This is a genomic window from Halorientalis marina (assembly GCF_023028345.1).
GTDB lineage: Archaea > Halobacteriota > Halobacteria > Halobacteriales > Haloarculaceae > Halorientalis > Halorientalis marina.
Genome location: NZ_CP095489.1, coordinates 1 through 99,424, shown reverse-complemented (window position 1 = coordinate 99,424; position 99,424 = coordinate 1). Strand labels below are relative to the sequence as shown.

The following is a 99,424-nucleotide window of genomic DNA, read 5'->3' as shown; positions in this document are numbered from 1 at the left end:
GTTATAAATCCGAGGTGTACCGACCTACTTCATCCAACCCGGAATTTCGATTGAATCGTCTCTTCTATCCACTCCGCCATAGTCCATCATACAAAGTCCATCATTCAGCACACCGACATTCATCTCTACATCCTCAACTGTCCACCCTAGCTCGGTTAATTTCTCTTCCATCCATTCGGGAGCGTCAGGATCGTAGATATACTCTTGACCGGAAAGCAGATACGCAATATCTCCCTCATGCGGAGAAACAGGCCTTACACGCCTCATAATCAACCATCTGTAGTCCTCTACATCCCATGCATGAATTGGGGCAAAAAGGGACTCGTGCTCCCACCCCAAATCGCAGGCCTTCTGCCATACCTTGATCTCCCGATAATTATGCGGCAGAGACTTCCCCGAGGCCTTGATCACGTAGAAAGTTTCAAGATCAATGTCTCCAATGGAGTCATCTTGGGCCAGTGAGTTGGGGAAAGAAAAGATCCTCCGGCCCAAAGAGCCGCCAGTGAATTCCTTTATTCCGTAGCTTTCGATAAAGGCCTCCACCTTCTCGTCGTTATAGAGAACTGAACAGAGTTCCTCAACAAATCTCTCGCCCTGATCAGTCAAAAGTTCCTGGTGATTCCGTGCCATCGTTCTTCAGCTAGTCACCGAGTATTTTCCCTGTGACTCAGGTACTCCCTTAGAGCTGTACCCTTAGCTACTGCTGATCGGATATCATGACGGGTTTTCAATTCGAAGTGGAACCATCGATACTGCCTTTCTCTTGGCTTATCTGCCCCTTCTATTCCTTCCGCTAATTCATGGTGTAGCTGATTGTCTTGCCCAAAGTTCTGATTCATCTCGGCTGAGATAGCATACTGAACCTTGCTTCCCCAAACCTGGGATCCAGACATTGTCCAAGGTCTAACCCAATCACCACCGTGCTTCGATGCATAACCAAACTTCTGTGTAGGGGATGCCGGAAGGGCCTTTCCTCTCTGTACCACGTCTTGGAAATCAGACACCAATACATCGAACAATTTGGGGAAGTCCTTTTGAACATCCAACGACAGACTCAGCCAGCAGCCATACAGCTTCAAATGCTTGTAGAGAGACCGATTCACTGCATCTCCCCATCTTCCGTCCTGGTTCTTCGGCAAGTTACTATAGAGATTCACAAAGTCTCCAGTGAACTCTTGGAGTGATTCTTTGTCTTCTCGGTGGAAAATGATCTGGAGAGCGTAGTAGTCCATCATACTCTCCTCTACCTTTGAGTAGACTCCTTCGTCTTCCTCGATACAGTGTTGATAGTACTGCTCGATGTAGTCAAGCCAGTTATCGTTGATCTGCTTCAACAGTTCTGACTCGAACTCGTCGCTGAGTTCGATTTTGTAGCAAACAAGGTAGAGCATCTCCGGAAACACACTGTAGGAAGAGGAGTGTTTGTTACCGATATCGGTCGTAAGAATCCGATGGTGGAAGTCGATGTACTCTTCGAGATATTCCTTCGTGATCCGTTCAATACGTGGATTCTCAATCCCTTGGATATCTGCTCTCTTGAGCTTCCAGTTGAACGAATTCGCTCCGTACAGGGCCGCATAGAGAAGCTGTTCTTGGCTAAGTGAGGTCTCACTGGTTGCTTCGTTGAATCTGCTGGCCAGGTCGTCAAAGAAGTCTCGGATCTGCCATTCCTCGACTGCAAGCTTTTCATCGAGTAGAAGCTGTACCAGTTTCACGTACTGCCACTGGTACTTATTCAATGCTCTCTGGAGAAGCAGTGCCGAATAGTACTGCTTAGCTTCCGCAGAAATATCTGCGATGTCGTCTAAGTGACTGTTGTAATAGTTATAAGAGCTGTAATCTCCATCTTCCAAGGCTGCGACGGATACTTCGTCGATCTTGTCGATGCAGACGTGCCCGACCGAGGTCAGATCTAGACTATATGACTTGAAAAACAGGTCCTTCATCGACTTCAAAAGGCGACCCGCCATCTGGCTCTGACCGCCCATGTCCCGATGCTCGACAATCGAGAGAGCTATATCACCCATCGCCTCCGCGATATCATCCAGATATTTTTGCCGTGAATCCTCTTCCAGTGCCGTTCTAATCAAGAACTCGAAGTAGTTTGCGACTTCATTAATGAAGTCGTCATTCGTAATCTCACCGCTAGTCTGCTCCAAATACCGATCTGAGACCACAGAGATCGAATTCAGGGTCGATTCAAACACCTCTCTCTGGTCTTTCTCAATAGCCCTGCTCCCTGTCGAAAACAAGAGATGAACATCCTTGACCAAATCCTCAGAAAACTCCTCGTCGTGCTCCGGGACAAGAGGCCTCCAAGTCGAATAGATATTACGCGGCTCAATCTTTCGCAGCATCCGACCCGTGACGTAGTCCACAATATTCGAGATATTCAGGAAGTAGCCCGTGAAGAGGATAATAGCACCAATCAAGAGAACTGCAATAATTGACAGAACGTAGCTAATCAAATCATACGGCGACGCCCAATCCAGATACAGGCCTGTCAAGTTGAAGGCTGAGAATCCGAGGATAAAAACAAGGATCCCTATGAGGTACTTGTCTTTGAAAATGAGCATCGAAAGGCGCGGCGAGTACTCTTGATTCGCATTCTGAATTAAGAATATCACCAAGAGAAATATCACGCTCATAAAATTTAGAATCAAGCTGAGCGACTGATCGAAGATAGCCGGATTAGAAACCTCTTGAATAATCGAGCCTATTCCGAAAGGTCTCCAGACAACCGTTATTATCAGGAGAATGAGGGTCAAAGCGGAAGCTAGGCACAGAAGCTCTCCGTACCTATAAAGAGAAACGCTGAAAATCGCTTTTATGCGCCTCCATGCTATATAAAGCAGATATCTAATCCAGTAACGAACCCTCATACCAAAATCAACTTTCTGTCGAGCAATGGTGTATCAACTGTTATCTTTGTTACCCTCTCAGACGGATGAGTCTATCATCGACCGGCCTGCTAACTCACTGTCCGGTACGGTCTGCTCGACGTTTTCCAGAACCTGCTCGAGCTTTTCTTAGTCTCCTCTATCGAAGTGCTTCTCAGGCTTTCGAACCCAGAACAGTAACATCAGGCTTCGAATACCCGCCTAAAGTGTGATTATTTAGGTCCTGAAGGGGTTTTTCGTTCTATGGCGTGGCTTGGTGATTTCCGGAGCGAAGTAAGAGAGAATGCGCGGGTATCGGATTTGGCTTTGATTTTCTCGGTGCCGATCTTTCTTTCGTTGATCTTCCTGCTTCCTGAGTCAATTCAGAACTCTTTGATCCTGGACTACGGTAATTACTCTATCGTCAATCTCTGGAGCTCGGCCTATGTGCATCGAGGATTCAATCACTTCAGCAATAACTTGGCGGCTTACTGCGTTCTGATCGGTCCAATATACCTGCTTTTCGTGCTGGCTGATGAACGGAAGCTGTTCCGATATACGTTCCTGGCATTCCTCTTCATCCTCCCGTTCGTCATAGCTCTGAGCAACATAGTCGCTCTTGGCTCTGGAACCGGAGCAGGCTTCTCTGGAATCGGCTCCGCATTTTTCGGGCTCCTTCCCGTCTCGCTATTTCTATTCATCCACAACAAGGTCTCAGAGGAGATAGAACCAGTCCACGGAGTCGTACTGTTTCTCATAGCCGCCGCGATCATCGCAGGAACCTACTCCGGCGTTACTGCAGCAGCTGGCATCCTGCTGTTCGCCGTATTGATCACCGTCTACGACATCTACCAGGTAGGCCTTGAGGAGGTAAAGGAAGCCGCTGCCGGGCTAACCTCGATGGAAGGCTATTTTGAACTGGTAATGATCGCGGGCCTCCTATTCTTGGTGTCTCCTGTACTGCTCTTTCCTCAAGACATCGCCCAAGGCGACGGCGCTGTGAACATTCTATCCCACTATCTAGGGCTTCTATTGGGATTTTTCGGGCCCACTATTTATTTGTTCTACCGAAGATATCGGCAGTAGATCATCCCAGACATCCAGAATGATTTCTATATATCTTCGACAATCGTAGAATGTTAGAACTGATGTATGTGCCAGGGGTGGGTCGGTCGTGGCTGCGCGCGCAGCGACCGGAGGGAACGAGCACGGAGCGGAGGGTGGGGCGGCGGGGCTTGGGTCGGTCCGGCACACACCAAAAAGAGGGCATACAGCCCCCTACTCTTCCCACCAGCGGCGGTCGCGCTCTGGGAAAACGATCATACTGTCGTAGGTCACGGCGAGTGAACACCGTCCCTCGTACCAGTTCTTCTTGACCGCCCGCATCCGGACGGTGTCACCTTCTTGGACGAAGGCGGGCTCCGATTTTCGCCACGAGGTGAACTTGATTTTCCCGGTATCGTCCGCGACCAAGCCCACTTGAGCGATCTTCGGGCTGGAAGCATCCCAGAGCTGAACGACTTCTCCTTCGATGCTCACCTCATCTGTCTGCACGTCTGGGACGTCCTCGATCGGGCAGATGGCGCCGGGGGCCGCCTTGAGCGCGTCCATCGTGTCGAACACTGCTTCGGTGATGTCCTGCCCCTTGGCGACCCGCTTTGCGAGCGCCCGCGAGACGGCCGCCCGACTGTGACCGGTGCGAAGCCGCTGTTCCATCCGGTCTGCTTCCTGGTTCACCTTCGCCAGCTCCATCCGAGAGAGGCGTTCGCGCGGATCCGTCCGTTCGGGGGTGCGTTCCTTCCGCTTGCGCTGCCGCCGTTCGGTGACCACCTCGCGCGTTCGCTTCGCCCGGCCCTCCTGGGTGCCGAGTTCCGCCTGGGCGCTGATGTGCTCCAGTTCGGCCTCTCGGGCGCGAATCTTCTCTTCCTGCGCGAGGGGCAGGTGCGAGAAGTCCTGGACGATGCCGTCTGGGTGGTTGGAATCCACCTTCGCCTGCGTTTCCTGCTGGACCGTCGCCCGGAACTCCGGCTTGTCGTCGACGACCTCGAAGCCGTCCTCGTCGACGCCGGCGTCTTCGGTTCGTTCGAATGCCTGTTCATCCACCGTAACGACCTTGCGACTCGAGTTGTTACTAGACATTGGAGTCTCAGTGCTCCGAAGGCGCTCACGCGCCGCCACCGCGATGTCCCAGCATCGCGGTTTTCCGACGATGTCGACGCCCGATAGCACCGACTGCGCGCTCTCGCTCGCGCCTTCGCGAGCGCCCTACCGGGCGCGAGCGAGAGCGCGCCCGAGTGCGACGACCCAACCAGCACCGCGCGCCGACCCGCCCGGAGCGAGCGGCCAGCGGAGAAAGCGTGGGGGGTGAGCAGCCACGCCGCGCAACCCCCCACGCTTTCCCGCTGGCGCCGAGGGCACATTCATTTTAGCCCGGCAGCCCGCCCGCTACTGCAGGCAGGCAGCCCGGAATGGTCGGTCGCGAGCGACGCGGAGGGCGGCAGCGGCGAGCGGGGCGGGCCGTGACGTGCACACCTGTCCAGCCGGCCGCGACACTCGGCGATCCAGCTACCGTCCTGGCGGACTCAGAAAGGGCGAGGCCGTCTCGGTCGTCCCCCGACCCCGCAAGCACCGCAGGGACGAGGAGCGCAGCGGTGGTCGCGGGATGCCGAGCGGCCGAGGGCTTTCAGGGAACGTCGCCGTCGACGAATTCGATCGCGCTACTGATCCGGTGCTCCGGCTGGCTCGTCGAGAAGGACGTCGACGCCGTCCTGGCTGACGGCGAGATGGATTCCCTCTATAGTGAACCGCACCTCGACATCGCCGGCTGAGGATGCGAGAAGCCGCTCGAGTGCCTCGACATCGACGGCATCGTGGAGCTGATACGAATCACTCGCCAACCCGTGGGCTTCCAGTGTCTCGATGATTTCAACGAGTAGATCGGGGGATGTATCTGAGTCTCTCGAGGTGGAGGGAGCCATTGTGGCCTCGGCAGGTACATAGGACGAATAGGAGTTAAAAATGGGGACTCGACGAACCGTCGATGCGGGCTTTCAACCGGTCCTTAGTGGTCGTCCTGTGCGTTCAGCTCCTCGAGGAACCAGCTGGCAGCGGTCCCGATCCGAACACCGTCGACGTTGCGCATCTCGAGGCCGTTCGTGGCGGTCCGAAACGGCTCGTCGTCGACGAGGATGCGGTGGATGAGTGTCCGGACCGACTCCGTTCCGTACCTGTCGACGAGAGCCGCTACCGCCGTATCGAAATGCGCACCCTCGTGCTCGGCTCGCGGGTTCTGCGCCCGGTGGATCACGAGGTCGACCACATCGTCGACCGATGCGTGCTCGGGATTCCCGGTTTGCTCACGAACGTTATAGAGGGGCTCAGCATCAGACATTATGGATCACTCCGTCTCGTCGTCCGTATCGGTCCTCGCCGGGTCGATTTCTCGTTGCCGGCAGATCGCAGCCAGCGTCTCCTCAAGCGTGTCCACACTCCCGGTCGCCGCGAGCTCGTCGGTAATCTCGTCGATGAGTGCGGCTCGCTTGACGGCAGTCTCGTCGCCGGCGGTCGTGTCGATTGATGCGACGCGAAGCGCCCGCGTTTCGTGCCAGCCACAGTTCCAACAGTCTCGGGTCACCTCGATCTGCTCGTCCTCTTCCGCTGCGAGGACGGCGTCGGACACCGACGTCGAAAGCGGCCGGTCCGGTCCGACCTCAAGGGTGACTGGGGACCCGCACGCGGGGCAGTCCATAGTCATCCCGAGGAGCGCCCTTCTGTTGAAGATAGCGGAGCGACGGGACAGCGACACAACCAACGCTGCAGGGGCGTGGGGTGGGACAGCTACGGACAACTGTGACCCTCCCGGAGTGGTCGCCGTTCCACTCACCTTGACGACCGCTCGGCGGATCAGTCAGAGACGATGTGCGTGTCGAGGTCGCGCGTCCAGTACGTTGCCGGCCCACCGGGACTACACCGTGCACAGACCTGTATCGGGCCTTCGAGATGGCCGAGTTCGATCCGAAACCGGGTGAGCGCTGCGAGCGCGTCGACGACAAGGCCACAGCTGTCACAGGCGTAGTGATCACGCTCGTCGGGATTTGCCGTCTCCTGAATCGCACAGTCGACGCAAATCGGGTGGCTGACCCGCTCCTCTTTCCCCCACGTGTAGGCGATCCCGGTCTCTGTCTCGGGTGGCGCCTCGCAGAAGGCACAGCCGGCCAGCGTCTGCTGCATCATTCGTCCGCCTCGCCGGCGTCGTGGGCGGCCATCCAGCCCGTGTGGAAGACGGCGAGCTGCTGCATCGATTCGAACGCTGTGTCGCTGGGCTCGTGAACGAGGAGCCGCTGGTCGACGACCGGTGTGACCGTCCCGGCATCGAGTAGCTCTCGAATCAGCTGGCGGGCCGTCTCGTCGTCGAGATCCGCCGTCGACGGTGACCGGGCATCCCGATCCTGAGCGAGCAATTCTGCTTCGAACCATTCGTGATCGTCTGCCGTATCGTCGTATCTATCCGGACCAGACATACGAATCAGGGGCAGCGCACGAACCGCCCCACACCCATTCTGGGGCACAATAAACAGTCACCACTGGCGCTTAGTCTCAGCCACGACGGCGATGTGGTCCTCTCTCCTCCACGCCTCCCGCCATCGTCCGGGTGGCAATCCCGCTCACGTGGCCTGCGGCCTGGCACCTCGGCCCTGTTGGCCGCGAACATAACTTTGGGCCGCCACCCCCACCATATATCGGTTGATTTTCCTGCTGTCTGGTGGCGGAATTCGGCCCTAAATCGCAAGACAGCGATACCTGACACCAAATTTCGTTGGCTGTCCGGGAACTCTCTGATTAGTGAGTCTGGTGTCTAGTGCTGCTATCTTGCGATTTATGCACTCCACACGAGTCCATTCATATCTGGTGTCTAGGAAAGACTAGGGGTGGTGTCAGGCTGTCTATTCGGGCGGTATAGGTGAATAGATTCTGTTGAAACGCTACACAAGTGATAGAAATAGCGAACTACGATCGCCGCTCCCGCAGAACTCTCGGAGTTCGCCGTTCCTATCCCTCAGTATAGAAGCTGATGTAGAACGACCCACCACGAAGCTTTTCTAGAATCTCCCGCTCCTCTCGCTCGATACCGACGAACTCGTCGACGTTGTCTATATCTAAGAGATTTACAGTGCGGTCATTGTCACTTCGCCAGTCGGTTGAGAAACCGACGAGTCGGATTATGTAACGGAATGCGCGCACTTGGTCCGTGTTTGCGTCGTCTGGGGACAACGGTCCGGGACGGAGCGCCATACGTAGCTCGTTCCCGGTTAATTTGATTCGGCCGCTTCGCATCCGTTCCGCTGCGACGGCTTTCGACTCGACCCGATACATCCACTCCGGTGTCCAAGACACGACGGACTCGGTTTCTGGCATTGCCGCGAAGGGATCTATCAAGTCAAACCCTGGCCCTCGTTCCGCAGACGTATCGAACAGGGCGTGGAACGCCATCCTTGTATCGCTCGTCTCAGCCAGGTTCTTTGTCCGGAGCACATCGGCAGGGCTGGTGGCCTCCACTGCGCCGCTACTGGTCCACGATGTTGCAATCTCGTCGACTGACTTCAGTCTCCACCTGTCGTGTCCACGCCACGTTTCCAAGCGATCTAAAATCGACGAACGGACGCTGACTGGTGCGGCTTGGAATCGCTGCCACGCACGATTCAAGCAAATTAATTCTCCCTCTCGGCCTCTTGCATCGATTCCGACGTTGGGTTGTCCGTACTCACCCCCCGAGGAATCGCCGATGGTTGGGGAACCTCCTCCGGAAGCGGAGCCGTCGGCTGAGATCTGTGATGCGAGCGAATCGAGCGACTCATCTCGCCCCTGAAGCCACTCATTCGTGAGATCTTCCCTCGTTCGGCCCTCATCGGTTGCGTAGTCACTCGTTGTGCCGTAGAACTTCGCGAGCACGGTTTCAAAGGCTTTGTCACCGCCATTGGGAGTCGTCGCCGCTTCGATGAGTGACTCCATCCGCTCTTCGATGGTCTGGTCGGTATAGATTACATCCGACTGTTTCAGGTCTTCCCACTCTGTGCGACCCCATTTCCTGACGGCGCCTCTGAGATGTTCCAGCGGTTCTGGCGTTGACTTGAGGTAGGGCAACGCGCCGAGCCGGACCTCGCAAATGTCGGATGGAAGCGTTTCTGCGTGCGGAACGAATTGCGCGACGCGTCTATTTGGCTTTGGAGCCGGTGTAGCCTCTCGCGCATCTTTGGCTGCGCGTTCGAGGGTCGCCTCGCCCTCATCTTCGTACCTACCGACTGCATTCCAGAACCGACGAAATCGTTGTATAGTCGTGCTGTATGACTCCACCGGAGCGGTACCCTTTGCCGACGGCCACGTTTCGAGAGTTTGCCACCGATACCCGGCCTTGACGAGTGCGTCGATGTCGATACTGTTAACGGACTGATCGAGTTGGTAGGTGATCCGGTGTCGCACCGCCTCATCGTCGGTGGCTGCGGCACGTATACATTCGATAGCGACCTCATTGTCGAATCCACACTTCTCAGTCAGCGTGTTGAGCCACGACTGGAGCAACGTGCTCTTAGTAACCGCGGCTGGGTCATCTTCGAGTCTGTGTAACTCATTCAGCGTTACGCGCGCGTTGACAGTGAGTTCATCCCCTTCAGTTAGGGATACGGTGGGTGCAATCGTCGAAACGAGGCCCTGGAGAGTGTGGTGGATAACTTCAAGACGCTGTGTACGGAGCTCGTTGATCTCCGCTCGAACTTCCTCCAATGCCGAGCGATACTCTGTCTCCAGTGCCGACTCTCCTTTGAACAAGACGTTCTCGAAGGTATCTGCGAGGTCGAACTGTTCGAGTACTTGGACGATACCATCTGCTGTGAGGTACGGCGGTATCGCGTCACCATCGACACGCTTCACTGCGTCTTCGAAAAGGGCGATATGTAGTCCTCCATCCTTGGCTCCGTCAGCCGGTTCCCATTGTGCCGAATTACGCTGCGTATCGTCATCGTCGTCACGTGCGACGATCGCGATTCGGTTCTCGACGACAGCAGACAATTGATCGTGCTTTTCTTCGAGGTCTGGAGCTGTTGCCTGTTCGAGATATGCTGCCAACAGGTACTGTTGACGCTGCCGAAGCGTCTCCCGAAGGGTGTCGAGGCGATCCGTCCCCGATTCGACCTCACCACCACTGACTGGTCGAGGAGACGGTGGTTCGCTCTCTATGATTATCCCGAATGTTACTGTCGTCGCCTCTTCGTCGGCAGAGCTTTCGGTCCCAAGAAGGCGGGCAACTTCTGTCGAGTCGGAAGGCCGTTCGACGAACGGCCGTGCGTCCCGAACCAACCGATCACGTGAAAACGAGGAGAGTGGTTGTGTGAAAATAACCGGCTGCTGTGCTATTGACGGCGCCCCCGGTGCGGGCGCTTCCGCACCAATCTTAAGCGCTTTCGAGTTGCGGCCTTCTGTAATTCGAACCGTCGTTCCGAGGCGCCAAATATCGCGCCGAATCCAGCGCCGAATCTCTGGTCGTTCGTCGAGTCGATCTGCGAGTGTCTGTCCGGAAGCGAGCCGGCGCATCAGGGCGTCGATGGGCACAGAAAGCGCCCGTGCGGACCAGCTCGCCGATATATCGAAGGGGTTCTGACCTGGTGTCTTCTCCACTGCGAACTGCCCAATGAACCAGTTGAGTCGCTGAGCTGCCATCGGTGGGGTCAAATTATCGATTTCTCGAATACCGAGGATCCTGAGAGCTGACGAAATATCCACTGCCTCTGACCCCGATGTGGGAGCTAACCTCTGTTCGAGTTTGGAACTGTCGACTCGCGGCAGATACTGAGCAGCCCCTCTGACTTGTTCTGCATCGTCGAAGATCAATTTCTCTGCCGAAGCTGTCGTCCCATCCTCGACTGTAAGCCGGTCATTCCCGCCCTCATCTTCGAATTGGCTGTCGACAGGCCAGAGCTCTGCTTGAGCTAATTGCACGGTTCCGAGGCTGGGGATAGCAGCCCCGTCTGGGCTTTCGCTGAACGAGTGCCAGTTGCTACAGAGCCACGCGCTGTTAGCGACTGTTTCGGCAAGGTCTGGCCATAGGAGCAAGATTGCGTCCCGATACTTCTCGCGAGCTCGACCATCAGATATCTGAGGTAGATCGGGGAAGTACCACCAGACCGGTATAAGTGCCTCTTGCGAATCGTTTGCAGCCCATGTTTCCTCGTCGCATTCCAGCCAGTTGTTTCCACAGCCCGTTGAGTGGGTGGCGGTGAATGCAGGATGATTGTCTGACCGCCATATGACGTCGGTATAGGTATCTAAAACCTCGTCTGGCACGTCGAATCCGTCGTCTTCGTTGAGGGGTTCTCCGCGAGCGAGATTCTGGGCATCGGCAACGCTAATTGTACCTGCTTCACGATCGTCGTCTCCTCTGGTCGGCAACACCCATCGCCAATCGATTCGAGGGCCGATCTGTACGCCCAGATGAATCAGGAAGTCCAGACGCAAGACCCGCTGGAGCCCCTCGCTACTTGACCAACTTCCAAACACCCGTTGCCAATAGTCGCTTTCTGGTTCCGCGAGTGTCGGTGTCTCGGACGGTGTTACGCTGGACGCCTTCTCGATGACCGCTGCCCATCGCCGAAACGTAGTTGCTCGGGACTCTTCGTGTGACCCTGCGTCGAAGAATCGATCTGAACTCGAATCGATTCCTTCTAGAATATCTGCAGCTGCTTCGAACTCGCTTACCCATTCGGTCCCGAATACGATTTGTTCGGCAGGAAGCGTTTCGTCCTGCCCGTCCTGGTGTCCGATTGGCAATTCAACCTGCTGGGTGTAGCGCCGCTCAAGATAGTCATCGTAGTCGGAAGGCAATCTGTTCGTCTTGGCACCAGTTAATGTGGCCTCTACCTCGTCGAATCGACGATTCCGATTGGGGATTGGATGAAGCCACTTCGCTATCTGTCCACGTGTTACCGTCTCGTAGAGTGTCGAGAGATAACCGATAACGCTAGAATCGGAAGTTCTCTCCCCCGAATATCCTCCAGCCTCTGCAGCAACCCGTCGGTAGAATTCTGCAGGGCTATCCAGATTTCTGGTCCCCCAGTCCCGGTTGAAACTCTCGAGTGGCCCGATCCATTCCGTTCGGAACGGGACCACGAACACGGGGAGTGTCGTCGGTGGGGATGGAAGTTCTGAGATAATTGACTCAGACGTCTGACTACTCCCGGTTCGGCGAAAGACAATACGCTCGCTCCGTTGTGCTCCGTGTCCCTGCCGCGTGTCTCCGCGAGAGCGAGCACGAACGAGATGTGTGACACCATTAGAGGCATCAGTGTCGTTAGCCTGGTGTGCTTCGGCGGGTATGAGGGGGACTCTTTTTTCCCCGAGCCGACCCGCTGCTCGCTTCACGTCTGAATCGTCGTCTAAGTCGAGTTCATCACCTTCAGAGGCTGATGTGAGGATCGAACAGATCGTCTCGAAGTACGCCTCCGCGTGTTCAACCCGTTCAACTGGTACCGCCCACCTACCAGAGGAAACAGCGCTTCCACTGAGCCCCCAGTACTCACACAGAATATCGATGCAGCCTCGGGCATTACCGGTGTCATCGTCGAAAAGACGCTCCAGAACCTCGGTCAGGCCCAGCCTCCTCGCACACTGGCGAAATGTATGCTCGGTGTCGCCCTGTAATGTAGAGACACGTTGACTCCAGGTGTCTCCCGACTCAATGACTGTCTCGGCTGGTAACGGTGCTTCGGGCGCGTCTCGACGAAGGGTCTCGAACCCCCGAATGCGCTCGGGATCAAGCAGGGTATCCCGAGGGCATTGTGCGTCCGTGTCATCGGTCGGAACAATCGGAGAATCCTGAAGCAACGTGACCGCCTCCTGTACGCTCTCGGTTAGAGGCGTCCCGGAACCCGAACTGGGTTCCCCGCGTAACGGCATCGTCATCCAAGGCATCCACTGCCTGAATCCATCCCTGCTTGCTCCTCTCTCGTCGCCCCTCGCCAAGTCTGTCCCGGCGTCAGCAATTAAGTCTGGAAGCCGGTCAAGGATCTGTAGATTTTGTTGGTCGTCAGCGAGCGACTGCCTATCGAACTCGACCCGGAATGGTGCGTGGACGACGAACGGGAACGGGGTCGTTGCCTTCTCTATCGGGTAGTGGAGGTAGAGTGGCTTTGGCGATGGGTTCCAGTTATCCGTCGATTCGGGGGGCCGTTCGAACAGTAGGTGGATCTCGTCCCGTTCGTCTTGGTCGTCATTCGGAACAACCTCGTCATATGTTCGAGTGTAGCGTCTATACTGACGAGTCTGCGAGGTACCGTCGGCGGTCTGGACCGTATAATCGACTGACCTGCGAGTCGTATTGGAGTGTTCGTCTATTGAGCGTTGATCAGCCTGGTCTATGCAAACCTGATGCCGATCTATAATCTGAAGCTGTCCTGTCTCGTCGTGCGTCACCTGAATCAGGTCGAGCTCTTCGATCTCTTCAAGGAGAATCAGCGTTTCAGGTGAGATATCAGTGCACTCTTCCCAGAATTCGCGCCGACGTCGTTCGCAGAATGCAGCGCGATCCACGGGTTCTGACGAACGCCGGTTTGTGAATGTTGACGCTCCTTCTTTGTCAGATGTCGTGAGGACCGACTCAATATGATCCAATAGATCACGCCACTGGTCATCCAAGTACTCGAGTTCGACTACCGTTGAGAAATCACCCCGATACTCGTCTAGCCAGTCAGCTAACTGAGGATCCACTCGCTTGGAGAGGTTCGCGCTCGATACATTATCCCGAATGAGATGTGTCTGGAGTGGCGTTGAGTCCGCTTGAGTATCGTTCTGTAGGAACGGATAACGGAACAGGGAGATCCGGGGAATGTCTGTGAGAATATCTACAGGGGTCGGCGGCGGTTGTCTCGGCTCATTGAGGAGTTGACCCACCAGTTCGTCTATATCGATACTATCCGGGACGACACTTTGATCGGAGAATGAAAAGCGGCCTGTGTCTAAGAAATCCGACTGGGTCTCGGTGACTCCGAGACGGTCGACGAAAGAATCGGTATCGAGTAATCTTTCATACATCGAGAGAACCATTTGCGCACTCTTCGCCCGAGAGAACGTAGCCGAGAAATCCTCACCGTCCACGCTTGAGTGAATGCTGAATGCTTCACTCAGCTGTAAAATCGATTTTAGTCCGACTCCCTTCTCCCCGATCGAATCCCGTTCCTTTGCTTTGGCAGAACGTCCCAGAGATGTGACTGCCTCGAACACGTCATCGTCGTCTAAATGAAATGGCTCACCGGAGTTGGCAATTAGTAGTGATTCTGGCCCCACAATAACTGCGACTCGTCCATTGGTCTCTTCCTCACTCTCGACAATCGCGTCTCGAGCATTTTGAATTAGCTCCAGAATAGTGCGGTTGTCGTGTGCGGCAGACACGACTTGGTTCCCGTACCCAAGATCGCCTTCTCGATTCCAGGCGGTTCGGTTATTGAGCCCACTCAGAAGTTCGATGTATTCCTCGTGGCAGAGCTGAGATATCCGACTGGTGACACCTGCCTGCGTGTCCATCATGAAGTAGGTTGTACATGATGCCGGTAGCTATTCTGATAAATGTACTCTTCGAGAGGCGTGTGCTCAAGGTACAGTTCTACGGTAGATGCCCTCCATCACTCGGGAATTCGCTTAGGAAGTAATGATCCGACTAGTCCGACTATTGTAAACTAGTGAAACTAGCCTCCTAGCCTACTAGCGAAATAACGGCCTAGACGGCCTGAAACGCCAATTCTACAGAAACTCTTTATGCCTGAACCCGATAGTGAGAGCTACGGTGTGAGAGGCCTGTTCGAATACTATGACCGACTACAAGAGAGCGAAAATCCAGTTCCTCGAATGGCTGCAAGGACAAGGAGAGCACCGGGGATACAGCCCCGAGGTCAACTACGATGCGAAAGTTATCTTGGAACGTCCACGTCTACTAGCCCGGTCCCGAGCCTCTGTTGAGCAACGAAGATACCTGAATTTCAAAGTCAACGACGAGATTGAATACAAGAACGACGAGTTCGAGAAGGTGTACTCTATCATCTTGGATCTGCACGACGGCAGTAACTGGGATGCAGAGCTGGATACGTTCTATCCGTTGCCTCTGAGATTAATCAACAATCTCGCTAACAAGGATATCAACGAGGACCATCCGGTTACGATTGACTTGTCTCACCCTGGTGTGGAGCGTCAGAAGAACCGATTACAGACCCTGTTCCCGATCGAGGAAGAGGAAGATCAGGAACCACCGGCGGAGCGAATCACCGACAACCGGACCAAGGAGCTCAATGACATCGCGAAGAATCTGTAACACTATTTCTCCTGATTTGGAGGTCATTCACGTACGCTTTCGTGTGACCGATGCGCGCGCTGTATACACACGGCCTAAACAGACTATCAGCAACTGAGAATTTCACCGGGGATTGTGGTAAATCTATTCACCGAACGAAAGAACCCGCCTTGCCTTGTCAAGAGGCGACTGTTCCTCCCGGCCTTCTTGACTCGGCTCCTGACCGAACCCGCGCTCTTTGAGTACGGCCTCCAGACGGTCGCGTTCGAAGCGGACGGTCGTGAGTTCCGTTCGGAGTTGGTCGACCTCCGTCTCTAATTCCTCGATTCGCTCTGATTTCCCCTCCAGTTTAGCTTCGAGACGTTCAACCTTCGCTGCCAACAGCCGGTTCTTTTCGCGAAGATGAGCTTGATCTAGGTCACCAGATCGCTCGTCGCTCGCAGAGGCAGTACTGGCTGGCTCCGATTCATCGCCAGCCGCGTTCTCATCAGGGGTAACTCGCTCTCGACCGTGTTTCAGCCCTGCCGTTTCGATGGCTTCCAGCGTCTCGTTGTATGTTTCGTAGCCGGGGAATCCCTCGTAGGTTCCATTCTCTCCCTCACGATCGACGAACGCGTCCTCGGGACAAACCTCGAGCGCGACAGCTGCTTTCCGAACGGCCCAGAAGGGCATCTGGTCGTAGGACCCGCCGTCGACACGGTCTGATCCAGCCTCCGGGATCCACACCGGGATGTCATAGCCGACGCTCCGGAGTTCGTCGACGGCAGCCCAGTAGTCTTCGCCATCCAGGTTCGCATCGGCGTCGGCAACGATCCCCGTCGCGAGCGCCATCAGTTTTGCCGGCCCACCCCCACCGTTCACCTTTGAATCGCCGAAGGTGTTGGCCTGCTCGTCGACGAAACAGGACTGACCACTCTCACTGTGGCGCCAGCACGGATCGAACTGCGGCCGCGGCTGGTTTGGATCCGTATCGTAGGCATCGCTCGCGTAGTGACGGGCAATCTCGGTGATATCGATGTTCTCGACAGCCTCGTAGACGTCCTCTTTGAACGGCGAAATGGGCCGGCCTTCGAGGGCACCGTCGAGTTCTGCCAACCGCTCCTCACGTCGCTGGAGCGCCGCCTCACGTTGTCGCTGACGTTCACGTTCCCGCTCACGCTCCGCTTCGACCCACGCCTTCAGCGTTGCCCGCCACCCGTCGTGGTCCTCGTACAGATCCGGCCAGAGTGTCGCGACCAGCGAGTCGACACAATCCGTGTGCTCGACTCGCGTGAGATCATCAGCCCAGCTGACCGCCTGCTCGATAAGGGTGTCATCGACGGTCTCGAACGGACGGAGCTCGTAGCGGACGTCGTCGGTCGCGATGGGCGTGACGACGGCATCGTGATCGGCGTGGATCGAGAGTGGCGGCTTGTACTGGCGGTTCTTGTTGTTCACCCAGTCGGGCTGGATGACGTCGCCGGCGCCGTCGACGCGTTCGTTCACGCGGGCCTCTGCCTCCTGGAGCCACGCGTTCGAGCGGTCGAGGAACTCGTCGAACACTCGTTCGAGCGCATCTGGATCATCGCCGAAGTGATCCGCAATCGGGAGCGTGGCCTCCGGGGCTCCGAAGACGTACGCGCCCCCAACGGAGTCCAGCGCATACACAGCGTCTCGCGTGCCGTACAGCGTCGCATACTCCTCGATATAGGCGTCGAGGGTACGCTCGACGAGGTCACGCGTCTCGGCATCGAGATCGCCTCGGTGTGGTTTGATATCGTCAGCGAGGTCGATATCGCCCCAGGCGGGAACCGCCCGGAGGTCGGCATACCCGGGGGTTGGGGGTTCATCCTGCCAGAGGGTCGTCCCCTCGGCCTCGTCGTAGCGACAGGGTTCCCACTGCTGGAAGGCGGACGGTGTCTTGTAGGTGGTGACGGCGTAGAGCGTCCGTTCGAGGCGGTCGTGGATCTCGTCGTAGTCACGATCGAGGCGGGCAACCCGCCCGCGCTGCGGATACCCGGCCTTGATCGCCTCGACGTCGTCGTGGTCGCGTTTGATGTACCATCCGACGAAGTCGTTCAGCCCGATGGTCGGGTAGTCCTTGACGGTCGCCAGCGCCTCGTAGACGGGTTTGGCACGACGGTAGTGCTCGCGGATAGCTGATTCGGAGAGCGTCATCTCGTGTGCTCCTGCACCTCCTGACCGGGAGCGAAACGACTACGCACTGGCATCGCTTGGTCCCTCCTGGTCGCCGGCGTCGGACAACTCGATTCCGACGTAACACCGCCGCGTCTGGCCGTCCAACCACTTCTTGTCACGCTCGAACTGAGCGTGGTCGCGAAGCGTCTGTGTGAATCGGTTTTTCGGCTTCACCTCGTATCCCCCGGCCGCCGCATACTGCTCGTAGGCATCGTAGACCTCAGCAACCGCGACGACCACGTCGTCGGATTCAGTGAGCCGGTCCTTGACGAATGCCTGAATGCCGTACGGGTCCACCTCGTTGTCTTCTTGAGCGTCGGAATCGGTCGAGTCATCCGGGGGTTCCCCTGCTGGATGGAGCGTCCTGTCCTGGATCGCGTCCACGAGTGCCGGAACGCCGGTGGCCGTCTCCGTGTCTGGCGTGTAGAGGTCGAGCGTCTGGTCGCCCTCGGTGGTCGCAATCGCATACGTGCGCTCCGTGTAGTCCGGGACCGGAAGGTCGGTACTGGGCACGAACGGGCGCTTGACAGGCACCCACTCCGCTTCGAATGCCTCGCGGGACTCGTAGGTCTCGGGGAGCTCTCCCGGCCTGAAGACGGTGTATGTCTCGCTTTCGGCGTCGTAGCTGTACGTCGCCGGGAACTGGTCTTTCGACACGGCGTCGAGGGAGTCTATCCGTGCGTGCTGGTCCCCAGCACTATCCTCGAGGACGAACGCACCGTCCCGCTCGAACCAGCGGGTGTGGCGACTGCCGCCAGTGGCCGGTCGGACGGCCGTCACCCCATCCGCGGCTCGCGCACCGCCGTTGAATGTGACGTTGTGGTTCATCGTATACAGCCGCGTCTCACCGGAGGAGAGCTGATTTCGCGGCTCGTCGAGGATCTTCGCGAGCCGGTCGGCAATCTCGGCAGCCGGTTGATCGTCGTGGTCTGCGACGACGAACAGCGGGATTCGCTCCTGTTCCTGAGCTTTCCGGAGGTTCGAGAGAACCTTCGCCGGGCGGACGTGCGTGGTGGTTTCGACTTCGACTTGGAGTTCCCAGTCGAGGTCCGAATGCGTCGCGATGGCGTCGGGGCGGGACTCCCCGTTCTGATCGAGGACCTCCACAGAGAAGCCCGCCGCTGCGAGCGACTGCTCGACCGCTTCGAGGACTGTGTCGTGGTGCTCGCCCCCGCCGGTCGGTGACGTCGACGTATCGGGCGTGGCTGCCTGCTCACCCTCGTCTGTGAGCCGACACTGCACCGACGATGCCCCGTCCGGGAGATCGACCTCGATGAGCGAGGACGCCTCCCGCACTTCTGGTAGTGTCTCGTAGCCCTGCGCCTCGATGGTGCCTTCCTCGATGCGCGAGAGCAGTTCCTCGTCGACGTCCTCGACGGACACCCAGCCGTTCGTCTCGCGGACCTCGTTCGACAGCTGGACGGCGCGGATCGCACGGGCCATCGCGACTTCCAACGGTAGGTCATCCGCGTTCTCCAGAGCGACGTCAGTCGCAGCGTCACGGCTCTCCACGGTCGTCCCGACAGCCACCCCGTACTCCTCTCGGGTATGCTCGTGAACGGCCTCTAGGGCATCCTGGAATCGCTCTTCCTGCGCACCAGTCAGAGGCTGCTCGCTATCGGGATGACCGGGCGGAATCGGGAGGGGTTCGATACTGAATGGGTCGGGACCGGTTTCGCCGAATTCCGGACTCGGGAGCTGGGCGATCCACTCGCCACGCGGGAGCGAACTGATCCGATTCTTGAATTCGACGGGATCCATCGCCTCGTGTGAGAGTGCCTCGGCGATGTCGGCGTCGACGGCGATCTTCCCGACGAGCGGACTGCCGATGTTGTTCAGGACGTTCAGGTAGACCTCGCGGTTGCCAGCCTCCTTCATCTGCTCAGGGAACTGCGTCACGAGTTCGATGGACAGCCGGAACTCCCGCCCCTTTTCGAGCAGCGTCGTCAGCGTATCCGAGACGACGACCGATGACGCTTCGTCGATGAGCAGGTTCGCCACGTAATTGTCTGGCTTGCGGGCCAGCTTGTCGCCGTCACGACGCTTGACAGCGTCATAGAGTTGTGTCAGGATGACGCCGGTCATCACGCGAGCGGCCTCGTCGCGGAGATCACCGAGGTCGAAGATGACTACCTTGTCCTCGTCGAGGAGGTCGCGGAAGTCGAATTGCGACTGGGTATTGTTGAAGATCCGGCGGAGGTGGGCGTCCTGCGTGATGTAGTCCATCCGGTTGCTGATGCCGCTCACGACGTTCGAGAACGTCGCCGGGTTCGAGCGAAGGTGTCGCTCAAGTTTCTCCGCGACTTGCGGGTCGCTGGCTCGCGGTGCATCTTCGGGTGTCGAATCTGGTGGCCCGGCGGCGTGGAACTGGGTCACCGCCTGCTCGAACTGGTCGTGGGTGAAGTAGTTCGTATCCTGCCGGAAATGTCCGTTTTCGAGGCCGTACTCCTCGTCGTACATTGCCTTGATGAGGTACTTGATGAGCGTCGGCGAGGCGATGGCGTCCTCGTACCGCTCCGGCCCCATCACGAGCTTGATGAGCTCTTCGTAGTGGTCGGCCTTGTCCTGAATCGCGTCGACGCGACGGACTCCATCCTCGAGCGCCGGCGTAATGTCGAAGAACGCGAAGCCAGGCAGGATGTCAGGCACCGAGAAGTGGAGGACGTTCTCCTCGAGGTCCTCAGTCCCGAACCGCTTCGCGTGAGCCCGCATATAGTTCTCGGGGAGGTTCCCGCCCTTGGAGTCGATGAGGAACACTGGGCCCGTGGTATGGTCGTACAGGGAGAGCGCGTCGTTGATCAGCGCGACCGATTTACCGGCGCCGCTCTTCGCAAACCGGCCGACGTGGAACGGCAGCAAATGCGGAGGAATCCGCATCGGCTCTGACGTGGGCGTGCCGTCCTCCCCGAGCCCGCGGCCGATCGCCATCCCGGAGTCCGTGAACGCATCCATATGGTCCTGCGCCGGGAGTGGCAGGGGCGTCCGGCTCTCAGGTTCGGCGTCGGATCCCCGCCCACCCTCAGTCGTGAGGTCGGTCGCCGGCGGGACGACCACGAAGTTCGCCAACTCAGCCGGGCCAAGGACGAGATCGGGACGGGTCTTCCGCCAGCCGCTCTTGGTAGCCAACGTAGCGTCGAGTACCCGGTCGGCGTGCTTCTTGGCCCGCCGCCCCTTCCGAAGCCCACGGCGGACGCGCTTCGGTCGGAGCCGATAGTGTGGCCCGTTCAGGTGATCGAATACCGACCCGATATCGTCGAGACGATGGTCAACCCGCTCTCGTTGTCGGTCGGAAGTCACGAGCGAAAGCGCCCGCATATTCACCGTGAACGTGTGCTGTGGCTCCTTCTCGTCGATAGCCTCCACTCGCTCCCGCCCACCGATGTCGAGATACCGACGCTGTCGCCCGGTGTTCGACGGACTCTGTGGTTCGTTCTCCGTGTTTCCAAGGAGTTCTCCGAAGAACCAGTCGACGACTCGGTCTTCGCCTTCACGGAGCTTCCGCTGGCGCTCTCGTGCCTCGTGCGTCCAGTCCGATTTCCGCTGAAAGAGTACCTGGAAGGCGATCGGGTGTTCGGCCCGGGTCAGCTGATCGATGAGTGACGCGAGCGGGGCCCGAGCGTGATCGTCATCGTCGTCTTCCGTATTCGTGAATTGGGGTAGTGTCGTCATCCAGTCTTCCCGCCGGGTAGCCTGCCCGTGCCAGCTGATTCCGAGTGGGGTCGTCTCATCGACGGTCGGTTGCGTATGAGCCCGCTGGTGATCGGCATCGAGTTCGGAGTCGGACGGACCAGCCGCTGTGGACTCGTCACTCGAATCGGTCTCGAACAGATCCCCATCCTCGTCCTGCGACGTAGAGCTCTCCGACAGCACACTTCCCCCATCACCGACCGGTTCCTGCCCCGTCGAATCGAAGAGAGTCACGGGCTCTGAATCCGAATTCGGGTCTCCGGAGGATTCCTCAGCTGTCCTGGGGTTCATTCCGTGGCTATCGTCTCCTCCGGCACTGTGGTCCTGAGACGGGCCTGCTGTCGATGGGAGTAGCTTCGTTTCCAAGTCAAGGGTGACCCGCTCGAACGTGACGGTCGGCGGATACAGCGTTCGGAGGCGTTCCTCGAAGGCATCCAACCGGCGGTCGACTCCGTAATAGAACTCGACCGGCTCGTCTGCCCCCTCACTCACTGCGAGGAACTCGAACACCGGTGGCGGATCGCCGAGGGGACCGATACTTGCGAGAAGTCCGTCGTTGCCAGCGTCAAGGCCGTGGAGGCCGGCCAGCTGACGGACGACGGTCTCCGGCGCGAGATCGCTCCGGGAGGGAGTGATCCGGATGTACTCGTCGCCGTTAGCCACTGCCGGGAGTTCTGACGGGGTCTGCTCAGTCATCCTCCTGAGAAGTAGTGCCAGTCTGTTCACCGCCGTCGGCACGCGTGCCGGCGGGTCGGCTATCTGGATTCGTCACGCTCGTCGTCGGTTCTGGCTCGAGTTCGGCCACGTCCGCAGCGCCGCCGTCGATGACGTGGGCCTCATAGTCGCTCGCCCGAATTCGGAGTGGGAACCAGCCCTCCTGGTCGATGCCGACCAGCGCTTCCGAGTAGCCGTCCTCGTCTTCTCCGGCCTTCGCGGAGGTGACCCAGTTCACCTGCCGTTCGCTGAGATCGAACCACTTGGCGATCTTCTCTTTCTCCTCGTTGACGCGGTGGAGGACAGTCAACGAACAGAGGTTCGCGATGGTGCGTGCCTCCGGCGTCAGCGCGAATTCGCCCCCTGTTTGCGTGATGAATTCGAGGCTCAGATCGAAATGGCGGCTGTGCCGGACGGCCGTCTCCAGGAAGTCCAGCGAGACGGCGTCGTTCATCAGGTAGTGCGCCTCGTCGATACAGAAGACGACGCGCTTGTCGGTCTGCTTGACCCGTTCGTAGACGCTGTTGAACAGCACCTGCATCATCAGGCTGGTCTCCGCCCGGCCACGTGTCCCCTCCTCCTGATGGAGATCGAGGTAGATGACCTTCGAATCGAGGTCGAACTCCGAGGGGCGAGCAAGGTTCTCGAGTTCACCACCCTCGCGGAACGACGGGCGGAGATCCTTGAGTAGCGACTGGGCATCGGACTGGACGGCTTCCTGCTCCCCATCCGTGACGTACCCGTACTCCTCGGGGTCTTCGACCATCTCTTCGAGGACCGTGATGACGTCGTGTATGGTGGGCGAGTCCCGGGTGTGCGTCTCCGGATCGCGGGTGATCCCGCGCTTCTCGTAGGCTTCCTGGACGGCCCGCCGGAGCGTCTGGTTGCGCTCACCGAGTGGATGGTCTGCGACGTGCTCGAAGAACGTCGCGAAGAAGGTCATCACCCAGTTGATCTGTTCGCCCCACGGGTCGATGTCGTCGACCTCCTGCAGGACGTGGTCGGGCGTCGGTTTGATTTCCAGCGGGTTCAGCCCCCGTCGGCCACCGACCGTGATCCGCTCGCCATCGAGCGCCTCGTTGACGCCGGCGAACCCCCGCATCGGGTCGAGCATAATAACGACTGTATCCTCGTCGAACATCGCCCGCCGCACCAGCCGGAGCTTCGTCGCGAACGATTTGCCCGCGCCGAGCCGGCCGATAACCATCATACAGTAGCCGGTTTGCCGCTTGAAGCGGTCGAGGATGAGCGGACTCGAATTCAGCGCGTACGTTCCGTACTCGATGCCGGGTTCCGCAAACGCACCGGAAACGAAGGGGAACATCGCGCCGACCGCCCCGCCGAGCATCGGCGTCTTGCTGTCGAGCGTCTCGTTGAACTGATCCAGGGCGATCGGGCTCGCTGAGGTGAACGTCTTCAGCTGTGACCACCGGGGCGTCACCGGCGTCAGATTCGCAGGCGCTTGTCGGGCTGTCGTCGACACCGACTCGGCGTCGATGTTCTCGCGATCGTTGCCCCTGACCGTGAGATACATCGAGACGTCGAACGCCTGCATCGTCGTGTTCCGAAGGACGTCGTACATCTCCTGGTGGTCCTCGAGGTCTTTCTCGACGCCCCGGGCACTCGCACGATGCTTCTCGGTCAGGTACTCGTAGTCGGCTTCGAGGTCCTCGATCTTATTCTCCAGCGAATCCAACGTCTCTCGCGTATCACGAGGATCGATGTGGATGCTGACATCTGTCTGTTGGGTCTCGGCGGCCGCGTACAGTTTTTCGAGGAAGCCATCCATCGGAGCATCGGGATACTCACCGACCCACAGACTCTGCGCCCACTGGGTGTCAGTCCGGAGGGCGCTGGGCGTTCGCTCGATACTCGACGGTGAGACGACGGTCTGATGGATCTCGGGGATGCCGTCGACTGCCTCACCGTCGGCCTCGTAGTCCACGGTAAACTGTGATTCAGCATCTTCCCCCTCTTCGTCGGGGCCCTCGTCTGCCGTGGCCTCATCGTCGGTTTCCGAACTATCCGAGCTGGTGAACGGAAGCAGGTTTCCAATCATGACTTGTTGATGACGGGGGACGTTCGAAGCACCTGTTCGGGGTCGCCGTACTCGATTTCCGTGCCGGTCCAGTATTCCGCGATGAGGCGGGTGAGTTCGGCCGCATCAACGGGGCGCGTGTCACACCCCTCGATGCCGCGGAGGCCGCGCTCGACCCGCCGGCGCCGCTCGTCCAGTTCCTCGAGCATCGCGGCTCGCTCTTCCTCCTCCGGCGGCGCCGTGACAATCTGGACGAGGATGCCCAGTACAGGAATCCCAGCGAGCTTTTCGAGGAGGCTGGCCCGTTCGTATCGGACCTCCTCAGGTCGCACCGGAATCAGGACGTAGTGGTCGCGAATGGTCATCTGACGCTGCGCCAGCTCCCGGTCGTACCAGTCGACGTAGTGCTCGATGAGCGCCTGGAGTTTCTCGTTCGATTTGACGTCCGGGTCGCTCAACCGGTCTTCGTACCGCCCGACGTACTCGTCGGCGGGGAAGGCCTGCGTCGTCGAGTAAATCTGGATCGGGAACTCGACGGTCGTATTGACGAAGTCCTGGAATGCCTCCGCCTTCTGGGCCCACTCCTCGTCGGTCGCGAGCGCCATCGTCGGTGGCGACACCTGAACGGCTCCGACAAGGGCCCGATCCGTCCGTTCGATGGCGTTGTGTCGCGGGTAGACGCGCTCGACGTGGGTGTACTCCTTCGCTTCCTCGTGGGCGATCTCCGTCTCGCTGCGATGGAAGTTCACGAACAAGCCGAGCCAGTCGAGACTGTTGGTGTACCCTGGCGTGAGGTAAACGAACAGCCCACCGAAGGCGATCGCAATCGCTGCGAGTGGGATCGTGAGGGCGGACACCGGAATGCCGCGAACGGTGAGTGACGGTGGGATGACGACCTGCGTCACCAAGACTACCAGTACGCCGGGAAGGCCCGCGACGGCGAGGTCCGTCAGCGAGTACTTCCCGAGGAACTGAGTGTCGGTACCGAGCGACTTCGGAATGCGTTTTGCGGGGTCAGTTGCGGAGCTCATAGGTTGTTAGTGGATGTAGCGTGGCGGGTCATCTGCTGAATCTCGATTCCGGTTTCGAGTCTGGGGGTCCCGGAACGCATCGTCACGATCGAATTCCTCGCCTCCGTCGTTCCCACTACTATCCTCGCTGGTGGTGGAGCCGGCCGTAGAACCATCACTTCCGCCGTCGAGGTCTCCGCCTCCGCTGTTTCCTCCCCCTCCACCACTGCCGTCGCTGATCGCTTCACGGAGGCGAGAGCCAGTCGTATTGAGTCGTTGGCCGGTAGAGTGGGCTCTCGAATCACCAGAGTTCAAGACGTATTGGCCACCGCTCTTGACTGCGGGTTCATCGCGCACTCCTCGAACGAAGTTTCTCCCACCCTGTTTGGCTGATTGGACTTGTTCACGCCCTCTAGACAACCGACTACGGGCCTTCTCAGCAGACATATGTCTGGCCGCCCTGTCGGCGATGAAGAACAACGCTCCGGCCTGCCAGAACAAAACAAACGGAGAGGCAACGGCGAGAAGCGGGATAACGAGTGCCGTCAACCAAGCCCCGAACTCACCAGCTGAGGGGCCGAAACTCGTTCCCAAAATGTCCCCGAGACGGAACAGGAGAGCAACTGGAACCGTCATAAACAGGAAAGGGACGTAGAATCCGGCCAACTTCTTCATGAATTTCGAGACTAGGGCGAACGGTCCGACGCCAGGGATCCAGAATACAATGAGTAGTGGCATCAGGAACACGAATAGGTAGAGTGCCAGCTGTCTCGCGAGGTAAATCAGGCCGATCAACACGAATAGGAGCAAATTCGTTGAGAGAGCGACGACCGTGCCAAGCACGCCCATCCCAGTGAACGACAGCGTCTGGAATAGCGAGATTTCTGACACTGAGGGGACGAGGAACCCAGCTAATGCATCCATCAACCGCAACGATAGCGCTGCGATCCACCACCACGATAGAATACCGAGAAGTCCGGCGAAGGCACGTTTCTTGAGCTTCGAACGGTGGTATCCGTTGAACAAGTGACTCGTCGATTCAAGGAAGATGACAATGCCGATTGAGAGGCCGTACAGCGATAGCGAAAGCGGGATGATCATCTCCCAGTAGTAGTCGTAAATTCCAGGCCACGCTGCGTTCGTGGGCTGATTGAACACCGAATCTGGATGGGGAGTACCCACCACTGTCCGTAAGACTGCATCACCGTGGTTCTCGATGACGGTCTCTATGGGACTGAAGAGTATCTCAAGGAGTTCTTGGATAGCGTTGATGATAATGTCTCCAAGAGCACCGCCATCGCTGCCCCCATCACTTTGAGCTAAAACCGGAGCAGTGCCTGTACTCAGTAGCCCGAAGGAGACGACGATAGAGCGAATTAGGAATCGAACGGGACTACGCATTGTCTCCACCCCCGTCCAGTAGTTCAATCTGGACGTCTTTACACGGGTGTTGGATCGCGCCTTGGTCGTCGATGTGGTATCCACCGGACAGTTCCGCCCGAACCGGTTGCTCAATATCTCCGTGTGGGGTCTGAACAACGACGGTTAATTCTGCAGTATCACTCTCACATGAGACATCGTCGTTGTCATCGATGACGAGAACACCCCGTTGTTTCAGGAATTCCCGTTCAGTACCGGGGCTGAGGAATTCTTCGCTCGCCTCCGGACGCTCGAACGTTGTATCAGCAACGCCGTCTCCTTCGATGACCTCAGGTGCGTTCCGATACGGCGCATTCCGGAAGCCAATATTATACACCCAAGAGGGACCAGTACCGACGTTTTCGACCGTCACAAAGAGCCGACCACTACTGTAGCCATCATCTTCATCGAACTCCGGTTCGACATCGACAATCTGGATATCGGGCCGGATCTCCAGCGACATCGACTCAGATGTCTCGCCCGAAACGGCGACTAACTCGTACTTGCCGGCAGAGTACGTCCCACCAGTCTTGAAGACGATCTGTATTTCGACTCTTGTAGCTCCCTGTGCAACGGTTGACTGTTCGAACGTAGTACCATCTGGACCAATCAGATTGAGTTGGTCGACGTCGTGATCACCAGCCAGCGTCACCACGAGGTTGGGTCCCGCGAAGCTGATTTCCTCAAATACCGAATCTGTAGACGGCGACGTTGAGGACGAATCTGTTGGGGATTCAGTCTGGTTGCCGGGACCATCGGTTCCGGAACACCCTGCTACTCCTGCAAGCAGGGCTGTTCCAAACGAAGCCAAAAGACGGCGTCGACTAATCCACCGTTCCGAATTCCGGTCATGGGATTCTGAATGTTCTCTGATCATTATAGTGACCTCCACGGGGGCCAGATACGCCACCCTGTAATCCGATCAATGAAGAACACTGCAAGGAGGAACAGCGAGACGGGAACGCCGATCCGGAACAGCGTCGACACCAGCTGGAGCACCGAGCCTTGCAGCAAGACGGTATCCGAGTCGCCGGTATAGCCGGGAGGATTGAGCCACCAGTGGCCGGGTTCGTATCGGGCTGAAACACCGCCAGGGGAACGTTCAATCGTCATCCTGACGGTTCCGTTCCCGGTCGTGTTCACCCGCTGCCCGTTGACGACAACGTAGCCGTCCCGTTCGGCGGTGTTGATTGGTGCATCGGTATTCGCGTTCAGGAGCGTAACCCGGACAGTGACCGTATCTTCGGTCTGGTTCACCACCTCTAGGGAGAGGTTGCTCTCGTAGATCTGGATTCGAGCGAACTCATCGGCGGGTCGTTCCGCCTCAACCCCTCTGACCAGACCCCACGCACGGACAGTCTCGGGCTGTTCGTTGGTCGTGGCTCGCGTCGCGATGCCGTAGCTGGCCGTGTACGATTCCGTGAGAACGTCCAGGTGAACGTTCGACGGGAGCGTCGGCGGCGACGTCGACGTCCCGTACACATCCAGTATTGTCACGTTCCGGCGGGGCGACGGCGTCGGCCCCGTCTCGATGGGGTACGCGTTCACCTGGTGTGGATGGAGCGGTGAGTGGGCGGTCCGCTGTCCGTCGTCCGAGCTGTAGACCAGCGTATCCCAGTCCTTGTCTCGGGCTGAGTAGAACCGCCAGACACCTCGGACGTCACCGTTGGGCAACTGGTAGCCGAGCCACGGCTGGTTCTTGTAAACGACGAGGCCGAGATCACCGTTCGGATACTCCGCGATGAACCCTGATACCGCGAGGTCGTACTTCGTGACCTCGATGGAATCGGTTACCGTGACGGTCTCGGTCGGGTATGAAACGGAACTCTCCCAGTTGGTACAATCGCCTTCGTCGTTGTGAGCGGTACAAACTTCGACCTCCTTCCGAAGTCGGACCGAGATGTTCGCCTGGAGCGTGAGCTGATGGTCCTCGCCAGCGTATCCATCCAAGGAGTACGACAGTGCCGGCGTGTGGGAACCACCAGCCGTCGTCTCTTCGTCGCCGTCGACGAGGAGTCTCGTCCCCTCAACCTGATGGCTCTCCAGACTCCAGTAGACGCGTCGATCGCCGGAGGTGTCGTCAGGCGGCACTGCCACCCGGTAATCTACGGTCCCGCGGAGTGTCCCGTCTGGAGCGACGTAAAGCGGCTGTCTGGACGACGAGAGGCGCGCTCGGGTGGACGGCTGAACGGCGAACACCTCAGTATAGGCTTCCTTGATGAACTGGTCGCTGGTGAGGTCCGCATCTGGTGGATGAATCGACACGGAACTGTTGGTGGCCGGGAACTCCTGGTGGTCGCCCCGGTTCCATTGCTCGACCGCCCGTGGTGGTGAATCGAACGGGACATCAGTCCCCTCGCCAAGCTGCTCGACCGCCGACCCGTTACTCAGATTCGCACCGTCGGTCGCACCGTCTTGATCCCCCGACCACAGTTTGTGAAAGGTCTCCTCCGGGACGCCGTGGTCAGTACTATTCGGGGGATGGGCGGCCACTGGAACGGCGGCTGTCGATGCGACGAGGACGGCGGACATGACGAGTGCGAATCCTGGTGCGTAGTTAGAACCCACAACTCGTGCCACCGACCACGATGTTGTTCAGGATGAACTGGACGATCTCCGTCCCGAGGGGGGCGACGATCACGCCCCAGAGCAGGCCCTGATTCCGGACAGATTTCATCTCCTTCTTCCAGTCCGAGCGACGGGTGAACGGGATCGCCACCGTCGCGCCGAGCGCGAGGACGCCGCCGATGAGCGGCCCACCGAACTGGATGATGGTGAAGATGTTCTGGATGGTGTCGGCCATGTTCGAGTCACAGAAGGCGCTCCCTGGATCCGACTGTGCGGCCGCCGTCCCCACGAACAAGATCAGCGGGAGGAGCGCCAGCAGAATCGGGCCGATGGACCTGTGGATGATCCGAATGACGGACGTCGATTCCTCAGTACTGGCCGGCGTCTCGCCGGAGGGGACCTTAGCACACATCGTTTGTGGGAAAGGATAGCACGACCAAAAGAGGTCAGAAAATTTGAATGAATTTGTAGATCTTCAAAGTTCTCCAAGTTCTCTAGAGAAGTTTTCATTCTACTGGGATATATGCGACCGCATAGCTTGGGTCGAACTAATGTCAGACGCAGACACAGCGACCAGCGCCAGTAACTCCAGCTCGGATGTTAGCGACGATGTGGCCCGAATCAATATGCGAATCCCGCGGGACAAATACGAGTGGTTACAGGAAGAACTCGACTCATTCACGAGTGATACAGGCCGATTCCAGTACCTCATCCAGTTCTATTCCGACCACAAAGAAGATGACACCGACTGCTGATCTGCGACCCACAGGGCGACTTAGACCTGCAGCGGAACAACGATGAGAAGCGGGCAATCCTCGCCCTCGAAATAGTACTGCTTTACCGTCGTCGCGTCCTCGAACTCGTCCGCATCCTCGGGAAGGGTGATCGTGCGGGCGCTGCTGTGTTCGTGGATCGAGTAGATGCCGAGTTCGGAGAGGTCCTCGCACTCGGCGGGATCCAGTTCTCTACTGACCGCCTCCAACCACGCTTCAACTGACACGGAGGACCGCTCGTCCGTATCAGTTTCACGGGGGGTACTGCGGGGACTGGCTTGTGCCATGATACATTTGCACATACTTGTGTCTTATCTACTAAATACTGACGGCCAATGACTTTCTTGAAATCTGACTATGTAACTAATGAAGTGTTTGTCTGACGCCGACCGAATACACGTTAAGAAACGCTATTCTGAGGCGTTGAGACACGCTTGGATATCAGCACCAGTCGGAAAAGTCAAAATCACGAGGGGAACGGCGACAAGCGACCACCCGACTGGATCCAACTGTGGAACCGGATTCGACGAGAGATAGGCTCCAATTCCGAGTACGACAATAGGGGTATAGAGGAGAGTCGGCGCGATCGAACCGAGTCGGATAGCGACTGTCGGAGCAGACGGGGCGTAAACGGCGTCGACGTATGGACCACGTCGATTGACACCGAACGAGACTGATTCCGCATAGAGCCTGTGAACGGCGTAGTGTGCGGACTCGTGGAGGATCCACGCCATACCACACGCGAGTAGGTAGACGCCGAATATCAGAACCGTCTTATGGAACATTGGAATTCTCGCCGAACGGTTCGAGATGGGAGCACATCGCAGTTAAGCCTGAAGGGTAGCCGTGGGCAGCGACCTTAACCAACAAGCTCGTGATCAACGGCAGACTGTTGGTTAACGCGGAGAGACAGTCGATACTGTCCCCGTTCCTCATTCGATCTCGATGACCTCGCCCTGGCCTTCGTGGAGTCGCTCGCGGATTTCAGTCAGCAACTCCTGCCCTTCCTCGTACAGCTCACTCCCTTCATCAAGTGATACCTCATCTGCGTCGAGTTGGTCGATAATCTCTTCGATGCGGTTCATCCGACTCCTGATGTCCGAGTCTTTCGCCATCGCTTAGATCACCCCCAGCCAGAGTGCAGTAATGAGCAACAACAGCACTAGGAGCACGACAATTGCAACCTTGTAGTAAACCGGCGACAGACCCTCAGGCGCGGTTGCCTCTTCGACTGCCTCGGCCAGTTCCTGTTCGTGTTCGTGCTCCTGTTCAAACGTCTCGTACGCGGCCTCAATCTGTTGCTCAAGCGGGTCAATGTCGCTAGCCAGAAAGTCATTCCGAGACTTCACGATGTATTCGCCGGCCGCTGTCGGTGTGATCGCGGCCATATCCGCTACCCGATCCGCGATTAGCCGGTCGTCAGTATGGCCAATTGCTGTGACGATCGGGGTGTTCGCGGTGAAGATCGCTTCCGCGACCCGCTCGGTGTTGAACGCCTGGAGGTTCGAATCGCTCCCACCGCCGCGGCCGACGATAATCGAATCGACATCCTCGGAGCGGTCCAGATGGTGAATCCCGTTCGCGATAGACGTTGGGGCCTCTGACCCTTGGACGGTCGCATCCTTCATCAAGATATCGACGGTAGGGTCTTGCTCGTGGATCGCGCTCTGGATGTCGTACCGAGCATCCCCTCGGAGTGAGGTCACAACACCGACCCGTTCCGGGAACGCCGGTGGGCGCTGTTTCTGCTCGTCGTCGAACCAGCCACGCTCTTCGAGTTCGCTTCGCAGTCGCTCGACGGCAGCCGCCTGGTCGCCGTCGCCGACGACGGTCACCTCCCACGGCTTGAGGTCGATTTTCCCACCTTCGACCCAGTAGTCGATATCTCCCTCAAGGATGACTTCGGTCCCGTCGTCGAGGTCGGCGTCCATCTCCCGGTAGCGGTTCGCCCAGATCATGCAGGGGAGCTCGGCGTCGCCGTCGGTGAGCTTGAAGTAAAGCGCCGTACTGTTCTGGTGGAGGTCGGTGACCTCGCCAATACAGCGGACGCCGTTGAGGGCAGGCGTGTCCTCGACGACCGAGGCGATTCGGTCGTTCAGCTGTGACACGCTAAGGACCTCTCCCGCTCCAGGCTCGACCGCCTGCCCTTCAGTATTCGGTGCGTCCGCCATACACGTCTTCTAAAATCTGAGCAGGAACTTCAAAAAGTTACGTCTAGGTGATTTCCAGCTATAATAGCCAAGAGCACGGTTCGCAGGCTGGACCGTCTTCTGATCGTTGCCATCGTCTAAGGCGTCTTCCAGCATTCGCGTTTAGACCATAGTACAAATTGGGTGATACGTCGGAAACCCACGGTACACTCTCATATTGTTTCACTGATTTGGTGACATATCATTCTATATTGCTGCGATATAGTGCATTCACGTGAATCGCCACGCGGTGACTACGAGGAGTAACTAACCGGGAGTCACTGCAGTCCTTGATTTACCAGCGAACGAGAACTGATTATTAGCAGTTCATTTTTTACCGACCCAACTTCGAGTTGATCATCGACTACAGGGTTTACAGCCTTCTCTCCCACCTCTATATCACTAATAATAGACAATCCCGCTTCGGCTGTATTCCAGCTTTCATCCAGATCGTTGGTATTGAACTGTGCGATAGATAATACGAGATGTGCCTTGGCTAACCTGAGCCACTGCTCGTTCTCTCTAAACATCTGGATGGCGCATGCAAGTTCCGCTTTTGCCGCTTCGTATCTCCCGAGCAAATTGAGCGTATCTCCTTTCCCGAAATGTAACTCGCCGAAGCTCCCTCCTTCTGAGATCGCATCCTCATATTTATTCAATCCGTCTTCGAGTTTTCCAGATCCCACGAGTGCCATCGCCAGTCCGTGAAGGATGACTGGGTTATCGGGCCACTCGTCTGCGGCCGCTCGATAGTGTTCTAAGGATTTTTCAACTTCGTGTCTTGACGATAAAAATCTGGCAAAATTGTAGTTCACGCTCGGATTGTCCGGTTCCAATTCCAAGGCCTTTTCAAAGTGGTTTCGCCCCTTCTGTAGGTGTCCAAATTCGCTGTAAGCGACACCACACATATTCCGTACAAAGACCGACTCAGGGGCTAATTCGATAGCTCGCTCAAGATGCGGCTCAATTTGGGAGAAGTCAGGATTTGGTTCAGATCTTACCGCTTGGACGACCCGTATCTGAATTCGGGAGGCACTCTGACTGTCCAGATTAAAGCTCTCCCCATTCCAGTTTAGAATATACTGTCGAAAATCGTTGATGACACTTGGGGGAATATGTTCTATCCCATCTAATTGCGCGTCATGTATTATCAGGAGAAACCCCTCAACATCACTCTCGGGCTCCCCGAGTTCGATCCATTGGGACCTGAGCAACTGAACAAGAGCCTCTTGATAATTTAGTGGATCCCCCTCAAGTACGTTCTCGTAGATGTCTTTTACTGTGGCTAAGGTGGGTGGAATCAAATGATCCCGAAGCAGTTTTATTGAAATCAGCGCCCGCTTCGCCTCCGGTGATTGGTCAACGAGCGATCTATACTGTTGCGCCCAAATTCCCTCTGCGTCGGATGGAAGCTTTTCAATTCGGGCGTCGTTGACACCACCCTGATCTACAAGCCGTTTTACCGCAGACACGGTGTAGTGAGGAGTCGAATCTGTGCTGACGATTTTAGAAACAAGTCTATCGATAAGATATTCGCTCACATCCTCCTCGAAATGATCGCATAAGCTCTCCACAATCAAACGTACTTCGTCGGACTTGAGAGACCGCAGACTAACCTTCTTGAATCCATCCCAGATGTGATCCGGGTTATGTAATATATTGGAACTCGATGAGAAACGCTCTGAACGTATAGTGAAAGCAACATCTAAGCTGGAGCTCTCCTCGAGTTCCGTCCTCATACGAGAGATAACAAGGCGAAGGGGATGATTTCCGTTTGTGGAATGGAGTCGATGGATGTCGTCACAAACGAACAATATATTCCCCTGAAGATGTTTTGCGAGTAGATCCGAAATATCCTCTTCTACGAAGGAATCCTGAAACTCGACAATATAATCCGTGTCTTTTGTTTCGACTATTTTCGATATGATACGCAACAGAGACTCCGTTTTTCCAGAGCCTTTTCTTCCCACAATGAGTATGTTATCGACTCCGATCACATCCTCCAGCTGGGAACGTTCGACGTATTCCGGTGGGCTTGTACCCGGACGATTGATGCTTCTTAGCTGGCTGGACCGAAATCCATCGTCGTGGCAGTTGTGTACCACAAAATGTTTGTTTTCATTATTTGACCTCTGGGTACGGTCAATACTATCAGATATGGCGTTAACTGTACGGAGTATCTCCATATCAACCTCTAACCCGAGTTTGGGTGCGAGTCCCGCTTCGTGAACTTCCAGTAAGAAATTTTGAGATGTTTTGTTTAACGCATCTTCCACGCTTCTCCTGAGAGATTGCTCTAACTCATTTGACCGCTGGTCTGGTGGCACAGCTGTCTCCAAGATAGCGTTGACGACATCATCTACAATATCCCCGCTTTCTTTCCATAAGCTGGACTCTTCGGCGAGATGATCCCGTTTAAATACCGGTTCAAGAGCGATATCTGTAGCAACACCTTCAGGTAGCTGTGAATCAATTTCAGCTCTCAGATTTTTTTCGAACTTAGTATCTATATCATCCATTACTTCAGGATAGTCAGATAATCTCGAACGGACCTCTCGAACCTTGTCCGACGCAAATTCTGAGATAGCGTTGCTGATCACCCCCAGTACGACAGTCTCGAACATTTTGTGTTCATTCAATCCCTAGAAACATATAATCACTAGAGGATCTGGTCCTACTAACATAAACCGTATAGATTGTAGTTCTGTACGATGATAAGAAAAGGATCAATATTTGGAACCACCAATCAACCGAACTCTAACCAGTTTATCCATCGACTTCATTGAGTGCCTCTGTAGCAACGTCGCCAAGCTCACCTGCTTCAATATGCGAATACCGTTCACGGACCATTTCCTCAGAATTATCAAGATACCTAGCTGCTACTGTATACCCAAACGCTCGAACGAGGACTTCACCCACTCCACGACGTCCCCCGTGCGGAGCGAGGTAATCGTGTTTTGGATGGTTGATGTCGATCTCTGCGGCCTCCGAGAGTCGTTGAAGAATCGACCGTGCGCCGTCCGTCGTGATCGACGGCGGCCGAATATCCTCAGCAAGCGCTAGGAGGTGGTCGCGAGCGTAATCTTCACGGCGTTCAGTAATTGCTTCTGGGCGTTCCCCTCGTTCAGTTAGCTCTTCTTGGACGAGCTCTGCGAGAGTCCGCTGGTCGAACGTCGGAAACACAGGCCAGCGCTCCGTCGGCGGGTCCATCAGCTTGCGGTAGCTCCGCAGCGGCGAGATCACCGGGTCGGGAAGGCTGGCAGCGTCCCATTGCTGTTTCTTCCGATAGACGTCCATACTTCCGTCGTCAAGGGAGAGGTCCTCCCAGCGGACGCCGCGCCGGCGCGGGTCGTTCGGATCCCGAAGGAGCTCCCCGACCCGAACGGCGGTGTAGGCGAGGACAAACACCAGAGCCCGGTCACGAGCCGCCTTCAGCGCCGCGTAGCGTGCTCGCTGCTTGTCGAGTGGGTTAGTATCCTCCGGGAGCGTCGTGTATGCCTCAACGGCGTCGCGGGCCCGTTCGTCGACGTGGCGGGTGAGGGTGTGGCGCTGTTCGGACGTCCAGGCCTGCTGGTCGCCAGGCTTGCGACCGTCGTCCTCCGGCAGTGGCGCCATCGCACTCGCCCGCTGCGCGTAGTGCGCCCCGAGATAACCCTCGTTGACACACCAGCCACACCACGCGGAGATATAGCGGTAATAGGTTTGGACGGTGTTCTGCTTGAGGCCACGGTCACCAGCGAGATGCCGGGCGTATTCCCGGAAGACGCGTTCGTCGAGGTCCTCGAAGGTGGAGTCGCGGTCGACGTCGTCGGGGACGATCCCGGTCCAGTCGTCGTTACCCCTATCGCCGGCAGCCCACTCGGCGAACCGCTCGAGCTCACGCGCAGCGTTTCGTCGGTAGTTTCCGCCGTCGCTCCCTCGGCCTTTCCCCTTGTCCAGGAGGTAGCGCTCAAAGCTATCGTCGAGCGGCGTCGAAAGTGCTCGGTCAGACATCCACCAGCCCTCCACCGTCCTGCGAGTCCGGTCTCGGTGCCTCTACCCTGGGGAAAGCGTCGATGTGAGGGGGTTGCAGCATTCGTGCTTCACCGACGGCAGCGGGGTACTTCAAAGTGGTCGTGATTATTGGAGTAATCACGAGCAACCACACTCCCGCCAAAATTCCACGAATTCCCTACAGAGACCCCCCACAGCACTAGGAAAACACGGGAGCTGTGGGGTCATAAATCACATACCGCTATATCGAATGCCAGCCGTTGGAAGTTGAGACTACAGCAGGTATAGCGGGCCTGTAATGCGTGGAATCGGCCGAATCGAAAAGGAGAATCCGCTTCAGATCGCTTTCTGAACGGCCGCTCTTGTTCCACAGGCAACTATTCCAGCGGATTTCGGAGACTCTGGATAGTGTCGCCACTGTGAAGACACGCTATCGCGGAGAGAGTCTCGTTACTATCCGATTCCGGTTTCCTTCTTCACCAGTGTCAGCGTGTTGTCGGCTGTCACAATGGGCGAGTGTTCGTACTCGCCGGTCAACTGTACCTGCACAAGCAAATCAACCGCTCGCCAGATCGAGTACAGGAGACAGGCGAACGCGAAATAGAAGAATCGGAGGCTAAAATTCTTCGAGGTCGTCGCACCCATGAATCGTTTGATCGACTTGTACCCGCTCTCAATCTCCCATCTGTATCCGTACTCAGTAAGGAACCCGCTATTCCGATTCGTCATGAACACCGAGTACTGCCGATGATCGGTGTGCTCGGAATTCTCATTCCGTCGATAGATGAGTGTCGTTGAATGCCATTCGTTGTCGCCGAGATGCAATTTCCGATCTGTCTCGTACCGGTCCTTGTTGCGCTTGAGAAGTCGTTTCGCCTGGGCTTTCTCACTCGTCTGCATCCGCTTGGGCACCACGTAGGAGAGCCCGCGCTGGCTGAGCATCTCCAGGATGTGCTGGCTGTCGAACTCACGGTCCATCAGCACGTTATCGACATGAACGAGGTTCTCTGCAGAGTCCAAGAGGTTCTCGACGATCTCCATGCGCGTATATCCTTTGCGCACTGGCCGCGCGTCTAACACGATTGGGACAGCATTCCCGACCAGCTGGACTGTCGCCCACTGGTAGGCGTACTCATCGGTTTTCTCCTTCGTGCCGATAATTTCGTCCTCATGCCCGGTTCGATCTCCTGTGAACGGGTCTGATTCAGTGATATTGATCGCGACGATGCCAGCCCGGAACAACTCCTCAGTCTCTGCGATACGATCTAAGAGGCGACTCACGGCTTGGCGGTACATTTCACGTATTTGCCTGATCGAAAGATCCCGGAGATGCTCGCGATGAGCATGACCGAGTGGTGTTCGCTCCCGATTGGACTCGTGGATGAAGCTCCGAGCGCCTTCGTTGACAGCCAAGTTCTCTCGAAGCCTCAGATAGGTCTGGAGGTCCCAGTAAGCGTTCTCGTGGATTTCACAGCCCTCGCCTCGGTCCAGTGAGAACGCTGGGAAAGCGACACGGCTAACATTCTCAGTGACTGTTTCGGCCTGCTCTAATACGGTCTGATCATCGGGGTCCGGTTCCGTACGCTCGTCACCGTGTCTGCGGCTCTGCCGTTCAGGTTCGCACGGGACTGAGATACCAGCATTCTGTGCTTTGATGAGGATTGTTCGAGCCGCGGTCTCGACGGTATCTTGGAGATCAGTAGTGAAGCGGTGGTGCCAGCTGCGCCACAGGGTTGACTGATCGGGTACTGACTGCAGGCCAATCTGTTCGCAGAGCTCGGGATGCTGGGTGAGGTATTCGACGAGGGCAGTCTCGTGGTCCCAGCCATAGCATTCTTTCAGCAGGAATAGGCGAAATAGTGTCTCCATTTCGTAGCTCGTTGACCCTGCGTATCGGTCGTGGGCATCGAATCGGACATATGCGAGTGGGAGTGTGGAGACGAACGGTTCGACCGTCTCGTGCGCCTCCTGTTGGAACCAGGTTTCCGCGACGATACGAACGTCTGTTTCTACTGCGGCGAGTGATGAGCGGTCGAACAGTGGCGTGGACTCGTACGCAGGCCAGTCGGTGAAGGGCTGTTGGGCGATTTGTCGAAAGACAGTGCGGCGAGATTTACGTGTTGGAGCCACGGAGGGACGGTGGCAACGACGTAGTCAAGTATTCATCTAACTGCTCGATACAGGATCCCGGCTATTCGCTTCTTAGAGACTGACTATAGAGGTACATGGGAAGGCCAATGAGGCACTGTTGAGTTAAGGTCTGGAGAACGAAGCGGTCGAAATTTGTGGTGCCTATGCCAGAAATCGTCCGGCAAGGGAGGCTAGCGGCTGCATCGAATTAGATTTTGTGAGGCTGAAGCGACACCGCAACCGTTGATGCGGCTCAGTATCCACCTTCACGCGGCTGAATTGTCACTCTCATATACTGTTGGTGTTATCGATTGTCTTGGTGTCCAACGCGCTCGATCCACTGTTCATAACTAGGTACAGAAAGCCGATTTACAGCCCCGTGACGGCAAGAACCCGAATCACGTTGCGGTCGACGAAACCGTGATTCAACTCAACGGTCAACAATTTTGGCTGTACGCCGCGGTCGATCCCGAAACAAACGAATTGCTGCACGTGCGTCTGTTTCCGACGCGAACCATCGTCCTGACAAAGCAGTTCCTGCAGGAACTCCAAGAGAAACACGACATCGCTGATGCCGTGTTTCTCGTTGATGGTGCACCGTGGTTACAAACCGTGCTATTCAAGGAAACTCCGATCTCAGCATGTCACCCATGGAAATCGGAGTACTGTCGAACGTGTTTTCAAAGAGGTAAATCTACGAACCGAACAGTTTACGAATCATTTCCGACACCCCTCAGCCGAATCGGCCTATGGTTTCAAACATTCGCATTCGCGTGGAACCAACTAATCTGAACAACGCTTGCCCTGTTGAACGCAAGACAGCGTCGGGGTAGGGTCAGTTTCTACAGACTCACAGCGTCAAAGACGAGTTTTTGAACTCACTCAGCTTTGCACGTTGAAGTAGGAGCATAACATAGGCGGTAGCAAAGACGGATAATGCCGATTACGGACTTCCTGTCGTGTACGCGCGTGTTCGACGAGTTCGAGTCGCTGTCACCAGCACAACGCCGTCACGCGAAAACCTACGCCACCGGTCTTGTTGCGGCCAGCGACAAGACCGTGGCGGGTATCGCACGCGAAGGCCTTCCGGCCAACAGCAAATGCGCCCTTAACAAGTTCCTCACCGAATACAACTGGGATGAACAGCAATTCAACCACGAACGCCTCGAAGAACTCCAAAAACACGGTGAAACGCGCTGGTCGAAGGATGGTTACATCATCCTTGACGACACCTTCACCGAGAAAGCCGGGGACGAAGTCCCCCGCATTGGCCGCTTCTACGATCACGCTGAAGGTGATACTGTCTGGGGCCAAGACCTCATCTACGCCTTCTACGCTGACGACAAAACAGTCTATCCGCTTCGAGCGAACCTCGAACATTCCCTGAAGGAAGCAGTGTACAACCTTCTCTCGTGGGTTCGAGACAACGATGATTGTGGCCCTTATGGAAGAGATCGACCACCTCTTCGTTCACTCAACCGCCGACGCTAACGTGCAAAGCTGAGTATAGGACCGCTAAACCGTATTTTGACGAGTGTCTAAACAACCCCGTCCTTCAGAATAGAACGGTGGACCAACCATGCTATTCCTATTGCCGTTCTACTAGAACATTATTGGTTACCCGAAGGACAACGGAGTCGTGTTGATTAACGACCTTCCGCATAATCGTCACGAGTCCTCGGGAAGGATTGGATTTTGATGGGCGCTTCTCAAGGATTTCAAGTGTCGTGGAAAGTATATCTCCGGGACGAACAGGATTCGGGAACTCTGCTTCGTCAAAACCGACGCTCCCCAGCAGGTGGCTTTCTCGAAAGAAACTATCGACAACCTGTTTCTGGGAGAGTGCAAAGGTTTGCAGTCCACTGGCGATTACGCCATTAAACGGCGTTTTCGCTGCTGCCTCTTCGTCAATATGGAACGGAAGCGGATCGTATTTCTGCCCGAACTCAAGGATTTCCTGCTTGGTGACTTCGACATCATCGGTTTTGTGAGTTTCGCCGACGATGAAATCGTCGTAATATTTATAATCCATCTTATTTTGTCTATAGGAGATCATTTTGCTTAGCGATCGTGTTGAGTTGGATCTCGTCAGTTCCTTCTACGATCCGAAGCACTCTAGCTAGATGGAGATGATCAACAAATGGATTGTCCTCTGATAGGCCGTTTGCGCCGTGAATCTGGACCGCGTTGTCCGCAATTTCCCAGAAAGCGTTAGTCGCGAACCAATGGAAGATCGAGACATCCTCAACGATGTCATTACCCTGATCCAGATTCCATGCAGTTCGTAGGCCCCCAGCGTCTGCCATATACGTTTTTGCACGTCCTCGTGCATACATGCTTGACACCTGCTGGAATGACCCGATGGACTCCCCGAACGCCTCACGTTCCCGTGCATACTCCCTGCTCTTCTCAAGCAGATACTGCGAGTAGCCAACAGCTTCTGCTCCGAGTTCGAGTCGACCCATCGTCAATAGTTCCATTGCATCTCGAAATGCGCCATGCTTGGGGCCAAGAACGCGTGATTCAGATACGGCAACGTCGTCCAGAAGGATTTCGGCTTGCCAACCCTCCAAGCCAATAGCGTTGTTGACTGATCCGACTTCGAACTCGTCGCGTTCGACGATGAAACAAGTGATACCATCGTATCGCCGATCGACCTCCGCCAGCGGCTTTGTCCGAGCCAGCACAAGGGCGAAATCGCAGAATGCCGCGTTCGTAATCCACTGCTTTCGGCCGTTGATTATCCATTCGTCGCCGTTCTTTTCAGCTTCGGTCGACATCGAGGGTGAGTCAGAACCGACATCGGGTTCAGTTTGACCGAATGCAGTCGATTTCTTACCACGCACGACTGGCTTGAGGTACCGTTCGACCTGTTCACCCTCAGCAAGACCCAATAGCGCATTTGGCCCCTCCGGCCCCTTGAGGACATGCTCAGAGAGCCCTCGTCCCTTCGAAGCGACGTGGCGCTTCACTGCGTACCACGTTATTTTTGAGACCCCTTGGCCACCAACCTCTTCGGGCATATGCATGGCGTAAAACCCCGCCTCACCACTCTTTTGACGAATACTCTGAATCGCTTCGAGTATCTCCTCGGTGGGTTGACCGTTTGCTCGTCGACCCAAGGTGGGATTGTTAAGTTTCGATTCAAGGCCACTCGCTAAGGGGGCGACCTCACGCTCAATAAACTCATCAAGGCTGTTCAATACGAGCTGCGTCTCTTCGTCAACGTCGAAATTAATGCCTGTCATATCCCTGTTTGAATGTCGTCTAAGATGCTGTCAATCGAGATATCGACCTTCGTACTCTTCGCGGATTACTTTCTTGTTGTTTTTCCCCACACTTGTTTTTGGAATTTCATCGGTAAACTCAATTTCATCGGGGAGCTGCCAGTCGGCGAACCGCTGGGAAAGAATTTCATCGAGTTCTTCACGATTGAAATCGTCTTCGACCTCAACAAGTGCGAATGGGCGCTCTTCCCATTCCGGATGTTCAAGGCCAACAACGCACGCGTCTCTGACATTCGGGTGTTCGATGAGGAGGTTTTCCATGTCGACAGACGAAATCCATTCCCCACCGCTTTTAATAACATCCTTGATACGGTCAGTAATCTTTAGATATCCTTCCTTATCGATTACCCCGGCGTCGCCGCTTTCCCAGAACCCATCGTCAGTGAACGAATGTTCCGTTCGGTCGTCGTCATAGTAACTGCTTGTCACCCATGGACCACGGATGAGAATTTCTCCGGCGGATTCACCGTCGTGTGGCAGTTCCTCGCCTGTGGTAGGATCGACTATTTTCATCTCGATACCCGGGACAGTCAGTCCCTGCTTGCGCCGCATATCGAGCTTTTCTTCCTCAGAGAGGTCTTCTTCAAGCGACGGCTTGATGAAGTTCATCGTTACCAGCGGGGTCGTCTCAGTTGCGCCATATGCATGGACGATCTCTGCCCCCGTGAGTTCTTTGTATCCCTGCATCATGTCCAGCGGCGGCTCTGTTGCTCCAGACATCATCTGTAGATCGTTCCAGTTCGGGATATCGTCGAGATCTCGAATGTAATCGAGCATCGGCATAAAAATAGCTGGTGCCCCGTTTGTTACGGTCGCGTCCTCGTCACGGATGAGATCAACCAGCGGTTCGGGATTTTCCGCCTGATATCGGCCCGGGAACGCGAGCTTTGCGCCAGCGTACGTCGCAGCGTAGGCCAGTCCCCAGCCCTGTCCATGGAACATCGGCGTGATTTGAGCGACTGAGTCCTCATGTGAGATACCGACGGAGTTCGCCAACTGCATCGTGTGTAGGTAGATGTTCCGGTGGGAATAGTACACTCCTTTGGGACGCCCCGTCGTTCCAGTCGTGTAGCAGGCACTGTATGCCGATGTTTCGTCGATGTATGGCCAATCGTACTCCGGCTCCGCCTCAGTTAATATATCTTCATAGGAGAACGTCGGCTCGAGATCGGTTTCGACCTCGTCGAGATCGTTATCAGTCATGACGACGAATCCCTCTATGGAACTGACCTCGTGGGCGACACCTTCAGCGACTTCCAGAAGGGATTCGTCGACCACTAAGAATCGCGGTTCCGAGTGATTTAACACATACTGTAGTTGATCTGAATGCAGTCGGAGATTGAGCTGAAGGAAAACGGCACCGGTTCCGGGAATACCGAAATAGCATTCATAGTGACGGTGATCATTCCACGCAAGTACACCTACGCGATCTCCGGCCTCAACACCCAACTCTTCGAGGGCATTGGCCAAGCGCTGCATCCGTTCGTACGCCTCTCCGTAGGTGTACCGGAACTGGTCTTCACCTGTCCCTGAGACGATTTCCCGATCAGGAACGTTTCGTGCTGCCGCCTCGATGAATCTTGTCGTGTTGAGCGGATATTCGTCTCCACTAGTCGATGGGAATCCATCTATGACCTCCATGAATTCTTGTTATGTGCCCCCATATATATAGGTTCGGGGTAACAACCTATTCTGCTGTTGCCGATTGGGAAACAATTTTCAGAGGTGTCTACCGACAGATCTTCAGATAGGAAGGTGAAACCGAATATCTAGTAAAAACGAAAAAAGTTCAGCGGTTACTGAGGATCGTTACTGTCGATACGCCGCCTTCACCTACAAGTGCGCCACCCGAGTTCTGGGCTAATCCAATAGACGGATTTTCAACCTGCCGGGCTCCCGCCTCGCCACGGAGTTGCCAGACGAGTTCACAGATCTGGGCCACCCCCGTTGCTCCCACGGGATGACCGCGTGACTTGAGTCCACCACTTGGATTAACCGGAGTACGACCATCGAGCATAACGTCACCACTCCGGACGAGTGAAGCACCTTCCCCTTGATCCGCTAACCCGAGTCCTTCATAATGCATTAGCTCGCCGATGGTAGCCGCATCATGAACTTCGACAACATCCAGATCATCCGGGCCGATACCAGCCTCACTGTAGGCCTTTTGGGCCACGCGTTCGTCAAGTTCTTCACGCCAGAATTCGACCTCCTCAAGGTAATTGCCGCTCAACATTTCGGCAGCATCGACGTAGATTGGTTCTTCAACCAACTCTTCGGCGATTTCGGTGCGTGCGATGACTGCTGCTGCTGCTCCATCTGACATTGGACAGGCATCAAGCAGCCGGATAGGATCGGAGATTGGGCGGGATTCAAGGATGTCGTCGCGGTCAACGTTGAGCTGAAGATGTGCCCGTGGATTTTTAAGCCCATTGTCATGATTTTTGACCGCGATGTCGGCCAATTCCTCGCGTACATTACCGAACTGATTCATGTAGGCGTTAGCGCGCATCCCGTAGAGACCCATGAACGTCATCCCCATTGCACCCTCAACTTCTGCGTCCGCCGCACCAGCCATATCTTTGAGAGCAACCTCCGTCGGGACACCAGTCATTTTCTCAACACCCATAGCGAGCACGATATCGGATTCGCCTGATTGAACTCTCTTATAGGCCTCTTGGAATGCACAGGTTGAGCTGGCACACGCGTTCTCAACTCGGATGATCGGGATACCTGTTACCCCTACTTCTCGGAGTATTGCTTGGCCAATAACACTGGTTTGATCCTGAGCAGTAGTAGCGACATTACCGATATACGCTTCCTCGATATCATCTGGTTCAACGCTCGAAGACAAGAGCGCTTCACGAACGGCTCTGCTCCCAAACTCAGTTACGCGCTGTCCCTCCAGTTCGCCGAAGTCGGACTGACCGACGTTGACGACAGCTACTTCGTTTTCAGTCATTGTTCTTCCTCCATGGGGCGGAACATATGGCCAAACAACGGTTCACCGGTCTCCGTATCTGTCTTGATTTTTTCAAGTACCAGTTCCACTTGGTCGCCAACTTCGAGTGATCTTTCTTTCCACTCGGTGAAACGGGAGTAAATCTGTACGTTTTCCAGGTTCACAAAGCCGAATGCGTACGGCGGTTCGATTCCTTCTTGACCAGTATGTGCGACGGTGTAGGTCTCGAGTTGTCCTGTTCGTGCAAGTTCGACATCAGAGACGTTGTCCGAAAGACAATTGCGGCAAAACGGCCGAGATGGAAAGACAACGTACTCGCACTCGGAACATTCGGTCCCTATCAGCACTGGATTGTCATCGGCGGCAATACGAATCGACCCGTCAACGACGAGTCCCGACGACTCATTATAGTCGGGATGCACTTGTCGCATACGCTCCCAAATTGATGCTGTGCATATAAGTGTTTGGCCGGTAATGCGGTGGTGCAGTATCCATTGGGGGAACGCGCAGTCGCCCTGTTTCTGCTCGTTTCGGGACGCTATGCTGCTCCTTTCGAGAGACCGTGCTGACGAGACGGGCCAGTCGGTGACGCCGACTGGCTCATCACATCCTCGCAGGTGAAGTTCCCAAATCATTGGGTGAAACTTACCTGAGGACGCCTATTGCGGAACAAATCGTACATCGCGTGGAGCGCGAGTAGAGCCGTACGCACGTTTGGTACCGCGTGTACGGCGTTCGGAGTCCCGTATTTCAACCGCCAGTTGCTGCCCTCAATCGCATTTGTACTGACCAGACCACTAAACGTCTCGATCTTTTCGTCCCACAACGCCGGGTACTTCTCGCGGAAGACCATGACTCATTCCGCGTACAACTCTTCTTACACTACCGGGAGATAGCTGTGGTACTTCTGAACCTCTTGACAGCTCTGGGGGCTACGACAGCCCGTCCGATTATACGAACTGTCGCAACTCGTGGACGAGACACGACTCTTTGTGCGCAACCGTGTCGTTGTAGCTAGATTCACCACTGGCAATCCATTAGTCAACTCCCTCAAGTGGAGGCGACAAGCATGGCTGTGAGCAGCCACGCGAAGTCGGTGTTACGACACTAGAGGCTGGCGATACAGCCCAGTTGCGGGAGATAGCTGCCGGCGACGCAGAAGCCGTTGCCGGACGGCTTCTTCGGCTCTCCGGGTGTCTTTTGCTTGGCGTGCTCCTCGCGCGATGGCTTCTTCGCTCCCTTCTTAGCCAGGGTAGTCTCGTCCGCAACCCCGACGATACCGACCACGTCTTCGGCGGCCAGTTCGTCGGCATACTACTCACAGAATTCCACAGCGGTTTCCGTTCCAAACAGAAGCGAGAGGAAATTCAGCGAGAGTGGTTCGTCGGCGACCGTCACCCTATCGATGTAGGAAACATTTTGAGAAATTGTCGTTTTGAGTTGGTGAGTGTAAGTCGTTAACGTTGCGTTACGGGCACGGTTCCTCAAGATCATGTCTGAGTTACTACCGTGATGGTCGTTGACTCGGCCACTAAACAGTTCAGCGTACCGCTGGATTGTATCCCGGTCAACCTGGATGCCGTAGTGGATGTGGGGAATCCGTTTACTCCGGTTGAACAGATTCTCCGAGGCATGGTAGAGCCAGAGGTCGACGATTGGTTTGCAGTAGAGACAGTCCTCGTAGAACCGTTCGGACATCTCTGCGTCGACCCGTTTCTCGTACTGCTTGCACCAGTATCGCTGGATGGTAACCGTTACGTCCTCAAAGCCGTCCTCAGTGATGAGGACGGCGAAGCGCCGTGGGCGTGAATCATGTTTGCGGTAATCGCTTCCCCTGTAGTGTGGACAGGGACGCGGCTTGGCCAGCTGCGTCCCTTCGTAGCTTCGTATCCCGTCGTGAATCGAGTGGGTTAGCGGTAATGACACTAGCGCGTCGAGTCCTCTTCTCTGCCGGCTGTTTCATGCCCTCTAGAAGCCCACCGAAGATCGCACTTTCCACTACATCACCAGCAGCACCCGGTAGTACCTCGAATGAGATTAAACCACTAGAACGTGATTTTCCTATGGTATTGTGAGAGGCCTCGGAAGAGCAATAGAGCCAACCAATGACCGATGAAGCATTAGAGACTAGGGAAAATTATAACAAGGCCGGCGGAGACATCTTAATCACGGTGAAAAAATGAGTGCGTCACTAACCGAAAGTGTAGAGACTGTGACTGTCGTCGGAGGCGGAACAATGGGCCATGGTATCGCTCAAACCTTTGCGATGTCTGGATACGACGTTACGATTATCGACATCGACGAGGACGTCTTGCAAACCGCTCTCGAAAAAATCGAAGGAAGTCTCGAGAAACTCACTGAGGATCCGGATGCCGTATTAGCACAGATCGAGACGACGACATCAGAGGAAGAAGCCTACGGTGATGCCGATCTTGTCGTCGAAGCAGTGCCTGAGAACATCGACTTGAAACAGGATGTTTTTGGTACGATCGATAACCACGCACCGGAAAGAACGATTCTAGCGACCAATACTAGTACTCTCCCGATCACCGAAATTGCGTCCGCGACGGATCGACCGAGCAAGGTCGTCGGCCTGCATTTTTCCAATCCCGTTCAGCTTATGGACATCGTCGAGGTTATCCGGGGTAAGGAAACGGCCAACGATATATTTGAGGCGGCTGAAACAATCAGCGAGGCGATTGGCAAGACCCCAGTACTCGTTGAGAAGGATATCCCTGGATTCCTTATCAATCGGATCAATCTCCGATTCTGGCTTGAGGCAGTTCGTCAGGTTGACCAAGAGGGGCGAGACAGGAAAACAATAGACGCCGCGATCCGGCGAATCGGCCTTCCAATGGGGCCGTTCGAGGTTCTCGACTTCAGTGGTATAGATGTCGCTACCATGGCTGCCCACTCGATGCAAGATCGAGGGGTCGACCTGCACATCCCCGATCTGCTTGAAAAAAAGGAGGAGGCCGAGAATTACGGTATGAAGACCGGTGAGGGTTTCTACACCTATCCAGAACCAGGGGAGTACTCACGTGTTGAGATTCCACAGGAGCGTCGCAATGACTTCGATCCGAAACATCTCGTCGCGCCTGCTGTTAACGAAGCGGCGTGGATGCTGGCGAACGACGTGACCACGAAGTCAGAGATCGACAAGGCGATGCAAATCGGAATGAACTGGCCGCGAGGCCTCCTCGAGATGGCTGACGAGTACGGGATTGACCGACTTGTCGAGACGCTGGAAGAATTGCATGCCCGGTCGGGTTGGGATGAGTATGAACCCAACCCATCCCTTCGTGAATTGGTGGCGAACGAGGAACTCGGGCAGAAGACAGGAACCGGCTTCTACGAGTGGGAATACGAGCAGGCGGAGTTCGAGACGGTTAGATATGAGCGACGCGAATACGCTGCATGGATCACGCTCAACAGACCAGATCGACTCAACGCGCTTGACAAGTCGAGCTGGAACGGTCTGAAGGCCGCTCTCGAGAAGGCAGCGAATGACGACGAAGTGCGAGCGACAGTTCTGCAGGGAGCAGGACGAGCATTCTGTGCTGGCGACGACATCGCGGAGATCCAAAGCCTTGAGTCGACAGAGGACGCCAGGGAAATGTTCGAAGAGGTCCTAGGCCCGACGGTACAAACGGTTCGCAATCATCCGAAACCGATAATTGCGGCAGTTGAGGGAGCTGCTAACGGCGGGGGGTGTGAGCTCGTTCTACTTTGCGATCTTGCAGTCGCCTCTACGAACAGTAGCTTCGCGCTTCCAGAAGGACAGATCGGGGCGCTCCCGCCAATCGGACTCACATACGGTCGGATGAGTCTCGGAAAGAAAGAGATCATGGAAATGTCGTTGACAGGCGATCAATTCACCGCTACTGAAGCGGAATCGATGGGAATCGTCAATTACGCAGTTGATGAAACGCAGGTAGAAGATATCGTTCGTGAACTCGCTCATTCGACGACTGCATCGGGACCGAAGTCTATTAGCGAAATGAAAGACCTATGGACAGGGATGGAAGACGATCTGCTGGAAACGTGGTTTGACGAGGCGATGGACCGACTCGTCAAACGGACGCAGTCGGAAGAAGCTGAGAAGGGACTCGCGGCGTTTCTCGAAAAACGCGAAGCGGACTGGAAGCGATAGAGAGGCCCCGACGGAACTGCACGAATATTGACTGGTGGATACTAACGAATTCGGTCCCGGTGAATCGCTGGATAGCGTCGGTTTCTACCGTTAGAACTAGGGAGATAAAGCGGGAAACCGCCGATGATTATGTCAAAGATCCCCCGCTTCACGAAAAATATACGGAAAGTTCCGCGAACTCGACCTGATATGTACGGTTCACAACATCAGGCAGGCGGTGGCATAGTGAAATTAAACTACGTCCGACGATTCATCACAGCCATTTTAACTAATACCACAGGGGGTGGATTGAATACCGCATCAGGTCGCACCCCCTTCGTATTACTAAAGACTAATTTGCGCATCGTCTGATGGCAGCGAATAGGCTCACTACAACAATGGTCGGACCCTAGATTGTTGATATTATCAACACCAGCTATGGTCGGGGGGTGAATCTGTGGAATAACAATAGTACATTTGTTATTCTATGCCCATAGATGAGAAATCTCTAAGCTACTATTGTCGATATCATCAACAGCTACGAGCGTGCCATAGAATCCATCTCATAGCTTCTCACAGCCCGGTTCGTTTCCTCGCTCGGAGTTTGTGATCGCAACAACGAGTCCGAGGGACAGCGCAAGGAACACTTCTGTTCGTGCGTGGACGCGGCCTCGGGCTCGCGCGAGCCCGAGGCCGCAGTCCTTGACTACGTCGCTGGTTCGTTCGACCCCTATCCGGTTGTTATACGTCTCGTCCAAGATGGATTTTCAGCTGAACATCCTCGACTTGGTCTTCGACCCTGTACTCGATGGCTTTTGGGTCGTCAGGATTTCGCGGATTGTATGGAGCGATTGGCACGACCCCTGCGGCCAGCAGGTGGTCGTGCCAATCGAGGATGTCGTAGGCGCTGTCTCCAAGCATCCAGATCGGTGTATCGACGGCGAGCGCGTCACACGTGACGCGCATCGCCGTCTCTTGGTCTGCTTGTTTGGCCTGTGTGAACTCCGCCGCAATTGGGATCTTTGAACCGGTTGAGACGATCGTACAGCCGAAGCCGTAGTAGTACTCTTCAGTTGTTAGATCGTAGTTCCATGAGGCAGCGTCGTTGTACTGGACCGCCTCGATGTGCGCCGAATCGATGGAGTACGTCGAGTCGAGCAGGCTGCGGGCGGCGGCCTGCTCGACGAGCCTCTCAAAGATATCGTCGACGACGTGTTCAAGGTCAGTGAGAAACCGGTCAATCGTGTCTCTGGATGGTGGTTTGTCGAGTCTGCAGTAGTACCAGACGAGGCCGTGCTGGAGTTCTCGTGCAACCGGACGTGTGCCGTAGATGTCCTTGTAGTAGCAGTGCAGAAAGCCGCGAAAGAGGTCTGGTGGCTGGTGAACTCGTGTTCGCCCACGCTTCGAGGGGGCGAACACATCGTACTCCAGCAGAAACTCGAACTCAAGGTGCTCGAACAGCGGTACCGTCTCGGTAGCCGCGACATTCAAGAAGTCGTCTACCGAAGCTACGTCTTGCAGGGTTGCGCTTGTGTTGGACACACTTCGCGCCCCCTGCTACTTCGTACGTGACGCTTTCTATGACACGCTCTACAGCTCTCCAATCGTTCAACCGGATCGACCAGTCTGATTGCAGCCGAGGTCACCGAGAGCAAACAAGCCTCAGAAGAGGGCGATGCACGTGACACTCGACTCGCTTGCCGGTTTCTTACGCTGTCCTTTCGACTCGTCGTCGCAATCACCAACTATGAACGCGGAGAAAACTTGGCTGGGAGATGCTCAAAGCATTGATAGAGTTTATCACACGTTCGACGTTATATTAAGATATATCATGAAGCCCTCTGCATTTAGATTCATGCATCTCAGTCTCTCGCCGGAGCAGAAGCAAATCAAGGACATGGTCTCCGAGTTCGTGGACGAGGAGGTCGTCCCGCGGGCCTCGGAAATCGACCACGAGGACGAGTTCCCGAGGGACCTCGTCGACGAACTCGCCGACCTCGGGCTGATGGGGATGCCGTTCCCCGAGGAGTACGGCGGCGCCGGCCTCGACTACCACAGCTACCCGATGGCGCTCGAGGAGATCGCCCGGGGCTCGGGCGGCCTCGGCACCATCGTCGCCGCGCACATCTCGCTGGCCGGCAACATGGTGTACGCCTTCGGCGACGAAGCCCAGAAGGAGGAGTACCTCACCCCGCTCGCGGAGGGGGAGGACATCGGCGCGTTCGCTCTCTCCGAGCCGGGCGCCGGCTCCGACGTCCCCGCGATGGAGACGACCGCCGAGAAGGACGGCGACGGCTACCTCGTCAACGGCAACAAGCTCTGGATCTCGAACGGCTCGGTCGCGGACACCGTCACGCTGTTCGCGAAGACGGACCCCGACGCCGGCAACAAGGGCATCTCCTCGTTCGTCGTCCGCCCGGAGGAGGACGACGGCTTCATCGTTGAGGGGACGGAGGACAAGGTCGGCGACAAGGGCTGTCCGACCGCCGAACTCCGGTTCGACGACATGTGGATTCCCGAGGACCGGCTGCTCGGCGAGGAAGGCCGCGGGTTCGTCCACGCGCTCAAGACACTCAACGGCGGGCGCATCACCATCGCTGCCCGCTCGGTCGGCATCGCACAGGCCGCGCTCGACGCCGCCCTCGAGTACAGCCAGGACCGGGAGCAGTTCGACCAGCCCATCTCGAACTTCCAGTCCATCCAGCACAAACTCGCCGACATGGACACGAAGACCCGCGCCGCGCGCCTGCTGATGCACGACGCCGCCGACAAGAAGATTCGCGGGGAGAACTTCATCAAGGAGGCCGCACAGGCCAAACTCTACGCGAGCGAGGTGAGCCGCGAGGTCGCCAATGAGGGCATCCAGATCCACGGCGGCTACGGCTACACGAAGGACTTCCCCGTGGAGCGCTACTACCGCGACGCGAAGCTCAACGAGATTTACGAGGGCACCAGCGAGGTCCTCCGGAACACCATCGCAGAGCAACTTTTCCATTAATAAATGAAGCCGTGAGTTTCTGTTGGGACAAGATGGGGGCCATCCGTTCTATAGTAACCGTTAGAATTTTTTCTCGTAGATTGTCGTGCTGCGTTGAATAGTTGTTAAGTCACGGTTATAGAAGCTCAAACAACGGTTCGGTGTTCGAGATGGCGAACACCAGGATGATTCCCGGAGCTGGCCATTTGTGTTCGGTTAATCTTACTTCCGCGGTTCAGCTACTCAAGTCCAAATAGGCGATAGAACCGTGATTCAGCCGTATCCGAACGAAAGATGCCGCTTGCCGTCCGAAGCAGTACCAGTCATTCAGCAAACTAACGGGTATTTCTTCCGCTCAACAGATGTGTTCGCTCGGGCAAACGTCAGTTGCTCAGCTCGGTGGATACAGTACATTCGATCGATTTTACAGTGGCTCGGACGGATCAAGATTAAACCCCCGAAGTAGGATTAAGGCAGTAAGTGCCGATTTGCCAAGTCTCGAACTCTAACTGCAGGCGACCAAATAGCCGAAAGCAAGATTCTAGGCGGTGTTCGAATAAGGATGAAGAGTGAGGCGGAGCGAACTTCTAGTGGTCAATGCCAGAAATCGCCCGCCTCATCAGAGGTAGCGCCTGCTTCGAGTTAGATTTTCTGGAGCGAGAGGCGACACCCGAACCCGCGAAGAAGCTCGGTATCCGACTCCATCTGGCCTGACTATCACATTCTATTATAGTTCAATTCTTGACATATTGGGTGTCAAACGCTGTCGAACAACCGTTCACAACTGGGTGTAAAAGGCCAAACTACAGCCGCTCGATGGCGCGAACCCGGATCATGTCGCGGTTGACGAGACCGTGATCCAGCTGAACGACGAACGGTCCTGGCTGTACGCTGCTGTCGATTCCAACACGAACCGCTTGCTGAACGTCAAGCTTTCTCCGACTAGAAATCAAGCGATTATCGAGATATTTCTTATTGAACTCCGCGACAAATATCTCGTCGACGACGCGGTCGTTCTCGTCGATTCTGCACCGTGGCTGCAAGCAACACTGCACCGATACGGCCTCAATTACAGATACGAAAAACATGGTAATCGGAACAGCGTCGAACGTGTCTTTCAAGAACTAAAACGACGAACAAACCAGTTCTCAAACTGCTTCAGCCACTCCAAAGCAAGCAGCGTCGAAAATTGGCTTCAAGCGTTCGCTTTCGCATGGAACCAACTTATCTGAACACTACCGATTTCAGCTGCTGAGGTCAGGGTGGCATCCACCTTGGAAATATTACTGCCAGTGTTAACCGAACATCGATAGTGTGACCAGTATAAGTTCGTCTGCTGTTGCTAGTATATTTGATAATCATCCAGCGTTTGAACTCAAGTATCTAAACACTGCCTTGTCGACATCATCAACACTTAAATATTCACCACTGATAGAATTCCACATGACCTCCTCAAAATCGATAAAGTCGGTCCGAACCGCATTCGATATAATCCAACTACTCTCGGAGTTCAGCAATCTAACAGCTACGAAGCTTGCTGATGAGCTAGAGATGAACCGAAGCACTGTCCACGATTATTTACGGACCCTCACAGAGGAAGGTTATGTCATCAATTTGAATGGTGAATATTGTCTGAGTCACAAATTTTTGAACCTGGGAGGAAACCGACGGAAACGAAATGAGTTGTTTCGAACGGCTAGACCGGTACTTAGAGATCTCGCTACCTCAAAAGGTGCACCAGTAGTACTGACTATCGAAGAACGCGGATACGGTGTTGTCCTTTATACAGTAAGCGGAGAGAATATGCAGAACGCACTAATCCACGAAGGAACACATTTTCTTCTTCATTCAGCTGCACCTGGAAAAGCAATTCTCGCCCATTCCCCAGAAGAAAAAGTAGAGGACATAATTGAATCTCGGGGGCTTGCAGCGGTTACTGACCAGACTATTACTGATGAAAATGAGTTACAAAGCGAACTGAGAAACATAAGAAACCAAGAATACGCAATTGATCGCGAGGAGATTGGTATCGGATTACAAGGAATAGGAACAGCAATCACTGACTCAGAGAGTGGAGAAGTCGCGGGCGCAATATCAATGTATGTCCCTGCTAAGAAGTCACACCAGAAGGACATTATTGACTCTTTGTTAGAGGCCGCAAATGTTATTGAAGTCGAACTCTATTATCGTTAGTTCACATCGTTCCTGACGGCTAACTCGATTTTCCGGGGAAGAGAGGTTGGGTCCTCCCAGAAACTTGGACGACGGATGCGGAGATGGTTGTCTCACAGTAGTGAGAGCACAGTCGTCACATGTGAGAGTCAAAGCGGTCGCTCTCCAGAGAGCTACAACTGGATGTGGAGTGACTGACCCCCCGTTCAGTAGGCTATATATCGTAGGAACCCCAACACCATCGGTCAGAACTTCCCACTTCCGACGAAGCATCTCATCGAGGGCGTGGTCGATCCACCTCCAGAATACCTCAAAGCAGACGGATAGTGCTCGCCCGCCCCAGCGGGCAATCAGCCACAGATTCCGCAACAGGTAATTCACCAGTGTGAACACTAACCGAACGACTGGAGCGTCTCACCCAATCACTATAGTAGTCATTAGAAATAGCTACTCACTTTTGGAATAGAGAGTTGGTCGAGAGCTGTATCAATCGCTGTTGTCAGCTCGTCGAGTGACTTAAAGAGGCGGTTGCTAAGAGACGCTTGAAGCTGTCTCCAGCACTCTCCGACCGGGTTCAGTTCTAGCGAATAGCCGGTAACGTCACGAAGGCGGGGTCACGGGTGGTTAGGTCCGTGACGGCCGACGCCTAGAAGTACAGCGCTTCATCCAGCACCACGAGCAGGTCATCTTCGAACTCTTCACTTAATATAAGCATGATATGTTCGGCGTGGAAGGCGGTGACGTACTCTTTGAATTGGGAGAAAAAAAAAAAGGAACGCTCTTGTGAAGCACGTTGTTGATTTTCAGAGGGCAGCGTCGAGAGCATGTTTGAGTGCTTCGTCACCTGGTTTTCTGTAGAGTTCTTGCCGGAGCTGAAAGGCTCTGAGATACGGTGTTAGTTTGTCTTTTGACACTCCTCGGTGGGGCGAGAGCCACCGTCGCGTCAGCGACGCGTGGCTCTCGCAGGTATTGACGTGGATGTCGCCGTCAGCGTATTCTCCATCGCCGTGGACGACGTATTTGCGGGTGAAAGCGTCGTCTTCTTCGAGCGGATCGTAGGCCCGAAATCCGTCCGTATAGACGGTCAGCGACTCCTCGTCGTGGTCAGCAAGCAGGAGTCGAATCGTCGATTCGTCGGCGGATTTCGCTGGCACGACGTACCGGTCGCCAGAACCACGATCGGCCAGCGTAAACACCGGCGGTTTATCGCCGTCGTACGATCCTCGGCCACGCGTGGACAGGCCACGCGAGCGCGACTCCTGGTCGCGCTCGCGGCCTTTGAGGCCAGCAGAGACGTACACTTCGTCAATTTCGACCGGTCCAGACAGCGTGATCGAAGGCGCGTCGAGCGCTCTCGCGAAGCGCTCGACGCGCCGTCTGACCGTTCTGTACGAAAGATCGAGTTCCGCCTCAATCTGTTGAATACTCGTGTTGAACCGTAAGAACACGTAGATCGTGAAGTACCATTCTTTCAGCGAGAGTTTCGAGTGGGCGAAGATCGTGCCGGTCTTGTCGTTGAATGTTCGACCGCAATTCTTACACAAATACCGTTGATACACCCGATAGCTGCCGTTTCTGACCGTCAGGTCAGAACGGCAGCGGGGGCACTCGACGCCATCACGCCAGCGAACCTGTTGGAGCAGGTCCGCTGCAGCCGATTCCGACACAAACCGGCGTATTGGGAACATATCGGGCACCGCTGGCGCGGTGCCCTTGCCCTCTTCGACTTTCAGCCGCAGCTCTCGCTATCAACAATCTACTTCGCAAGAGCGAAAAAGGAATCGCCATCCTCGATGATCGCACCTAGCAGACCCTGTCACGTTGGCCAGAGAGTTTGACAGAGGGCCGCATGCCGCGCGGAACCACGCGGCTCAACTTGCACGGATTTCTGGTTTGGTCAATACAGACTACGGTGGTGTCCACCACCTGCCGCTTTTTGAGTCCGTCGTGGAGCGCTTCTCGCTCGTCTTTGTCGGCTTCGGCGGCTTTCCGGCGGGATTTTTGACAACTCAATCCCGCTTCTTTGAGCAACCGCCGACAACGGATTGAGTATTCGACATCATACGCTTCCTGAAGATATTCTTAGGCAATCGCCGGCGTGGGCGCCGACACGTGGCACTGTTCAGATAAGGTCTGAGGAACGAGGGGGCCGAAATATAAGTTCCTATGCCTGATTTCGCCTGTCTCAGCAGCCTTAGCGACTGTATCGAGTTAGATTTCATTGAGCGAGAAGCAACACGGGAGCCGTTGATGGAATTCAGTATCCACCTCTATGCGGTAGAATTATCGATTTTGAATACTATTTGATTGCTCTATATTTTTGGTGTCCAACGCGCTCGATCCACCGTTCACAGCTGGGTGTAGAAAGCCGATTTACAGCCAGAGGACGGCAAACTCCCGAATCACGTCGCAGTCGACGAAACCGTAGTTCAACTCTACGATCAACGATTCTGGCTGTACACTGCAGTCAATCCCGAAACAAATGGGTTTTTGCATGTACGGCTGTTTTCGACCCGAGCAATCGTCCTAACAAAAAGTTCTTGCAGGAACCCCAAGAGAAATATGGCGTCCCTGACGCCGTGTTTCTCGTCGATGGCACACCATGGTAGCAAGCCGCGCTGTTCGAGGAAAAATATCCGATCTCAGCACGTCACCCATGGAAATCGGCATGCCGTCGAACGTGTTTTAAAGAGGTAAATAGACGAACGGAGCAGTTTGCAAACCATTTCTGCCACGCCTCAGCTGACTCCGCCGAAACATGGCTTCAAACCTTTGCGTTCGCGTGGAACCATCTAATCTGAACAATGCCGCGCGTTGATTCGACTTCTTTAGGTGGATCGTGAATAGTCTCTTCGAATTCTTCTTGCGGTGCTTCTGATAGCTTGCGCTTTCTCTCAGCTCGTTTATCATCAGACATAGCCTGCTCAAGCGACTCGTCAGTGTCGAGTCGCTTGAACCAGTTATAGATCGTGCACCGCTGGATGTCGTACCACTCGGATAATTCAGCTTATGTTACACCATTCTTCTACGCAATTGCCGCTAACAGCCTCTCGATAAGCTTTTTCCCTCAACATTGTCGAGGACTCTTTGCAGTTCTTCGATAGAGATCTCGTTGAGATGATTAATAATCTACTGCAACACAAATCGAGTAAAAAGTTTTATCGGAGACTATAGCTGTGGCAGACAATCAAGTCCACCGGAAACACGGTGTCTTGGAGAGTGGCTGTCTGCCGAACTCTTACATTCGAGGACGCTCCACTATCAATTCGGAGGAATCAGTCACACGCTCCTTCCACCCTGTATGAACACCGACGACTCGTCTCTCGGTCGCTGTCCGGCGTGTGGCAAGCAGATCTCTGAGGCGTGGCTCCTTGTCGAATACGAGAAGAATGACAGCACTCAGGGCATTTGGGCTGAGTGCCCGGTGTGTGAAGATGTCGTTGCGCCGGAACAGTAACCCCAGCGTCAATCGGCTTGGGCGTGTTCAGTTCGTTCTGTCGCCTCGATGCACTCCTCGAACTGAAGCGCACTCCGGATGTGGAAATTTTTCGTGTCAGGATCGTCCGCGTTGAGGGCTGTCCTGAGATGATCTGCTGCCTGTTCTTTGAGAGAAAGGCAGTCGCTCATCATGTGCCGATGTGATTCCTTGGATTTGTGGCTTCCCATCTGCCCGAGATCGTCTGACGGACTGTTGAGGAGTAGAATCAAGTGTTTTCCGCTAGACAAGCTGTGTAGGTTACGACTGATGGATATTCCTGACCAACTTCGTTGTCTGTTCTCTGCGTCTGTCGAGAAACGCAACGGCTCGTCTGTTATCGAAGTCCCAGAACAGGAGGTTCAGAGTGGTGATCTCCAGCCCGGTCAGACGTATCGTGTAGCTGTGCTGGCCACACCGACATCGGATACTGCCGGTGGGACCGACACGAAACCCCAGTCCACGCATACTCCACAGGCGCCGCCCGTTGAAGAGGGAGAGCAACGGACTGTCGAAATCGAAGATATCGGCGAGCAGGGCGACGGCATTACCCGTGTCGAGCGCGGCTTCGTCGTCATAGTTCCCAATACCGAACAGGGCGAACGTGTTACTGTCGAGATCACTGATGTCCAGACAAACGTTGCCTTCGCGGAGGTTGTCGAACGTCTGCACTATTACGACTAAGTTTCTGGAGGTAGTGGTATCCCTTTCTCTGCTTCCCTAACAGGGTGCGAATACAGTAGCTGATTGAGTATCCAGTCTACGATCCAGTTCAAGAAACAGGTAGACAGGTGAGAGCATATGCATTGAGACGGCCGGCCTCAACTACTGTCAGGCCTCGTTCTCTGCGAGGTCATTCGTCGCCGAGTTCCGAGAGCCGAGTCTGGATTTCCTCGGCATCTGCCTCAGAGAGCGCCTCAACACCGAACTGAACGAGTAGCGGGTAGAAGTGGCGGTTCTTCTTAAACTCGTCCTGACCCGCCTTGCGGAGCTTCAGCTGGGACTCGAGGTAGGTGTCCTCCATCTCGTCGAGGACATCGTCGGGAATGTAGATCGTCCGCCCGTTCCACTCGTCCTTGATGTTCGTCTTCGTTTTGCTCGTTTCGTTCGTTTCACTCGTTGAAGTCGATTCGGTCGTTTCGGTCGATGAACTGGATTCCACCGTTTCACTCACATCGCTCGTTTCGCTGGAATCAGCCTCGTCCCCCTCTTCGTAGTTGCCCTCGATGCCGGAAGCATCGCCCCAGCCGTCGGTCATGCTTCCACCTCCTCAGGCGCAGTCTTCTCAAACGTCTCGTCGAACAGGTCGGCGATCTCGTTGAACAGGTCGCGTGCATCCTCGACGCGCTGGTTCTCCTTGCCGAAGCCGAAGACGGACACACCCTCGCCAATCGACTGAGAGAGGTCGGTCCGCTTCGGGATCTCGAACACCGGGAGGGAGTACGCCGACTTGATCTCCTCGATGGTGTCGCGGTGTTCAGCGTTCTGCTCGACGCGGTTACAGACAATTGCGAGCCGATTGATGTCTCCGTACGCCTGTTCGAGGGAACTCAGCTGCTTTGCGAAAATCTGGAGGCTGTTGGCGTTGAGCTTCTCGGGAATGACGGGGATGACTACGTTGCCGGTCGCGACCAGGGCGTTGTCGGTGAGGACGTTCAGAGATGGCGGCGTGTCGACGATGATGTAGTCGTAGTCCTTGTCGAGCTCGTCCAGAGTCATCTCCAACCGCTCGCGACTCTTCGGCGCCTCAAGCAGCGTCTGGATGTTCTTGTTGTTCGCGAGCTTCTCGCTGGCGGGAAGGATGTCGAATTCCTCGTGCTCGACGATGATATCGTTCACCGACTCCATCTGGTCGAAGTCGAGAACGTCGAACAGTGTCGTACGGTCGGTATCGTAGTACAGATCGTTGTAGCCGAGTGAGCAGGTGAGCCCGCCGTGATAATCGATATCGACCAGGAGGACGTCGTGGCCTCGGGCGGAAAGTGCGCCGCCAGTATGAATGACGTCAGTTGTTTTCCCCGCGCCTCCCTTTTGATTCGCCACCGTGATTCGTGCGGTATTGGTGTCGGTCATTATCTTCGTTTCTCTCGTTGTGTTCGTTTCGTTCGTTTTTCTCGTTTAGTTCGGTGCGTTCGGTGAGGGTGTTTCACTCGGTGAGAGGATTACTACGGTGTTAAAACCAACTGTTCGTTCCACTCGTTGAAGCAAACTCACTCGTTGCCATCAACTCATTCATTCTGTTCGTTACGTTCGTTTCCTTCGTTTTGTTCATCGGGCAGAGGGTGCCAGTTCGTTCCTCAGAATGCGTTCAATACATTCGTTTTTCTCGTTCAGTTCGTTTTGTTCGTTGAATTCGTTATAATCGTTCCACGTGTTTTCAGCGGGAATCAGGACTACCTTCGAGAGTATGGAGAGAGATAGTGGCTTCATGGCCATTCGAGTAAGACTTTTAACTGTTACCGGATTATTGGTAACCACCAGATGTATGAGGTGCTCGACGACACGGCGGCACAGACCATCCTCGCCATCGAGAGTGGTGACTCTATTCGCCGTGTCGCCCAACACCTCCACACGCCGTACGAGACGGTGAGACAGGCCGTCAACCGTCTCGAAGACGCAGGCTACGTTGCCTATGATGACGGCCTCACTGTCGTCGACGAGCGCGTGAGGGACGCCGCACGCGAGCTCGTGGCTGCCAGCGCCGGCGTCAGTCCACCCTCTATCGAGGAAGCCTACGTCATCCCGCAGTTCAGTGACTGGCCGTTCGCGTTCACGCGGATCGACGCCGTCTACGTGTGGACTCAGGGCGGCTACCAGGTCGGTCGGAATCCAGACGACTATCCGCTGTTCCTTGCTGTCCGCGAGCAGGACGTCGACGCATGGGAGGCGTTTTTCGAGTCCTTCGACCTCCCGACCGCAGTTGAGCGACAGCCCCGAGACGAGCTGGACGGACCGCTACAGGTCGTCCTCGAGCCACGCCCCTCACTCGATATCGAGGACGTCGGGGGGTACCCGGTGATCCCGAGAGCTGAGACAATCGAGTATATGCGCGAGAATTACGCCCAGTTCCAGTCGGCGCTCGCGATGCTCGACCGGATGTACGAGGATCTCGACCTCGGCGTCACGTATCGAGAGACAGAACGGGCACAGCCATGAGCTTCACCAACCGAAGCGACGCACTCATCGAACTGCTCGAGGAACTCACCCAAGAGGGGCACGAGTACGTTCTCGTCGGCGGCTACGCTGTCTCAGCGTTCAATGCTCGCTTCTCCACCGACCTCGATATCGTCGTCGCGCCGGACTCAAAGGCTGACTTCGTCGAGTTCCTCGAACAGCAGGGATTCGAGGAGACGGACAGCCACGCCAAGGAGTGGTTCTACGACACCGAAGTCATCGAGTACGAGAAGCGGCTCACGCCGCAACAGCCGATCGGCTTCGACCTCTTGGTGAACGGACTCGGGTGTCGCCAGACGGAGGCACAGTGGTCGTTCGACTACCTGTACGACCACAGCCACCAACAGGAGGTGAGCGGGGGCATAGTGACGACGACGGCCAGAGTGATCGATGGGGCCGTCCTCGTGGCGGCAAAGCTCCACAGCGGCCGCGAAACAGACCTCCGGGACGTCCTGGCAGTGGCTGAAGAGATCGACCTCAACGCTGTCACGCCTCACCTGCGGCGAGGGGACGACAATGCCCTACGGGAGCAACTTGAGCGTGGACTGGATATCTTGGAGAGCGACGAACTCAAGCACGGATTTCGGAGTGACTTCGGGGCCTCAGCTGTCTCAGAAGAAACTGTCACCGCTCTCCAAGAGTATCTGTCCGCACAGATTGACCAGCTGAGCTGAAGCGGTCGGGACTCCCTTGACCAGAAGTGAAGATAAGGCCCTTCAGCGGTGCTTGCAGTCAGTCAAAAAATTGGAGGGGCGGTGTCAGTCGACCGTCGCTAACACACGGACATCCGTAGCTGAGTGTCGTTCCCGTTCAGTACGAGCACCGTGCTCGCGGAGGAACTCATCAATGCGGTCCGCAAGAGCCTCCGCATCCTCCCTATCGACGTGGACGATTAGCGTCGGACGCTCCTTGTCGCTGTTCTCGATCACGAGCGAGACATCCTTGAATTCGTCCGGCTGTCTATACGCCTCGAACTTATCGGCGACCTGGTCGGCCAAGTCGTCGAGTACCTCAATCGGTTCCTTTGTCATAGATTGAATATCGGCCTTCGAAGGTTGTGCCATCGCGAACGCGTGAAGAAAACGTGACGTGACTTTCAGAACCACCTCCATCAGACAAACTCGAACGGAGCCTTCTCACATCGATGGTTTACCGAGAAGAAGACCGATCCACAGAAGGGACAATGGGTTAGAGTGATTGCTGATCGCTATCGACGATGCTCGCAAACGCGACGTTCTCCTTAACTTGTTCGATTTCGACTGTTGGCTCGTCGCCGGGTTGAGCGCCGGGAACGATCACGACGTAGCCACGTTCGACTTTTGCGATACCATCGCCCTGATCGCCGACTGTCTCGATAGTCGTATCACGTATTTCGCCTTCCTCTACGGGAGGTCCTGAGGAAGAATGGCTCGCAGTCTCACGAGAAGGTGCTCTCTGTGACCCCTGTTGTACTGACGACTCCGTCGAGACAGAAGATTCCAGAATAGCTACGCGATATGTTTCGTCATCTGATAACGCTTCATAGTTGATTTCATTCGAAGGGACCTCCACTATGTACGTCCCATCCTGCTCATTAATTGGAGCACTGAACAGAGAGCGAAGGGAGCTGGGAATTTCGACCATTGAGTTTCTAGTGCTCAGTACCCACGAGACAATGATTTAAACACTATGTGTTACCACTAGCTCTCGAAGAGCCGCCTTATCGAGAGGGGTAATATTGTGCCGAGTGCCATCATCGGTGTAGAAAATAGACGCAGTGACCGATCGCTCTGGATATTGGTCGGCGACGACATGGTAGTAGATACTGAGCTGTTTCCGGTATTCACCTTCTGCGTGCGTTGTGAGATCGGTTTTGTAGTCGATGATCTCAACACGGTCAGATGTCACGTGGAGCAAGTCGATGATGCCGCCGATCGTTACCTTCTCGCCGTCGACGGTAAGTGGAAGGAACGCATCGATCTCGGCTCTCGTCTCACCCTCGAGTGAGTCGAGTAACGCCTTGACGTGCTCTTTGTCAGGGTTATCGCCAGTTTCGACTGCTTCACCGAGAACATACCGTTCCGCAAACTCGTGGACGTCTGACCCGAACTCCATTCCCCGGCCGCCGGTATTCCCTTCGAAGACTGCGTCATCGATGAAGGTGTGTGGTGAGTAGCTTGCCGGTCCATCAGGCTCCGGAATATCGACCGTGTAGGTCGAATGCTCGCCGGGTTCTGGGTCGAACGCAGATAGATCGGGGTCGATATCTTCGACATCAACGGGGAGTGAATCGAGGAACGAATTTGGGTCAGTACCGCCAGTCAAGACGAGGTGGCTCTCAGCACGCGTGACAGCCACATAGAGAAGCCGACGTTCCTCGTCGTAGTTCTGGGGGAGGCAGCGATTAAGAACGTCAGTCTTCCAGTCGTCGTAGACGTGTGGAACGCCGTGTGCGTCCTCTGAGTACACCTTCCGCTGACGGAGGCCAATCGGGTCGGTGTAGGCGATATCGCTTCCGCTGCCACCGGAAGACGGGAATTTGTTCGCGTTCATATTTGCGAGGATGACGATTGGGTATTCGAGCCCTTTCGTCGCGTGGATCGTTTGGACAGTCACCGCGTTCGTCCCAGCCCCGGCGTCGACGTCGTGTGTACTCCCATCAGCAATCGCCTCCTCGATGAATCGGATCAGCTCTCCACGGGTGAACGTCGTCGTCCCGTGAACCGACTGAATAGTGTCGAGAACGACGTCTGCGGTCGGGCCGGAATGGCCGTACTGTTCGAACACGCGTCGGGCGACGCCGCCGAACGTCTCCAAATCCCGTAGATCCTCTCGGAATGCGACCATAGCTTCGGGATATGCCTCACGCTCGATGATCGTCTTCGTCTCGTCAATCGTGTAGCCAGCCTCTTCGAGGACGAGTGCCCACCCGCGTTCAGCGTCACGTTCGAGGATACGCAACCACGCTAACACCAGCTTCGCGGCGTCGGTCCGGAAGACCTCGATCCCACCCTCGTAGGCCATCGGCAGACCGAACTTACTCGCCGTATCGAGCAGATCCCGACCGAAGTCGCGGGTTCGCGTCAACACAGCGATGTCGCCGTACTCCGGAGCGCGATACGTGCCGTCGTCGCCTTCGACGGCGTAATCATCGTTGTCGACGATTGCGTCGATCTTTGCGAGAATGGCCTCGTGTTCGTCCTCACTCGTGAGCGCCTCGATGTAGCTATCATCTCGATCTGTATCGGCAGTCAGTGGTGTAACCTGCTCGGAGATAGCCTCCGCATCCAGAGATTCGTTCTTTGTCGCACGGGCAGTCAGCGCGTGGGTAGAGAAGTCCAAGATGGACTGTGTCGACCGGTAATTCCGCGTCAGCTGCTTGTCATCAACCGGCGTCGTCTGGAACGTGACTCGATCTACGTCCCGATTCAGCTCCGCGGTAAATCGTTCGAGCCGATCGTCGAACTCGCGGATATTGTCGACGTCCGCGTACTGGAAACTGTAGATGCTCTGTTTCCAGTCGCCGACCACGCAGATGTTGTTCGTGCCGGCAAGCAGCAGCGTGAGTTTGAACTGGATCTCACTGGAGTCCTGGAACTCGTCGACCATCACGTACTCGTACCCCAGCTGCTCTCGGAGGTCGTGATCCTCACACAGAAGCACGAACGCGAACAGCTGAAGGAACCCGAAATTCAGGTAGTTCCGCCGAAGCGCGAACTCAAGATAGGCGTGATACACGTCGTGGACGAACCGCTTGAGAGCCGTTCGGTCCTCCTCGAAGACGCGTTCGACGAGATCCGCCGGGACTTGCTTGCCATCGCCGCGGATGTCCCACTTTGCGGGCGCCTCCGGGAGATACGTCTTGTCTTCACCATACTGATAGAGCTTCTTTCGAAGCTTCGATTGCTTGCTCCCGCCGTTCCGTGGTTCATTCCGGTCGGTGAACAGCGTCTCGAACGCCTCAAAGTCCCCATCGAGGTGTGACTCGCTGTCCCGGTACCAGCCATCCGCAGTGGGGAACACACCTTTTGCGGACAGTTCCTTGATCAGATCGAGTAGCTCCGACGTCTCCGACAGTGCCGTGAAGAACTCGTCATACTCTGGGTGATTATCGATGAACTGGCCGATGAACTCACGAAACAGCGCCTGTTCGATGATTTCGTCTTCGATAATCCGTGTCGAGCCAGTGATCGTCTCATCAATCCCGAGGGACATCGGTGCGTCGTGTCCGTATTCGTCGAGCAAGTCGTGTGACAGCGAGTGGAACGTTTGGATCGGCGCGTTCGCGAGTTCCCGCATCCCGTACTCGCTGTGACGGACAATCCGCTCTCGCATCTCCTCGGCCGCGTTGTTCGTAAAGGTCACCAACAGCACGTCTTCGGGATCGACGCCATCTTGGGCGACAATGTTTGCGTATCGCCGGGTAACGGTGAACGTCTTCCCGGTGCCAGCACCCGCGTCGACGAGATAGAGGCCATCAGTCGCCTCTATGAGTTCGCGTTGCTCCCGGTTCGGGTCGACGCCGCTCATTGTTCACCCTCCAGGAGGAGATCCCGGTTGTCAACCCGTCGGTAGTTCGGCTCACCCGCGATCCCCTCGATTGGGAATGCCTCGTCGCCAGTGCGGCGTCGGTTGAGTTCCGCCAGTCGCTCGTCGACAAACGATTCGAACGCATCGAGATCACTCTTGAAGAATGCACCCTTCTGTCGGTCGACGATTGCTCGCATCACCTGCTTGCTCCCTGTTGTCACATACTTGTACTCGCCAATCTCGGCTTCGAGCCGGTCAATCATCGTCTCTCCGAACTCGGAGTCGATGAGTTCGTCGCTGTCAGTCGTCTCGACAAGCGGCGCAGCATCGAAGAGCGCGGCGTATGTCTGATAGTCGATCTTCGAGAGGATCTTTTGGCACTTCTGTGCCCCCTCCTCACGGAGATACTCGAAGAACTCCTCACGTTGCACGTGCTCGGTGAGCGATTCAGGGTAGTATGTTACAGTCGTCAACGCGTCGTCGATGTCGGCGTCGCCGGCGATCACGTCGTCGACGAGTTCGGTGACGTAGAAGAAGGTGAACGAGAGTTGGTCACCCGGACGTTGTGATCGCCAATAGGTGAGATAGAGTGCTGCCTGAAAGTCAGGCTCGTCTGTCGGCTCGTCAATCGCGGCGTGTTTGACGATTGAGGTGGCGCTGCTCTCGCTGCCACTCTTGTAGTCGAGCAGTTCTTGCTGCGACTGAACGAGGTCGATCATTCCGTTGATGCCCAGTTCTTCGTCAGTAAACCGACGTTCAGTCACGGGAGAGTCGACATCCCGACCGAAGTGAGCAGCGACGGCATTATCACCCCCACTGGACGGCGTCAGAAACGCGCCCTCGGTCGGCTGGTTCGCGTCAAGATATGAGACAATCGTTTCGAGGCTCGCACGATATTCAGTGCGCCGGGTCCGTTCGTCGACGGAGCGAACCAGCGGACGGACGTCCTCGAGCATAAGTTCGACGACCTCCGAGAGTGTCTCTTCGTCAATCTCGTCCGGATGGTTGACGTAGAACTCCGCGAAGTCGTGGAGCAGGTTGCCCTTGGTGAGATACGCCTTCTCCGGACCGTCGACTATCCGGCTGAAGTAGTAGTCTCGCGGTGAGTTCACGTAGGTGTTGAGACTCGACTTGCTGATCGTCTCGACCGGGTCGGAAGTCACACCGACAGGTTCGTTCTCGAATCCGTCACCAGCTCGTGCTGCGGTTTCGATCTGATGACTTGTCGAAGGTAGATCGGAGAAGCGGTCGTACTCCGGTTCGAGAAGCTCTTCGAAGTACAGGCACGGCGTAACGGGTGATCCGCCGGTCGCATCTTGGACGAGATAGTGTTGCTGGCTGCCGCTCTGCAACAGCAGCTGGAAGCTCTTAAGATTCCGTGTGAACTGGGCGTCCTGGTCGACCCACGGACGACGTGGGGCCGAGTGGGTCCAGCGGTCGTCAAGCCCTAGGTAGAAGACAACCTCACGACCCACGTACGACGCTGATTTCGCATCGGCGAGCAAGACACCCTCGTTCTCTCGATCGACCGGCACCTCGTAGGTCTGGAGATAGAACGACAAATCGTCGAGGCGCGCTTCCGTGATGGATTCGTCCGCGATGGTGAGTGTCTCCAGTTCCTCCCGGAAGGCATCCAGCGTGTCGCCGGCGTGGCGTTCAAACACTGAAAGGGCATCCGAGAACGTGTACTCTTGGACATCGTGGCAGAAGTCGATCAGCCACTTGAGATCTCCATCGTCAAGCTCGTGCAGTCGCTTGTTTGTGTCAGCGTCGACGACGTCACAATCGAAGACCGTCAACAGCGACCGGATCTCGCTTATTCGGGTATCAGTCCCCCGGTGGGCGGTCCGGAGGAGGTGGAGGAACAACCGGTGTTCGCTGCGATCTGTGAATCCCGGCCCGCCGAAAAACGGGATATCGGCCGCTTCGAGCGCGGACTCGATAATCGGTGAGTATTCGCTTTCCTGATCGAGAACAATCCCGACGTTATCAGCGTTCTCGTCATCGACGGAATCGACGACGGTCTCGACGATCGCAGTCGGCGAATCGTGTATACGGAACGGCGGGAGCTCGAACTCGGTATCAGCGAAGAGGTCGACCGTGTCGTACTCGGCAGGCAGATACGCTCGTTCGAGCTGGGTGAGCATCGCCGGCTCGACGACGACCACGTCGAAATTCGGATCGATGGTCTCGTTTGTGAGCTTCATCGAGGCGGTCTCGAGTTTCGCGATTCGCTCCACAGCTCGTTCGGTGGCATCGTCGACGTAGCCGTCGTACTCGAAGATAGCGTCGTGTGACCCTCGGTGTTCCCAACACTGGAGGATATTCCCAACCGCGTATGCACAGCGCTTCCAGGAGAGGTCCTCGTGATCAAGCATACCGAGGAAAGCGAGACGGTCCTCGGACTCTTGGCGTCGACCAACTGCAAGTCGGCGTGGTGGGATCGCGAACGGACCGAGATGCGAACGATCGAGGTGGCGGTTGAGAGCACTTGCAAGCGGCCCATCCGGAGTGATAACCCGGTCGTACGATCGAACCTCTTCGTAGAGTTGGCCTGGCGATTTGGCGCGGGGAAATGGCACGCTCAGAGACAGTCAGTGATGTCGGTTAAATCTTTGTCAGTTAGATCAGGCTTTGGAAATGTACAGCTTCAGAACGACGGTCGTGAGTCCTATAGCCCGGACCGTCGTTCTGTATGAATGGAAGATTCAAACCTCACAAACACCGCTCACAACTCACGGCGGGTACTTGAATGTCTCTTCGACCCGTCGTTGCAACTTGTGATCTGAAGACTCCGACGAGAATCGGAATTCGCGGATATCCTCCAGCGTCACCCCACCAGTAATCTCACCTGGCTTCCCCATCACCTGATTAAAATACACGTTCTCGTTCACGTCCGTATACAGCACGTGTAGCTGGAAGGAAACATATCGAATCCCGGCGTCATACAGTCGCTGAGTTGTCTCAAACACTGGCGACCGGACGTACTCGGCTCGACCCTCTTCGCCGTGGAACACCTCCTCAAACTCAACTTGCGTGCTGAACTCGACACGGCCTTCATTTGGGCTTAACACCCCGCCCTCCCGTGAGTTATTTTCAAACTGGTCTCCCTCGGTCCTGTTCAACGGGAAGTATCTTGGGAGGATCTCGAATCCGTCACCGGCGGGAGTGAGGAAACACGCGTCCTCTATGTCGATAGGCGTCCCTTCTCCGGGGTCTGGATCGTAACTGACGACGAGTGTGGGCCGAACATACAGGTTCTGAGCGACGCCTTCACCGAGATTTTCCAGCTGGATCGTGAGAATATCGAACGTGCTGCCTCGGCCGCTTTTCGACTGGGTCTCCCTCCTTCGACTCTTCACGACTGGTTTGCTTTGCCGCTCGATAGTGTCTTGCAGGTCCTCGGTCGGAACCTCAGTATTTGACTGCCAGAAGACGAAGTTCTCGACGAAAACGGCCTTCACTGCAGTAAAGCTGAATTGAGGGATATAGTCACGGAAACGTTCGAACATACTGGTTAACCGTCACTCGTTGATAATAAATGGGTGGTCGGGGTACTCGAAGACAGGGAATGGAAGACATCCCGCAACCCTCACCGGACCCGTACGACCCGGACGACACAGTGCGCGTGTATCTCGACCCGGATGACCCGGACAGTCGCTTCCACGGCGTCCGCTGCGAGGTCGTAGACCGGTTCGCCGACGACTTAGACCGAGAGAGCGGGCGCGACTCGGACCGGTTCACGTACCGTGTACGCGCCGTTGAGGACGGTGGCGTACTTCCCGTCGAATTTCGGCACGCAGATCTCGTCCCCGAAGAGTAGCCGCGTCGCCGTCTAATCGTCCGCTTCGGCCGCTTCCGCGGCGTCCACGTTCAACGTCACGTCCTGCTTCCGCTCCGGTGCCGGCGGCTTCCCATCAGGGTACAGCTCCTGCATCGTTTGATGATACGCGACGAGACCCATCTGGTTAGAGATATGGACCATGTCGCTTCCGTCGAGACCGTACAAGTCCTGTAGTGCTTGCTCGATCTTCCAGTCCGTTTCTCCACCTAACTCCCCGTCACCGGCCAGCAACTCCTCGACACACTCTGCGATTTTCTCTGCCGTCTCCACGCCCTCCTCTGTCGTTAGCTTCGCAACAGGGATCGGGAGCGACCGGATTTTCGTCTGTGTCAGCTTAGCGAATGCCTGCGCAGCATCAATTTCACCGAACCGTTTGAACACGTAGTAATGGAATACGCGGGAGTTCAACGCGCCTAACAGGAACTTGTGGTACGTTTCCGTGTTCAATCCGTCTGGGATATTCTCCGGGACGGTCCACTTCCCGTCATACTCCTCGTCATCAGGGTCAATGTCAACGTACCAGTTCCGCATTTCACTCCGGTCGTCCCGGATTTTGTAGATGTAGACGCTTTGCGGGCAGTACACGGGATCACCGTGGTACGCGACGGACAGACCTACACCGGCTTGCCTGATGAACACTTTATCCCCGCGATAGATCTCCTCGTCCTTGTACTGAATTCCGTTGTACCCGGTGTCTAACCCTTTTAGCGTCAAGTGATCGTACCGTTCCCCGAAGGAATCCCCGTCCATGTACGTCACATCACCGTCTGCCGGGTCGTCGGAAACGATGTACTCTTCCCCGAGCTTGTTCTGGTACTCGAATTCAGTCTCACAGTCGGGGCACGTTTTCTTCGTGTCCGGGTCACGTCCTCGCGGCGGCGGCATCCACACTCCGCATGCGGGGCACTGAATGATGTGCCCGGCTTTGTTAAGCTCAACTCCGCGGTGTGATTCACATAACGCACCGAGCGGAATTGAGTTCGACTGCATCGTCCCGAGTATCTCGTCGTCTGTAGTGTAGCGGAACGGCTCGATCTCCCCGGACTCGATGCACCGGTCCTGCGGGATATCGAATGAATACGCCGACTCCAGCTGTGACAGGCTCAACTCACCTTCTATCGCCGCTCGCCGGTCATCGTCTACGAGCGTCATGCTACGGAACGTATTCCCGTCGCTCGGATCCTCGTTCCGGACTTGCAGCGTCGTGGTGTTCATCCGGATTTCTGGACCGAACCAGTCGGCTCCGATCATATGGTACCGTTCGAACGTGTAGTTCTCCAGTAAGTGCTCGCGGACACCGGAGTGGTCCGGATTCAACAGGGTTTGCGGGAGTACGAACGCTAACCGTCCGTCGTCGTTCAAGTATTTCAGTGCGACGAGAATGAACAGTTCGTACGTGTCGAGATTATCGACGTCGAATTCGTCGCCGAACTCGTCACTCAACCACTCCGCGGCTTCGGGACTCACCTGCCCGCCCCACGGCGGATTCCCGATAATCAGGTCGAATTCGCCGAATCCGGGCGTTTCATCCTCGTCTTCGAATTGGATTTCACCGTCGAGTGCGTCTTGCGACGCGAAATTCCCAGTAAGCATACCGAGCGACGTATTCTTCCGCGCGCTGCGTAGCCACACGGAGAGTTTCGAGATTTCAATCGCTTCCTGCAGCAGGTCGTTACCATGCAGCGATTTGTCGAGAATGTCGATTTCAGTCTGCTCGTACGATTCAAGTGAAACTTGGTAGTGACCGTCGGATCCGGTCGCTCGTGCGGATCGGAGCTTTTCGTGCACCCGTCGCGCCTCACGACTCAAGTGGTTGAAACAAGAAACCAGGAACGCACCGGACCCGCACGCGATGTCCGCGATTCGGATGTTGACAATTTCCTTCAGGTAGGCTTCAAGGAATTCCTTGTCGGGGTTCTCCATCTCCATCTCCCCGTTCTCAAGGTCTAACTCGTCCCGAATCTTCGTGCGCTTGTCCTGTAGAAGGTCCTGTATCGCGTGCTCGGCGACGTACTCGGTGAGACCCTCCCGCGTGAAGTACAGGCCATAGTCCCCTCGGTCACCGCTGAACGGGTTCGATTCGCCTTCTGCGAGGTTCGCTCGCACCTGCTCGATATCACCCACGCTCTCCTCGAAGATACGGCCGAGAACGTGCTCATTCAGGTCTTGGTGGAAGTCGTACTCGTAGAACCCGTACACGCCGTTAATCGTCGTATCCCCGATCTCGTATTCCCGAGTGAACAACTCGTCCGGGAGGGTCACTGACTGCAGCACTTCGTCCTCCTCGAACAACCCGCCGTCGTACCCGAAGATATCGTACGGGTACTCGTCCGGGCTCCCAGTGTCGATGACTCTGAACATATCCTGAATGAGCGGGTAGATTTTCCGGTCGTCCAGCGTCGGGAGTGTCGCGCCGGTGCTGACGACGTCCTCAAGCAGGTCGTCCGGGAGTAGTCCGGACGGGTGGTCTGAGAAGAAGCAAATTACGAGACCGCGGTGTATCAGGGTTTGAGCGGCTTGAATCGCGGCGAGTTGCCCGTCGCTGGATTCGCCGAGTTCCGGGGCTTCGTTGATAATTTCCTCGTACACGTCCTCCACAGCTTCCCGGTAGAATTGGTAGAAGTCCTCGGTGAGTTCCAACCGTTCGGACAGGTTCTGCGCCATGAGGTCCTCGATGTCCGAATCGGCATCCTCACCGATTAGGAACCGTCGGTGCATAATGAAGTAGAATTCCCAGAACGTCTCGGTCAACTCACCGTCGGCGTCAAGGAACTCGTCGATCTCCCACTCCTCGTAATGGTCGATACTGCCGTGGTGGTACAACCTGACTACTTCCATGTTCGACGCGACAACCCACCGAACGGACAGACCGTTCGTGATCGCGTACTCGAATGCCTGCTCCACCGGTGATTTGAGGCGCGATGGATCGACTTTATCGAGGTCCGTCCCCGGGTCTTTCAGCTCTCCGACGACTTTCCTGACGTCTTCAGTGAGATCCCCGTCGTCCTGTTCGAAGTGACCGAGTAGAACGTCGGGGAACCCGTCACCGCCTTCGGAGAGTGATTCAGGGAGGAGCTGGAATTCACCGGCGCTGCCGCGCGGTCGAGTGTATCCAAGTACATCGCTGAAAATGTCACTTACGAACGATTGCTGCAGGTTGCGCTCAGTGAGTGACGTGCTCGTTCCCGTCCAGCCTTCCACGGCATCAACAATGTCGTCGGTATCGACTGGGCGTTCGACTTCCTGTTGCTGTAAGTACTCATCCACTAGGTCCGCGTCGAAGAGAGAGTGCTGATTAGTCGGCAAGGATATTGGGTTCTTTCTTATACAGGATACTTTGTTCTATCCCTTAACCAGTCACGGCGCCATTATCCATCCCCTTGGCCGCTATTAAAAATTTGTCGTGTTGGGTAAATTACTGGAATTTGAGGTGGGGTATTGTGACACCTATGACATGACCGTGTCGCTCTCGACAATGAAACAATTTTCGCCGCCCCTGAACCGTAGTTCAACCGACCGGAACACTGAATTCCCGTTGCTATCGTATCGGACACGTCTCCCCCGTCGTCCTGTCCCCGGACGGAGAGTACGATTTTGAATGGACTCGACATACAAAGCCGAAGCACAGCTACTGTATGATGTCGTGGACTGGTTTGCTGAAAAGTACAATTCCGGCAACCAGATGCTCGTCACGTACAAGACAGCGACTATGATATCGCGGTTTTTTGAAGCACTGGGGTATGATTGACGTGGCATTGCCTTGCCAAACGCCACATTACGTTCGACCTCAGGTGTTTCCGGAAATGCTTGGTTTCCTCAAAACGAACCGCATCACAGCGTGGTCAAACTCGGATTGAACTGAGATTGAATAGTACTTTCCGGAAACACCCCGGTCACGTTTTTAGTACTAGCCAGAAAATCAGTCTATCAAGTAACGATGATCCGCGATGCTCGCGTTCTCCGCGCCGGGTTCGTCCCTCGGGAAGTTGAGCATCGCGACGCTGAGGTCAACCATCTCTCTAGCGTCCTCGAGCCCATCACGAACGGCGAACCCACCGACACGGCCATCGTCACCGGCCCCAGCGGCACCGGTAAGACCTGCATCTCCAAGTTCGTCACCGAACGACTCCGGGAAGAGGTCCTCGACGTCGAGACCACCTACGTCAACTGCTGGCGCAACTACACCCGATTCCGGACGCTCTACCAGATCCTCGACGACCTCGGCGCCACCATCGACATCCACCGGCAGTCGACACCGCACGACGAACTCGTCGACCGCCTCCAGCAGCATGACGGCCCGCGAACCGTCGTCATCCTCGACGAGGTCGACCAACTGGAGGACCCCAGCGTCATCTACGACCTCCACAGCCTCCCGCAATTCGCGATCATCTGCATCGCGAACAAGGAAGAGGAGCTGTTCAGCCGCGTCGACGATCGCCTCGTGAGCCGGCTGCGCTCCAGCGAGCACGTCCGGATGGACAAGTACCACGACGAGCAGCTGTACGACATTCTGAGTGCGCGGGCGAAATGGGGCTCGACGAGGACGTCATCACCGACGACCAGCTCTACCGGATCGCCGACGCGGCCGCCGGCGACGCCCGTCTCGCAATCGGTATCCTCCGAACGGCCGCCGGCAAGGCCGATCGCGAGAACCACGAGCGCATCACCGACGATATTCTCCTGGACGCCGCCGAGGATGCTCGGGCCCAGATCAAGCAGAAGAGTCTCGACTCGCTCACGCCGCACCAGCGCGTCGTCTACGACATCGTTCGCGAGCACGGCCCGGTCGGGCCGAGCGAGATTCACGAGCGCTATACCGAGAAGGTCGACGATCCTCGGACGAAACGGACAGTGCGGACGTATCTCTCCAAGATGGTCCAGTACAACCTCCTTGATGCGGAAGGCACGAGCCGGGACCGGGAGTACTCACCCGTCGGTTCGGAAACTGCGTCGCCAATGCAGTAATATCCTGTCTCCGATTGGGTGAGATCGAGCGGCAATCAAACGAACCCTTGCGGAATCGCGAAACGCCGAAATCACGGTACTAGTACTGAGTGCCGACCGCGAATCGAGCATAGGCCATGAATAGTTAACCAACATACCGTCAATACATGCGCTTTGTTGGTTAATCGATGATCTGTATCGGTCGAAATTCGAATCACGATGAACGGTAGGGATCACGGAGAGTAGATTCAGAAACGGTCATCATCGGGAAGTGGGAACGAGCGAAACATGTGAAAAGAGGTCCACGGTCATCGATCGATTGGTGTCGGGAAGGGTAGATTTCGACTGGAATATCGGGTAGGCAACGATGGTAGCAGGGAAAGGGTAACCAGAGTTGCCAGTATTGCCAATAACACCGTCGTTTAAGTACCTCTCTCACTCCACCATTGCCAGTAACGAGGGGAGAATGGACAGGAGGGCAGAAGATGCCACGTCTCTAGTCTAGTTACTGTTATCTAAACCTACTATAGCTAGTCGAGTTTTCACTAGTACGGATTCGGTTTAACATACAATGTATTAAAAGCACCGCTAATTAGAGAGGGGGTCAACGACCCCCTCCAGTTGTTGCAAAGGTTTACTGGCAATAGTGGAGTGTGTGTGTTTTATAACCGAGGGCGGTACTGGCATAACTGGTCCGAGTGGTGGGTTAGTGGTGATACTGGAACCCCTGGTTTTATGATGGCTCTTCGTCTTGAGTCCGCCTATGGGCCGATTCAATCGAGAATCGTTCATCATCCAGGATAAAGACGTCCTCCGGGATGATTACCAGCCAGAGACACTCGAGGAGCGGGACGAAGAACTCGACGAATATGCGGCCGCTCTCCGTCCTGTCATTCAGGGCTGGCAACCGAACAACGTCTTTCTGTATGGCGTTACCGGCGTCGGGAAGACAGCTGCTACGCACGATCTTCTTGAGGAGCTGCAAGAATCCGCCGGAGAGTACGACGACGTCGATCTCAACGTTATTGAACTCAACTGTACTGGCTGCACCACATCCTATCAGGTAGCGGTCAATCTCGTGAACGAGATTCGCTCTCCTTCTCACCCTCTCACCACAGTCTCGTCTTCGCGCGAACCGATGAGCGAAACCGGGTATCAACAAAAACGCATCTTCAACGAACTCTACAACGACCTTGAGTCGATCGGTGGGACTATTCTCGTGGTTCTGGACGAGATCGATAACATCGGCTCGGATGACGATATTCTGTACGAGCTTCCACGAGCACGCTCGCAATTGGATCTCGATGTGAAAATCGGTGTGGTCGGCATCTCGAACGACTTCAAGTTCCGAGAAAACCTCTCTCCGAAAGTCAAGGACACTCTTTGCGAAGAGGAAATCTTGTTCCCTCCGTACGACGCGACTGAACTGCAGAATATTCTCAAGCAGCGAGCCGATATCGCGCTCTACGACGATGTCCTCGAATCAGATGTAATCCCACTGTGCGCCGCATTCTCTGCACAGGACTCGGGATCTGCTCGGCAGGCGTTACGGTTACTCCGGAAAGCAGCCGATATCGCCGAGAACGACGCGATGGCGGGTGGAGAGGCGGAAATCACCGAAGACCACGTTCGGGAGGCCAAGCATCAGATCCAGCGACAACAGGTTGTCGAAGGGATGCATTCGTTGACCCGGCAGGGGCAGTATGTGCTCCTGACTGTCTGCCAGCTAGCGGCAGAAGGTGAAACGCCTGAACGAACGAAACTGATCTATGAGCGATATCAAGCAGTTCTTCGAAATCACGGTAGTGAACCACTGAAACGCAGGCGGGTACACGACCACTTGTCGGATTTGAGCCTCCACGGGATTTTACGGTTGGTCGACTCGTCGAGTGGACGCGGAAACTACAACGAATACGAGCTTGATGTCTCCCTGTCGTCGGCCCTCGACGCACTCGAAAGTGAACTCGGAGAGCTCGACGATATTCGTGAAACTGCCAAGCGGCATCGGGTTCTGGAGTAACTTCTCAACCGCCAACACCAGTACTGCCAATACCCTCTCCACTTTTGCCAGTAACCGCGCAACCGTCAGTGCCAGTTTATCCAGTACCCTCTCCGGTGTTGCCAGTAACCCCCTGCCCCAATCAATCCGACTAGTTACTACCAGGACCACCGTTGCCAATTTCATCTAATAGCGTCTTGTCCTCCGATTTTACTGGCAATAGTGGAGTGTCTGACAACATCTAAACAAAATTTCATTTACGAGCATTTGTAATCACTCTCCAGTGGACTACTCATCCCGAAAGGATTCGTGGTTCGAAGTTCCAATCTTGCACGGATTCACCCCGCACTTACTACTCGAAAACGGGGGGTGTCTTCCTGTTAGAGTTCATTCGTTGTCTGGGCCATCGGTGAACCGGATTTCGTGGAGAAACGACAGAAACGTCGGGGGTGTGAGTTACCGATTCGTCTCTGTCTACGGGTATTCCAGATCACTCACGAGAGCCTCGGCACACTCGACCAGATCGTCCTCAGTCGTCCACCGACAGAGACGTCCAGCCTCGTCGAGCATCTCGAAGATCGCGGTCTGCATTCCGCTGTAGGGATTATCGACGTCGACGTTCGTGTCGATCGCGTCCGCATCCAACGAGTCATACTCGCGTTTGAACACGTGAGTCTTCGCGAAGTACTCCTCGAGAGCCGTAAAGTAGCCCTGCTCGACGAGGAAGCCGCCCTGGGCGTGTTCGGCGACACCCACGATGATGTCCGTGTAATCGGCGAGCAGTCGGAACTTGAGGTAGGTATTCGTCCACTCGCTTCGAATGTCGACCATCAGGAACGCGTACGCACCGGGCTGCCGGTTGAGGCGATCTTTCACGAGCTGGAGACGACGGATCTCGGGTTTCCCGTAGCTGCCGAGAACGAAATACGAATTCTTAGCTGAGAAGATCGGCGTGAGCTCCGCAACACTCTGTTTGAGCGCTTCGTACTCCTCCGGTGTGAGTGAGGCCTCGTGCAGATACTCGTCGGCTTTCTCGGCGAGTTCATCGACAGTAACCGGTTCCTCACTCATCTACCCGGGACTTCTCCCGTACCCTGCTTCAATGTGGCGAATACATCGGTGACCGTATCGCAAAAGACCGATTCGTATTTGAGCGAAACGCTTTTGCACGCACTACACGAAATGTGGTGTAATGAGTACGTCCGATCATCCGCCAAGCGACTTGGAGTCCGTTCGAGAGCGGCTCAACGTCGTCACCCAGGAGACACGATTCGCGCTCCTCCAGGACATCCTCGGGCATCCGTCGGAACTGCCGACGCTGAAGGAACTCGACTACGTCAACCCGAGCAAGAGCCAGACGACGATTCGTCAGCACCTCCAGCAACTCGTCGACGCTGGCATCGTCGAGGAAGTCCTCCTGCCCGAGGACTGCCGAAGGAACGACCTCCCGTACAAGTTCTACGGAATCAGTGGGAGTGGTCGGCAGTTCCTCGATGAGCACAAACTCCTCCGGGCACAAGACACGCTTCGCGAGATCTACGACCGGGTGGAGAAGACCGACGACATCGAACGGTACGAGACTGCCCCGCGACCCGAGCGCTAACAGCTCCCGTCTTTCACTTCGCAGACGGGGTGTCTCCCTGAACCATCGGTCATCCGACTGTGGCGTTATCTCGTCTATCCGTCAGGATTGACGGGACCTTTGTACTGAGAACGGATTTTGTCGCCGTCCCGCCACTGCCAGTAGTAGTAGCGGTTGTCGTTGATTTCCTTGATCGTGATCGTCGCCTTCGTCGGGACATCATAGGGGAGGTCATCGGGTCGCTCGTCGATCTCGTCTTCCTCCTCCGCTTCGGCAAGGCGGGCCTCGCGCTCGCGATGCTCGGCGAGGTCCTCGGCATAGTGGGAAACGTCTCGGAGCAGCTCGGGTGAATAGCCGTTGAGTGTGTCGATGACGTCGGTGGGGAGGTCCGCTGGGGGCGTCGGTGGCTCGTAGGACATGGGCCGATCTGTGTTAACCAACACAGGCGCAAACTGCATAGTTTTGTTGGTTAAGCCGCTGCCAACTGTTCTCATCGGTTCTCCAGCAGCCGTCTCACTACTCGAAACTCTCCATCAAGGAGTTTCGTCTGATGTTACAGTAGCCACGGGAGATCTCGAACGCTGGGCGATTCTACAAGTTCGAGGGGAGACGCCCATCAGGTCGTGGGACCCGCCCCTGCTTGATCTCTTGATCGACTCGCCGGAGGTGTTTACAGCCGCCCTCGGGCGTACGCTTCCGCCAGTCTGGACACGTACACGACTCGCTGATCACGTCGACTTCATACCAGTTTCCGGACGCCGATCGGATCTCATAGCGGCCACCCTTTTCGAGCAGCGAGACGGCCATCGATTCGTCGACGGCACGGCTGGTTCGCGGCTCGAGGTCGTCGTGCTGGGGCGAGTGCTCCGTGACGACCATCCGATCGCGCACGTCGCCGGAGCGGCCACCGTCTGGGGCAACCGCAGCTTCGGGATCCTGGAGCCGATTCGCAAGCAGGGCCTCGACCGGATGCCCCTCCGGCCACAGATAGTGGACTTCCCGCCGCTCGCGATGGTCGTAGGAGCCACAGTCGGCAGCGCTCCCGATCCAGACACGCCACGCCCCGAGTGCTGCCATCACGTCGACGATGACTCGCGGAACAGCGTCGTATTCGTCGGGGTAGAATACCCGGAAGCGAGTACATGCCTCCTGCGGCGGAACCGTCTCCCACCACTCGACGTCGTCGTCCCAGCTGTTGCACATCGCGTCGTCCTCTCCGTAGCCGACAGTCACGCCGTCAATCTGCGGTACTTCCACCGATGTCTCGTCAGCCTTGCCTTCGAGCAGCCGAAGGACGGCGTACCGAAGATACTCGTGTTCCGGATGATCCGAAGATTGGGCGACCTGCTCGTGGTGCTCTGCGACTCGCTCTGCCTTGTCGAGAACGGTCGTTAGATATTGGTCGGTCATGGGTCGGTGGAGACGGGACTGCGCCTCCGCCCCTCGGCGGGCGCTGAAAAACTTAACCAACGAATAGCGATCAGTCGCATCCTCTGTTGGTTAATTGACCTCTGCTCAAATGCTGAGCCGGATCGGACTACCGGAGCCAAGAATAGTATATCTGTATAGCGATAACGTCATAGGGAATACGGGGGACAAGACTAATACCGTTAGATGCGATACCGATAACTAGCGATGATGGAGTACGTCGACGTGACCGCGGCGAAAATCATGGTCGCGGCCCGGCCGGGCGACTCGATTCGTCGAATCGCCCAGAAGATCGACGGCTCCTACTCCTGGGTCTACGACTGGATCGAGCGGTTGGAGGACGCAGGCTTCATCCGGCGTGAGGGCGGCGTCTACATCGAGAATTACGCTGTCAGGGATCGCTACTACGATCTCGTCGCCGCTATTTCCCGCTCGATTCCTCCCTCGATCGACGACGGCTACGTCATTCCGCACTTCGCCGGGATGCCCTTTGCGTACACGAAAATCGACGGCGTCTACGTCTGGACCCACGGCGGCTATCAGATCGCCCGCGGCCACGACGACTATCCGATCTTCATCCAGGTCGCCGACCAAGACGTCGAGCAGTGGACGGCATTCTTTGATGAGTTCGGGATTCCGAGCCGGATCGAAGAGCGGCCGGATGCGACCGACTACGACGCGACCGTCTCGTACGTGTTGTTCCCGACGAGTGGGGAGATCACTCGCGAGTGGGTTGACGGCAATCCGGTTATTCCGTTGGACGAGGCAATCGAGCACATGTTGGAGTACCGGGTGAACTACGAGCCGGCGTTGGAGATGATCGCCGATGAATATGACCGCGATATTGACGCGTCCCACGAGGATCCGCGTTTGAACGTATGAGTCTCGGTGAACGCGAAGACGAGCTGCTGGATACGCTGGAGGCCGTTATTGACGCTGACCTGCCATACGTCCTCGTCGGTGGGTGGGCAATCGCGGCGTTCAATCAACGCTTCACCACGGACGTCGACGTCGTCATTCCGGCCCAAGCGGTCGACGACTACACGGACCTTCTCACCGACCGCGGCTACGAGAAAACGGCCGATGTCGAGCGAAACGAGCTCTACGAGGGCCGGACTATCCGGTTTACGAAAGATATCGGGAATCCGGTTCAGTTCGACGCGATGGTGGACGCGCTGGGCTGTCGCCAGACGGAAGCTGAATGGTCGTATCGCTATCTGGCCCAGCACTCTGTCACCGAGGAACTGCGAACCGGGCGCCCGGTAACAGCCAGGATTCCGGAACGGGAGTTGCTGTTCGCGGTGAAACTCCACAGTGGCCGCAAGGCAGACTCTCGGGATCTGGTGGTGCTGGCTGCTGGCGCGGATTTCGACCGGATCGCGACTCATCTGCATCGCGGGAAATCCAAGAAGCTCGCTGGTCGCATCGAGACTGTCCTCAACCGCCTCACGTCGGAGGATTTCGCGGACGCATTCAAAGGAGTCTTCGAACAGCAAACGGTTCCCGACCAGGATATCGATGCTGTCGTCGAGTTCCTTCGTGACCAGCAGCGCCGAATCGATTCTGAACGATAACATCGACTGTCGATGGGTATGTCTCGGGACCGATCGAAACACACGGGGTCGGGACGCCGAACGAATTAACCAACAGAGTGGGATAGTACCCAAGGCGTTGGTTAACAGCCGGGGAGGGGGTGTTCAGCCCTCTACAACTGTGTCGATGATCTCCTGAGCGGTCGAACTGATCCGGCCGAGACGCTCCTGAATGCTCTCCGCATCGTCGTCCTGCCACGCGGCAAGATAGAACGCTGACCCGCTCGTATCCAGGTTGAAATACCGCCCGACGATGTACGCAACGGCTTCCGCTTCGACCTCGCGTTTTGCGCGCTCGGGCTCGTCGTCGACATCGAAATGGAGCAGCGCGTGGGCATACTCGTGAACCAATGTCACCGCGAGATCGGCCTGATTTGAGCGGGCTTTCGCTTCGACGACGGGCTGGCCCTCGTGGAGAGTCCGGTGTTTGCAGACGCCTTTCGCGTCGCCATGCTCCCACTCGGCAGCGTCAACGACACGGACGTCGATATCGAGCGTAGTTGCCGCATGGAGGAGCGCTGGCACCAGGTCGTTGGCGTCACCAGCTGCCTCGGTTTCCAGTTCGGGGAGCGGTTCGCCCTCGGTTTGAGACACATCGAAGACTGCCGTTGGTTTGAATCCAACCAGTCCTTTCGACCACTCCTCGGGCGATGTCTCGTCATAGTCACAGTCGCTTTGCTCGTGGTAGCTCGGTGAGTTCTCGCACTCGGGGCACTGCTTCGTAATAATGGGTGCCCAGATCCAGATCGCCTGTTCGCCCTCTTGGACGTGCCGGTCGAACTCCGATCTCCACGTATTGTAGCCCGCCACGCGGGTCGCCTCGGGACACTGGAGTTTGATCAGGAGGGTGTTGCGATGTGAGTAGTCATGGAATCGGGACTGGACATCGAGCCACTTCTGGAACTGTTGGCTGGCTTTTGCCTCACCGACGTCTGCAATGAGCTCGTCGATCCAGTCTTCGATGGTACTGTGCATCTCGTCGTGTCGGGTGTCGGTCTCCTCGAACGAGACCTCCGACTCACTGGTTGTCAGCATGGATTGCATCACATCGAGTACGACGATGTCTCCGAGAAGTCAGGACGCGCCGCACCCCTCGGGGGCGCACAATAAACGACGGCGCGACTGCGGGGTTTATGCCGGGGTTGCTATCGGAAGCTGGGATTAACAACCAGTGCGATACAATTACCGGGAGGATGGGTCTCGTCGAAACGCTCCGCGGGGTCGTTGGTACTCGCACGTCCACGACATCCACTCTGTATGAGTGCCGCCACTGCGGAACGACCCTTTCCGAGGACGCCGAAACGTGTCCGACCTGTGGTGGAGAAGACGTTGTGTGCTACCAGTTCTAAGTACACGTCCTCCTATCTGGGCAGGTTGCAGTCAGACTCGTTTCTGTTCGAGATAGTGCCCGGTCAAACACCCCGCAATGTGAATGGGGATCGGTTATCGAAGCGCCGCCTTCTCGTCAGCGAAGCTGATCGTGACGAGATACTCGAGGAACGCATCGAACTGGTCGACATCGCTCGGCGTGTCCGTCGCGAGGTGTCGTGCCCATTCGATGGCCCACTGGAACGCGGGATCGGTTCCGCCCTTGCCATGTATATACCACCAGCGGGCGGCCTTCAGGACGACGAGCGGATTCGTCGGCGGCTGCTCGCTCGCGAGTCCACGGGTGATCGACCGGATCTCCTCGGGTACCTCAGCGGGATCGACCTCGCCTGATTGGGTGTTCGATACGTCGACTGGAATGTCGTCGATCGAGACGTTGTTCGGACGCTGTTGTTGACTCACGGAAAATCACCTTCTCGGAGGACTCTTTGGATCAAGCCCTCGCCCCCTCCGGGGCGCGAAAAACCACTCGTAGCGTCACGCCGGCGGGAGGTAGACGCTCTGCTCGCCGGCGATTTCCTCAAGGTTATTTCGATGGCGGTGGGCAAAGTAGCAGTCGTAACTGCAGTAGCCACAGACTGCGCCGGTATCATACTCGGCGACGAATGGACCGCGCTGAGTCGTCCAGACGTTCGCTTCGCATTCGGTACACACAGCACTATCGAGATCGGTTGGTGACGGGCCCTCGTACTCGATTTCGAGGATGTCGTTATGTGGTGTCGAGTCGGGCCACACACCGTGAGACTGCCAGAAGGCCTTGATCCGGACGAGACTGTGTCGGACTGTCTTCCGAACTGTGACGTGGGAGGCGTCACGTCCGCTATCATCCCACCCATCAGCTGTCCAGAACTCCCCGAACTGCGCGCCGCGATGCAGCCCGTTCCAATCGAGGCCGACGATGTCGGCCGGTGGGTCGTCGGTTAGTGTCGGTCGGGTCAGCTGCTGGATAACGTCCCACTGTTTCGGTGGGCTGCCACCGAGGATATGCACACGGCGGCCACGCCAGTCGGTCGGCTCGGAGAACTCATGCGCCAATCGGTCGGCATACCCTCGTGAGTAGCCGAGCACGAGGTCGTCGGGAATCATGTCGATCACCTTGCGGCACTTGGGGACGATGACGAGGTCTGCATCGGGATAGCTCGCCTGTATCTCGCGTGCGGCGGCCACGTATCTATCGACGTCGTCGGGATCGTACACGTCCCCAATCACGCCGACCTTGGGTTCGTGTTCGAAAAACTGGGCGACGTATCGATCCAGATCGGGATTCCGAAAGTCGTTATCCAACATCCCGACGGGGATGTCCAAATGCTTGAACTGAGTCTGCTGATATCCGCAGTCCTCTCGGAACCCAGGTAGGTAGCCGAGCCTGTAGGCATCCAGAGAGAACGGCGCTCGATGAAGGAACGCCACGCTGTCGGCTTGTCTGGCAGCGGCAATCTCGCGTTCAGTGCTGCTGCTGGGGCTGATATCGAGCGACATGAATGTGGTCTGCGAGGGCGAATCCGCCCGCCCTGCACCCTCTCAGAGGGGCAATAAACGGAGCCGCGGTCCGCTATTAACCAACATTAAATCCAGAACTCGCACTTTGTTGGTTAATTATCTGGACGGCTTCGATACCTGCCCAGGATTTTCCAACTCACTCGTCGGGCTGACGCCGCCGGCGTACCTGCTCTGGATTCGGCACCCAGGGATGAACATCCCAGCAATGGAGGGCGTGCTCTCGTGCTGTATCGAACAGCGTCTCACACGATCCACATTCGTAGGCTGTCTCGGGCCAGCGTTCCGTGACGAACATCGCCGTCACCGTTGATCTGATTGGGTCTGGTGCAACCGACCGCCGGACGTAGTCGTACCCGATCACCGTCCGTCGACGAAGCGCCGACTGCACCAGCCGTTCGGGCCTGTCTGCTGGGAGATACACCCAGCGGACGAACGCCTGTTCAGAGTCTTTCGCCGACGGTTGGAGGATGAACCACCGATCGTGGTCGTCGCGGAAGAGATACCGCTCTCTTCCCCGATTTTGGAGATAGAGCGGAGTGCCGCGACCGGGAATCACTCGCAGACCGATGGACGGAGAGATCAGGGTGAGGAGTCGCTCTTCCAGCGTGAGCGAGCGGGACTTACCAGCTGAATTCTCGGTCTCGAAGTCGTCAAGCGTCGCTTCGCCAGTCATGATTCGCCGGGATTCGTCTCGTCTGTGTCTTTCCCAGCTGTTCGCTCGTGCCGGTCGTTGTATCGCTCGAGTTCTCGGCCGATGCACTCCAGCGCCGTGACAGCGCGTTCGATGAGCTGGTACGTTGCTCGCGAAAGTCGGAATTTCTCCATCAGTTGGCCTCCTCTGGCTCGACGAGGTCGTTACTCTCAGCGACGAGTGCCTGAACAGCTGAGGCAGGGTCGTTCTCGACCGGAAGTGTTCGATGGTCAAGCGGGGCGGGATACGCCCGGTCCCCCTGCGCACAAAGTATGATCAACCACTCTTCGCTCCCTTCGGCGAGGACGACGTAGTGGTCGATATCTCGACGTTGGAAGACTGTCCGATTTGTCCGGCTCACCGCACTCCAATTCGCCGGCAGTGACGATGACGGCGTCCCACCATCTGGCGTGAGTGCTCGGTACTCTTCGAATTCGGCGAGTGCCGCCTCGATATCCTCCCCGGTGAGGTGCCAGCAGTCGGCCGGGCCATCACACACCAGCTGACTGACCACGTCGTTGCGGAACTGGATGTAGTGTTGCTGGGCGACAGTTTCGTTGTCGGTGTAATCGAGGAGGAGCGCACAGGCGAGCTGTGCCGGTCCGCTTTCCGTATAGCCCCAGTCGAATCCCGCCGGGCTATGCCGCACGAGACCGAGACTTCGATTTGGGGAGAGGCGTTCGTGTGCGGTGAGGTTCAGGACCACTGGCGTTCCGTCGACACGCATTCCGACGTACTCAACGCAGTCTGCACTCGCCTGCCATCGCTCACTCGCATCCTGTACGACTGCTCGTGGGTCGGTAGTCGAATTCATCTCCATCGGTTGCATGCGGGCGTTCGGATTCCCCACGCCCCTGCTGGGGGTCGAAAAACCACCACCGGCTATTAGCCCCTCAGCGTCGCTTCAAAATTAGAATTCAGACTATTATAGTCCAGACTACAACAATTCATCAGACAATCAATCGATAGAGGCAAGTCTATTCTTCGAAGAGACAGCGAGCGGCTGCATCGTCGCCAGTGAGGGTCTGCTGATCCTCGTCCGTATCAGCGAAGAGTGTTGACTGATCTCCCTCGGATGTTTGCTCAACTTCGGGTCGATCGTCGACGCCGAACTCACTCGCCTCGGGGTGATCAAGACGCGAATCCCGGTCACGATGATCCACGTCAGCGCCGAAGTCCTCAAGCGAGGTCTCGACGCTTGTTTCGGTTACTTCGAGTTGACCATCGTCACCGAATGCGGTCTGTCGTTGAATCTCGATCTCTGGTCGATCGCTCATCTGGATTGAGCCTCCACCCACCGAGGCTCCGACAGACACCTCCGGGCGTTGGGTCAATCGTCTTGTGCGCGGAGTTCGCTGGCCCGCTGTTCAAGCCGGCGGAGGATTTGGACCCGTTGCTGATTCGCGTTCTCGTAGGCGACGCAGGCTCGCAGCGTCTCCATATCGTTGATCGTCACGATACCAGCGTTGATGAGTCGCGTATTCGGGGGCTCGAGCCGTTGTTCTGGCGAAAGATCGCTTGTGTCTGTTGTTTGACCGTCTGGATTGCTCACTGATAATCGCCTCCGCCACTGCTGAGGCGACAAAAAACGGCCCTCGTCGTTACCCGTCTTCTTCGGGTTGGATTTGGCGAGCGTCCTCTGCGAGATCGTGGATGTATTCTCTGAGGGTTTCCATGTCCTCGCGAGCGTCTTCGAGGGTCTTGCCTTTCGCTTTCGCGATTACCTCGTCCTGATCTCTGGTACCGGTTCCACGCTTGAGCTTTATGGTGAGGGAGACGCCGACGTCACTGCGTTCGACGTACTCCGTTCGTGTCGTCTGTTCGCTCGATTCAGCCGATTCGCCATCCGTACGAGATGGTTGGGTATGTTCTGACATGGGTTACTTTCGGTGATTGGTATTTAGATGGACGGTGCGGCTGGCTCGCCGGGTGTTTCGTGAAGGACTGCGTCGATCTCGGGCCCGGTGAGTCGCCAGCTTCCAGCAGACCCAGCACAGTCCAGTTGGCTCACGACCTCGGTTTTGAACTCCTGGTAGTGGTCGAGGGCGAACGCCTCGTCTCCCGTGTAGTCGAGGAGGAGTGCGAGCGCGAGTTGTGCCGGACCACTACCACCATATCCCCATTCGAATCCCGAGGGACTGTGATTCACCAGCGCGAGACTCCGCTCTGGTGTGAGCCGTTCTTGGCCGGGACGTTTCTCAACGATAGCCTGCCCGCTCTGCCGATACCCGACGTAGGCGATGTCGCAGTCGCTCGCTGGGCGTGTCTGTTCAATCGAGTGTGTGTCGCTAGGTCTCCTCATCGGTCTGTTCGGGAGCTACTCGTTCGAGCACCCCCGCACCCCTCAGGGGGTGAAAAACAGTCCCAGGGACTGCTTGCCCCTACGCGAGATGGGAGATATCGGCTGGTTCGTCGACATCGTCGAACTCGCCTCGTTCGACCGGCTGCCAGTCATCACCGGGTGCTGGACTCCACCAGTCAACCTCGTAGGCACCCGGTGCACCGAGGATTTTCACCCGTGCCGACCCATCAGGCAGGTCACGACGCAGTTTTTCGTCGACGTGAAGGTTCCACGTCGAATCCGTGTCGAAGCAAGCGAGGACAGCCTCCTCGTAGCCGCGTGTCTCCCGTGATTCTTGGAGTTCAACCTGCGTGTTGCAGTTCTTGCAGAACACCCCCTCGAAGGGAATGTGGCTGAATACCTGGTGCCCGCAGACGGGGCACCAGAGGAACTCGAACAGTGCTTCGCTGTGGCGGTCGATGACTTCCAGACTCATCTGTGGATCTGGCCCGATTGAGACGGGCCACCCATCCCGGCCCAAAATAAACGTCACCGCAGATACGTTCCAATCAATCAGCGCTCGGCGCCGTACACGATTCTCGAGGATGTTTCGTACCCACAGTTCCGACACTCGAACCAGCGCTGAACCTTCGCGCCGTCAGCCGTTTTCCCACCGATTGCCACGTCGCTGTTCGGACACTCGGGACAACTCAGTTCGGGAGCTGGCCGGTCACGGAGCTCGTCACGGAACGATTTCGCGTCTTTTGTCTCGTACCCCCGCGACCACACCGGGTAGCCGTCGACGAGGATTGCGCCACGCCATTTGTAGCGGTACGAGCCCGGGGCTCGGTGTAAGACAGCCCGAGCTCCGGTCTCGGTATTCCGGTATGCGAGTGTGGGCGTGCGGCTCTTCCGCTTCCAATTTGTGATCCGGGACATCTGTTAGAAGTGGACGTCGGCGGGCACGATCCAGAGCTCCTCGCTCTCCTCCAGCACTTGATCCAGCTGCTCACGGTGACGGATACCGTTCGCATATTCGTTGTACAGGAAGATTGTTGGCCCGTCGTAGGCGCCGACTTGGTGGAAGGCGTGCCGAGCGAGATCTTCGTCGCGCATAATCTCCTCGTCGGAGAGTTCGTCAAGTGCTTCTCTCACCCGTTCGAGATTCCGCTCGAACTCCTCTTTCGTCGCCTCCCATCCACGCTCAAGCAGGTCTTGGCCGTCATCAGAGTCGATGGGGGCTGCAGTCGGCAACTCACCCCATCGCGCCTTCCCCGCAACGGACGTGTCCTCCTCATCGAAAGTCACGTGGTAGTCGAAGACGGCGCCGGCATGTGGGTCCGCGCCGACCAGGCGGTCGAACACCGTCTTTCCGGTGGATAGTGCTTCGTCTTCTGTCGATGCTTCTACCAGACTGTAAATGACCATGTGCATCTCGAACACCTCGAAGCGCCGACGCACCGGGAGTCGTTGCTCGCTCCTGCTGCGCCGGCACCCATCGCCGGCGCTCGAAAAACCTGATCTAGCGGTCGATTCTTAGGACTCGTTCGCTCGCTCGACTGTGATGGTTAGATCGCCCGACGCGTAGTCGGCCTCGAAGTCGACGGTGAACGCATCCGAGTCGTACGCGGCGTGGTAGGCACGGTGTCGTTCGAGTGACCCCGTCGCCTTGAAGTGGAAGAACGCAGCTGAGGTGTAGGGCTTGCTCTGGGTCTCGACCTGCGTCTCGACAGAGGCCGGGAGCGCGATTTGTGGTGTGTCCGTGTCGATACTCGCAGCGAACGCCTTCGCTTCCTCGACGGTCGCCTGCGAATGTGCGGGCGTCTCGCCGGTGAGCACGTTCACCGGTGTCTCGGTATCGTCGGTGAACAGGACATCGTGGAAGGTGCGTGTCCCGAGGACTGCGTCGGGACCTAGTTCGCAATCGTGGAATGGGTCGTCGTCTGGTTTCTCGGGCATCCAATCACGAGCCTACGGTAGGGCTCAGTCCTTTCTGCCCCAGAAAAACACCATCTGCTTCGACGCAGATCGGTCTACGAGCGGCTGAGTGTCGCGTCCGGAGACGGTACTTCACCGCTCGGGATGCGCAACTCCTGCCGCTTCCCGACCCACTCGCCGAGTTTCTGCTTGAGGTACTGGCGAGCAGTCGACTGGGTGAACACACCCTTGTCGACCATATCGCCGACGACGTCCTTCAGCGCCCGGAACTGCCCCTTCAGATGTCCGTCGCCGACCGGTTCGCCGTCGTGCCACCGAACGGTCGCGAGCGCCCCGTTCCCGACCGTCTCACCGTGGTCGATTGTCTCCGAATCGTACTGCAGGCCGAACCACAGCGTCCGGTAGGCGGTCACCTCGAAGGTCGGTGACACCACGTAGAACGCCTCGTGATGGAGGTAGTCGAGATGGTCAGCGATGATCTCCTCGAGGGTGAGGTCGGTGCCGTGGGGCTTCGGCTCGACGACCGTCGATGGGCGGTCTTCGCCGGTGAGGTAGCCGTCGACGGCATCCGCCTCGAGGCCATCGGCCAGTTCAGCCAGCAGCTGTTTCGCCCACTTTGAGTCGGTGTTGTCGCCACCGAACGGCGACTCAGCCGAGATTCGGTGCTTGAGCTTCAGGTTCGCAGCACCCCAATGAGAGTAGTGGAGCGTGTACTGTCCGTCTGTCCGTTCGTACGCAACGAGTGCGCGGTGACCCATTTGAACAATCACCTCGCAGGGCGCCCCACGACTGGATCGCCCCGCACCCCTCCCGGGGGATGAACAACGCTACTCGTCGATCGGTTCGGGGGAACTGAGGTCCGTGTGGAGGACTTCGCCGTCGCGAACGACGTACCGCTTCGCCAGTACTGGGAAGCGACACTTCGTGAACCCCGCTGTCTGGATGTCGAGTTCCTCGTCGGCTTCGAGGTGGTCGGCGAGTTCTCGCAAGAATTCGTGGGTCACGATGCCGCCCTCGTAGTCCGGCAGGCCGTTCTCCCGCGCCTCGTATACCTCGAAGTCGTCGTATCCCCAGATAGTGAGCTCGCCCTCCTCCGTGACCTCCCAGTCGAGCGTCCCGAAGCAGTAGTTCTCACAGAGTTCGCGGACTGCCTGCGGATCCGATACGATCGCGCCGGTTGACGTCGTCGCAGCTTGTAGTGTCGCCATGTCTGGACTCGCGGGAAGCCCCGCACCCCTCTTGGGGGGCGATAAACCGACACTGGAAGTGCCCCTGGCCTCGACGGCGATGACGATCAGTCGTCTGTTGGGGCGTCTGGTCCGCTCCCGTCCTCTGGTCGCGTGAGTAGACTCACTTCTTCCAGGAGGTCTCTTGCAGTCTCGACTCGCTCTCGATCCGCGTCGTCCAACTGGTCGACATCGAGCCGGCTGAGATTGCTGAGCACACAATGCATCCGGTAGCCTTGTTCGACTTGCTGATTCATCGGAAGCGCCTCACCACTCGCCGGCGCAGAAAGACTCCTTACGAGACTGTCGTCGGCGCATCAGCGTCGCCACCAGTGCTCGTCGCACCGCGTTGGCGCCAGGAGGTCACTCTCACACCCGTCGTCCAGCATCGTGTCCGGGATGTGGGATGCCTCGCCGGTCGGCCGTAGTTCTGCAAAGTCAGAATATCGGTCGTACATCGGTTGGCTCATAACTTCTATCGGTATCGCATTTCAACGTCCGGACGCCTTCGCTCGCATCACACTCTTGATTATGCGAGACAGTACAAACATATATGAGAGCGGGGTGCGAACACTTTCCCAAGAGGTGCCAACCATGAGCGAATCCCCGCGAGATGGGGTCCAATCGTGGACTGAGTCGATGAGCGCCCGCGACCGCATTCGGGCGGTCGCCGAGTCACTTCGCGAACCCCGCTCAGTTAACTGGATCAGCGAGCAGGCCGACGCCGCCTGGAGCACGACCAACGAGGAACTTCAGGATCTCGTCGACCAGGGCCAGTTGCGTCGCGTCGAGGCCGGCGAGACGACGCGCTACCAGCCGGACTACACGCGCCTGCTCTTTGAGGAGATCCGCACGCTCATCGAGGAAAACACCCGCGAGGAGCTGCGGAGTGAATTGGCCGCGATCACCGAGGAGATCGAGGAGTGGCAGGCGACCTACGACGTCGAGACGTGGGAGGAACTCGAACAGTCGCTCGCCGACGGCGACCTCGCAAGTGCGGAGCTCCGGGACCGCCGCGACGTCATCGCGTTCTGGCGTGAGAACGAGGAGGATCGCCGCCTCATCAAGCACGCACTGGAACTCTACTCCGACGTCGAAGCCGCCCGCGAACAGATGATCGACGTTGCTGACCGCGCCACGAGCTAATCCTCATCTCTCATAGAATGATCTTTCTTGCCGGTCGCGACCGCTATACACAGCGGACCCTCCTCCGCGACGTTCACGACCGATTGACGAACCAGCCGGGGTGTGAAGAGGTCAGCTATCGCCCGTCTCGACGCCGACCCCGCTACGTCATCGCGGATGTCGATCCGACGACGTTCCTGAGTGACTCTTACGATGCGGCGACAGCACGACTGGAGATTCGCTTCTGGTACCCCGCCGGCGTCGACCACGAATACTACCGCATAAACTGGGTCGAACCGGACCGAAATCTGATGCTCGGATTCCACCAAGATGCCGACCATCCGGACCTTGGGCCCTGTCATATCCAACTCAATCACGAAGACACGCCGGTTGATCGGAACAATGCGACGTTTCTCGATGCCCATCCACTCGCCGTCCTCGATGACCGACTACAACAGTTCCCGCCCGCGCTAGATGCAATTCACTGGAAGAATGGAGCGCCCTCGCTCCCGACCTGGCCCGTCTAGACAGCGAGTTCATCGAGCCTCTGATGATGCGTCCGTGCCGTGGTCGGCGTGACGTTCCGGACTCGTCGATGTCACGGTGCGTTACCCACTACCCCTGTTCCCGCCCCGATTTGTGGAGGCAAGCCGCTCCGAACCCTGCCGAATGAACGCCCGCCGTGACTGACGTCGGACTTGAGGGTACTCACCGTATTAACCAACAGAAGTCATCTCTATCGGAGACTGTTGGTTAACCATCGAGATTCCTCCTGCCCTATTCGGGAGCAGGCCCGTAGCGACCTGTGCCACACACCTCGCACTCCCATATTGGTTGGCCCGTCCAGGTCTCGTCAGGGAGCGACTCGCGTGTCCTGAACCGATGTTCTGTTTCTCTCGTACAGTGCTGGCACTCGAGGGCTGTCACGGTCGGAATTTCGGCTCCGGCACTGCTGGATTCCGTTTCGTGGGGTACTGTTTCAACAGCGATTGCTGGGACGATCCAGAGCTGATCGCTGTCGTCGAGCGTGTGCTCGAGGGACGACTCATCACGAATTCCCTGGCCACGCTCGTCATAGACGCGTGGAATCTCCGTCTGAGAACGATCGCTCCTCTCGTTCCACGCTGTCCGCTCACGGGCCGCTGTTAGTAACGCGTCGCCAGCCGCTGTGGTCACCTCAGTAGTAGCGGGGAGCGTAGGCCAGCGCTCGGTTAACTGGGGTGCGGGCTCGTCGTCGAGATCGTAGATGAGCGTACAGTCGTCGATCGGCTCGTCGTGACCTGACGTGAGGAGTGTCGCTGCAGCTGCCCCTTTCGCGACTGCACCATAGAACATCCCGGATTCGACGAGGAACTGGATCACACCACGGAGTGTTTGCTCGGAACTCGCAGCACCCGACGCTGACGCGGCGTCGAGTTCGTGTTCGAGACAGAACCGGCATTTTCGTTGCGACGCCGGGATCGATGCGCCACAGGAGACACAGGCTCGGTCTGTGTCGGTTGTTCCATCCGGATACCCACCCGAATGCGCGGCTTCACGCTGGCGGGTTGGCTGGCCGTCCGCTGGCTGATCCAGCGCTGGGTCCGGCACGAGAGCGCCTTCCCCGACAGGTTGGAACGCGTCTCGGTCTGAGTTACGGTCAGTCATCGATTCGGTCCGCGTTTCCCCCGGTTTGGTATTTAAACTCAAGGGTGAGAAAACGCGGGAACGGATTCGGCGATGACGGGATAAATCTGGTCGCCTGAGACCGAGTCAGTCTCGGAGCTTGGCGACCGCTCGACCAACCTCGCGAACGTGCTCACTCCGCTCGATATCGAGCTCTGTCGACAGATACTCGACAGTCTCTTCCAGATCCATACTCCTTGGTAGACTCTCTTCCTGTATGTAGGTGCTCCTCTACTGGAGGCGTCTCAGATCGCTTGGAGTTCGTCCCGCCGGCTTCGGAGCGTCACGACTGACACCTCTGCTGCCGACGCGACGGTGGATTGGGTAATCAACGCGCCCTGCTCTTGGGCGGCCAGATAGACGCAGGCGGCCGCGACGCCCGATGGCTGACAGCCGTTCGTGAGGGCTGTCCCTTCGGCGTGTTCTGCGAGTTCGTTCGCGCGGCGGCGAATGTCGTGGTCTAAATTTAGCTCCGAGATCAGGCGCGGAATGAACGACGTCGGGCGCATTGGTGGTGTCGGAAGTTCCAATTCGCGATTCAGTGTTCGGTAGGCGTTGGTGACACGAGTGGACTCGACTCGGGCGGCGTCGACGATGTCCTCGAGGAGAAGCGGGTGTTGATTACATCGGCAGGTGCCGTAGATACTCGCTGCGCCGATGGCTTCGATAGATCTGCCACGAAGCAGATCTTCACTCTGAGCGCTTCGGAAGAACTGGCACGCCTGGTCACGAATCGACTTGGAGAGTTCGAGCGCACTCGCCAGCCGGCGCACCTCGCCGAGTCCGTGGGCGAGATTCCGTTCTGCTTTGGATCGCCAGCGACCACGGGTCTGCTCACGCCGCATCCGGGCCAGCCGCCGGCGTTTCTGCCCTGAGAGTTCGTTGCCGTGTGCATCGGTTCCGTGGCCGATCTCCGTCGAGAGGCCTCGATCGTGGCGGGCCGCAGTCAGGGGTGCACCTGTTCGCTCGCGTTCGTTCTCATCGAACGCCCGCCACTCCGGGCCGTGATCGAGGCGTTGCTCTTCAATAACGAGGCCACAGTCCTCGCAGACCGTTTCCTTGAGGTTCGTGGTGACGTGCCCGTTGCACTCGGGACACTGGTTCGCGCTCGATTCCGTTTGGACGTCTTCGTCGAAGCCAGTTTCGTAGATGTCTCTGATTGCCATTGTTCTCACCTGTGTTCGGGACCCGTTTCGAGAGGGTCCTCACCCATCAGGGCCTGACAAACTCACGCGCTGCTCTTCGCTCACTGCCTAATCTTATCCCATCCGGACCCAATCACGCGTATATGACGATTCAGCGCGATACTGAGGATCTTCTGACGGAATTTGCTGAAAATCCGGGGGCTGAGCACTCTCGATTAGAATTCAAATCGAAGGAGATTCTCCAGACGACAGGTCAAAAGAAGAAAGTCGTCCGTATCCTGTCGGCGATGGCCAATCAGGCGGGGGGAACGATGATCATCGGAGTTCGGCACCAAGATGGTGGCTTATTATACCAAACATTCTCACCGGACGACGAACCCCGTCAAGAACTTACCCATATTGCTCAGCAGTACACCAGTCCGCAGCTACAGAACTTCTGGGACATCTCATTTGAGGAGTGTATGGGACATCGGGTCCTCCGTATCGATGTCGACCAAGTTCAGCAGAGGCTCATACAGGTTGACTATGATGGAGAATATCAGGTCTGGATTCGGGATGAGGATGGGATGCGAGAAATGACCTCTGGCGAAATCGATCAGTTCTATCAGCGACGGGCACAACGTGAGGAAGCAGTCCCGAGTTCGCTGGTTGAACGAACTGAGCATCTGAATTTCACTCCTGAACCTCTTTCTAGTGACGATAATAGGTCCAACCTATTCGAGCGACGCGCCACCATTCGCACCAACGACACCCATACAGCCGTGTTCGGGTTTGGGTTCTTCCACGACTATATTCGCAAGTCCCACACGGTTCGGCTCCGAACTCAGTTCCCCGGTCAGACTGGATATGCAGATATCCCAGACGTTCTTGAAGCTGCTGAGGAACATCTTGGTGGGAAAATAGGACGCCAATTCGGATACTCGATTCGAGTTGCCGATATTCATCTTATCGGTCGGGCTAGTGAATCCCTTTATATGGATCTCGGTCGTCTTGATGATATCTACACCCGGCTTGATGACGCTACTGAGCGGGGCTGGAACTATGGACCAGTAATTGCCGGTGTTCTCCCTGTTGACTACGGACTCCTTTGGTTTGAGCTGCAGCGTGAAACAGAGAGTTTCACTCGCTCAAATCTTGGTCTCATTCTCCAAGACCTCCCGTTCGATGATAGCCCACTCAAGGAGTTCTACGATGATATTGGGACGTCTCCCCCAGTATACGACCATAGACATGGTCTACAGTTCGTAACGTTCCAGGGTAGCCAGGTAGAACCGCTACAGAATCCTACGCTCACCCCGTTAACGGAAGGTGATCTTCCTGGTCCGTTGTACATTACCGCAGATAACCCGTTTTCAAACTGGCCAGAGACGGTCCAATCAGAGCTTGAAGATCCGATACCGGATCACTTGACTAGAGGACTCGGGGCGATTGATCGAGTTCCCTTTCAGGTCTCTGGGGGATATCTGAATGAGGGGGAAGATAGATTCGCTCTGAACTACCTCCATTTCACACAGGCGCAGGGAATTCATCCGACACTATTGGTGGACGCTGTGTGTTGGCAACGCTAAATCCTGGGTTCCAATAGGTGTTAACTACAGATTCGTATTCTTGTTGGGGGATGAGACTGAGAAGAAGTCAACATCTCCTGAGAGCTGTGTGATCACATCCTGAATTACCGACTCAACATCAACATCGGCGGTCACCACTTCGTACGTATTCTCAGCGAACGTCCGGTACTCGTGGACGACCTCCTCCGCCTTGGCCGGAATGTCTTCGAGTCCCAGATCCGAGAATTCGCGGAGTATCGCCAGCGTCTGTGTTGCCATCGAGGTTAGATATGTTACGAACTCATCGGGGGTTCGGAGTGCTGCGGGCAGAATCCCCCGGATCGCGTAATGAATCTCGCTGAGCATTAGACGATGAAGGCCTTTCAACGCCACATCTACCGAGCCAGAGAACCCACTATGACGAAGCGAGTACAGGAATCTATTGTTTAGATAACGCGTGCCCTTCCAAGCCATCCGATAATTGAGAGGAGTTGTGAACAGAATCGCTTCCGCAACGAACAAACCGATGGCACGGTAGAATTCGTGGAATCGTTTTGCAGCGATATCCTGAACTGACCCGATAGAGGTGTGCGCACGATCCAGTTTGTCTGCGCTTATCAAAAGATTGTGTCCTGCAATTACTAGTGCTACTCCGGAACTCAACTGTGCGCCCGTCATCGCAATACGGGCCAGTTTGCTGTGGCCCAGGCCGATCTGGAGGCTATCTTCTACGACCTCGACGGCCTTCCGTGTCCGTTGTAGATCTCTGTCGACACCACTGAAGAACGCTCTGATGTCAGTAGTCTCGGTAGTGGCCGGGAGCTGAGCGTCGGTAATTTGATCGTAAACCGAAGCCAGCTCATCGGCCAGTTGGACTGACTGAATACGTCGCTCTCCCCGTGCGTGTACTCGCAGTCCTGATTGGATACTGGACTGCACATCTGCCACTCGGTTCGGGATCGGTTCTGCCACTAACGGGTGGTTGCCCCGGAAGAATTTAAACATTATATACAGTAGACTGGTGTAGTGGGAGATTCGGATCGATCTACTGACGGATTCGATTTTGAGGACCTCCGTGAGGAGGTTGTCCGTCGGAAATTATTGTTAGGTGTGGCCGCGCTGGGCGGTGGGTCGATTCTCATTACTCAATCGGATTCCACACAAACGAAAGATACTGACGAGCTCGCTCAGGCCGAAACCCGGCTTGAAGACGTTGCTGGACAGGTCAACGACGCAGATATGGCCAATCCTCGGGAAGTCCCCGTCCTCTACAATGAGATCACTCAAGCGCTGAAATCGGTTACTGATACTCTCGATCAACACGACTCGGGGGGAACACAAACCGAGCAACAGGTCTCCGCTCTTAATGCTGCGATAGACTATTATGACACGCTCGTAAGGACGCTAAATACGGGGACAACCCTCCTGTCACAGGTGGCTGAGTCTGAACTGGAGGTACTCCGCCATAGGCGAAGCATCGGGTATGATCCTGTAACCGCATTCGACCTTGGATCATTCGAGGAGTTTATCACGCGACTTAGCCAGTCGAAAAAGGATCCTGAGACTATCACCTCAAACGGTCGCAAGCTTGTCCCAGATCAGAGCCAAGTCATCGATTCCCTTCGTGTTCAGCGCGATGTGTTTGACCGACACCTCACTGCTCAGCAAACCTATCTTGATACGGCAATGACGATTGAATCAGGCATCCGAGCCTACGAACAGTCGCAATACGATACGGCCCAGTCCAAACTGAGTCAAGCCCGTGAGTCGCTCTCCTCGGGAATTCCACGAACTGAAGTCTCCTACCGCTTGTCTCATGCTGGTCTTTCGCTTGATCAGCACGCGACACTGTTGGACCTGCGACGTGAAGGTGTATCCAAACTGCTTGATGTTTGTGATGGGTCTGTCCCTGAGCAAGAACGGCGTGCTGTGGCTAATACAGCTCTCAACTACTTTTTCGAGGCGCGCCAGGTCATAACTAATTAAAACGCCACAGAAAACTTATGAAGGTTTCCTCAAAGATATGAATATGACCGAACAGATCGTCGAAGCAGCAGTCGCCGCTATGGTTCTGGCTGTCTGTTTTGGTGCTGCCGCTATTATTCTCGGAGCGAATGCGGGGGTTGTGAGTGGCCTCATTACCGTGGTTGTCAAGCTGGCCGCTGGTGTCGCTGTTATTGGGGTCTTTGCGGCTGTTATCATCTCGTTTGTACGGGCAGCTGCTCCCTGATCAACCACCCGACTCTCCGTTTACAGGTGGCGAACTTCGATGCAAAGCGTTGAGACTTGGACACGGATGAGGTTGAGTTGCAGTATGGAGAAGTACCGAGATTCCACGTAGCTATTTAAACGACTGGGAGCTCAGGCCTACCAATAGATTGCGACGAAGCTGGTCTCCAAATAGTAACCATCGTCCTCTGCCTCATCAGATTCGCCCAGATCAACCTCATCTTCCCTCCAAACACGGCTAGCTAATTCAACGCTAAGGTCCTCATCCACTTGGATATCATAATCCTTGTCTCTCAATTTCTCCTCAACTTCTTGGAAGGCCCCAATTCTATCATCTACCTCACCCGTTCTATCTATGGTCTCTCCCACCTCTTCTACGATAGCCTCCTTATCCTCGTCGTCAATCTCCAGATCGAGCTCTGCTTCAATCTCTTCGATATAGGCCGACAAATCATCACGTAGAGACGACTGGATAGGTAGCTGACTATCAGAAGTGTTCAAAGACCGTTGTCCATCCGTTTCTACATCACTGAATGCATCGGGCAGATTTTTGATATCGTCTCCTATACCAGGGAACACTTTGTCCACGACATCAAGAAGCTTCATCGGCATCCACTCGCCCCGAACCAGAGGGTTATCCACACGCGCTTATACTGTAAATTCGGCATCATCAAACAATACACGAGTAGGATCTAACCAAAGATTGTCTTCATCCACGAATCCCACTACATCTAACTCCTCGTACCCAATGCCATTTTGATCTACCCACGTCTTGTCAACAATAACCTCCGAATTTTCAGCCACACCATAGTTCTTGGCAGTGCCTACGATAGGGATCAAATCCGCCATCAGAATTTCCATTAGTTCGATAACCATCTCAATCTCTTCAGAAGATAGATCTTGAGCGTCCAATTGTTCTCTGAGATCGGACTTTGAAGAGATGGTCTCGAATATATTATCGAACGCCTGAATCACCCGGTAATAATCGAAAACCTCTGCCGAGCCCAGTTCCACATCAACCTCAATCAGATTTCCTCTCTCCAATTCCTCGGTCTTTGCCTCAGAAAAGGAGGGATCATCCTCTTTCTCAGAGCCGTTAGTTATGACAGATGGATTATCATAGTCTAGCTCGGTGTTATCCGAGATAACAAGCTTGTCTTCCCGCATATCATAGAGCTCTTTAAAATTTGACTCTATCACGTATTGCCGGACAACTTCTGAGGATTCCTCCTTCGAAGCACCGATACTAGACTTGACACCCGCCTGGCTGACACCCAGATTCCCAGTAATACTGCTGGAGATTCTCTTCTTTTGGCCTGTCGTCTGTTGTTCCGTAATTCCGCCAGTAGTAGAGGCTAAAAGACTGATGACGGTGTCTTCCTCCATATATACAAACTCACGGAGAGGCGGCAGGCTTGTCCATCCAAGCTTTTTCCAAATCCAGTTTTTCAACCGAAGTAAGAGAAAGACAGATCTTGTTATTACCATTATTTATTCACCCTCTGTCTCTGTCTCCGCTCATAACTTTTGATTAGATCCACTAGTTTGATCTCAGAACGATCATCTGCTACACAGAGTGCGCCTGCCTCATTCAGAAGGGATTTCAGCTCAGCACCAGTCCATTCATCCGTCATACCCGCGATTTGCTCCGAAGACACTTCCTCGGAGATCTCATACTGCTCCCGCAGGGTGTCGAATATTTCCACCCGTTCCTCGGGTGTCGGCTCTGGAAAAGGAATCTTCCAATCGAAACGGCCTGACCTAAGAAGAGCATCATCAATGTCCTCAATCCGGTTTGTAGACGCGATTACCATGATGCTCTCATCGTCTTGTTCGAAACCATCCATCTCAGAGAGTAATTGTGCCACTACCCTGTTCCCGAACTGTTGATTTGCATCATCTCCCCTCTCGCTTCCTAAGCTATCGATCTCGTCAAAGTAGACTATCGATGGTTCATTCTCATCCTTAGCAGCGTCTCTAAACAAAGCACGAATAATCTCTTCCGTATCCCCAACCCACTTCGTGACGATTTCCGGACCTCGAATCCGGTAGAACGTGGCGTCTGATTCATTAGCCAAGATCCTCGCAAAATGCGTCTTTCCAGTCCCAGCAGGGCCATAGAAAATCGCACCCATATTGGTCTCAGTACCTATCTCTTCAAGCCTCTCACGCTCTTGTAAATACAGTTCTACACGTTCCTGGACCTGCCGAATTTGATCAGACATTCCGCCGAAATCATCAAACCCGACATCAAGATCATCCGACTGCTTCCGAAGTGAACTCACTATTTTCTCAACATCGGTTTCCTCAGGCAGATTGGAAAGAGACGAAACAGGTTCCTCACTTAGAACACTACGGATAGTGTCTGCACCGGTCAGTTCTACAGTATTACCCTTTCTAACATCCCGGTTCTCTGGGTTAGCGACCTTAGTGATCACTCCATTTTTATTCACAAGCACGTCTTCATCGAGAACCTTCTCAACCACAGCTACGGAATTTCCCCTCTCAAGACCATTCTCCGCAACACGGTCAAGAAAACTGCCGTCCTGCTCGTCGATCTCCACCACATCACCAATACTCAGATCAGACGAAACAGGCAAATCCATAGTCATACGAGTGCCATTCCCGAGCTGGATCACAGCTTCAGAATCCTTGACCTCGTAGACCGTTGCGAAAGCCGCCATACTGATAATCTACTTCCGTTGGAA

At 56.1% G+C, this 99,424-nt stretch carries 86 protein-coding genes and 10 pseudogenes; 26 read left to right on the top strand and 70 right to left on the bottom strand.

Annotated elements, in window-relative coordinates; translation table 11 throughout:
* Positions 1–24 precede the first annotated feature (24 nt).
* Complete coding sequence (locus tag MUG96_RS21480) at positions 25–630, bottom strand: hypothetical protein (protein ID WP_246989470.1); 606 nt, start codon at positions 628–630, stop codon at positions 25–27.
* Between the two features lie 14 nt (positions 631–644).
* Positions 645–2,882 (bottom strand): hypothetical protein, encoded by a 2,238-nt coding sequence (locus MUG96_RS21475; RefSeq protein ID WP_246989469.1) that lies wholly within the window; start codon positions 2,880–2,882, stop codon positions 645–647.
* A 261-nt stretch (positions 2,883–3,143) separates the two neighbouring features.
* Between MUG96_RS21475 and MUG96_RS21470 the strand changes: the two genes are divergently transcribed.
* Positions 3,144–3,965: a hypothetical protein gene (locus tag MUG96_RS21470; RefSeq protein ID WP_246989468.1), complete on the top strand. Its 822-nt coding sequence runs from the start codon at positions 3,144–3,146 to the stop codon at positions 3,963–3,965.
* A 192-nt stretch (positions 3,966–4,157) separates the two neighbouring features.
* Here the strand turns inward: MUG96_RS21470 and MUG96_RS21465 are convergent, their stop codons facing one another.
* The 7 genes from MUG96_RS21465 to MUG96_RS21435 all read right to left on the bottom strand — a co-directional run bounded on the left by MUG96_RS21465 (position 4,158) and on the right by MUG96_RS21435 (position 14,444).
* Positions 4,158–5,018 (bottom strand): DNA-binding protein, encoded by an 861-nt coding sequence (locus MUG96_RS21465; protein WP_246989467.1) that lies wholly within the window; start codon positions 5,016–5,018, stop codon positions 4,158–4,160.
* 578 nt (positions 5,019–5,596) lie between these two features.
* Positions 5,597–5,857, bottom strand: a complete 261-nt coding sequence (locus tag MUG96_RS21460; RefSeq protein WP_246989466.1) for a HalOD1 output domain-containing protein — start codon at positions 5,855–5,857, stop codon at positions 5,597–5,599.
* Between the two features lie 83 nt (positions 5,858–5,940).
* Positions 5,941–6,270 carry a DUF8158 family protein gene (locus tag MUG96_RS21455; RefSeq protein ID WP_246989465.1) on the bottom strand — a complete coding sequence of 110 codons (330 nt, stop codon included), beginning with the start codon at positions 6,268–6,270 and terminating at the stop codon, positions 5,941–5,943.
* A 6-nt stretch (positions 6,271–6,276) separates the two neighbouring features.
* Positions 6,277–6,627, bottom strand: a complete 351-nt coding sequence (locus tag MUG96_RS21450) for a DUF8105 family protein (RefSeq protein ID WP_092635437.1) — start codon at positions 6,625–6,627, stop codon at positions 6,277–6,279.
* 155 nt (positions 6,628–6,782) lie between these two features.
* Complete coding sequence (locus tag MUG96_RS21445) at positions 6,783–7,109, bottom strand: DUF7558 family protein (RefSeq protein WP_246989464.1); 327 nt, start codon at positions 7,107–7,109, stop codon at positions 6,783–6,785.
* Positions 7,109–7,399: a DUF8069 family protein gene (locus tag MUG96_RS21440; RefSeq protein ID WP_092635441.1), complete on the bottom strand. Its 291-nt coding sequence runs from the start codon at positions 7,397–7,399 to the stop codon at positions 7,109–7,111. Before MUG96_RS21440 ends, MUG96_RS21445 begins: the two co-directional genes overlap by 1 nt.
* Positions 7,400–7,928: 529 nt before the next feature.
* Positions 7,929–14,444 carry a sacsin N-terminal ATP-binding-like domain-containing protein gene (locus MUG96_RS21435; RefSeq protein ID WP_246989463.1) on the bottom strand — a complete coding sequence of 2,172 codons (6,516 nt, stop codon included), beginning with the start codon at positions 14,442–14,444 and terminating at the stop codon, positions 7,929–7,931.
* Positions 14,445–14,727: 283 nt separating this feature from the next.
* On the opposite strand from MUG96_RS21435, the gene MUG96_RS21430 reads away from it, so the two are divergent.
* Entirely contained in the window at positions 14,728–15,225 is a 498-nt protein-coding gene (locus tag MUG96_RS21430; protein WP_092635445.1) for a hypothetical protein, read from the top strand.
* Between the two features lie 123 nt (positions 15,226–15,348).
* Here MUG96_RS21430 and MUG96_RS21425 read toward each other — a convergent pair whose 3' ends face one another.
* Genes MUG96_RS21425 through MUG96_RS21390 form a run of 8 tightly spaced genes read right to left on the bottom strand, consistent with a single transcriptional unit; the run spans position 15,349 to position 29,230 of the window.
* Positions 15,349–17,361, bottom strand: coding sequence for a cell division protein ZapB (locus MUG96_RS21425; protein ID WP_246989462.1), 2,013 nt, complete (start codon positions 17,359–17,361; stop codon positions 15,349–15,351).
* A gap of 39 nt (positions 17,362–17,400) precedes the next feature.
* Positions 17,401–21,765 carry a primase-like DNA-binding domain-containing protein gene (locus MUG96_RS21420; protein ID WP_246989461.1) on the bottom strand — a complete coding sequence of 1,455 codons (4,365 nt, stop codon included), beginning with the start codon at positions 21,763–21,765 and terminating at the stop codon, positions 17,401–17,403.
* Positions 21,758–23,842, bottom strand: coding sequence for a VirB4 family type IV secretion system protein (locus MUG96_RS21415; RefSeq protein ID WP_246989460.1), 2,085 nt, complete (start codon positions 23,840–23,842; stop codon positions 21,758–21,760). The genes MUG96_RS21420 and MUG96_RS21415 overlap by 8 nt, the downstream gene beginning before the upstream one ends.
* The gene (locus MUG96_RS21410) at positions 23,839–24,852 is read right to left on the bottom strand and encodes a TraC-like domain-containing protein (protein WP_246989459.1); all 1,014 of its coding nucleotides are present in this window, start codon (positions 24,850–24,852) and stop codon (positions 23,839–23,841) included. The genes MUG96_RS21415 and MUG96_RS21410 overlap by 4 nt, the downstream gene beginning before the upstream one ends.
* 6 nt (positions 24,853–24,858) lie before the next feature.
* On the bottom strand, positions 24,859–26,232 hold the full coding sequence (locus tag MUG96_RS21405; RefSeq protein WP_246989458.1) for a TrbL/VirB6 family protein: 1,374 nt from the start codon (positions 26,230–26,232) through the stop codon (positions 24,859–24,861).
* A complete protein-coding gene (locus MUG96_RS21400) occupies positions 26,225–27,127 on the bottom strand; it encodes a hypothetical protein (RefSeq protein ID WP_246989457.1) in 903 nt (300 codons plus the stop codon). The genes MUG96_RS21405 and MUG96_RS21400 overlap by 8 nt, the downstream gene beginning before the upstream one ends.
* Positions 27,127–28,782, bottom strand: coding sequence for a DUF8186 domain-containing protein (locus MUG96_RS21395; RefSeq protein ID WP_246989456.1), 1,656 nt, complete (start codon positions 28,780–28,782; stop codon positions 27,127–27,129). Before MUG96_RS21395 ends, MUG96_RS21400 begins: the two co-directional genes overlap by 1 nt.
* 25 nt (positions 28,783–28,807) lie before the next feature.
* On the bottom strand, positions 28,808–29,230 hold the full coding sequence (locus MUG96_RS21390) for a hypothetical protein (protein ID WP_004594540.1): 423 nt from the start codon (positions 29,228–29,230) through the stop codon (positions 28,808–28,810).
* A 139-nt stretch (positions 29,231–29,369) separates the two neighbouring features.
* On the opposite strand from MUG96_RS21390, the gene MUG96_RS21385 reads away from it, so the two are divergent.
* A complete protein-coding gene (locus MUG96_RS21385; protein WP_246989455.1) occupies positions 29,370–29,573 on the top strand; it encodes a hypothetical protein in 204 nt (67 codons plus the stop codon).
* Between the two features lie 20 nt (positions 29,574–29,593).
* Here the strand turns inward: MUG96_RS21385 and MUG96_RS21380 are convergent, their stop codons facing one another.
* The 6 genes from MUG96_RS21380 to MUG96_RS21355 all read right to left on the bottom strand — a co-directional run bounded on the left by MUG96_RS21380 (position 29,594) and on the right by MUG96_RS21355 (position 37,903).
* The gene (locus MUG96_RS21380) at positions 29,594–29,818 is read right to left on the bottom strand and encodes a hypothetical protein (RefSeq protein ID WP_246989454.1); all 225 of its coding nucleotides are present in this window, start codon (positions 29,816–29,818) and stop codon (positions 29,594–29,596) included.
* A gap of 705 nt (positions 29,819–30,523) precedes the next feature.
* A complete protein-coding gene (gene xseB / locus MUG96_RS21375; RefSeq protein WP_092635467.1) occupies positions 30,524–30,706 on the bottom strand; it encodes an exodeoxyribonuclease VII small subunit in 183 nt (60 codons plus the stop codon).
* A 3-nt stretch (positions 30,707–30,709) separates the two neighbouring features.
* Positions 30,710–31,762 carry an exodeoxyribonuclease VII large subunit gene (gene xseA, locus MUG96_RS21370; RefSeq protein ID WP_246989453.1) on the bottom strand — a complete coding sequence of 351 codons (1,053 nt, stop codon included), beginning with the start codon at positions 31,760–31,762 and terminating at the stop codon, positions 30,710–30,712.
* 296 nt (positions 31,763–32,058) lie between these two features.
* The gene (locus MUG96_RS21365; protein WP_246989452.1) at positions 32,059–34,404 is read right to left on the bottom strand and encodes a tetratricopeptide repeat protein; all 2,346 of its coding nucleotides are present in this window, start codon (positions 34,402–34,404) and stop codon (positions 32,059–32,061) included.
* Between the two features lie 142 nt (positions 34,405–34,546).
* Positions 34,547–35,773 (bottom strand): tyrosine-type recombinase/integrase, encoded by a 1,227-nt coding sequence (locus MUG96_RS21360; protein WP_246989451.1) that lies wholly within the window; start codon positions 35,771–35,773, stop codon positions 34,547–34,549.
* Between the two features lie 453 nt (positions 35,774–36,226).
* Positions 36,227–37,903: a transposase gene (locus tag MUG96_RS21355; protein ID WP_246989450.1), complete on the bottom strand. Its 1,677-nt coding sequence runs from the start codon at positions 37,901–37,903 to the stop codon at positions 36,227–36,229.
* A gap of 198 nt (positions 37,904–38,101) precedes the next feature.
* Here MUG96_RS21355 and MUG96_RS21350 point away from each other — a divergent pair.
* A pseudogene (locus MUG96_RS21350) lies at positions 38,102–38,695 on the top strand (IS6 family transposase).
* Between the two features lie 141 nt (positions 38,696–38,836).
* Positions 38,837–39,277: pseudogene (locus MUG96_RS21345) on the top strand (transposase); the annotation flags it as partial.
* Between the two features lie 214 nt (positions 39,278–39,491).
* Here MUG96_RS21345 and MUG96_RS21340 read toward each other — a convergent pair.
* From MUG96_RS21340 to MUG96_RS21315, 6 genes are all read right to left on the bottom strand, one after another.
* Entirely contained in the window at positions 39,492–39,935 is a 444-nt protein-coding gene (locus MUG96_RS21340; RefSeq protein ID WP_246989449.1) for a MaoC family dehydratase, read from the bottom strand.
* 10 nt (positions 39,936–39,945) lie between these two features.
* Entirely contained in the window at positions 39,946–41,151 is a 1,206-nt protein-coding gene (locus tag MUG96_RS21335; RefSeq protein WP_246989448.1) for an acyl-CoA dehydrogenase family protein, read from the bottom strand.
* A gap of 30 nt (positions 41,152–41,181) precedes the next feature.
* Positions 41,182–42,831, bottom strand: coding sequence for a long-chain-fatty-acid--CoA ligase (locus MUG96_RS21330; RefSeq protein WP_246989447.1), 1,650 nt, complete (start codon positions 42,829–42,831; stop codon positions 41,182–41,184).
* Positions 42,832–42,979: 148 nt separating this feature from the next.
* Entirely contained in the window at positions 42,980–44,152 is a 1,173-nt protein-coding gene (locus MUG96_RS21325) for a thiolase C-terminal domain-containing protein (protein ID WP_246989446.1), read from the bottom strand.
* A complete protein-coding gene (locus MUG96_RS21320; RefSeq protein ID WP_246989445.1) occupies positions 44,149–44,583 on the bottom strand; it encodes a Zn-ribbon domain-containing OB-fold protein in 435 nt (144 codons plus the stop codon). Before MUG96_RS21320 ends, MUG96_RS21325 begins: the two co-directional genes overlap by 4 nt.
* 676 nt (positions 44,584–45,259) lie before the next feature.
* Complete coding sequence (locus MUG96_RS21315; RefSeq protein ID WP_246989444.1) at positions 45,260–45,439, bottom strand: hypothetical protein; 180 nt, start codon at positions 45,437–45,439, stop codon at positions 45,260–45,262.
* Between the two features lie 225 nt (positions 45,440–45,664).
* Here MUG96_RS21315 and MUG96_RS21310 point away from each other — a divergent pair, with 225 nt between their 5' ends.
* Together MUG96_RS21310 and MUG96_RS21305 are read left to right on the top strand one after the other, a co-directional pair.
* Positions 45,665–45,961, top strand: coding sequence for a hypothetical protein (locus MUG96_RS21310; RefSeq protein ID WP_246989443.1), 297 nt, complete (start codon positions 45,665–45,667; stop codon positions 45,959–45,961).
* 370 nt (positions 45,962–46,331) lie between these two features.
* Entirely contained in the window at positions 46,332–48,305 is a 1,974-nt protein-coding gene (locus MUG96_RS21305) for a 3-hydroxyacyl-CoA dehydrogenase/enoyl-CoA hydratase family protein (RefSeq protein ID WP_255152960.1), read from the top strand.
* Positions 48,306–48,847: 542 nt separating this feature from the next.
* Here the strand turns inward: MUG96_RS21305 and MUG96_RS21300 are convergent.
* A pseudogene (locus MUG96_RS21300) lies at positions 48,848–49,826 on the bottom strand (transposase).
* A gap of 313 nt (positions 49,827–50,139) precedes the next feature.
* Here MUG96_RS21300 and MUG96_RS21295 point away from each other — a divergent pair.
* From MUG96_RS21295 to MUG96_RS21285, 3 genes and pseudogenes are all read left to right on the top strand, one after another.
* Positions 50,140–51,282, top strand: a complete 1,143-nt coding sequence (locus MUG96_RS21295; protein ID WP_246989507.1) for an acyl-CoA dehydrogenase — start codon at positions 50,140–50,142, stop codon at positions 51,280–51,282.
* 576 nt (positions 51,283–51,858) lie between these two features.
* A pseudogene (locus MUG96_RS21290) lies at positions 51,859–52,493 on the top strand (IS6 family transposase).
* Between the two features lie 211 nt (positions 52,494–52,704).
* A complete protein-coding gene (locus MUG96_RS21285) occupies positions 52,705–53,454 on the top strand; it encodes an IclR family transcriptional regulator (RefSeq protein ID WP_246989506.1) in 750 nt (249 codons plus the stop codon).
* Between the two features lie 416 nt (positions 53,455–53,870).
* Here MUG96_RS21285 and MUG96_RS21280 read toward each other — a convergent pair.
* From MUG96_RS21280 to MUG96_RS21270, 3 genes and pseudogenes are all read right to left on the bottom strand, one after another.
* A pseudogene (locus tag MUG96_RS21280) lies at positions 53,871–54,199 on the bottom strand (transposase); the annotation flags it as partial.
* 37 nt (positions 54,200–54,236) lie between these two features.
* On the bottom strand, positions 54,237–55,121 hold the full coding sequence (locus tag MUG96_RS21275) for an IS1595 family transposase (protein WP_246989505.1): 885 nt from the start codon (positions 55,119–55,121) through the stop codon (positions 54,237–54,239).
* 80 nt (positions 55,122–55,201) lie between these two features.
* Positions 55,202–55,557, bottom strand: a pseudogene (locus MUG96_RS21270) (winged helix-turn-helix domain-containing protein); the annotation flags it as partial.
* 42 nt (positions 55,558–55,599) lie between these two features.
* On the opposite strand from MUG96_RS21270, the pseudogene MUG96_RS21265 reads away from it, so the two are divergent.
* A pseudogene (locus MUG96_RS21265) lies at positions 55,600–56,234 on the top strand (IS6 family transposase).
* Positions 56,235–56,254: 20 nt separating this feature from the next.
* On the opposite strand, the pseudogene MUG96_RS21260 reads toward MUG96_RS21265, so the two are convergent.
* Positions 56,255–56,559, bottom strand: a pseudogene (locus tag MUG96_RS21260) (helix-turn-helix domain-containing protein); the annotation flags it as partial.
* 175 nt (positions 56,560–56,734) lie between these two features.
* On the opposite strand from MUG96_RS21260, the gene MUG96_RS24440 reads away from it, so the two are divergent.
* Positions 56,735–56,890, top strand: a complete 156-nt coding sequence (locus tag MUG96_RS24440; RefSeq protein ID WP_438267254.1) for a DUF7837 family putative zinc-binding protein — start codon at positions 56,735–56,737, stop codon at positions 56,888–56,890.
* 8 nt (positions 56,891–56,898) lie between these two features.
* Here MUG96_RS24440 and MUG96_RS21255 read toward each other — a convergent pair whose 3' ends face one another.
* Entirely contained in the window at positions 56,899–57,060 is a 162-nt protein-coding gene (locus MUG96_RS21255) for a hypothetical protein (protein ID WP_246989504.1), read from the bottom strand.
* A gap of 118 nt (positions 57,061–57,178) precedes the next feature.
* On the opposite strand from MUG96_RS21255, the gene MUG96_RS21250 reads away from it, so the two are divergent.
* On the top strand, positions 57,179–57,592 hold the full coding sequence (locus MUG96_RS21250) for a TRAM domain-containing protein (protein ID WP_246989503.1): 414 nt from the start codon (positions 57,179–57,181) through the stop codon (positions 57,590–57,592).
* Positions 57,593–57,761: 169 nt separating this feature from the next.
* On the opposite strand, the gene MUG96_RS21245 is transcribed toward MUG96_RS21250, so the two are convergent.
* Both MUG96_RS21245 and MUG96_RS21240 read right to left on the bottom strand, forming a co-directional pair.
* Positions 57,762–58,166: a DUF8160 family protein gene (locus MUG96_RS21245; RefSeq protein WP_246989502.1), complete on the bottom strand. Its 405-nt coding sequence runs from the start codon at positions 58,164–58,166 to the stop codon at positions 57,762–57,764.
* Positions 58,163–58,981, bottom strand: a complete 819-nt coding sequence (locus MUG96_RS21240; protein WP_074878686.1) for a ParA family protein — start codon at positions 58,979–58,981, stop codon at positions 58,163–58,165. Before MUG96_RS21240 ends, MUG96_RS21245 begins: the two co-directional genes overlap by 4 nt.
* Positions 58,982–59,389: 408 nt before the next feature.
* Here MUG96_RS21240 and MUG96_RS21235 point away from each other — a divergent pair, with 408 nt between their 5' ends.
* Positions 59,390–60,064: a helix-turn-helix domain-containing protein gene (locus tag MUG96_RS21235; RefSeq protein ID WP_246989501.1), complete on the top strand. Its 675-nt coding sequence runs from the start codon at positions 59,390–59,392 to the stop codon at positions 60,062–60,064.
* The gene (locus MUG96_RS21230; protein WP_246989500.1) at positions 60,061–60,756 is read left to right on the top strand and encodes a nucleotidyltransferase domain-containing protein; all 696 of its coding nucleotides are present in this window, start codon (positions 60,061–60,063) and stop codon (positions 60,754–60,756) included. Before MUG96_RS21235 ends, MUG96_RS21230 begins: the two co-directional genes overlap by 4 nt.
* Positions 60,757–60,840: 84 nt before the next feature.
* On the opposite strand, the gene MUG96_RS21225 is transcribed toward MUG96_RS21230, so the two are convergent.
* The 5 genes from MUG96_RS21225 to MUG96_RS21205 all read right to left on the bottom strand — a co-directional run bounded on the left by MUG96_RS21225 (position 60,841) and on the right by MUG96_RS21205 (position 68,103).
* A complete protein-coding gene (locus tag MUG96_RS21225; protein ID WP_197052506.1) occupies positions 60,841–61,194 on the bottom strand; it encodes a hypothetical protein in 354 nt (117 codons plus the stop codon).
* A gap of 76 nt (positions 61,195–61,270) precedes the next feature.
* Positions 61,271–61,705 (bottom strand): TRAM domain-containing protein, encoded by a 435-nt coding sequence (locus MUG96_RS21220; protein WP_081927567.1) that lies wholly within the window; start codon positions 61,703–61,705, stop codon positions 61,271–61,273.
* Positions 61,706–61,741: 36 nt separating this feature from the next.
* Positions 61,742–64,591: a UvrD-helicase domain-containing protein gene (locus MUG96_RS21215; RefSeq protein ID WP_049987824.1), complete on the bottom strand. Its 2,850-nt coding sequence runs from the start codon at positions 64,589–64,591 to the stop codon at positions 61,742–61,744.
* Positions 64,588–67,173, bottom strand: coding sequence for a PD-(D/E)XK nuclease family protein (locus tag MUG96_RS21210; RefSeq protein ID WP_373222136.1), 2,586 nt, complete (start codon positions 67,171–67,173; stop codon positions 64,588–64,590). The genes MUG96_RS21215 and MUG96_RS21210 overlap by 4 nt, the downstream gene beginning before the upstream one ends.
* Positions 67,174–67,326: 153 nt before the next feature.
* A complete protein-coding gene (locus MUG96_RS21205; RefSeq protein ID WP_092635356.1) occupies positions 67,327–68,103 on the bottom strand; it encodes a hypothetical protein in 777 nt (258 codons plus the stop codon).
* Between the two features lie 59 nt (positions 68,104–68,162).
* On the opposite strand from MUG96_RS21205, the gene MUG96_RS21200 reads away from it, so the two are divergent.
* Positions 68,163–68,414, top strand: coding sequence for a DUF8139 family protein (locus MUG96_RS21200; RefSeq protein WP_092635358.1), 252 nt, complete (start codon positions 68,163–68,165; stop codon positions 68,412–68,414).
* Positions 68,415–68,426: 12 nt separating this feature from the next.
* Here the strand turns inward: MUG96_RS21200 and MUG96_RS21195 are convergent, their stop codons facing one another.
* Complete coding sequence (locus tag MUG96_RS21195; protein ID WP_246989498.1) at positions 68,427–71,702, bottom strand: N-6 DNA methylase family protein; 3,276 nt, start codon at positions 71,700–71,702, stop codon at positions 68,427–68,429.
* Between the two features lie 670 nt (positions 71,703–72,372).
* Between MUG96_RS21195 and MUG96_RS21190 the strand changes: the two are divergent.
* Positions 72,373–73,400 (top strand): annotated as a pseudogene (locus MUG96_RS21190) (Cdc6/Cdc18 family protein).
* A gap of 742 nt (positions 73,401–74,142) precedes the next feature.
* Positions 74,143–75,399, top strand: coding sequence for an orc1/cdc6 family replication initiation protein (locus MUG96_RS21185; RefSeq protein ID WP_122106730.1), 1,257 nt, complete (start codon positions 74,143–74,145; stop codon positions 75,397–75,399).
* A gap of 453 nt (positions 75,400–75,852) precedes the next feature.
* Here MUG96_RS21185 and MUG96_RS21180 read toward each other — a convergent pair whose 3' ends face one another.
* The gene (locus MUG96_RS21180) at positions 75,853–76,449 is read right to left on the bottom strand and encodes a DUF8170 family protein (RefSeq protein ID WP_135306295.1); all 597 of its coding nucleotides are present in this window, start codon (positions 76,447–76,449) and stop codon (positions 75,853–75,855) included.
* Positions 76,450–76,570: 121 nt separating this feature from the next.
* On the opposite strand from MUG96_RS21180, the gene MUG96_RS21175 reads away from it, so the two are divergent.
* Positions 76,571–76,981 carry a helix-turn-helix domain-containing protein gene (locus MUG96_RS21175; RefSeq protein WP_205252785.1) on the top strand — a complete coding sequence of 137 codons (411 nt, stop codon included), beginning with the start codon at positions 76,571–76,573 and terminating at the stop codon, positions 76,979–76,981.
* A 74-nt stretch (positions 76,982–77,055) separates the two neighbouring features.
* On the opposite strand, the gene MUG96_RS21170 is transcribed toward MUG96_RS21175, so the two are convergent.
* The gene (locus tag MUG96_RS21170; RefSeq protein ID WP_246989497.1) at positions 77,056–77,379 is read right to left on the bottom strand and encodes a DUF6788 family protein; all 324 of its coding nucleotides are present in this window, start codon (positions 77,377–77,379) and stop codon (positions 77,056–77,058) included.
* Between the two features lie 172 nt (positions 77,380–77,551).
* Positions 77,552–78,370, bottom strand: coding sequence for a hypothetical protein (locus MUG96_RS21165; RefSeq protein ID WP_246989496.1), 819 nt, complete (start codon positions 78,368–78,370; stop codon positions 77,552–77,554).
* A 228-nt stretch (positions 78,371–78,598) separates the two neighbouring features.
* On the opposite strand from MUG96_RS21165, the gene MUG96_RS21160 reads away from it, so the two are divergent.
* Together MUG96_RS21160 and MUG96_RS21155 are read left to right on the top strand one after the other, a co-directional pair.
* A complete protein-coding gene (locus tag MUG96_RS21160; RefSeq protein ID WP_246989508.1) occupies positions 78,599–79,270 on the top strand; it encodes a helix-turn-helix domain-containing protein in 672 nt (223 codons plus the stop codon).
* Entirely contained in the window at positions 79,267–79,962 is a 696-nt protein-coding gene (locus MUG96_RS21155; protein ID WP_246989495.1) for a nucleotidyltransferase domain-containing protein, read from the top strand. Before MUG96_RS21160 ends, MUG96_RS21155 begins: the two co-directional genes overlap by 4 nt.
* Positions 79,963–80,085: 123 nt before the next feature.
* On the opposite strand, the gene MUG96_RS21150 is transcribed toward MUG96_RS21155, so the two are convergent.
* The 18 genes and pseudogenes from MUG96_RS21150 to MUG96_RS24500 all read right to left on the bottom strand — a co-directional run.
* A complete protein-coding gene (locus tag MUG96_RS21150; protein WP_246989494.1) occupies positions 80,086–81,015 on the bottom strand; it encodes an ArdC-like ssDNA-binding domain-containing protein in 930 nt (309 codons plus the stop codon).
* Between the two features lie 408 nt (positions 81,016–81,423).
* Complete coding sequence (locus MUG96_RS21145) at positions 81,424–81,771, bottom strand: DUF8013 domain-containing protein (protein WP_246989493.1); 348 nt, start codon at positions 81,769–81,771, stop codon at positions 81,424–81,426.
* A gap of 75 nt (positions 81,772–81,846) precedes the next feature.
* A complete protein-coding gene (locus tag MUG96_RS21140) occupies positions 81,847–82,848 on the bottom strand; it encodes a DUF6610 family protein (protein ID WP_246989492.1) in 1,002 nt (333 codons plus the stop codon).
* A 157-nt stretch (positions 82,849–83,005) separates the two neighbouring features.
* A complete protein-coding gene (locus tag MUG96_RS21135; RefSeq protein ID WP_246989491.1) occupies positions 83,006–83,542 on the bottom strand; it encodes a hypothetical protein in 537 nt (178 codons plus the stop codon).
* Positions 83,539–83,694 carry a hypothetical protein gene (locus MUG96_RS21130; RefSeq protein ID WP_246989490.1) on the bottom strand — a complete coding sequence of 52 codons (156 nt, stop codon included), beginning with the start codon at positions 83,692–83,694 and terminating at the stop codon, positions 83,539–83,541. Before MUG96_RS21130 ends, MUG96_RS21135 begins: the two co-directional genes overlap by 4 nt.
* Entirely contained in the window at positions 83,694–84,380 is a 687-nt protein-coding gene (locus MUG96_RS21125; RefSeq protein WP_246989489.1) for a DUF6166 domain-containing protein, read from the bottom strand. Before MUG96_RS21125 ends, MUG96_RS21130 begins: the two co-directional genes overlap by 1 nt.
* A gap of 157 nt (positions 84,381–84,537) precedes the next feature.
* Positions 84,538–84,837, bottom strand: coding sequence for a hypothetical protein (locus tag MUG96_RS21120; protein ID WP_227262440.1), 300 nt, complete (start codon positions 84,835–84,837; stop codon positions 84,538–84,540).
* A 53-nt stretch (positions 84,838–84,890) separates the two neighbouring features.
* Positions 84,891–85,112: a DUF8129 domain-containing protein gene (locus MUG96_RS21115; protein WP_227262441.1), complete on the bottom strand. Its 222-nt coding sequence runs from the start codon at positions 85,110–85,112 to the stop codon at positions 84,891–84,893.
* Between the two features lie 49 nt (positions 85,113–85,161).
* Positions 85,162–85,437: a DUF7389 domain-containing protein gene (locus tag MUG96_RS21110; protein ID WP_227262442.1), complete on the bottom strand. Its 276-nt coding sequence runs from the start codon at positions 85,435–85,437 to the stop codon at positions 85,162–85,164.
* Between the two features lie 23 nt (positions 85,438–85,460).
* The gene (locus tag MUG96_RS21105; protein ID WP_246989488.1) at positions 85,461–85,862 is read right to left on the bottom strand and encodes a DUF6166 domain-containing protein; all 402 of its coding nucleotides are present in this window, start codon (positions 85,860–85,862) and stop codon (positions 85,461–85,463) included.
* A gap of 79 nt (positions 85,863–85,941) precedes the next feature.
* Positions 85,942–86,337, bottom strand: coding sequence for a DUF7567 family protein (locus MUG96_RS21100; protein ID WP_246989487.1), 396 nt, complete (start codon positions 86,335–86,337; stop codon positions 85,942–85,944).
* A gap of 77 nt (positions 86,338–86,414) precedes the next feature.
* Positions 86,415–86,780 carry a DUF7568 family protein gene (locus MUG96_RS21095; protein ID WP_246989486.1) on the bottom strand — a complete coding sequence of 122 codons (366 nt, stop codon included), beginning with the start codon at positions 86,778–86,780 and terminating at the stop codon, positions 86,415–86,417.
* A 3-nt stretch (positions 86,781–86,783) separates the two neighbouring features.
* A complete protein-coding gene (locus MUG96_RS21090) occupies positions 86,784–87,275 on the bottom strand; it encodes a DUF7995 family protein (protein WP_246989485.1) in 492 nt (163 codons plus the stop codon).
* Between the two features lie 102 nt (positions 87,276–87,377).
* Complete coding sequence (locus MUG96_RS21085; RefSeq protein ID WP_246989484.1) at positions 87,378–87,800, bottom strand: DUF8025 family protein; 423 nt, start codon at positions 87,798–87,800, stop codon at positions 87,378–87,380.
* A gap of 74 nt (positions 87,801–87,874) precedes the next feature.
* Positions 87,875–88,537, bottom strand: coding sequence for a DUF6735 family protein (locus tag MUG96_RS21080; protein WP_246989483.1), 663 nt, complete (start codon positions 88,535–88,537; stop codon positions 87,875–87,877).
* Positions 88,538–88,606: 69 nt separating this feature from the next.
* Positions 88,607–88,987 carry a hypothetical protein gene (locus MUG96_RS21075; protein ID WP_246989482.1) on the bottom strand — a complete coding sequence of 127 codons (381 nt, stop codon included), beginning with the start codon at positions 88,985–88,987 and terminating at the stop codon, positions 88,607–88,609.
* Positions 88,988–89,073: 86 nt separating this feature from the next.
* Complete coding sequence (locus tag MUG96_RS21070) at positions 89,074–89,262, bottom strand: DUF8012 family protein (protein WP_050048121.1); 189 nt, start codon at positions 89,260–89,262, stop codon at positions 89,074–89,076.
* Between the two features lie 50 nt (positions 89,263–89,312).
* A pseudogene (locus MUG96_RS24500) lies at positions 89,313–89,463 on the bottom strand (biosurfactant protein 1); the annotation flags it as partial.
* A 136-nt stretch (positions 89,464–89,599) separates the two neighbouring features.
* On the opposite strand from MUG96_RS24500, the gene MUG96_RS21065 reads away from it, so the two are divergent.
* Together MUG96_RS21065 and MUG96_RS21060 are read left to right on the top strand one after the other, a co-directional pair.
* Entirely contained in the window at positions 89,600–90,151 is a 552-nt protein-coding gene (locus MUG96_RS21065; RefSeq protein WP_246989481.1) for a DUF7342 family protein, read from the top strand.
* Positions 90,152–90,168: 17 nt separating this feature from the next.
* On the top strand, positions 90,169–90,657 hold the full coding sequence (locus MUG96_RS21060) for a hypothetical protein (RefSeq protein ID WP_246989480.1): 489 nt from the start codon (positions 90,169–90,171) through the stop codon (positions 90,655–90,657).
* A 250-nt stretch (positions 90,658–90,907) separates the two neighbouring features.
* Here the strand turns inward: MUG96_RS21060 and MUG96_RS21055 are convergent, their stop codons facing one another.
* Both MUG96_RS21055 and MUG96_RS21050 read right to left on the bottom strand, forming a co-directional pair.
* Positions 90,908–91,777: a biosurfactant protein 1 gene (locus MUG96_RS21055; protein ID WP_246989479.1), complete on the bottom strand. Its 870-nt coding sequence runs from the start codon at positions 91,775–91,777 to the stop codon at positions 90,908–90,910.
* A gap of 263 nt (positions 91,778–92,040) precedes the next feature.
* Positions 92,041–92,961 carry a transcription initiation factor IIB gene (locus MUG96_RS21050; RefSeq protein WP_246989478.1) on the bottom strand — a complete coding sequence of 307 codons (921 nt, stop codon included), beginning with the start codon at positions 92,959–92,961 and terminating at the stop codon, positions 92,041–92,043.
* Between the two features lie 122 nt (positions 92,962–93,083).
* On the opposite strand from MUG96_RS21050, the gene MUG96_RS21045 reads away from it, so the two are divergent.
* Entirely contained in the window at positions 93,084–94,508 is a 1,425-nt protein-coding gene (locus MUG96_RS21045) for an AlbA family DNA-binding domain-containing protein (protein ID WP_246989477.1), read from the top strand.
* Between the two features lie 24 nt (positions 94,509–94,532).
* Here the strand turns inward: MUG96_RS21045 and MUG96_RS21040 are convergent, their stop codons facing one another.
* Positions 94,533–95,459, bottom strand: coding sequence for a hypothetical protein (locus MUG96_RS21040; protein ID WP_246989476.1), 927 nt, complete (start codon positions 95,457–95,459; stop codon positions 94,533–94,535).
* Positions 95,460–95,513: 54 nt separating this feature from the next.
* On the opposite strand from MUG96_RS21040, the gene MUG96_RS21035 reads away from it, so the two are divergent.
* Together MUG96_RS21035 and MUG96_RS21030 are read left to right on the top strand one after the other, a co-directional pair.
* Positions 95,514–96,473 carry a hypothetical protein gene (locus tag MUG96_RS21035; protein WP_246989475.1) on the top strand — a complete coding sequence of 320 codons (960 nt, stop codon included), beginning with the start codon at positions 95,514–95,516 and terminating at the stop codon, positions 96,471–96,473.
* Between the two features lie 43 nt (positions 96,474–96,516).
* Complete coding sequence (locus tag MUG96_RS21030; RefSeq protein WP_246989474.1) at positions 96,517–96,717, top strand: hypothetical protein; 201 nt, start codon at positions 96,517–96,519, stop codon at positions 96,715–96,717.
* Between the two features lie 137 nt (positions 96,718–96,854).
* Here MUG96_RS21030 and MUG96_RS21025 read toward each other — a convergent pair whose 3' ends face one another.
* The 3 genes from MUG96_RS21025 to MUG96_RS21015 are packed head-to-tail and all read right to left on the bottom strand — an operon-like array spanning position 96,855 to position 99,400.
* Complete coding sequence (locus tag MUG96_RS21025) at positions 96,855–97,322, bottom strand: hypothetical protein (RefSeq protein ID WP_246989473.1); 468 nt, start codon at positions 97,320–97,322, stop codon at positions 96,855–96,857.
* Between the two features lie 42 nt (positions 97,323–97,364).
* The gene (locus tag MUG96_RS21020; protein ID WP_443984578.1) at positions 97,365–98,204 is read right to left on the bottom strand and encodes a DUF6414 family protein; all 840 of its coding nucleotides are present in this window, start codon (positions 98,202–98,204) and stop codon (positions 97,365–97,367) included.
* Entirely contained in the window at positions 98,204–99,400 is a 1,197-nt protein-coding gene (locus MUG96_RS21015; RefSeq protein WP_246989471.1) for an ATP-binding protein, read from the bottom strand. Before MUG96_RS21015 ends, MUG96_RS21020 begins: the two co-directional genes overlap by 1 nt.
* Positions 99,401–99,424: the final 24 nt, after the last annotated feature.

What these genes read in the sequence shown, in the direction of transcription:
- MUG96_RS21110 (WP_227262442.1), bottom strand. Translation starts at nt 85,437, where the DNA reads ATGTCAGAACATACCCAACCATCTCGTACGGATGGCGAATCGGCTGAA.
- MUG96_RS21295 (WP_246989507.1), top strand. Translation starts at nt 50,140, where the DNA reads ATGCATCTCAGTCTCTCGCCGGAGCAGAAGCAAATCAAGGACATGGTC.
- MUG96_RS21340 (WP_246989449.1), bottom strand. Translation starts at nt 39,935, where the DNA reads ATGGATTATAAATATTACGACGATTTCATCGTCGGCGAAACTCACAAA.
- MUG96_RS21245 (WP_246989502.1), bottom strand. Translation starts at nt 58,166, where the DNA reads ATGACCGACGGCTGGGGCGATGCTTCCGGCATCGAGGGCAACTACGAA.
- MUG96_RS21450 (WP_092635437.1), bottom strand. Translation starts at nt 6,627, where the DNA reads ATGGACTGCCCCGCGTGCGGGTCCCCAGTCACCCTTGAGGTCGGACCG.
- MUG96_RS21065 (WP_246989481.1), top strand. Translation starts at nt 89,600, where the DNA reads ATGAGCGAATCCCCGCGAGATGGGGTCCAATCGTGGACTGAGTCGATG.
- MUG96_RS21130 (WP_246989490.1), bottom strand. Translation starts at nt 83,694, where the DNA reads ATGGAGAAATTCCGACTTTCGCGAGCAACGTACCAGCTCATCGAACGC.
- MUG96_RS21225 (WP_197052506.1), bottom strand. Translation starts at nt 61,194, where the DNA reads ATGGAGGTGGTTCTGAAAGTCACGTCACGTTTTCTTCACGCGTTCGCG.
- MUG96_RS21305 (WP_255152960.1), top strand. Translation starts at nt 46,332, where the DNA reads ATGAGTGCGTCACTAACCGAAAGTGTAGAGACTGTGACTGTCGTCGGA.
- MUG96_RS21105 (WP_246989488.1), bottom strand. Translation starts at nt 85,862, where the DNA reads ATGAGGAGACCTAGCGACACACACTCGATTGAACAGACACGCCCAGCG.
- MUG96_RS21455 (WP_246989465.1), bottom strand. Translation starts at nt 6,270, where the DNA reads ATGTCTGATGCTGAGCCCCTCTATAACGTTCGTGAGCAAACCGGGAAT.
- MUG96_RS21150 (WP_246989494.1), bottom strand. Translation starts at nt 81,015, where the DNA reads ATGCTGACAACCAGTGAGTCGGAGGTCTCGTTCGAGGAGACCGACACC.
- MUG96_RS21395 (WP_246989456.1), bottom strand. Translation starts at nt 28,782, where the DNA reads ATGTCCGCCGTCCTCGTCGCATCGACAGCCGCCGTTCCAGTGGCCGCC.
- MUG96_RS21135 (WP_246989491.1), bottom strand. Translation starts at nt 83,542, where the DNA reads ATGACTGGCGAAGCGACGCTTGACGACTTCGAGACCGAGAATTCAGCT.
- MUG96_RS21310 (WP_246989443.1), top strand. Translation starts at nt 45,665, where the DNA reads ATGGTCGTTGACTCGGCCACTAAACAGTTCAGCGTACCGCTGGATTGT.
- MUG96_RS21470 (WP_246989468.1), top strand. Translation starts at nt 3,144, where the DNA reads ATGGCGTGGCTTGGTGATTTCCGGAGCGAAGTAAGAGAGAATGCGCGG.
- MUG96_RS21275 (WP_246989505.1), bottom strand. Translation starts at nt 55,121, where the DNA reads ATGTTCCCAATACGCCGGTTTGTGTCGGAATCGGCTGCAGCGGACCTG.
- MUG96_RS21360 (WP_246989451.1), bottom strand. Translation starts at nt 35,773, where the DNA reads ATGTCTGACCGAGCACTTTCGACGCCGCTCGACGATAGCTTTGAGCGC.
- MUG96_RS21415 (WP_246989460.1), bottom strand. Translation starts at nt 23,842, where the DNA reads ATGATTGGAAACCTGCTTCCGTTCACCAGCTCGGATAGTTCGGAAACC.
- MUG96_RS21465 (WP_246989467.1), bottom strand. Translation starts at nt 5,018, where the DNA reads ATGTCTAGTAACAACTCGAGTCGCAAGGTCGTTACGGTGGATGAACAG.
- MUG96_RS21440 (WP_092635441.1), bottom strand. Translation starts at nt 7,399, where the DNA reads ATGTCTGGTCCGGATAGATACGACGATACGGCAGACGATCACGAATGG.
- MUG96_RS21400 (WP_246989457.1), bottom strand. Translation starts at nt 27,127, where the DNA reads ATGATCAGAGAACATTCAGAATCCCATGACCGGAATTCGGAACGGTGG.
- MUG96_RS21155 (WP_246989495.1), top strand. Translation starts at nt 79,267, where the DNA reads ATGAGTCTCGGTGAACGCGAAGACGAGCTGCTGGATACGCTGGAGGCC.
- MUG96_RS21435 (WP_246989463.1), bottom strand. Translation starts at nt 14,444, where the DNA reads ATGGACACGCAGGCAGGTGTCACCAGTCGGATATCTCAGCTCTGCCAC.
- MUG96_RS21255 (WP_246989504.1), bottom strand. Translation starts at nt 57,060, where the DNA reads ATGAGCGACTGCCTTTCTCTCAAAGAACAGGCAGCAGATCATCTCAGG.
- xseA (WP_246989453.1), bottom strand. Translation starts at nt 31,762, where the DNA reads ATGGCGGACGCACCGAATACTGAAGGGCAGGCGGTCGAGCCTGGAGCG.
- MUG96_RS21365 (WP_246989452.1), bottom strand. Translation starts at nt 34,404, where the DNA reads ATGTTCGAGACTGTCGTACTGGGGGTGATCAGCAACGCTATCTCAGAA.
- MUG96_RS21475 (WP_246989469.1), bottom strand. Translation starts at nt 2,882, where the DNA reads ATGAGGGTTCGTTACTGGATTAGATATCTGCTTTATATAGCATGGAGG.
- MUG96_RS21025 (WP_246989473.1), bottom strand. Translation starts at nt 97,322, where the DNA reads ATGAAGCTTCTTGATGTCGTGGACAAAGTGTTCCCTGGTATAGGAGAC.
- MUG96_RS21410 (WP_246989459.1), bottom strand. Translation starts at nt 24,852, where the DNA reads ATGAGCTCCGCAACTGACCCCGCAAAACGCATTCCGAAGTCGCTCGGT.
- MUG96_RS21445 (WP_246989464.1), bottom strand. Translation starts at nt 7,109, where the DNA reads ATGCAGCAGACGCTGGCCGGCTGTGCCTTCTGCGAGGCGCCACCCGAG.
- MUG96_RS21330 (WP_246989447.1), bottom strand. Translation starts at nt 42,831, where the DNA reads ATGGAGGTCATAGATGGATTCCCATCGACTAGTGGAGACGAATATCCG.
- MUG96_RS21020 (WP_443984578.1), bottom strand. Translation starts at nt 98,204, where the DNA reads ATGGTAATAACAAGATCTGTCTTTCTCTTACTTCGGTTGAAAAACTGG.
- MUG96_RS21220 (WP_081927567.1), bottom strand. Translation starts at nt 61,705, where the DNA reads ATGGTCGAAATTCCCAGCTCCCTTCGCTCTCTGTTCAGTGCTCCAATT.
- MUG96_RS21045 (WP_246989477.1), top strand. Translation starts at nt 93,084, where the DNA reads ATGACGATTCAGCGCGATACTGAGGATCTTCTGACGGAATTTGCTGAA.
- MUG96_RS21015 (WP_246989471.1), bottom strand. Translation starts at nt 99,400, where the DNA reads ATGGCGGCTTTCGCAACGGTCTACGAGGTCAAGGATTCTGAAGCTGTG.
- MUG96_RS21215 (WP_049987824.1), bottom strand. Translation starts at nt 64,591, where the DNA reads ATGAGCGGCGTCGACCCGAACCGGGAGCAACGCGAACTCATAGAGGCG.
- MUG96_RS21430 (WP_092635445.1), top strand. Translation starts at nt 14,728, where the DNA reads ATGACCGACTACAAGAGAGCGAAAATCCAGTTCCTCGAATGGCTGCAA.
- MUG96_RS21165 (WP_246989496.1), bottom strand. Translation starts at nt 78,370, where the DNA reads ATGACCGACCAATATCTAACGACCGTTCTCGACAAGGCAGAGCGAGTC.
- MUG96_RS21030 (WP_246989474.1), top strand. Translation starts at nt 96,517, where the DNA reads ATGACCGAACAGATCGTCGAAGCAGCAGTCGCCGCTATGGTTCTGGCT.
- MUG96_RS21060 (WP_246989480.1), top strand. Translation starts at nt 90,169, where the DNA reads ATGATCTTTCTTGCCGGTCGCGACCGCTATACACAGCGGACCCTCCTC.
- MUG96_RS21425 (WP_246989462.1), bottom strand. Translation starts at nt 17,361, where the DNA reads ATGACGCTCTCCGAATCAGCTATCCGCGAGCACTACCGTCGTGCCAAA.
- MUG96_RS21480 (WP_246989470.1), bottom strand. Translation starts at nt 630, where the DNA reads ATGGCACGGAATCACCAGGAACTTTTGACTGATCAGGGCGAGAGATTT.
- MUG96_RS21335 (WP_246989448.1), bottom strand. Translation starts at nt 41,151, where the DNA reads ATGACAGGCATTAATTTCGACGTTGACGAAGAGACGCAGCTCGTATTG.
- MUG96_RS21170 (WP_246989497.1), bottom strand. Translation starts at nt 77,379, where the DNA reads ATGTCCTACGAGCCACCGACGCCCCCAGCGGACCTCCCCACCGACGTC.
- MUG96_RS21420 (WP_246989461.1), bottom strand. Translation starts at nt 21,765, where the DNA reads ATGACTGAGCAGACCCCGTCAGAACTCCCGGCAGTGGCTAACGGCGAC.
- xseB (WP_092635467.1), bottom strand. Translation starts at nt 30,706, where the DNA reads ATGGCGAAAGACTCGGACATCAGGAGTCGGATGAACCGCATCGAAGAG.
- MUG96_RS21090 (WP_246989485.1), bottom strand. Translation starts at nt 87,275, where the DNA reads ATGCACATGGTCATTTACAGTCTGGTAGAAGCATCGACAGAAGACGAA.
- MUG96_RS21235 (WP_246989501.1), top strand. Translation starts at nt 59,390, where the DNA reads ATGTATGAGGTGCTCGACGACACGGCGGCACAGACCATCCTCGCCATC.
- MUG96_RS21120 (WP_227262440.1), bottom strand. Translation starts at nt 84,837, where the DNA reads ATGAGCGATCGACCAGAGATCGAGATTCAACGACAGACCGCATTCGGT.
- MUG96_RS21055 (WP_246989479.1), bottom strand. Translation starts at nt 91,777, where the DNA reads ATGACTGACCGTAACTCAGACCGAGACGCGTTCCAACCTGTCGGGGAA.
- MUG96_RS21080 (WP_246989483.1), bottom strand. Translation starts at nt 88,537, where the DNA reads ATGGGTCACCGCGCACTCGTTGCGTACGAACGGACAGACGGACAGTAC.
- MUG96_RS21085 (WP_246989484.1), bottom strand. Translation starts at nt 87,800, where the DNA reads ATGCCCGAGAAACCAGACGACGACCCATTCCACGATTGCGAACTAGGT.
- MUG96_RS21250 (WP_246989503.1), top strand. Translation starts at nt 57,179, where the DNA reads ATGGATATTCCTGACCAACTTCGTTGTCTGTTCTCTGCGTCTGTCGAG.
- MUG96_RS21095 (WP_246989486.1), bottom strand. Translation starts at nt 86,780, where the DNA reads ATGTCCCGGATCACAAATTGGAAGCGGAAGAGCCGCACGCCCACACTC.
- MUG96_RS21230 (WP_246989500.1), top strand. Translation starts at nt 60,061, where the DNA reads ATGAGCTTCACCAACCGAAGCGACGCACTCATCGAACTGCTCGAGGAA.
- MUG96_RS21200 (WP_092635358.1), top strand. Translation starts at nt 68,163, where the DNA reads ATGGAAGACATCCCGCAACCCTCACCGGACCCGTACGACCCGGACGAC.
- MUG96_RS21285 (WP_246989506.1), top strand. Translation starts at nt 52,705, where the DNA reads ATGACCTCCTCAAAATCGATAAAGTCGGTCCGAACCGCATTCGATATA.
- MUG96_RS21050 (WP_246989478.1), bottom strand. Translation starts at nt 92,961, where the DNA reads ATGGCAATCAGAGACATCTACGAAACTGGCTTCGACGAAGACGTCCAA.
- MUG96_RS21175 (WP_205252785.1), top strand. Translation starts at nt 76,571, where the DNA reads ATGAGTACGTCCGATCATCCGCCAAGCGACTTGGAGTCCGTTCGAGAG.
- MUG96_RS21185 (WP_122106730.1), top strand. Translation starts at nt 74,143, where the DNA reads ATGGGCCGATTCAATCGAGAATCGTTCATCATCCAGGATAAAGACGTC.
- MUG96_RS21140 (WP_246989492.1), bottom strand. Translation starts at nt 82,848, where the DNA reads ATGTCGCTCGATATCAGCCCCAGCAGCAGCACTGAACGCGAGATTGCC.
- MUG96_RS21385 (WP_246989455.1), top strand. Translation starts at nt 29,370, where the DNA reads ATGTCAGACGCAGACACAGCGACCAGCGCCAGTAACTCCAGCTCGGAT.
- MUG96_RS21240 (WP_074878686.1), bottom strand. Translation starts at nt 58,981, where the DNA reads ATGACCGACACCAATACCGCACGAATCACGGTGGCGAATCAAAAGGGA.
- MUG96_RS21160 (WP_246989508.1), top strand. Translation starts at nt 78,599, where the DNA reads ATGGAGTACGTCGACGTGACCGCGGCGAAAATCATGGTCGCGGCCCGG.
- MUG96_RS21180 (WP_135306295.1), bottom strand. Translation starts at nt 76,449, where the DNA reads ATGAGTGAGGAACCGGTTACTGTCGATGAACTCGCCGAGAAAGCCGAC.
- MUG96_RS24440 (WP_438267254.1), top strand. Translation starts at nt 56,735, where the DNA reads ATGAACACCGACGACTCGTCTCTCGGTCGCTGTCCGGCGTGTGGCAAG.
- MUG96_RS21100 (WP_246989487.1), bottom strand. Translation starts at nt 86,337, where the DNA reads ATGAGTCTGGAAGTCATCGACCGCCACAGCGAAGCACTGTTCGAGTTC.
- MUG96_RS21205 (WP_092635356.1), bottom strand. Translation starts at nt 68,103, where the DNA reads ATGTTCGAACGTTTCCGTGACTATATCCCTCAATTCAGCTTTACTGCA.
- MUG96_RS21390 (WP_004594540.1), bottom strand. Translation starts at nt 29,230, where the DNA reads ATGTGTGCTAAGGTCCCCTCCGGCGAGACGCCGGCCAGTACTGAGGAA.
- MUG96_RS21320 (WP_246989445.1), bottom strand. Translation starts at nt 44,583, where the DNA reads ATGCGACAAGTGCATCCCGACTATAATGAGTCGTCGGGACTCGTCGTT.
- MUG96_RS21125 (WP_246989489.1), bottom strand. Translation starts at nt 84,380, where the DNA reads ATGGAGATGAATTCGACTACCGACCCACGAGCAGTCGTACAGGATGCG.
- MUG96_RS21460 (WP_246989466.1), bottom strand. Translation starts at nt 5,857, where the DNA reads ATGGCTCCCTCCACCTCGAGAGACTCAGATACATCCCCCGATCTACTC.
- MUG96_RS21405 (WP_246989458.1), bottom strand. Translation starts at nt 26,232, where the DNA reads ATGCGTAGTCCCGTTCGATTCCTAATTCGCTCTATCGTCGTCTCCTTC.
- MUG96_RS21070 (WP_050048121.1), bottom strand. Translation starts at nt 89,262, where the DNA reads ATGAATCAGCAAGTCGAACAAGGCTACCGGATGCATTGTGTGCTCAGC.
- MUG96_RS21325 (WP_246989446.1), bottom strand. Translation starts at nt 44,152, where the DNA reads ATGACTGAAAACGAAGTAGCTGTCGTCAACGTCGGTCAGTCCGACTTC.
- MUG96_RS21075 (WP_246989482.1), bottom strand. Translation starts at nt 88,987, where the DNA reads ATGGCGACACTACAAGCTGCGACGACGTCAACCGGCGCGATCGTATCG.